93 protein-coding genes (2 of these 93 only partly in view) are annotated in these 115,343 nt (G+C 42.6%); 61 read left to right on the forward strand and 32 right to left on the reverse strand.

All coding sequences use genetic code 11. The annotated features are described in order from the left end of the window. The 5 genes from hda to A7985_RS01275 all read left to right on the forward strand — a co-directional run. Positions 1-640 carry the 3' portion of a DnaA regulatory inactivator Hda gene (hda, locus tag A7985_RS01255; protein WP_063359204.1) on the forward strand. 65 nt of this gene lie to the left of the window's left edge, so 640 of the gene's 705 nt are visible here — the last part of the coding sequence; the start codon falls outside the window, past its left edge; its stop codon occupies positions 638-640. Between the two features lie 84 nt (positions 641-724). Further along, positions 725-1,705, forward strand: a complete 981-nt coding sequence (gene pheS / locus A7985_RS01260; protein ID WP_065788634.1) for a phenylalanine--tRNA ligase subunit alpha — start codon at positions 725-727, stop codon at positions 1,703-1,705. Between the two features lie 13 nt (positions 1,706-1,718). Then, positions 1,719-4,106, forward strand: a complete 2,388-nt coding sequence (gene pheT / locus A7985_RS01265; RefSeq protein WP_065788635.1) for a phenylalanine--tRNA ligase subunit beta — start codon at positions 1,719-1,721, stop codon at positions 4,104-4,106. 2 nt (positions 4,107-4,108) lie between these two features. Beyond that, positions 4,109-4,408, forward strand: a complete 300-nt coding sequence (gene ihfA / locus A7985_RS01270; RefSeq protein WP_023400419.1) for an integration host factor subunit alpha — start codon at positions 4,109-4,111, stop codon at positions 4,406-4,408. A gap of 283 nt (positions 4,409-4,691) precedes the next feature. Then, positions 4,692-6,119, forward strand: coding sequence for an EAL domain-containing protein (locus tag A7985_RS01275; RefSeq protein ID WP_141685242.1), 1,428 nt, complete (start codon positions 4,692-4,694; stop codon positions 6,117-6,119). Positions 6,120-6,193: 74 nt separating this feature from the next. On the opposite strand, the gene A7985_RS01280 is transcribed toward A7985_RS01275, so the two are convergent. Beyond that, positions 6,194-7,816 carry an alpha-glucosidase family protein gene (locus A7985_RS01280; protein ID WP_065788637.1) on the reverse strand — a complete coding sequence of 541 codons (1,623 nt, stop codon included), beginning with the start codon at positions 7,814-7,816 and terminating at the stop codon, positions 6,194-6,196. A gap of 642 nt (positions 7,817-8,458) precedes the next feature. Between A7985_RS01280 and A7985_RS01285 the strand changes: the two genes are divergently transcribed. From A7985_RS01285 to A7985_RS01305, 5 genes are all read left to right on the forward strand, one after another. Further along, positions 8,459-11,338 carry a TonB-dependent receptor gene (locus A7985_RS01285; protein ID WP_065788638.1) on the forward strand — a complete coding sequence of 960 codons (2,880 nt, stop codon included), beginning with the start codon at positions 8,459-8,461 and terminating at the stop codon, positions 11,336-11,338. A gap of 100 nt (positions 11,339-11,438) precedes the next feature. Beyond that, positions 11,439-12,941 (forward strand): tryptophan halogenase family protein, encoded by a 1,503-nt coding sequence (locus tag A7985_RS01290; protein WP_065788639.1) that lies wholly within the window; start codon positions 11,439-11,441, stop codon positions 12,939-12,941. A gap of 281 nt (positions 12,942-13,222) precedes the next feature. Then, the gene (locus A7985_RS01295) at positions 13,223-14,941 is read left to right on the forward strand and encodes an alpha-amylase family protein (protein ID WP_256096657.1); all 1,719 of its coding nucleotides are present in this window, start codon (positions 13,223-13,225) and stop codon (positions 14,939-14,941) included. Between the two features lie 52 nt (positions 14,942-14,993). Further along, on the forward strand, positions 14,994-16,484 hold the full coding sequence (locus tag A7985_RS01300; RefSeq protein ID WP_065788640.1) for an MFS transporter: 1,491 nt from the start codon (positions 14,994-14,996) through the stop codon (positions 16,482-16,484). Positions 16,485-16,505: 21 nt separating this feature from the next. Continuing rightward, positions 16,506-18,896, forward strand: coding sequence for a glycoside hydrolase family 15 protein (locus A7985_RS01305; RefSeq protein WP_065788641.1), 2,391 nt, complete (start codon positions 16,506-16,508; stop codon positions 18,894-18,896). Positions 18,897-18,943: 47 nt separating this feature from the next. Here A7985_RS01305 and A7985_RS01310 read toward each other — a convergent pair whose 3' ends face one another. Beyond that, positions 18,944-20,248, reverse strand: coding sequence for an anti-phage deoxyguanosine triphosphatase (locus A7985_RS01310; protein ID WP_065788642.1), 1,305 nt, complete (start codon positions 20,246-20,248; stop codon positions 18,944-18,946). Positions 20,249-20,508: 260 nt separating this feature from the next. Here A7985_RS01310 and A7985_RS01315 point away from each other — a divergent pair, with 260 nt between their 5' ends. Both A7985_RS01315 and A7985_RS01320 read left to right on the forward strand, forming a co-directional pair. Continuing rightward, positions 20,509-21,333: a glucosaminidase domain-containing protein gene (locus A7985_RS01315; RefSeq protein ID WP_065788643.1), complete on the forward strand. Its 825-nt coding sequence runs from the start codon at positions 20,509-20,511 to the stop codon at positions 21,331-21,333. Then, complete coding sequence (locus A7985_RS01320) at positions 21,323-21,967, forward strand: DUF2987 domain-containing protein (protein WP_081310382.1); 645 nt, start codon at positions 21,323-21,325, stop codon at positions 21,965-21,967. Before A7985_RS01315 ends, A7985_RS01320 begins: the two co-directional genes overlap by 11 nt. A gap of 75 nt (positions 21,968-22,042) precedes the next feature. On the opposite strand, the gene A7985_RS01325 is transcribed toward A7985_RS01320, so the two are convergent. Beyond that, on the reverse strand, positions 22,043-23,209 hold the full coding sequence (locus A7985_RS01325; protein WP_065788644.1) for a putative manganese transporter: 1,167 nt from the start codon (positions 23,207-23,209) through the stop codon (positions 22,043-22,045). Between the two features lie 72 nt (positions 23,210-23,281). Next, entirely contained in the window at positions 23,282-24,910 is a 1,629-nt protein-coding gene (locus A7985_RS01330; RefSeq protein WP_065788645.1) for a M28 family metallopeptidase, read from the reverse strand. Positions 24,911-25,095: 185 nt separating this feature from the next. On the opposite strand from A7985_RS01330, the gene A7985_RS01335 reads away from it, so the two are divergent. The 3 genes from A7985_RS01335 to A7985_RS01345 are packed head-to-tail and all read left to right on the forward strand — an operon-like array spanning position 25,096 to position 27,893. Next, positions 25,096-25,938, forward strand: coding sequence for a DUF3025 domain-containing protein (locus tag A7985_RS01335; protein WP_065788646.1), 843 nt, complete (start codon positions 25,096-25,098; stop codon positions 25,936-25,938). After that, a complete protein-coding gene (locus tag A7985_RS01340) occupies positions 25,904-26,692 on the forward strand; it encodes an ABC transporter ATP-binding protein (RefSeq protein WP_065788647.1) in 789 nt (262 codons plus the stop codon). The genes A7985_RS01335 and A7985_RS01340 overlap by 35 nt, the downstream gene beginning before the upstream one ends. Continuing rightward, positions 26,685-27,893, forward strand: coding sequence for an ABC transporter permease (locus A7985_RS01345; protein ID WP_065788648.1), 1,209 nt, complete (start codon positions 26,685-26,687; stop codon positions 27,891-27,893). Before A7985_RS01340 ends, A7985_RS01345 begins: the two co-directional genes overlap by 8 nt. Before the next feature lie 7 nt (positions 27,894-27,900). On the opposite strand, the gene A7985_RS01350 is transcribed toward A7985_RS01345, so the two are convergent. The 3 genes from A7985_RS01350 to tsaA form a co-directional block, all read right to left on the reverse strand. Beyond that, positions 27,901-28,701 carry a UDP-2,3-diacylglucosamine diphosphatase gene (locus A7985_RS01350; protein ID WP_065788649.1) on the reverse strand — a complete coding sequence of 267 codons (801 nt, stop codon included), beginning with the start codon at positions 28,699-28,701 and terminating at the stop codon, positions 27,901-27,903. Positions 28,702-28,887: 186 nt separating this feature from the next. After that, the gene (locus A7985_RS01355) at positions 28,888-30,609 is read right to left on the reverse strand and encodes a proline--tRNA ligase (protein ID WP_065788650.1); all 1,722 of its coding nucleotides are present in this window, start codon (positions 30,607-30,609) and stop codon (positions 28,888-28,890) included. Between the two features lie 100 nt (positions 30,610-30,709). Then, positions 30,710-31,441 (reverse strand): tRNA (N6-threonylcarbamoyladenosine(37)-N6)-methyltransferase TrmO, encoded by a 732-nt coding sequence (gene tsaA / locus A7985_RS01360; RefSeq protein WP_370671155.1) that lies wholly within the window; start codon positions 31,439-31,441, stop codon positions 30,710-30,712. A 178-nt stretch (positions 31,442-31,619) separates the two neighbouring features. Between tsaA and A7985_RS01365 the strand changes: the two genes are divergently transcribed. After that, positions 31,620-32,039, forward strand: a complete 420-nt coding sequence (locus tag A7985_RS01365; protein WP_141685245.1) for a hypothetical protein — start codon at positions 31,620-31,622, stop codon at positions 32,037-32,039. 274 nt (positions 32,040-32,313) lie between these two features. Here A7985_RS01365 and A7985_RS26785 read toward each other — a convergent pair whose 3' ends face one another. Continuing rightward, a complete protein-coding gene (locus tag A7985_RS26785) occupies positions 32,314-32,448 on the reverse strand; it encodes a hypothetical protein (protein WP_256096629.1) in 135 nt (44 codons plus the stop codon). 634 nt (positions 32,449-33,082) lie between these two features. Here A7985_RS26785 and A7985_RS01370 point away from each other — a divergent pair. Together A7985_RS01370 and A7985_RS01375 are read left to right on the forward strand one after the other, a co-directional pair. After that, positions 33,083-33,826, forward strand: a complete 744-nt coding sequence (locus tag A7985_RS01370) for an SDR family NAD(P)-dependent oxidoreductase (protein WP_065788653.1) — start codon at positions 33,083-33,085, stop codon at positions 33,824-33,826. A gap of 145 nt (positions 33,827-33,971) precedes the next feature. Next, positions 33,972-34,478 carry a hypothetical protein gene (locus tag A7985_RS01375; RefSeq protein ID WP_065788654.1) on the forward strand — a complete coding sequence of 169 codons (507 nt, stop codon included), beginning with the start codon at positions 33,972-33,974 and terminating at the stop codon, positions 34,476-34,478. Here the strand turns inward: A7985_RS01375 and A7985_RS01380 are convergent. After that, positions 34,475-35,197: a spermidine synthase gene (locus tag A7985_RS01380; protein WP_065788655.1), complete on the reverse strand. Its 723-nt coding sequence runs from the start codon at positions 35,195-35,197 to the stop codon at positions 34,475-34,477. The genes A7985_RS01375 and A7985_RS01380 overlap by 4 nt on opposite strands. A gap of 194 nt (positions 35,198-35,391) precedes the next feature. Here A7985_RS01380 and A7985_RS01385 point away from each other — a divergent pair, with 194 nt between their 5' ends. From A7985_RS01385 to A7985_RS01420, 9 genes are all read left to right on the forward strand, one after another. Next, the gene (locus A7985_RS01385) at positions 35,392-36,147 is read left to right on the forward strand and encodes a substrate-binding periplasmic protein (protein WP_247684651.1); all 756 of its coding nucleotides are present in this window, start codon (positions 35,392-35,394) and stop codon (positions 36,145-36,147) included. A 106-nt stretch (positions 36,148-36,253) separates the two neighbouring features. Beyond that, a complete protein-coding gene (locus tag A7985_RS01390; RefSeq protein ID WP_065788656.1) occupies positions 36,254-37,750 on the forward strand; it encodes a PAS domain-containing sensor histidine kinase in 1,497 nt (498 codons plus the stop codon). Positions 37,751-37,753: 3 nt separating this feature from the next. Continuing rightward, entirely contained in the window at positions 37,754-38,209 is a 456-nt protein-coding gene (locus A7985_RS01395; protein ID WP_065788657.1) for a response regulator, read from the forward strand. Beyond that, entirely contained in the window at positions 38,209-39,126 is a 918-nt protein-coding gene (locus A7985_RS25635; RefSeq protein WP_081310383.1) for a PAS domain-containing protein, read from the forward strand. Before A7985_RS01395 ends, A7985_RS25635 begins: the two co-directional genes overlap by 1 nt. A 20-nt stretch (positions 39,127-39,146) precedes the next feature. Further along, positions 39,147-39,653 carry a sensor histidine kinase gene (locus A7985_RS25640; RefSeq protein ID WP_081310384.1) on the forward strand — a complete coding sequence of 169 codons (507 nt, stop codon included), beginning with the start codon at positions 39,147-39,149 and terminating at the stop codon, positions 39,651-39,653. A gap of 178 nt (positions 39,654-39,831) precedes the next feature. Further along, positions 39,832-40,488 carry an ABC transporter ATP-binding protein gene (locus tag A7985_RS01405; RefSeq protein WP_065788658.1) on the forward strand — a complete coding sequence of 219 codons (657 nt, stop codon included), beginning with the start codon at positions 39,832-39,834 and terminating at the stop codon, positions 40,486-40,488. Next, a complete protein-coding gene (locus A7985_RS01410; RefSeq protein ID WP_065788659.1) occupies positions 40,481-42,904 on the forward strand; it encodes an ABC transporter permease in 2,424 nt (807 codons plus the stop codon). The genes A7985_RS01405 and A7985_RS01410 overlap by 8 nt, the downstream gene beginning before the upstream one ends. Before the next feature lie 7 nt (positions 42,905-42,911). Further along, positions 42,912-43,976, forward strand: coding sequence for a lipocalin-like domain-containing protein (locus A7985_RS01415; RefSeq protein ID WP_065788660.1), 1,065 nt, complete (start codon positions 42,912-42,914; stop codon positions 43,974-43,976). Positions 43,977-44,102: 126 nt separating this feature from the next. Then, complete coding sequence (locus tag A7985_RS01420; protein WP_065788661.1) at positions 44,103-44,438, forward strand: zinc ribbon domain-containing protein YjdM; 336 nt, start codon at positions 44,103-44,105, stop codon at positions 44,436-44,438. Positions 44,439-44,482: 44 nt separating this feature from the next. On the opposite strand, the gene A7985_RS01425 is transcribed toward A7985_RS01420, so the two are convergent. After that, complete coding sequence (locus tag A7985_RS01425) at positions 44,483-46,180, reverse strand: two-component system response regulator (protein WP_065788662.1); 1,698 nt, start codon at positions 46,178-46,180, stop codon at positions 44,483-44,485. Positions 46,181-46,348: 168 nt separating this feature from the next. Here A7985_RS01425 and A7985_RS01430 point away from each other — a divergent pair, with 168 nt between their 5' ends. Genes A7985_RS01430 through A7985_RS01455 form a run of 6 tightly spaced genes read left to right on the forward strand, consistent with a single transcriptional unit; the run spans position 46,349 to position 52,751 of the window. Beyond that, positions 46,349-48,331 carry an ATP-binding protein gene (locus A7985_RS01430; protein ID WP_065788663.1) on the forward strand — a complete coding sequence of 661 codons (1,983 nt, stop codon included), beginning with the start codon at positions 46,349-46,351 and terminating at the stop codon, positions 48,329-48,331. Continuing rightward, positions 48,318-48,752 carry a response regulator gene (locus tag A7985_RS01435; protein WP_065788664.1) on the forward strand — a complete coding sequence of 145 codons (435 nt, stop codon included), beginning with the start codon at positions 48,318-48,320 and terminating at the stop codon, positions 48,750-48,752. Before A7985_RS01430 ends, A7985_RS01435 begins: the two co-directional genes overlap by 14 nt. Before the next feature lie 2 nt (positions 48,753-48,754). Then, positions 48,755-49,828: a sensor histidine kinase gene (locus tag A7985_RS01440; protein ID WP_065788665.1), complete on the forward strand. Its 1,074-nt coding sequence runs from the start codon at positions 48,755-48,757 to the stop codon at positions 49,826-49,828. Positions 49,829-49,879: 51 nt separating this feature from the next. Further along, positions 49,880-50,869, forward strand: a complete 990-nt coding sequence (locus A7985_RS01445) for an ABC transporter substrate-binding protein (protein ID WP_065788666.1) — start codon at positions 49,880-49,882, stop codon at positions 50,867-50,869. Between the two features lie 11 nt (positions 50,870-50,880). Further along, positions 50,881-52,317, forward strand: a complete 1,437-nt coding sequence (locus tag A7985_RS01450) for a sensor histidine kinase (RefSeq protein ID WP_065788667.1) — start codon at positions 50,881-50,883, stop codon at positions 52,315-52,317. 5 nt (positions 52,318-52,322) lie between these two features. Then, a complete protein-coding gene (locus A7985_RS01455; protein ID WP_065788668.1) occupies positions 52,323-52,751 on the forward strand; it encodes a response regulator in 429 nt (142 codons plus the stop codon). A gap of 44 nt (positions 52,752-52,795) precedes the next feature. Here A7985_RS01455 and A7985_RS01460 read toward each other — a convergent pair whose 3' ends face one another. Continuing rightward, the gene (locus A7985_RS01460) at positions 52,796-54,580 is read right to left on the reverse strand and encodes a two-component system response regulator (protein ID WP_065788669.1); all 1,785 of its coding nucleotides are present in this window, start codon (positions 54,578-54,580) and stop codon (positions 52,796-52,798) included. 288 nt (positions 54,581-54,868) lie between these two features. On the opposite strand from A7985_RS01460, the gene A7985_RS01465 reads away from it, so the two are divergent. The 7 genes from A7985_RS01465 to A7985_RS01495 all read left to right on the forward strand — a co-directional run bounded on the left by A7985_RS01465 (position 54,869) and on the right by A7985_RS01495 (position 60,930). Continuing rightward, a complete protein-coding gene (locus tag A7985_RS01465; protein ID WP_065788670.1) occupies positions 54,869-55,498 on the forward strand; it encodes a LysE family translocator in 630 nt (209 codons plus the stop codon). Continuing rightward, a complete protein-coding gene (locus A7985_RS01470) occupies positions 55,489-55,959 on the forward strand; it encodes a macro domain-containing protein (RefSeq protein ID WP_065788671.1) in 471 nt (156 codons plus the stop codon). The genes A7985_RS01465 and A7985_RS01470 overlap by 10 nt, the downstream gene beginning before the upstream one ends. 154 nt (positions 55,960-56,113) lie before the next feature. After that, entirely contained in the window at positions 56,114-56,788 is a 675-nt protein-coding gene (locus A7985_RS01475) for a response regulator (protein WP_065788672.1), read from the forward strand. Next, positions 56,785-58,227 carry a two-component system sensor histidine kinase CreC gene (gene creC / locus A7985_RS01480; RefSeq protein ID WP_065788673.1) on the forward strand — a complete coding sequence of 481 codons (1,443 nt, stop codon included), beginning with the start codon at positions 56,785-56,787 and terminating at the stop codon, positions 58,225-58,227. The genes A7985_RS01475 and creC overlap by 4 nt, the downstream gene beginning before the upstream one ends. 68 nt (positions 58,228-58,295) lie before the next feature. Next, positions 58,296-59,648, forward strand: a complete 1,353-nt coding sequence (gene creD / locus A7985_RS01485; RefSeq protein WP_256096630.1) for a cell envelope integrity protein CreD — start codon at positions 58,296-58,298, stop codon at positions 59,646-59,648. Positions 59,649-59,765: 117 nt separating this feature from the next. After that, entirely contained in the window at positions 59,766-60,398 is a 633-nt protein-coding gene (locus A7985_RS01490) for a LysE family translocator (RefSeq protein WP_065788675.1), read from the forward strand. A gap of 19 nt (positions 60,399-60,417) precedes the next feature. Then, on the forward strand, positions 60,418-60,930 hold the full coding sequence (locus A7985_RS01495) for a GNAT family N-acetyltransferase (RefSeq protein WP_247684652.1): 513 nt from the start codon (positions 60,418-60,420) through the stop codon (positions 60,928-60,930). A 14-nt stretch (positions 60,931-60,944) separates the two neighbouring features. Here the strand turns inward: A7985_RS01495 and A7985_RS01500 are convergent, their stop codons facing one another. Both A7985_RS01500 and A7985_RS01505 read right to left on the reverse strand, forming a co-directional pair. Further along, positions 60,945-61,628: a tRNA (adenine(22)-N(1))-methyltransferase gene (locus A7985_RS01500; protein ID WP_081310386.1), complete on the reverse strand. Its 684-nt coding sequence runs from the start codon at positions 61,626-61,628 to the stop codon at positions 60,945-60,947. Between the two features lie 12 nt (positions 61,629-61,640). Then, positions 61,641-62,237 (reverse strand): TetR/AcrR family transcriptional regulator, encoded by a 597-nt coding sequence (locus A7985_RS01505; RefSeq protein WP_065788676.1) that lies wholly within the window; start codon positions 62,235-62,237, stop codon positions 61,641-61,643. A 187-nt stretch (positions 62,238-62,424) separates the two neighbouring features. Between A7985_RS01505 and A7985_RS01510 the strand changes: the two genes are divergently transcribed. The 3 genes from A7985_RS01510 (at position 62,425) to A7985_RS01520 (ending at position 64,366) form a co-directional block, all read left to right on the forward strand. Beyond that, positions 62,425-63,465: an MBL fold metallo-hydrolase gene (locus A7985_RS01510; RefSeq protein WP_065789992.1), complete on the forward strand. Its 1,041-nt coding sequence runs from the start codon at positions 62,425-62,427 to the stop codon at positions 63,463-63,465. A gap of 90 nt (positions 63,466-63,555) precedes the next feature. After that, positions 63,556-63,918 carry a nuclear transport factor 2 family protein gene (locus tag A7985_RS01515; protein WP_065788677.1) on the forward strand — a complete coding sequence of 121 codons (363 nt, stop codon included), beginning with the start codon at positions 63,556-63,558 and terminating at the stop codon, positions 63,916-63,918. Between the two features lie 85 nt (positions 63,919-64,003). Continuing rightward, complete coding sequence (locus A7985_RS01520) at positions 64,004-64,366, forward strand: hypothetical protein (RefSeq protein ID WP_065788678.1); 363 nt, start codon at positions 64,004-64,006, stop codon at positions 64,364-64,366. Positions 64,367-64,394: 28 nt separating this feature from the next. On the opposite strand, the gene A7985_RS01525 is transcribed toward A7985_RS01520, so the two are convergent. Continuing rightward, positions 64,395-65,240 (reverse strand): ADP-ribosylglycohydrolase family protein, encoded by an 846-nt coding sequence (locus A7985_RS01525; protein ID WP_065788679.1) that lies wholly within the window; start codon positions 65,238-65,240, stop codon positions 64,395-64,397. A gap of 227 nt (positions 65,241-65,467) precedes the next feature. On the opposite strand from A7985_RS01525, the gene A7985_RS01530 reads away from it, so the two are divergent. Further along, the gene (locus A7985_RS01530; RefSeq protein WP_065788680.1) at positions 65,468-66,403 is read left to right on the forward strand and encodes a glycerophosphodiester phosphodiesterase family protein; all 936 of its coding nucleotides are present in this window, start codon (positions 65,468-65,470) and stop codon (positions 66,401-66,403) included. A 48-nt stretch (positions 66,404-66,451) separates the two neighbouring features. On the opposite strand, the gene A7985_RS01535 is transcribed toward A7985_RS01530, so the two are convergent. Continuing rightward, positions 66,452-68,242: a diflavin oxidoreductase gene (locus A7985_RS01535; RefSeq protein ID WP_256096631.1), complete on the reverse strand. Its 1,791-nt coding sequence runs from the start codon at positions 68,240-68,242 to the stop codon at positions 66,452-66,454. Positions 68,243-68,252: 10 nt separating this feature from the next. Further along, the gene (locus tag A7985_RS01540; RefSeq protein ID WP_065788682.1) at positions 68,253-73,682 is read right to left on the reverse strand and encodes a glutamate synthase-related protein; all 5,430 of its coding nucleotides are present in this window, start codon (positions 73,680-73,682) and stop codon (positions 68,253-68,255) included. Between the two features lie 556 nt (positions 73,683-74,238). On the opposite strand from A7985_RS01540, the gene trpS reads away from it, so the two are divergent. Continuing rightward, the gene (trpS, locus tag A7985_RS01545) at positions 74,239-75,237 is read left to right on the forward strand and encodes a tryptophan--tRNA ligase (RefSeq protein ID WP_081310387.1); all 999 of its coding nucleotides are present in this window, start codon (positions 74,239-74,241) and stop codon (positions 75,235-75,237) included. An 84-nt stretch (positions 75,238-75,321) separates the two neighbouring features. Here the strand turns inward: trpS and vioE are convergent, their stop codons facing one another. The 6 genes from vioE to A7985_RS01575 form a co-directional block, all read right to left on the reverse strand. Beyond that, the gene (vioE, locus tag A7985_RS01550) at positions 75,322-75,921 is read right to left on the reverse strand and encodes a violacein biosynthesis enzyme VioE (protein ID WP_081310469.1); all 600 of its coding nucleotides are present in this window, start codon (positions 75,919-75,921) and stop codon (positions 75,322-75,324) included. Between the two features lies 1 nt (position 75,922). After that, complete coding sequence (locus A7985_RS01555; protein ID WP_065788684.1) at positions 75,923-77,059, reverse strand: tryptophan hydroxylase; 1,137 nt, start codon at positions 77,057-77,059, stop codon at positions 75,923-75,925. Then, on the reverse strand, positions 77,059-78,348 hold the full coding sequence (locus A7985_RS01560) for an FAD-dependent oxidoreductase (RefSeq protein ID WP_065788685.1): 1,290 nt from the start codon (positions 78,346-78,348) through the stop codon (positions 77,059-77,061). Before A7985_RS01560 ends, A7985_RS01555 begins: the two co-directional genes overlap by 1 nt. A 2-nt stretch (positions 78,349-78,350) precedes the next feature. Beyond that, the gene (vioB, locus tag A7985_RS01565; protein ID WP_065788686.1) at positions 78,351-81,386 is read right to left on the reverse strand and encodes an iminophenyl-pyruvate dimer synthase VioB; all 3,036 of its coding nucleotides are present in this window, start codon (positions 81,384-81,386) and stop codon (positions 78,351-78,353) included. 53 nt (positions 81,387-81,439) lie between these two features. Next, complete coding sequence (locus tag A7985_RS01570; protein WP_065788687.1) at positions 81,440-82,738, reverse strand: FAD-dependent oxidoreductase; 1,299 nt, start codon at positions 82,736-82,738, stop codon at positions 81,440-81,442. A gap of 736 nt (positions 82,739-83,474) precedes the next feature. Continuing rightward, positions 83,475-84,860: an MATE family efflux transporter gene (locus A7985_RS01575; RefSeq protein ID WP_065788688.1), complete on the reverse strand. Its 1,386-nt coding sequence runs from the start codon at positions 84,858-84,860 to the stop codon at positions 83,475-83,477. A gap of 362 nt (positions 84,861-85,222) precedes the next feature. Here A7985_RS01575 and A7985_RS01580 point away from each other — a divergent pair, with 362 nt between their 5' ends. From A7985_RS01580 to A7985_RS26725, 3 genes are all read left to right on the forward strand, one after another. After that, a complete protein-coding gene (locus A7985_RS01580) occupies positions 85,223-85,621 on the forward strand; it encodes a MerC domain-containing protein (protein ID WP_081310388.1) in 399 nt (132 codons plus the stop codon). A gap of 282 nt (positions 85,622-85,903) precedes the next feature. Further along, complete coding sequence (locus tag A7985_RS01585; RefSeq protein ID WP_065788689.1) at positions 85,904-88,678, forward strand: PAS domain S-box protein; 2,775 nt, start codon at positions 85,904-85,906, stop codon at positions 88,676-88,678. Then, a complete protein-coding gene (locus A7985_RS26725; RefSeq protein ID WP_256096658.1) occupies positions 88,675-89,325 on the forward strand; it encodes a response regulator in 651 nt (216 codons plus the stop codon). Before A7985_RS01585 ends, A7985_RS26725 begins: the two co-directional genes overlap by 4 nt. Here the strand turns inward: A7985_RS26725 and A7985_RS01595 are convergent. From A7985_RS01595 to A7985_RS26790, 3 genes are all read right to left on the reverse strand, one after another. After that, positions 89,317-90,486 carry a response regulator gene (locus A7985_RS01595; RefSeq protein ID WP_065788691.1) on the reverse strand — a complete coding sequence of 390 codons (1,170 nt, stop codon included), beginning with the start codon at positions 90,484-90,486 and terminating at the stop codon, positions 89,317-89,319. The genes A7985_RS26725 and A7985_RS01595 overlap by 9 nt on opposite strands. Positions 90,487-90,723: 237 nt before the next feature. Then, complete coding sequence (locus A7985_RS01600; protein WP_256096632.1) at positions 90,724-91,776, reverse strand: basic secretory protein-like protein; 1,053 nt, start codon at positions 91,774-91,776, stop codon at positions 90,724-90,726. Between the two features lie 11 nt (positions 91,777-91,787). Continuing rightward, positions 91,788-92,267, reverse strand: coding sequence for a discoidin domain-containing protein (locus A7985_RS26790; RefSeq protein WP_256096633.1), 480 nt, complete (start codon positions 92,265-92,267; stop codon positions 91,788-91,790). Between the two features lie 415 nt (positions 92,268-92,682). Between A7985_RS26790 and A7985_RS01605 the strand changes: the two genes are divergently transcribed. Continuing rightward, positions 92,683-93,120 carry a GNAT family N-acetyltransferase gene (locus A7985_RS01605; RefSeq protein ID WP_065788692.1) on the forward strand — a complete coding sequence of 146 codons (438 nt, stop codon included), beginning with the start codon at positions 92,683-92,685 and terminating at the stop codon, positions 93,118-93,120. A gap of 45 nt (positions 93,121-93,165) precedes the next feature. On the opposite strand, the gene A7985_RS01610 is transcribed toward A7985_RS01605, so the two are convergent. After that, complete coding sequence (locus A7985_RS01610) at positions 93,166-94,041, reverse strand: carboxylate/amino acid/amine transporter (RefSeq protein WP_065788693.1); 876 nt, start codon at positions 94,039-94,041, stop codon at positions 93,166-93,168. A 515-nt stretch (positions 94,042-94,556) separates the two neighbouring features. Here A7985_RS01610 and A7985_RS01615 point away from each other — a divergent pair. Beyond that, entirely contained in the window at positions 94,557-95,120 is a 564-nt protein-coding gene (locus tag A7985_RS01615) for a YSC84-related protein (RefSeq protein ID WP_247684653.1), read from the forward strand. Between the two features lie 143 nt (positions 95,121-95,263). Further along, on the forward strand, positions 95,264-96,187 hold the full coding sequence (locus tag A7985_RS01620) for a diguanylate cyclase domain-containing protein (RefSeq protein WP_065788694.1): 924 nt from the start codon (positions 95,264-95,266) through the stop codon (positions 96,185-96,187). Between the two features lie 49 nt (positions 96,188-96,236). Here the strand turns inward: A7985_RS01620 and A7985_RS01625 are convergent, their stop codons facing one another. Both A7985_RS01625 and A7985_RS01630 read right to left on the reverse strand, forming a co-directional pair. After that, on the reverse strand, positions 96,237-97,490 hold the full coding sequence (locus tag A7985_RS01625; protein WP_065788695.1) for an aromatic amino acid transport family protein: 1,254 nt from the start codon (positions 97,488-97,490) through the stop codon (positions 96,237-96,239). A gap of 200 nt (positions 97,491-97,690) precedes the next feature. Beyond that, on the reverse strand, positions 97,691-99,313 hold the full coding sequence (locus tag A7985_RS01630) for an alkaline phosphatase D family protein (RefSeq protein WP_065788696.1): 1,623 nt from the start codon (positions 99,311-99,313) through the stop codon (positions 97,691-97,693). A gap of 627 nt (positions 99,314-99,940) precedes the next feature. Here A7985_RS01630 and A7985_RS01635 point away from each other — a divergent pair. The 4 genes from A7985_RS01635 to A7985_RS01650 all read left to right on the forward strand — a co-directional run bounded on the left by A7985_RS01635 (position 99,941) and on the right by A7985_RS01650 (position 102,830). Beyond that, complete coding sequence (locus tag A7985_RS01635; protein WP_065788697.1) at positions 99,941-101,020, forward strand: M24 family metallopeptidase; 1,080 nt, start codon at positions 99,941-99,943, stop codon at positions 101,018-101,020. Between the two features lie 11 nt (positions 101,021-101,031). Continuing rightward, positions 101,032-101,976, forward strand: a complete 945-nt coding sequence (locus tag A7985_RS01640; RefSeq protein WP_065788698.1) for an ornithine cyclodeaminase family protein — start codon at positions 101,032-101,034, stop codon at positions 101,974-101,976. A gap of 40 nt (positions 101,977-102,016) precedes the next feature. Continuing rightward, a complete protein-coding gene (locus A7985_RS01645) occupies positions 102,017-102,199 on the forward strand; it encodes a hypothetical protein (protein WP_141685246.1) in 183 nt (60 codons plus the stop codon). 217 nt (positions 102,200-102,416) lie between these two features. Then, positions 102,417-102,830, forward strand: a complete 414-nt coding sequence (locus A7985_RS01650; protein ID WP_065788700.1) for a hypothetical protein — start codon at positions 102,417-102,419, stop codon at positions 102,828-102,830. Positions 102,831-102,887: 57 nt separating this feature from the next. Here the strand turns inward: A7985_RS01650 and A7985_RS01655 are convergent, their stop codons facing one another. Then, a complete protein-coding gene (locus A7985_RS01655) occupies positions 102,888-105,218 on the reverse strand; it encodes a hypothetical protein (protein ID WP_256096634.1) in 2,331 nt (776 codons plus the stop codon). Positions 105,219-105,493: 275 nt separating this feature from the next. Here A7985_RS01655 and A7985_RS01660 point away from each other — a divergent pair, with 275 nt between their 5' ends. After that, complete coding sequence (locus tag A7985_RS01660; protein WP_065788702.1) at positions 105,494-106,222, forward strand: hypothetical protein; 729 nt, start codon at positions 105,494-105,496, stop codon at positions 106,220-106,222. A gap of 47 nt (positions 106,223-106,269) precedes the next feature. Here A7985_RS01660 and A7985_RS01665 read toward each other — a convergent pair whose 3' ends face one another. Then, a complete protein-coding gene (locus A7985_RS01665; protein ID WP_065788703.1) occupies positions 106,270-107,484 on the reverse strand; it encodes a M24 family metallopeptidase in 1,215 nt (404 codons plus the stop codon). A gap of 27 nt (positions 107,485-107,511) precedes the next feature. Then, positions 107,512-108,750 (reverse strand): NAD(P)/FAD-dependent oxidoreductase, encoded by a 1,239-nt coding sequence (locus tag A7985_RS01670; RefSeq protein ID WP_065788704.1) that lies wholly within the window; start codon positions 108,748-108,750, stop codon positions 107,512-107,514. A gap of 206 nt (positions 108,751-108,956) precedes the next feature. On the opposite strand from A7985_RS01670, the gene dapA reads away from it, so the two are divergent. The 4 genes from dapA to A7985_RS01690 all read left to right on the forward strand — a co-directional run bounded on the left by dapA (position 108,957) and on the right by A7985_RS01690 (position 113,299). Next, positions 108,957-109,871, forward strand: coding sequence for a 4-hydroxy-tetrahydrodipicolinate synthase (gene dapA / locus A7985_RS01675; RefSeq protein WP_065788705.1), 915 nt, complete (start codon positions 108,957-108,959; stop codon positions 109,869-109,871). A 12-nt stretch (positions 109,872-109,883) separates the two neighbouring features. Further along, positions 109,884-110,885 (forward strand): 4-hydroxyproline epimerase, encoded by a 1,002-nt coding sequence (locus A7985_RS01680; RefSeq protein WP_065788706.1) that lies wholly within the window; start codon positions 109,884-109,886, stop codon positions 110,883-110,885. Between the two features lie 42 nt (positions 110,886-110,927). Then, positions 110,928-112,421, forward strand: coding sequence for an aldehyde dehydrogenase (NADP(+)) (locus A7985_RS01685; RefSeq protein ID WP_065788707.1), 1,494 nt, complete (start codon positions 110,928-110,930; stop codon positions 112,419-112,421). A gap of 212 nt (positions 112,422-112,633) precedes the next feature. Next, the gene (locus tag A7985_RS01690; protein WP_065788708.1) at positions 112,634-113,299 is read left to right on the forward strand and encodes a GntR family transcriptional regulator; all 666 of its coding nucleotides are present in this window, start codon (positions 112,634-112,636) and stop codon (positions 113,297-113,299) included. Positions 113,300-113,379: 80 nt separating this feature from the next. Here the strand turns inward: A7985_RS01690 and A7985_RS01695 are convergent, their stop codons facing one another. Further along, entirely contained in the window at positions 113,380-114,423 is a 1,044-nt protein-coding gene (locus A7985_RS01695) for a type III polyketide synthase (RefSeq protein WP_065788709.1), read from the reverse strand. 499 nt (positions 114,424-114,922) lie between these two features. Between A7985_RS01695 and A7985_RS01700 the strand changes: the two genes are divergently transcribed. Then, positions 114,923-115,343, forward strand: partial view of a TonB-dependent receptor gene (locus A7985_RS01700; RefSeq protein WP_065788710.1) — the beginning only. The gene runs 2,156 nt beyond the window's last position; the window shows 421 of its 2,577 coding nt (coding positions 1-421); the start codon lies at positions 114,923-114,925; the stop codon falls past the right edge of the window.

The raw sequence follows: 115,343 nt of genomic DNA on the forward strand, positions 1-115,343 counted from the left end.
CTTTGGAGGGGAAAAGTCACTGGAAGTAACACATCTAAAAAAAGCATTAAGTGAAATTCAGCAGGACTTTCAGTTTACTTATTTATGTGGTCTCGCAGACTCAGGAAAATCACATCTGCTGTATGCTACTTGCATTCATGCGCAAGAACTTGGTCTCTCGACTATTTTGATTTCCCTTCGAGAAGTGATCAAGTTTGGACCTGATGTGCTTGAGGGACTAGATGGCTTAGACGTTGTGTGTATTGATGATGTGCACTTAGTTGCTGGTAACGACGCAATGGAAAAAGCTCTTTTTAACTTTTTCAACCGTTTTAACGAAGCGGGAAAATGCTTAGTGATGACCGCTGATTTGCTGCCAAGTATGTTGAATATCGCTTTACCAGACCTTGAGTCTAGGCTTGCTTGGGGGACGACTTTTCAAATTCGCTCCATGAGTGATGACGACAAAGCAGAAGCCCTAGTCAAGCGAGCAAATATGCGCGGCCTAGAATTAAGTGATGAATGTGCGCGATTTTTACTAACGCGACTGAGTAGAGATATGCGTGCATTACTCGATGTTTTGGACAAGTTAGACCACGCATCTATGGCTGCACAGCGAAAACTTACCATTCCTTTTATAAAAGCCACCCTAAAGCTGTGAATTTGGGCTAGAATCTAGCCCCATCTTTCAGTTATCATAACTGATTCAGAAAAGGCAAATTACCTCAACCAGATCAGGTATAGAATGAACTTAGAGAATATTTTAGCGCAAGCCCTTGAAGCGGTTTCAAGTGCAAGTGAGATTGCGCAACTTGAGGAAGTCAGAGTTAACTACCTTGGTAAAAAAGGTGAAATTACTGGACTACTAAAAACCCTAGGCAAACTGGCGCCTGAAGAGCGCAAAGAAGCGGGTCAAGTAATTAACCAAGCGAAGAACCAAGTACAAACTGCGATTAACGAAAAACGTGAAGCGTTAGCTAATGCTGCACTAGAGCAAAAATTAGCAGCCGAGGCAATCGATGTGACATTGCCGGGTCGTGCAGCGCCTGCAGGTGGTCTTCACCCTGTAACGCGTACAATTGAGCGCATCGAAACATTTTTTGGCGAACTCGGTTTTGCAGTCAAGTCTGGACCTGAAGTTGAAGATGATTTCCACAACTTTGATGCACTGAATATTCCTGAGCACCACCCTGCGCGTGCTGACCACGATACTTTCTATTTTAATCCAAAGCTTGTATTGCGTACGCAAACAAGTGGTGTTCAGATCCGTACTATGGAAGCTGAGCAGCCACCGCTACGTATTATCTCTCCTGGCCGCGTATACCGTAATGACTACGACCAAACACATACGCCAATGTTCCACCAGGTTGAAGGTCTAATGGTTGACGAAAACGTGAGCTTTACTGAGCTTAAGGGCATTTTGCATGATTTCCTTCGTAATTTCTTTGAGGAAGACATGGAGATCCGTTTCCGTCCTTCATATTTCCCGTTTACTGAACCTTCTGCTGAGGTAGATGTTAAAGGTAAAAATGGTAAGTGGTTAGAAGTACTAGGTTGCGGTATGGTGCACCCTAATGTATTGCGTTCGGTTGGAATTGACCCTGAAAAGTACACTGGTTTTGCCTTCGGTATGGGCGTAGAGCGCCTAACAATGCTGCGTTATGGCGTTAATGATTTACGTGCATTTTTCGAAAACGATTTAAAATTCCTAAACCAATTCAGATAAGAGCGAACCAAAAATGAAATTTAGTGAAAAGTGGCTAAGAGAGTGGGTTAATCCAGCGATCGATACGGATGCTCTATCTGAACAACTGTCTATGGCTGGTTTAGAAGTAGATGGCGTTGACCCAGTTGCTGGTGATTTCGACGGCGTTGTAATTGGCGAAGTTGTAGAATGCGGCCAGCACCCAGATGCCGATAAACTACGTGTTACAAAAGTGAACGTAGGTGAAGAAGAATTACTCGACATCGTGTGTGGTGCAGCAAACTGTCGTACAGGTCTAAAAGTTGCAGTTGCGAAAGTTGGCGCAGTATTGCCAGGCGGCTTCAAAATCAAAAAAGCAAAGCTTCGTGGTCAACCTTCCCACGGAATGTTGTGCGCATTTGAAGAGCTAGGCATGGCTGAAAGCTCTGATGGTATTTTAGAATTGCCTACAGATGCGACCATTGGCCAAAATATTCGCGAGTACTTCGCACTTGATGACGTAACAATCGACGTTGACCTAACGGCAAACCGCAGTGATTGTTTAGGTATTAAAGGCCTTGCACGCGAAGTGGGTGTACTAAACGGTTTAGACGTTACAGAAATTGAAATTAATGCTGTAAAGCCGACAATCGATGACAAAATTGAAATCGAACTGGTAGATAGCGATGCTTGTCCTCGCTATTTAGGTCGAGTGATCAAAGGCATCAATCTTGATGCTGAATCACCGCTTTGGTTGGTAGAAAAGCTGCGTCGTTCTGGTATTCGTTCGATCGATCCAGTTGTTGACGTAACTAACTATGTGCTGTTAGAGCTAGGCCATCCAATGCACGCTTTCGACCTTTCTGCGATCTCTGGTGGTATTAAAGTACGTAAAGCGCAGCAGGATGAAGAACTGGTATTGCTAGACGGTAATACTGCTAAGCTTAATACGTCAACTTTATTGATTGCTGACCACGAAAAAGCACTTGCTATGGCAGGTATTTTCGGTGGTGAAGCATCAGGTGTTAAAGAGGGCACACAAGACATTTTACTAGAAAGTGCATTCTTCAACCCACTAGCGATTGCGGGTCAAGCACGTAGCTACGGCTTACACACAGACGCATCTCACCGTTATGAGCGTGGTGTTGATCATCAGCTTCAGCATGACGCAATGGAGCGTGCAACAGCACTTTTACTTGAAATTGTAGGTGGTGAAGCAGGTCCTGTTGTTGAAGCTGTATCAGAAGCGGACCTACCAGCGACAAAATCGGTAGTTTTGCGTCGCGAGCGCTTAGATCGTGTTATCGGTTATCACATTGAAGATGACAAAGTAACAGATATTCTTGCGCGCCTAGGCCTAGAAGTGACGTTTGAGAATGCTCAATGGCAGGCACAAGTACCAAGTTATCGCTTTGATATCAGTATTGAAGAAGATCTAATTGAAGAAGTTGCTCGCGTATTTGGCTACAACAATATTCCAAACGTTGCGCCAAGTGCTGCACTTAAGATGACTGATCATCAAGAGGCTGCACTACCTGTATCTCGTTTTAGAAATGAACTTGTATCACGTGGATATCAAGAAGCAATTACTTACAGCTTCGTAGATCCTAAGAAGCAAGCGCTACTTCACCCAGAAAGTGACGCATTGGTATTGCCTCATCCTATTTCAGTAGAGATGTCAGCAATGCGTGTTAGCTTGATGCCAGGTTTGGTTAATGCGTTAGTGTACAACCAAAATCGTCAGCAATCTCGTATTCGCTTTTTTGAACACGGTTTGAAGTTTGTAAAAGATGAGAGTGCTGAAAATGGTATTCGTCAAAGCGCTGTGCTTGGTGGTATTGTTTATGGTAATACCCATAACGAGCACTGGGGCATCGCGAGTAGAAAAGTAGATTTCTTTGATATTAAAGGCGATGTTGAAGCTTTGCTTGCAGTTTGCAATGACCCTGCTAGATTTAGTTTTAAAGCCGAAGCGTGTGATGGGTTACACCCGGGTCAGTCGGCAGCAATTTATGCTGATGGCGTTAAAGTTGGTTTTATTGGTGCGATTCACCCACAATTACAAAAGTCGTTGGAATTAAACGATACGGCATTTGTATTTGAGGTAGAAGTGGCTGCAATTACGCAAAGAAAGCTGCCTGAAGCCGTAAGTATCTCAAAATTCCCATCAAATCGCAGAGATATTGCTATTTTAGTTGCAGATGATGTAAAAATAGGCGATATTTTAGAAAGCATTGAGAAAGTTGGCGGAAATCAATTAGTTGACCTAAACTTATTCGATGTGTACAAGGGCAAAGGTATTGAACCCGATTATAAGAGTTTAGCCATCGCCCTAACCCTACAAGCAGTTGATAAAACGCTCGAAGAGAAAGATATCAACGAGGTTGTAGACAGAGTCGTGGCCGAATTGGCCAAACAATTTAATGCATCGTTGAGGGACTAGATATGGCGCTTACTAAAGCCGACATAGCTGAACACCTATTTGAAAAATTGGGGATAAATAAAAAGGATGCCAAAGATTTAGTTGAAGCGTTTTTTGAAGAAATCCGCTCAGCGCTTGAAAACGGAGAGCAGGTTAAGCTCTCTGGCTTTGGCAATTTCGATTTGCGTGATAAAAAACAACGCCCAGGTCGAAACCCTAAAACTGGAGAAGATATACCTATTTCTGCAAGGCGCGTTGTAACTTTTCGACCTGGTCAAAAGTTAAAAACACGTGTTGAAGTAGGCACGAGTAAAAATCTTTAATATCAGATTGGTGCAAAGCTGCATTTAGTGGCTTTGACAGCTGTCACCAAAAGGATCTGTCTGCAAAGGCAGATCCTTTGTCATAAATTTGTAATTGTTTAAATCTAAACTCTTGCTATATCATTGATTCTAGGAACTTAGCTTGCGTCAGAGAAAACATTCTTGGACAAACAGCATCAAAAATTTTTTTGTTTCTTGGTTGATCTGCTCATTTATCTTTGGGCTATTATTCACATTTATATACATCCAGCACAAAGAGTCTGAAAAATCGTCAGTGCAGAGTATGGCTGAACGTGTACTTGTGGATCTAGAATCACAATTAGACAATGTTGATGAGTTTCTTCGTCAATCAGACCATATTGATGCAAAGTGCAATGAAGAGACCATTCGCCAAATGCGTCAATTTGTTTTTAAAAACCCAGCAGTCAGTGAAATAGGTATTGTGAGTCCTCGTGGCAACCTTATTTGCAACTCATTTGGTATGCTTTCTTCGCCTATGTTTTTGTCTGAGCCAATTAAAAAGCGTGGCTTACGTTACCATGGGCCAATTATTTCTGAGTTCTTGCAAGTGCCTGCTTTTGTTTTAGCGCGCACGAGACACGACGGGTATGAAGTCAATGCCTTGTTACCAACAGACTGGATAAACGATACTTTACATCTGAGGAAATATAAATCGTTAGACTTTGTAGCGGTTGTTGATACCGAGACAGGCGTGCCAGTATTCTTACAAGGTCAGTATAGCTTACCACTTAACCATAAACTATTTCCGCTCAGCCGCACTTCAGAGGTTGAAGCGCGATTCGATGACCAAACCAGTAAATACCTGTATATAAAGCCATTTAAGAATGTACCGAGACTGGCTGTTGTGGTGAGCAAAGAAGCTAGATTATTGGGTATACCGGATCCACTTTGGCTGTTGGTACTATGCCTTCTTTATCTAGCCTCTTGGGTTGGGCTCGTATTGTTACTCAATCACTATGACAAACGTCTATTGAGCAGTCGCACACTCCTGTTAGATGCCATCAATCGTAAGGAGCTTTTTAACGTATATCAGCCACTGGTTAATGCGCAAAGCCAGGAAATTGAAGGGGTTGAAGTGTTAATTCGGTGGATGCATCCGCTCGAAGGTGAGCTGGGACCTGCCTACTTTGTACCTGAAGCGGAGCGTGACGGTACCATACTCGAACTCTCTTTATATCAAATCGATTTAGCATTGACAGACTTGAGACCTTTGCTCAGAAAAAACAGTGACTTTAAAGTTTCGTTTAACGTCAATGGCTATTTACTAATGTGCCCAAGCTATATCGAACAGCTGTGCCAAGCTAAGGGTTTTTTTAATAATCTGACTATTGAACTGACCGAGCGAGATGTCCTCTCGGAAGCGAAGATAAAGCTTATTTTGCAGCAGCTTGTAGATACAGGGGTAGAAATTGCAATTGATGATTTTGGTACGGGTTATAGCGGTCTACAATATTTGCAGAGCTTTCCAATCGATTTATTGAAAATTGACCAAAGTTTTGTCGCGTCGATTGGGTTGGACAATCTGCAATCGCCAGTTTTGAACGCGGTGATTGAAATGGCTGCAAAGCTAAACAAAAAACTCATAGCCGAAGGGGTCGAAACACAGCAACAAGCGAATTATTTGTGCGAAAGGGGCGTGTCCATTCACCAAGCTGGCACTATTATAAAGCGCTTAAGATTAACGAGCTAAAACGAGCTTTGTAGTCTTTTGGAAAAACTTATCATGAAGAAAGCCCCCGATTGGGGGCTTTTGGTTCATCTGTGCTAGATAGATGCAAAAAAACAGCCGTAACCGGGCAGGGTTACTTTTCCTGCTGCTTGCTCACCGGTTTGATGAGCAAGGTCCTTAATAGGGGTGTAATTGTGTTGTTCGACTTCAAATTCTGCAGTTTGTTCAGATAAATTGAATAAACAGAGTAACTTTTTCTCACCGAGTATACGGTAGAAGCCAAGTACAGGTTCGTGGGTAGGAATGAACTCAATGTTACCTGTCAGTAGCTCTGGTCGAGTCGCTCGCCAGGCTAAAAAGGATTTATACTGAGACAGTGTTGAGCTGGTATCTTGCTCTTGGCTGCGAACACACTTGCTGGCATGTGCTTCATATACCGGAAGCCAAGGTGCTCCATCGGTAAATCCTGCATTTTGCTTATCACCTGCCCAGGGCATGGGCGTGCGACAGCCGTCTCTGCCTTTAAAGTTTGGCCAGAATGTAATGCCATAGGGATCTTGAAGGTCTTCAAACGCGACTTCAGCTTCGCCTAGCCCTAGTTCTTCACCTTGATACATACACACGCTACCGCGTAGAGACCCAAGTAGTGCAGTCAACATTTTTACCTGCTTCGGGTTCACACTCTTTCCATCTTGCGACCAGCGACTTGCAACGCGTTGCACATCGTGGTTACTGAACGCCCAGCAAGGCCATCCTTCGGTCATAACTGCTTCTAAGCGCGAGACAGTTTCTCTGATGTACTGTGCACTATAGTCATCAGTTAATAACTCAAAGCTATAACCCATATGTAACTTATCGCCACCAGAGGTGTATTCGGCCATGGTTTGCAGAGAGTCTTCAGATGAGATCTCGCCTAAGCTCACGGTTCCAGGGTACTGGTCTAATAACATTCTAATCTCAGCCATAAAATCTAAGTTTTCTGGCTGTGTGTTGTTATAGTAGTGGTACTGGAAAGCATAAGGGTTGTCTTCGCTAAATCCGCGTCCTTGACGAAGCGCTTTTGGTTTCGCTGGGTTGTCTCTCAACTGTTTGTCATGGAAGCAAAAGTTAATTGCATCCAAACGGAAGCCATCAACCCCTTTGTCTAGCCAAAATTTGACATTATCAAGTACGGCCTTACGAACTTCAGGATTATGAAAATTTAAATCTGGTTGTTCAGTTAAAAAGTTGTGTAAGTAATATTGGCACCTTCTTGGTTCCCATTGCCACGCAACACCACCGAATATGGATAGCCAGTTATTGGGGGGGCTACCATCCGGTTTAGCATCTGCCCATACATACCAATCTGCTTTTGCATTGTGCTTGTCTGTGCGGCTCTCAATAAACCAAGGGTGTTCATTAGACGTATGACTTAGCACTTGATCTATAATGATCTTAATATCACGCTGGTGTGCTTGCTCAATAAGTTTGTCAAAATCATCAATACTGCCAAACATTGGGTCGATATCTCTATAGTCGCTGATATCGTATCCAAAGTCTTTCATTGGTGATTTAAAAAAAGGTGAGATCCATACCGCGTCGACGCCTAAAGACTTGATGTAGTCTAAGCGGTTTATGATGCCATTAAGGTCACCAATACCATCACCTGTGGTGTCTTGAAAACTACGTGGGTAAATCTGATAAATTACCGCACCTTTCCACCATTCATTTTGAGCCATGCACTATTCTCCAGCTTTGTGCAGTGATTTCACTTTCTCAATTACTTTTGAGAGCAACGTGAATCGGGTCATTAACATTGTCGAAAAGCATACGGCATGCTTGCATATGAGTAAAAAAACTGCATACGTATGCATCAAAATTACTGCAATTTTTTATCAAATCGGAGTTCGTAAGAGGTTTACACACAAGACTTTACCAATTTATAGTTGAAGGATGAGAAGTTCAGTATTCTTAAGGGGTAAAAGAACTATAATTGGTAATACCAATTTATAAGAGAAGATTGGATGCCCATATTACTGTAAGAATCTTGTCATATTTAGTAAGCGAGCGGCCACTTGGTTACATGTATGTAAAGTGATATTAAATATCTGACGGTTTTTGTTAAAAGTGTTCCATGCAAAGATAAAGTCAAATAAAACATAGTATTACATTCTTAATTTCGATGGTGGGTTGACTAAAACGCCTGCTCAATCATTTTTGAATACGTATGCATAAAGTTGTGAGCAGCTAAGTCACAGCGCTACTATTGCCGGTGACAACAAAATTAACGTCACATGAACTTATTTTTGAAGAAATTGGATTCAATGATTGCAAAAATAACGCGTAAGCGACGTATAAAAAGCTAATTGGGATAAAACAATATGTCTACGTTCAAACCAAGCTTATTAACAGCTGCATTAATTGCTGCTGGTGTAAGTCACTCTGTAAGTGCGCAAGATCAGCAAACTGCAAAGAATAAAGAAGAAGTTGAAGTAATTGAAGTACGCGGTATCAGCCGCAGTATCATCGCGTCGATTGATAAGAAACGATTTGGTGATACGGTATCTGAAGTGGTTGATGCCGGAGACTTGGCTTCTTTACCGGATATATCAATTGCAGATGCATTGAGCCGTTTACCGGGTGTTACAGCCGTGAGAGACAGTGGTCAATCATCTCAGCTTAATATTCGTGGTATGAACGGGGACTTCATTCAAACAACGTTAAACGGCCGCGAGCAAGCCAGTACCAGTGGTTACTCGGCAGGTAGCCGTTGGATTTCTTTCGATCAATACCCATCTGAACTAATCACACAGGCAGCTGTTTATAAGTCGCCTAAAGCTTCTTTAGTAGAAGGTGGTGTTGCGGGCACTGTTGAACTCAAAACAGCAAACCCGCTTGATGCTGATAAGACTCATAACTTTAATACTAGTGTTAGGTTTTCTCATAATGATGCTGCATCTGACATTGATGCAGATGCTAACGGCGAGCGTTTGAGTTTTTCATACCAAGGCAAGTTTTTAGACGAAACGTTAGGCTTTGGTATAGGTGCTGCTTACTTGAATCAGCCAAACAGTTCAGTAGAGTTTTCTGGTCATTCACCAGAAGCTGCACGTGATATCGATGGTGACGGGATAGGAGAAGAGCGTTCATTTAATGGCTATCAGTACAGAAACACTGCCGGTACTGATGAGCGCCTAGGCTTAATGAGCACACTTGTGTATCAGCCAACAGACAACTTTAAAGCGCAGTTTGACTATTTTCATTCTACGTTTGATTCAGAAGATCGCAAAAATGGCTTAAACATCGAGGGCTTGTCACGTAATAATCAAGCAAAAAAACTGTTCGAATTACGAAATGCTAAGTTTGACGGCGAAGGTAAAAACCGGTTCTTAGTTGCAGGTGAATATTTCATTCTCGATCCAGCTGGACCATGGATAGAAATGCGCTCGGAAGATCAATCTACTGAATCAACAACAGATAGCTTTGGTTTGAACTTAGAGTACTCAACAGACAAGTGGGAAATCAGTTTTGACCTTGCACACAGCGAGGGTGAAAAAACGCGTCGTGATATGATCGCCTCAATGCATGCCTATGAATTTGGCACTGCAACGTTAGAAGACGGTACTGTAGTAGAAACATGGCAAGAATTGCGCAATCAATACTTCAGTTTTGACCATAACTCTACAGATGCATCATCGTTGGTATTGGGTCATGATTATACTGATTTATCTCATATGCGCTTGGGTGATTGGGAGCAGTTCCCGCACAAGTACACAGATAAGATTGATAGTGCCAATTTAGATTTTAAATATCACATTGAACACGACATTATTTCTTCAGTTGAAGTCGGTGTACGTTGGTCTAAACGTGAGTTTACAGATCAGCGTTCAACATTCCGTTGGGGTGCACGAGAGGGCCAAAATGGCTATCGTTTACCAAATGGTGAGATAGTAACAAACAAAAACTGTGAATTTAACCACCAAAACCACGCTTGTGTGCCGCATGATTTAACGGGCTTTGTGACAGTAAAAAATGGTGGCGGTATTAATTACCTAGATTTAGATATGGTGGGTATCGCTGATGCTGTATTTGGCGCGGGTAACTATGATGGGCAGCAAACTTGGGAACATAACTGGACGTTAGTTGAAAGTGGCGCAGTCAAAGAAGAAGTATATGCAGCTTATGTAATGGCCAACATCGATACTGAAATTGGCAATATTCCAGTGTCAGGTAACCTTGGTGTACGTGCTGTGCGCACAGATACTAAGTCGATTGGTATCCAACAGATTCAAGGTGATGAAGTCGGTGATGCAATTACAGATGATAACGGCGTTACGAGAACAGATTACCGTCATGTTAACTATGGTCCAGAATATACAGATATTCTACCGTCACTAAATCTAAACTTCCGTATTACTGAGCAAGACCAAATTCGTTTTGCTGCGGCAAAGGTCATGGGCCGTCCACCAGTTAACCAGTTACGTGGTGGTGCAGGTTCATGGGCTGATACTGCAAATGATGGGGTGAGTCAACGATACAATGTTTGGTCTAAAGGTAATCCAAATCTAGATCCATTCAGAGCGAATCAAATGGACCTATCATATGAGCATTACTTTGAAGATGGTGGTGCATTTGTCGCGGCGCTATTTTGGAAGAATATCGAGTCGTTAATTGAAGATGTGACCTACTTTGAAGGTGAAATAGATTGGTCTTCGATTGGTCTAGAAGTACCTGAAGGGTTTGTTCCAGGTCAATATCAGACAACGCGTAACAATGATAAGGGCGGTTATGTTCGTGGTATTGAACTTGCGTACACGACATTATTTGACAATTTACCAGGTGTATTCTCTGGGTTAGGTCTAAATGCAAATTACTCTTACACTGAAAGTGAAACCACTATCGATGGCGGAGGTAATTTCCCTGATACGCAACTGAGCTTACCGGGTCTTTCTAAAAATGTATGGAGTGCCACCTTATTCTGGAATATTGATAAGTTTACAACGCATTTCAATATTCGTTATCGTGACGAATATACCTACTTAGGCGCGACGCCGGGCGGTACTACGCCAACATCCGCCGATGAGTACACGGTAGTTGACTGGCAGGCAACGTATGACTTTGATAATGGGCTGCAAACTGTATTCCAGATCAATAACTTGACTGATGAGGCTAACACGTCAAACCTAGGTAGTTCACTAAGAACAGGTGAAGATAAAGTATTTGGTCGTCAATACTTCTTAGGCTTTAACTACAGCTTTTAATTAGCAAAGTTGGTCACTTGAAATATAAGCCACCAGAACGTATGTTTTGGTGGCTTTGTTTTATGAATCGTTAACTAAATGGTGTAGCAGGGAGAAGACAATGAGTAGCAGAAAGATTGTCATACTAGGTGGAGGAACCGCAGGTTGGATGGCGGCAAATCTGATTGCCAAAAGCTGGCGCGATAAGAATATCCAGATTAGCGTTGTTGAGTCGCCAGATATAGGCATCATTGGAGTTGGTGAGGGCTCTACACCGCAATTTAAAGCCTTTATGGATTTTATTGAGGTCCCTGAATCTGAGTGGATGCCAAAGTGCAACGCTAGCTTCAAAAATGGAATTCGTTTTGTGAACTGGTCAACAAGGCCTGGGTTTGAGCAGTACTTTCATCCATTCCCTGCACAACCTGATGATTACTCGGCCCCTGCCTTTTTTCACAATAGCTTTGTTCGTCGAAAAGGGATCGATCTGGAGGGGCACCCAGATCCATTCTTCTTGGCAACTTACTTAGCAGAGCAAGCCAAAGCCCCCATTGCTGCAGAAAACTTCCCATTTGAAATCAACTATGGATACCATTTTGACTCTGGCAAGTTGGGTGAATTACTAGCTGAAAAAGCAAGAGAGTCCGGTGTCGAGCATATTGAGGCGCGCGTTCAGGATGTGCGTAAAAATACGGATGGCACTATTGCGGCATTAGTCTGTGAAGAAGGCCGAGAAATCTGCGGTGATATCTTCATTGATTGCTCTGGGTTTTCTAGCTTGTTGATGCAGCAGCATATGCAAGTTGGATTCGAATCATTTGAAAATAACTTATTTAACGACAGCGCCGTGGTTTTACCTACTGAACAAGGCGATGTGATTGCTTCTGAAACTGTGTCTGTAGCGAGAAAGTACGGTTGGAGCTGGCATATCCCCTTAACCAACCGAATAGGTAATGGTTACGTGTACAGCTCAAAATATTGCGATAAAGATCAGGCGGAAACCGAGCTCAGAGCAGCATTGGGGTTATTAGACAGCGAAGTTGAAGCCAGACATCTGAATATGAGAGTGGGCCAAGTAAAAGAACACTGGCATAAAAACTGTGTGGCAATCGGTTTGTCTCAAGGCTTTATTGAACCCCTTGAAGCGACGGCACTACATATTGTGCAAGAAACAGTTCAGTCGTTTATAGAGTGTTATCAAGACGGCGAATTTACCTGCAAAGAGCAGGGTAAACACAACCAAATGATGTCGCAAAGGTATCAGGCGATTCGAGATTATATTGTCGCGCATTACCGAGTCAACAGTCGTACAGATACAAACTATTGGCGAGATAACGCCAATAACAATCAAATATCAAAATCGCTGTTCAACGTTTTAAATGCTTGGGTGCAAGGTAAGAATTTATCTGACGAGCTGGATAGACAAGATATTGATAAGTACTACCCTTCAGTCAGCTGGCATTGCTTGTTGGCTGGGTATGGCATATACCCAGAGAAACACCAATTGATTGCTGGTAACGAAAGCGCGAATATCCATGACGTCGAAAAGATTCGAGACTACATCAGAAGGTGCGGATTGAACTTTTTAGATCACAGAGCACAACTTGCACGCTTTTTAGACTGATAACACGTCTGTAAAGATAATTTATAATCTAGAATGCATATTTTTGAAAATACTAATGGCCACTGTGCCGCACTGCGCGAAGTCTTTATCATACTTCGCGTTTTTGTTTATGAATAACAAATTAATCATCACTTTGAATACGTATGCAAGTGGTTCAACAGCAGGCTACAAGTCAGTAGACTCAATTAAAACACCAAGATGACAACAATATAATGACAATAAAACCTTTAGTGCTTGCGCTAAGTCTTATTTCAGGTGGCGTGATGTTGACTGCGTGTCAAATGTCTCAACCTTCTGAGGAGACAGCTCAAGCCACACAACAAGTGCAAAAGCCAGTTGTATACCAAGTGTTTACGCGACTCTTTGGCAACACCAATACGCATAACGTACCGTGGGGTACGAAAGAAGAAAATGGAGTCGGCAAGTTTGCCGATTTTACGCCTAAAGCACTTGCTGAGCTAAAAGAGATGGGTGTGAGCCACATGTGGTATACAGGTGTATTGCATCACGCATTAGTGGCCGATTATAGCGAATATGGCATAGGGATTGATGATCCTGACGTAGTTAAGGGCCGTGCAGGTTCGCCCTATGCGATTAAAGATTACTACAATGTGAACCCCGACCTTGCCACTCACCCCGACAATCGTCTTGGCGAGTTTGAAGCATTGATTGAGCGTACGCACCAAGCGGGCATGAAAGTGGTTATTGATATTGTGCCGAACCATGTGGCAAGAAATTATCAATCACTCAGTGCGCCAGCGGGGGTCAAAGACTTCGGCGCACAAGATGATACCAGTCAAACTTATGTGCGAGACAATAACTTTTACTATGTTACAGGCGCAGACTTTAAGGTCCCAAGCTCTACAGATTATCAAGTCTTAGGTGGTAAAGCGCATCATTTGGCAGATGGCGAGTTTGCAGAATCCCCAGCCAAGTGGACTGGTAATGGCGCTCGCGCAGCGCAGCCAAACATTCATGATTGGTACGAAACCGTCAAAGTAAACTATGGGGTTCGCCCTGATGGTAGCTACGACTTTCCAACACTACCTGCCGATATGGCAGAGCAAGATTACAAAGCGCATTACGCATTTTGGCAAGGTAAAGATTTGCCTGACAGTTGGTATAAGTTCAGAGACATTACCCAATATTGGTTAGACAAAGGTGTGGATGGGTTTCGCTATGATATGGCCGAAATGGTGCCCGTGGAGTTTTGGAGCTTTTTAAACTCATCTATCAAAATGACCAACCCAGAGGCATTTATACTCGCTGAAGTTTATAATCCAACTTTGTATCGAGCCTATATTCATCAAGGCAAAATGGACTTTTTGTACGACAAAGTCGGTTTCTACGACAGTTTGAAATTGTTGATGCAGGGCAAAGGGGACGCACAGAGTGTCATGCAAGCGCATCAAAGTGTTTCAGATATCGCCCCACACATGCTGCACTTCTTAGAAAATCACGATGAGCAACGTATAGCCAGCCCTGAGTTCGCAGGAAGTGCTGAAAAGGGCAAGCCTGCGATGGTGGTCAGTCATTTAATAAGCTCTGCACCAACAATGCTGTATTTCGGTCAGTCTGTAGGTGAAGATGGTTCTGAAATGGCCGGATTTGGCAAACCGAGCCGCACGAGTATTTTTGATTACGTTGGCGTTCCGGCGCACCAAGCTTGGATGAACAATGGTAAGTTTGATGGTGGCCAGTTGACGCCAGCGCAAAAGCAGTTACGCGCATATTATAAAAAGCTCATGAATCTGAGTTCACAGCCTGCCATTATTGATGGTGAGCTAATTGATGTCGATGCGAAAAATGCACAAGGTGGTCAAGCTAAAAAGGTGATGGCGTTTGCCAGAGCAAATAAAGCAGAACGTCTTGTTGTTGCCAGTAATTTTGACGCCAAACATGCACAAACAGTGACCTTGACGTACCCAGTCATTGGCAGGGTAACGTCACAGATTTACTCGAGTCTCACCCAACAACACAAGTTAAAAACAATCAACTGATTATCACGTTGGCGCCACTCGCTAGTGTGGTTTATAAGCTAGAGAGCTGATTATGCAAAAACAAAAACCACAACTGAGTTTCTGGCAAATTTGGAATATGTGCTTTGGCTTTATGGGCGTCCAATTTGGTTTCGCCCTTCAAAACGGAAATGTAAGCCGAATATTTCAGACTTTGGGCGCCTCAGTTGATGATATTCCAATACTTTGGGTAGCCGCGCCATTAACAGGATTGATTGTTCAGCCAATCATTGGTTATTGGAGTGACAGAACTTGGACTGGTCTCGGTCGTCGTAGGCCTTTCTTCTTATATGGCGCTATCTTAACAACGTTGTCACTGTTTATCATGCCGAACTCTCCAACACTTTGGATAGCTGCGGGCATGCTATGGATAATGGATGCGTCCATTAACGTTACGATGGAGCCATTTAGAGCGCTGGTCGGTGACAACTTAAACCAAAAGCAGCGTGCAACAGGTTACGCGATGCAGAGCTTTTTTATCGGCATCGGTGCGATTGTTGCTTCAGCATTGCCTTGGATGATGACCAATTGGTTTGAAATCAGCAATACAGCACCTGCAGGTGAGATCCCTGAATCGGTTAAGTATGCCTTTTACTTCGGTGGCGCTATTTTATTTTTAGCCGTGGGGTGGACCATTCTTAAAACCCGAGAATATACACCAGAGCAACTTGCTGAGTTTGAGCCCGAGCATTTAAAGGGGGAGTCTGCAGATCAAAAGCAAACCATTAACTTTGCTAAGTTTTCGTTGATAAGTGGGGTCATTGGTGGGCTTATCCTCGCAGGGGTTACTTTCTTTAAACTTGAGAAAGAGCTGTATCTGCTCAGCGGATTACTGCTGTCGTTTTCGGCCATCATTTTAGTTGCAGGCTATTTACAAAACAACGCACGCACTGATGGCGGCTTTTATGAAGTCATTTACGATGTGTTCACGATGCCACAAACAATGAGGCAACTCGCAGTCGTCCAATTTTTTAGCTGGTTCTCTTTATTTGCGATGTGGATTTACACGACATCTGCGGTGACCAGTTTTCACTACGGTACAACGGATGTCACGTCGAAGGCTTACAACGACGGTGCTGATTGGGTGGGTATATTGTTTGCTGCCTACAATGGTTTTGCCGCCATTGCTGCTGTATTTATCCCACTTATTGTTAAGCGTGTTGGTTTAAAAGGCGCGCACAGCATTAACCTACTGCTTGGTGCAGGCGCATTGTTAAGTTTTAAATTTATCGCTGATCCAAGCTTACTGTGGCTACCGATGGTGGGTATTGGTTTCGCATGGGCCTCCATTCTTTCGCTGCCTTATGCCATGTTAAGTGATGCATTGCCTGCGAACAAAATGGGTGTATTTATGGGGATCTTTAATTTCTTTATCGTGATCCCGCAACTACTTGCCGCAAGTGTATTAGGCCTTATTTTAAGAAACGTTTTCGAGAATCAACCTATTTATGCATTAGTAATTGGTGGTGTGTCGTTTATTTTGGCGGCACTGTCTGTTGCTCGTGTAAAAACAAACACGCAATAGTGTCACCACTAAGGAGAAAAAATGAAAAAATTATCAAGTTTGTCACTTGCGCTCATTGCCGCTGGTCTTATTGGCTGCGAAAGTGCAAGTAATACGCAGCAACTTGAAACGGCACCGGGTGCGCCGGGTGATAAGCCTTATTGGACCTATTCAGATAAGACTGGTATCGGAACATCTTACGAAGCCTACAAAAATGGCCAATACGCTAACAATGCACAAACAGGTGAAGTGTCTAAAGTTTGGTTTTCTATCGCTAAAGGCATGATCACGGAAACTATGTTCGGCCTGATACATCAAGCGCAGATCCGCGATATGCAGTTTATTGTCACAGGCAAAGGTTTTACTGTGACTGAGCAAGACGATTTAGATGTTTCAATCGATTATTTATACAAAGACAGTGCGGGTCGTCCATTATCTTTAGCTTATAAAATCGTTAGCAAAGACAAACAGGGCCGTTTCACACTTGAGAAACACGTGTTGACCGATCCAGATGGTCAAACATTGTTTGTTAGGGCCAAAGTCGACACCAAGCTTGACGGCGTAAAAGCGTTTGTGAACGTCAACCCTTATGTCAATAACAATGGCTTGAATGACTCGGCGAAAGTAACGGATAAAGGCTTGGTTGCATGGGAGGGGGACAATTACCTAACACTGCAAAGCAAGTCAGGTTTTGCACAAGCGTCAGTTGGATTTACAGGCAGTAGCGATAACTTAACGGAGCTGAAAACGTCTCACCAATTGACACGCACTTATCAAAGCACGGGTGAGCAAACAGGTAATGTTAACTGGTTAGCTGAACTTGGTGACGTGAAAGGCTCGGCGACATTTGACCTAGCACTGAGCTTTGGTAAAAGCCAAGATGTAAGTTTTGAGCAGGGTAGTTTGGCATTAGACAAAGGTTATCAACAAGTGCTTGCAAACTACAATGGTCAAGGCGATGCCGTTGGCTGGGAAGATTATATTGCGAGTTTGAAACCAATGGAGCGCCTAGCGGGTTACACGACAGACAACGGCAAACTTTTAAATGTCAGCGCATTGGTACTAAAAGCACAAGAAGATAAGACGCATGCAGGGGCATTAATTGCCTCACTTTCTAACCCTTGGGGTGACACGGTTGCAGCAGAGCAGGGGCACACAGGATACAAAGCCGTGTGGGTGCGTGACTTTTATCAGGTTGCCATGGCATTTTTGGCGATGGGAGACCCTGATACTGCGCTGACATCATTTGAATACCTTGAAAAAGTACAAGTGACAGACAACACGCCTGATAACAAGGGGGATACAGGTTGGTTCTTGCAAAAGACCCATGTTGATGGAGAGCTTGAGTGGGTTGGTGTTCAGCTTGACCAAACAGCAATGCCAATTATGCTTGCATGGAAGCTGTGGCAGGCTGGTGTACTAAGTGATGAAAAACTCGTTTATTGGTATAAGCGCATGCTACAGCCTGCTGCCGAATTCCTAGTGGAAGGAGGTCGAGCAAAAATTTTATGGAATGATACGCAGATCACACCGCCTGCGACTCAGCAAGAACGTTGGGAAGAGCAAGATGGTTTTTCACCTTCAACGACAGCAGCAATCATAGCGGGCCTTGTAACCGCGAGTGATATTGCAAAGTTAGCTGGAGATACCGCAGGTGTTAAGCGTTATCTTGATACTGCCAAGCAATACAACGCCGAAGTCGAAGCACTGATGTATACCACTGAAGGCAACTTACAGGGTAAAGATACAGACGGCGAGTATTTCTTCCGTATTGCCCGAGATAAGAACCCTAATTCTGCCGTTAAGTTAGGTGATAACAATGGCCGTACTGGTTTGGATAAACGTCAAATCATTGATGGAGGCTTCTTGGAGCTGGTACGTTATGGTGTTCGCGATGCGAATGCGCCAAGTATCCTGAATACGCTACCGGAATATGAAGATGAGACTTTGCCAGAAAACCTACGAGTAAAGTATAGCTTTACATTTGCAGGTGACCCAAATGCATACCCTGGCTATCGCCGTTACGGTAATGATGGCTATGGTGAGGATGAAGCCAAAGGCACGAACTATGCTGAAGGTGGTGAAAACACGCCGGGTCAGCGTGGTCGAGTATGGCCCTTCTTTACAGGTGAAAGAGGTCATTACGAGATAGCCGCAGCAGCCGCGACTAAAGGCCTGAATAGTGAAAAGGTAAACCGCATTAAACACACTTACATCCGAGGAATGGAACACTTTGCCAATGAAGGACTTATGCTACCTGAACAAGTTTGGGATGGTGTAGGAGTAAACCCATTTGGCTATGAGCTAGGAGAAGGTACTAACTCTGCAACGCCACTGGCGTGGACTCATGCCGAATACGTGAAGCTGGTTCGCTCTCTTGCAGACAAACATGTATGGGACCATTACCCGATAGTACGTGACGCATTGAAGTAACTTTTATCTGTGATGCACCAATTGGTGCATCACGTTTTATTGATAGTTTAAAAGTCTGCGACAGAATTTCCAAACAACCGTGCGTGACAGCGCCGAGCATATTCATCAGTCATACCCGATAAGTAATCTGCAAGTACACGCATTTGCGCTTGTTCGTTTTGCGCCGTTTGGTAATTTGATTGTGCTGTGTACGGAAGCAATCGCATTGGATCGCTTGAAAAAGCATCAAATAGGTCGATGAGCATATTTTGACCACTAAACTCAATTTGCTGCATTTTTGGCTCACGGATCAGACGCTGATACACAAATTGCTTTAATACCTTTAGGATCTCTTCAAACTCGTCAGAAAGTTTTACCGTATTTTTGAGCAACGGTTCTTGGAAGTCTTCAGGACGTTCCACAAGAGCACAATTGATAATAAAGATATTAACTAGCTCACCAATGGCATCTTTTCTAAGCGGTTCGTCGTCAGAAAATAATCGGTGTGTAATACTGGTAAGATTGGACTCTAGCCAAGGTGACTCAATGTTTTTAAATGCAGGCATGGCGTAGTTGTACCAATCTCGTTCTGACAGCGTACCAGTTGCAATAGCGTCTTCCAAATCATGAACGGCATACGCGATATCGTCGGCATATTCCATAATTGCGCTGTCTAAAGACTTATAAATGGTCTTAGATTTGTATTCATTTAAGGGGTTGTAGGACATAAACAACGCTTTATCACTGTCACAAAGTGGTGACAAGATCCATTCAAACACGTCACTGTCATTGCTATACACTCCTTTAGCCGGTAGCCACTTTTGTGTGTAAATAAACCTTTGATTATGTTCCTCAGAGGGAATTTGATGCCAAAGTTGTTCGATATAGGCTGGGTATTTAATGAACCCTAATAAGGTTCTACGGGTCAGGTTCATGCCGTAGCCGTTAGAGTATGGCTCCAACTTTGTGACAATGCGCAGTGTTTGCGCATTACCTTCAAAGCCGCCATGGTGGCGCATCAAATAATTCAGTGCAATTTCGCCACCATGGCCAAAAGAAGGATGGCCAATATCATGAGCGAGACAAATTGTTTCAATCAAACTTGCAGAAGGAAAAAAGTCAAATTCAGGATTTTGCAATTTTAAGTGGCGCAATAGACCGGTGCCAATTTGTGACACTTCTAATGAGTGAGTTAACCGAGTACGGTAAAAGTCATTTACACCAATACTCATAATCTGAGTTTTTGATTGAAGGCGTCTAAAAGCCGCCGCATGAATTATCCTAGAACGATCAATTTGCCAAGGAGAGCGATTGTCATTTGGTCTATTTTTAGTTTGATTGAGCAGGCGATCTTGCCAAGCTGTTTGCGTCATACCTATCTCTACAGTTGTCGTTTAACAGTAAGCGTCAATGCTTATTTTCTCTAGTATAGCGAGCTTAATTTGAAAATGTAATTACTTGGTCTCATTAAGGAAACCGTTGAAATTAGCGACAAAATGGGGGAAATTCGCGTTTAACGACTATTATTGCTATAATCACCGGCCATTTTATGAGATGAACTAAGTACAACGAGTTATTATCTGACAAAGGAAGCTCAGAATCTCGTTTTGTAGGTACTAGTGAGAGGAGAATCATGCGTTCTAACTTGATTAAGTTTTTATTAATTGCTGTTTCCTTATACGCAATTGTTTACCCATTTATTACTGAACCACCCACACAACCAGAGCCCGAAGAAACGCCAGAAGTGGTCATCGAAAAACCGGAAGTAATTGAGCCTGAAAAACCGTTACATGATGTGGTTTTACCTGACTTTGCGGCAATAAGAGATATAGCAACAAAGAAAAAGCGCTTTTTCGACTTTATCAAACCCCATGTTGAGGCCGAAAACAAAGTCATATTGCAACAGCGCGCCAGTATTGAAATTGCGCTGATGATGCTGCAGTTTGATGAAAGTCTGACAGATGTGCAAAGTGAAAGAGTGTTAAAAATCTTTGACTTATATAAGGTAGATCAAAAAGAGATCACGATAGAAAGTCTAAAATTAGCACTCGACAGGGTGGATATTATTCCAAAAGAGCTCGCTTTGATGCAGGCCGCTAACGAATCAGCGTGGGGGACTTCAAGGTTTGCACGTATTGGCTTAAACTTTTTTGGCCAATGGTGTTATCGCGCCGGGTGCGGCATGATCCCAAAACGTCGTGCTGATGAAGCCGCGCATGAAGTGGCGGCATTTAAGTCGGTGAGAGCATCCGTGACTTCTTATTTTAGGAATATAAATACCCACGACGCCTATCGTGAGCTAAGGAATGTGAGAGCGCAACTTAGAGCTGAGAAAAAAGAAATCACAGCAACTGAGTTGACGCCTGGATTGATGTCTTACTCTGAACGTGGCGAAGATTACATTGAAGAACTCAATGATATGATAAGACATAACAAGGCTTATTTTGATGAAGAGTAAAGTACTGCCGTTATTACTCGTGGCAATGAGCTTTAGTAGCGTTGCAGAGGAGTTTGTAGCGTCCTATGAAGGCTTTTACGACCGATTAAAGGTCGTTGAAAAGGGGAGCTTTGAATTTGCCCGAGTTAACTTTTACTTAGTGGAAGGCGAGAGTAAGCAACCTTGTGAAATCGCTGATGGTAAAATTGTCACAGAGCAGTCAACAATACCTTTGCAGTACACTGATAATGCGCAATTGATGTTACCAGTTAACGAAAAACTAGATAAAGACAAAGCGGTTGTAGTGGTGACGCCTAAAACCGCCCAATATTGTGAAATTAAAATTCAAATTGAATCCGCTCACTTCACGAATCAAGAACTGAGCAAGCGCAAAATTTACCAGTTACATCATGAGTTTGAATCATTGTTGAGTGACTTGTCGGGGGTTTTTGTCGGGAAACTATTATCTTTTATGCTACCCGAACAAAAAGGCGTTACGCTGGAATTTGTGAGTAGTGTTGATTTATCTGCCAAGCATGTTTCTTGTGAGAAAAACAGATGTCGTTTTGAAGTACAAGACAACTGGGAAAACGACAACGGAAAATTTAATGTATTGACAGAATTAGTCAGCGCAAAGCCTTGGATAGTAAAATAAGTCGAGCTGTATTATTAGCATTTAAAAAAGCGACCTTAGGTCGCTTTTTTAATGCGTTACAGTTTGTATTAGCCTTTAAGGTAAATTCCAGTAGTATATTCCATACCCAACGACGAGCGCTGGTAATGCAGAGTATGCCGTGGCGAGCAGTGCCGCTTTTGGTGCGAGGGCTATGGCTGGAAATAAAGCATCACCATCGTTGGCAACTGCATTGGCCGCCAGCGCACTAAATGGAAGTACACCTTGAATATACAGACTTGTTACAACGATTTGCGGACCACAGCCAGGTAGCAACCCAATCATAATCGCGATTAATGGCGCATATATTGCGTACTCAGAAAACCAGGCAGCGAGATCTAGACCGAATAAAGCAACCGATAACTCATAGAGCATAAAGCTCGCAACAACCCATGCAGTTACAAAATGCGTATCTTGTAGAACTTTAGCCAGACGTGAAGGTGGTTTAACTTCTTCTTCTTCTGCGGTGATTTGTTTATAAGTTTGACCTTTTGACGATAGGGCCCAAATGACTACGGCAAAAATGGCCATCGCAGCACCAAGCAGCTCAACTGGCTTTTCAAACTTACCCAAATCGAGGTTAAACGCCATTAACAGAGAAATAGCAAGGCAAGGAAAAAGTAACACTTTCCAAACGGGTTCACTCATCCTCACTGCGAATGTGGGTGGATCGCAATCTTGCACTTCTTTATTGTTTACTTCAGGTCTACAGTAGTCTGATTTGTGAAATAAATTGACGATCAGTCCACTGACTATGCCAACACTAATACCGAGCAATATAATGGTTAGGCCTTCTAGCGGCTTTTTCGCAAGTAACAAAAAAGCGGCATCGCCCATTGTTGCCGTAAGTACAGCGACAACTGATGCAAAGCTTGCTTGTCCTTTGGTGAATTGTGTAACGACAATGATTGCGCCGCCACAGCCAGGAAGCGCACCTAACACCGCAGCCATAGCCACTTCTAATGCGGGGGACTTTTTACTGAGGTAGCTAAGCTCTAGTTGAGGCAATTTTTCTACGAGAAAATAGTAGATTGCCAAGGTACCAGCCACAAAAACGCTGACTTGAAAAAATGCATCAGCTAATGTGCCCAATGCGATATCTCGAACGGGTCCATAAAAAAGCGCTGCAATGAGCAATACAGGCAGTATTAAGCGCTTGTTAGCGATTAACATTGCAAATTGAGAGGCCGCTTTGAGCGGAAATGAACGAGAGTAAGAGAGCATAAAGTGCAACCGATAACCTAATAACAGTTGCACTTTAGATTTAAATTAAATGAAAATCAATATCATTTCTATTTATTTTCTTTGGAACTCGGAGGTTTTACTCCATGTTGGCCATGCTTCTTCTTGCGAAATCAGATAACCTGCCTTGAAAAATAGCTGAAGATCTTGAACTGCACCACTTAAATCCCATTCTTTTCTGTAACGGTCACACGGTTGGTGATAACAACCGCGCAGTACTAAGCTCATGCGTTTTCTGTATTTTGCAGTTGCATCATCATAAGGTTCATGACCACCACCTGCATACATTGCAGGGATCCCCATATTTGCAAACGCAAAGTGATCTGAACGGTAATAAATACCTGCTGATGGGTTTGACTCGTTAGAAATAGTACGGCTCTGTTCGTCAGCTACTTCTTTTAGTACGCCATCTAGTGATGATTTACCAAGACCAACGACGCTGATGTCTTTAACCTTACCTAACAGGTTTAATGCATCTAAATTGATGTTTGCAACCGTTTGATTTGCAGGGATAACAGGTGTTTCGGCATAAAACTTGGAACCTAGTAGGCCTTGTTCCTCAGCGGTAACCGCTAAGAATGTAATGGAACGGTCCGGACGTTGAGGCAATTTAGCGAACGCTTCGGCAACTTCAATAATACCACCAGTCCCAGTTGCGTTATCGTGTGCACCGTTGTAAATCTTATCGCCCTTGCGATTCGGATCCATACCTAAGTGATCCCAGTGCGCAGAGTAGATAATATGCTCGTCAGACTTTGTCGCACCCGGTAAGGTTGCAATGAAGTTATAAGAGACAGACTTCTTAATCGTGCTCTTGACATCAACCGAAGCTGTTAAGTCGCCCATGTCAACGTGGTAAGCGCCTTCAGCAGCTTTCTTTTTTGCTTCTTCAAAGTTAAGGCCTGCATCGGCAAATAGCTCTTTGGCTACATCGACGCTGATCCAACCTTCAACAGCAACGCGATCCATGTTGTTGTTTTCTTTTTGGAAACCAAACTGTTCACCACTCCAAGAATTTTCAACTACTTCCCACGGATATGAAGCTGGTGCCGTTTCGTGAATAATAATTGCGCCAGCAGCACCTTGGCGGCTCGCTTCTTCATATTTATATGTCCAACGACCATAGTAAGTCATTGTATTGCCATTAAACACAGCAGGATCTTTTGTTGCGTAACCTGGATCGTTGACAAGCATCACGACGGTTTTGCCTTTTACATCCAGCCCTTCATAGTCGTTCCAACCATATTCTGGTGCGTTAACCCCATAGCCAACAAAGACTAATTCAGAGTTGTTTAGAGACTGCTCTGGGCTAATTCGGCTTGTGCCCATAACCATGCCTTTTTTGTAAGGGTAGCTACGTTCACCAATTTTTAGTGTCATATTTGGGTCAGCTTCAATCGATACCAGTGGTACCTCTTGTAAGAAGCTGTTGCCGTTACCAGGCTCGTAACCTAACGCTTTAAAATGTTTCGTTAGATAAGCAAGCGTCAGTTCTTCACCTTTGCTAGACGGTGCTCGGCCTTCAAACTCATCAGAGGCAAGCGTTTTAATGTGCTCACCAAGCTGTTGGGCATTGATACTATTGTAAGCGTTGGAAATATCTTCAGGCGTGTTGCTTTTTGTTGTCGCACAACCAGCTAAAATAGCAAGCGACAAAGCACTTAGAGTTAATTTTAGTTTCATGACCTTTCTTTTATTTTGCTTTTACTTCTCACCTAAGTAATACCACAAAAGCAAGATTAATTCGACTTAAGCCGATGTAGTGCGGAAGTTGCTGTAAAAAAGCACTGACGTTATTTAACTTTTGCGCAGGGGGCGGATCGAGTAAAATACCGCGCATTAAAGTTAGAGTATTAGTTTGCGAATCCATGAAAAAGTTTACAGCGCCTGAAGATTGGCACAGTCAGTTATTTAGTCAGGGCCCATTTGCTCATTTACAAGCACTACGTAATTTACAAGCATTTACCACATGGCCAAGCTTTGAGTGGCTTAATGCTCAGCTATGCCATCAAAATAGTGATGGTCAGCAAATTGTGTTCACCCCCAATGCGCTGTTAGAAAATGAAACGCGATATTATGAAGAAATTATCGCACAGACTGGGCGGGTGCCCACACGGGAAGAGAATTGGCATGATTTCTTCGGCGCAATGATTTGGTGTTTGTTTCCTAAAACCAAAAGCTTGTTGAACCGGCTACATATAGAAGAAATTCAACAGCACGGTCTCAAACAACGAAGTCGCAAACGCAATGCTTTAACGTTATTTGATGAGTGTGGCTTGGTGCTCGCGATCCCCGACATTAAATGGCGAGAAAAGTTACGAGCACATCAATGGACCGAAGTGTTTTTTGAGCACCGTGCTCTTTGGCATCACGAATTGAGGCCTTTTGTATTTGGTCATGCAAACTACGAAATGCTCACGAACCCATTTATAGGTTTGACTGGTAAGTTGTTGTGCATTGTTGTTGAAGCGTCATTTTATGCGCTGCCTTTAGCGGCCCAATATCGTTACTTGGATAGTCAGTTAGTAAAAATGATACAAGAAGAGAACGTATTAGATGACAATAAACACATGTCGCCACTGCCTTTGTTAGGGATCCCAAACTGGCATTTTGACGACCAAAATGAAGCATTTTACGCAAATCAGGACTATTTCAGGCCAAAAAGAAGGAGCGCTAATGATAGTAGTAAACGGGCTGAAAAAACGCTTTAAGCTGACCAAGGAAGCAACGTCGGGCAATGTAAGTCAAGACCCTCGGCAACGAGATGGCTACTTTAACTCGGTTGAAGATGTTACTTTCAAATGTGAGGGCAATGAAGTACTTGGCTTGCTTGGTCCAAATGGTGCGGGCAAAACAACGACATTGCGTATGCTCTCTACTGCGTTAACTCCTGATGCAGGAAGCATTCATATCGCTGGACACGATATTGTAAAACGCCCTTTAGCAGGGAGAAAAGCCATCGGGTTTCTATCCGGAACTACGGGTCTATATGGGCGTTTAACCGCGCGAGAAAATGTTGAGTACTTTGCTAAGTTACATGGCCTGAGAGGACGAGCGCTTAAATCAAAATGTGAAGCATTGTTTGCTACTTTGGAAATGGAAAGCTTTTTAAATAAGCGTGCAGAGCACCTATCAACGGGTATGAAGCAAAAAACCAATATCGCCCGCGCAGTCGTTCATGAACCAGATGTGGTGATTTTAGATGAGCCCACAACAGGCTTAGATATCATGACAAAGCAAACCATTATTCAATTTATTCGAGAGCTCAAAGCCAAGCAAACACCTGTCGTGTTTTCAACACATCACTTAGATGAAATCGCCATGTTGTGTGACCGAATATGTCTAATTGACCAAGGGGTGAGCTGTTTTGATGGTAGTGTTGATGAGTTTAAAGCCGCAGGGCAAAGTACAGAATTAAACGATGCCTTTTTAAATATAATCAAACAAGGACGCGCAGATGTTTGAGGTGTTTTTAAAAGAAGTTAAAGAACTACTACGGGATAGAAAAACTCTGTTTTTTGTTATCGCACTTCCCATCGTTATATTTCCTGTGCTATTCGCTTTGCTGGCTTTTTTAGCTTCCAAAACCACTTTAGAGGCTGAGCAAAAGGTACATACCTACTATATCGCGAATGCGGAGTTGGCCCCAGAGTTTGAAGAACGCATGTTTTATCACAAAAGTTTTAAGCGATATGAAGGGGAAGAGCGCTTTGAGTCTGCACAAACCTTAAAGGCAGCTGTACGAGCAGGTAAAATCGACGTGGGTGTAATAATTCCCAATCAATTTAATTCTAAGCAGCCGTTACCAGAACAGTTTAAATGGCAGGTTGTGTTTAATGATGCTCAATCCATCAATTTTGTGTATAAGAGGCTTGAAAAGCTAATACATCAATTTGCTGCTGACTTACGTTCAACTACCCTAGAAAACTTGGGGGTTCCCAAAGAGCAACAGAAAGCTTTGCTCAACCCTATTCTGGTAAAAAAGGTGGATACTGCGGATAAACGAGAAAATTACGGAGAAAAGCTGGGAGCATTTATACCCTATATGCTCATTCCGTTAGTGTTAATGGGAGCAAGTTACCCCGCGATAGACTTAGGCGCGGGAGAAAAGGAGCGTGGTACACTTGAGACGCTGTTGTTAACGCCAGTAACTCGCACACAGCTGGTGCTAGGTAAATTTATAACGGTGTTGGCAAGCTCCATAGCATGTGCCTTGGTGACCGTATCAAGCCTTGCCATTTGGATCAGTATCGCAAGTGGAATGGGGGTCCTAGACAGTATTAAAGAAGCATTCTCTAGTGTCAGTATATGGGACTACTTGCTTATTTTTGCACTGTTGCTGCCAGTGGCGGTAATGTTGTCTTCATTGGTACTGGCAATCTCAATTTATGCCCGAACGTTTAAAGAAGCCCAAAATTACATGGGCCCATTAAGTATGCTGGTGTTTGTGCCCATTGTGGTATCTTTAATGCCCAATATGTCTCTAACGAGCTTTACTGCGTGGATACCCATAACAAATGTATCCTTAGCGATTAAAGAAATAGTGAAAGGCACCGTAGATTACGGTGCCGTGGCAATGATCTTCGTAGCTTCTGCCTTGTTAGCTGGCGCGTTGCTCGGATGTTGTATCCGTTGGTTCAGTCGTGAAGCGGTGCTATTTCGATAACATCTGGTTACGCGGCTTTTGCGTCGCGTAATCCTTGTTTTTCTATTTCAACTACATTTAGCACTTTTTGCACGTCAGACCAATGTAGAAGCTCGATTCTACCTTGCTCGTTTTCGACTAATGCGGTGCAGTTTTCTATCCAGTCACCATCGTTGCAGTATACAATGCCATCTGTCACGTTGATCCTTGGCTGGTGGATGTGTCCACAAATAATCCCATCCATACCTTGCTTTTTCGCTTCATGGACAGCGGCTTGCTCAAATGCCGCGATTGCTGCACGGGCTTTATGTACACGATTTTTAAGCCATGATGCCAAAGACCAGTAATGACCACCGTATAATTTACGGATGCGATTCGTCCAACGGTTCAAAAACAATAAAAAATCATACGCTTGGTCGCCAATGATGCTAATAAGCTTGTTGTAACGTGTTGCCGAGTCAAAGTCATCGCCATGAAGTAACAAAAAACGTTTGCCGGCAGAGGTTGTATGCACAAAAGTGTGGTGAACTTCGACATTAAACAAAGTCATATCAACATAGTTTCTGAACGTTTCGTCATGGTTACCAGGGATATAGATAACACGTGTCCCGGACTCTGCTTTCTTTTGAATACACTCAAGTACTTGGTAATGACTTGGGTGCCAGTAGAATTGCCTTTTCAATGACCATAAGTCGACAATATCACCAACAAGATATAACGTATCGCAGCGGGTACAGTTTAAAAAGTCGAGTAAGAACTCCGCCTTACAGTCTTTGTAACCAAGGTGCACATCAGAAATCCATATGCTGGGGTAATAGGTTTGCTCCATTGTGTGTACTCTCAAGCGTAATAATGTCTACGTTAAAGGCACTAGATGACAAATACTTATCAGTATTGAGACGCTATGATGACATTTTAATCAATTTATGAAATGGGCATAAAAAAACGCGCCGTAGGCGCGCTTTTAAAAGACTCAGGGTCAAGTCATCGACTAAGTCATCGACTAAGTCATCGACTAAGCCATCAATTTAGTGATTTCAGCAACGGCTGAATCTATGTCTAACATGACTTTTTCACCCGTGCGGCGGTTTTTAAGCTCAACCTGATTGTTATCTAGGTTGCGCTCACCAATCACTAATGTGAATGGCACACCGACTAGTTCCATATCGTTAAACATCACACCCGGGCGCTCTTTACGGTCGTCAAATAATACTTCAAGACCTGCAGCTTTTAAGTCTGCATAGAACTTTTCAGCAATATCTGGAATACGGTGAGACTTATGCATGTTCATTGGTACGATAGCAATATCAAATGGTGCAAGTGCCTGAGGCCATTTAATACCAAATTTGTCATGGTTTTGCTCAATAGCTGCTGCAACGATACGAGATACACCAATACCGTAACAACCCATTGTCATAACTTGGTTTTTACCGCTTTCACCAAGCACACCAGCATTCATGGCTTCTGAGTATTTGCTACCAAGCTGGAAGATATGACCAACTTCAATACCTCGTTTGATTTGAAGCGTACCTTGACCACATGGACTAGGATCACCTTCGACTACGTTGCGAATGTCAGCAACGGTATAGTCCGTTGCATCGCGATCCCAGTTAATACCACTGTAATGGACGCCGTCTTTGTTCGCACCCGCAACAAAGTCAGACATTACAGCTGCGCTGCGATCAACAATGACAGGCATATCAAGGCCGACAGGGCCCAATGAGCCAGGTTTAGCACCAATTGCTGCAACAATATCTTCTTCTTTTGCCATTTCAAGAGGTGCACCAACTAGCTCTAGCTTCTCAGCTTTTAGCTCGTTTAATTCATGGTCGCCACGAACAATAAGTGCCACTAGACCACGCTCACCGTCTTCGTTTTCAGGGCCGTAAACAATCAGCGTCTTAACACCTTTATGCGCTTTAACACCATGCTGCTGTGCAAGGTCTGCAATCGACTTAGCATTGGGTGTTTCAAATGTGTTTAAGTCTTTGCTCGGTGCTGCGCGTTCGGTCGCTGGCGCAACGGCCTCTGCTTTTTCGATGTTAGCTGCGTAATCGCTTTCGCTGCTGAATGCGATTGCATCTTCACCAGATTCTGCAAGTACGTGGAACTCGTGAGACACGCTGCCACCAATAGAACCCGTGTCTGCGATAACAGGACGATAGTCCAAACCAAGACGCTCAAAGACATTACAATATGCTTGATGCATGACTTGATAAGTCTTTTCAAGGCAGGCGTCATCAAGGTGGAACGAGTAAGCGTCTTTCATGGTGAACTCACGTGCACGCATTACACCAAAGCGCGGGCGCACCTCGTCACGTACTTTAGTTTGTACTTGATACAGTGTAAGCGGCAGTTGCTTATAGCTGCTCACTTCTTTGCGTACAAAGTCAGTGATTACTTCTTCGTGTGTCGGACCAAGCGCAAACGGACGGTTATGGCGATCGGTAATTCTAAGGAGTTCTGGACCGAACTGTTCCCAACGGCCTGATTCTTCCCACAGATCTGCTGGCTGAATGACAGGCATCAACATTTCGATTGCGCCAGCTTTTTCCATTTCCTCGCGTACAATAGTTTCTACTTTACGAAGTACTTTTAAACCTGACGGCAACCAAGTGTATAAACCTGAAGCGAGTTTGCGGATCATACCCGCACGTAGCATTAGCTGGTGGCTTACCACCTCGGCATCAGAAGGCGTCTCTTTTAGAGTCGCTAAAATATATTGACTGGTACGCATGCTTGTTCCGTTCAATTCAATGTTGTGTATTTTTAATTAGGCACGTAGTTTAACAGCGCCTAAGGTGCTAAAAAAGAGTTATTTTCAGCTGTACTGATATTTAATCTCTTGCTTTGTCTGTTGTTTGCTGCTTTTCGAAAGAGACCTCAACAACGTGGTTATGATCTTCTTCAACCTGCCAGCGAATATTAAACTCATATAAGCTCATACCATAACTTTGCGTTTGCTGTTTTTTCTTTTTATATGCAGGTCGCGGGTCTTGTTTTAAGACGTTGCTAATAAAGCCTTTTAACTCAGGATACTGAGATTGCTTTTCAATAAAGCTGGCAGCTTGTTCGCTAAATGAGACCGTCATTTCTGTTTCCGGTCGGGTGTCTGCGAACCCAGCAGAGGCACCTTGCAACGCATCAGAGTAGGGGAGGTAAGGCTTGATATCGACAATAGGCGTGCCATCCAGCAAGTCAATGCCAGATAACAAGAGAGCCAGTTGACCATTTTTGTACTCGACGCCTTCCAATTTAACTGCACTCATACCAATACCATTAGGTCTAAAGGTGGCGCGTGTGGCGAAAACGCCTTTGCGTTCATTGCCACCCAACCTAGGTGGACGCACAAGTGCTGAGTAACCTTTGTCGGCTGTTTCGTGAAATCTAAATAGTAGCCACAGATGCGTAAACTCTTCGATGCCGCGCACAAACTCTTCGCGATTAAACTCATCACAAAAAATAAGTTTGGCAGTGGCCTCTGGGACCAGTCTAGGTTGCCTAGGGATGGCAAACTTTTGTTTGTATGGGGACGCTATATGGCCAATAGCTTGAACTTCAAATTGCACGATAGTGGGCTCTAAAGGTTAAAACGTGCATTGTATCGCTTTGTATTGAGTGCAACAAATTTAAATGACAAACAATGCCATGTAATAGGTTGTAATGTACAAGTCCGAAATTACACGCATAATTATCCCAAAAAATAAAACGGATAAAGCGATGTTTTTTGCGCGATTTGGGAATCAAATGTTGACGAGTGATGAAATGGAACTGATTGGAGAGCGAGCGATTGGCTTCAAAAACAGTATTGCCGATTCAGAACAGCAAGGGTCTTTAAAATCGAAGTTAAATAAACCTAAGAATGACAATGATGAAATCGCTCAGTTTATGGAAATTGTTATTCGTGTGTGTAAAAAGCACGTCTGCAAAACAAGCCCGATCCGAAGTGCATTAATCCTCCAACTGCAAAGACAAAGAACTTCACTGATGCATACCTTCACAGGGGTCCAAGAAGGGACCATCAGCCCATGTAAACTTGACGCGTTTTTGCACGAACAAACTAACCTCATCACCCAAAAACTATTACCTGAAACCTTGGTGGCAAACTGTGATTTAAGAGCTATAGTCAGAACTGTGCTATTCCAAATAGCGAGAGAGAGTATGTAAAGCTGTGAGTGTAGAGCTATTAAATCGGTGGGTAAACCTTTTCCAAATCGGGTTTATTTCAATATAAAGGAAAGTGCTTTTTTCTTCTTATTTTTAAAGTAAGTATTCAAAAACCAAACAATTACCCCTTGAATGATACTGCTCCATTAGTTTGTATGGATATCGATGAGCGTGTGTAAGCCTACTTCTCTTTTATTACCAGTTAACCCTGTTTATAAGGCTTAGCTTCCTAAGCCTCCATTGATATTATTTGGCGATGTATTATTTCGCTTTCTTATTGTGGTGGCTCTTTACCACCGGGCTGAGAATTAGCGAGTTGAGGTGGCTCAGCACCGCCTTCAGAACCACCCGCTACTTTATTTAACTCTTTCACGGAAAGAGATTTAAGGAGCTTCTTTTTAACTTTCATGGCATTTCCTTTGTAATAGTTCATTAAATTAGGTTTATGGTCTTGGATTATTAAATAAGCCCATAAATTAAACAGCAAGTTAATCCTATAGCAAAGTTATATTAATAAATTTATATTTGATTGATGATGCTTGTTTGGCTTTTTTAAGTACGGCATTTAAACCCCTAGCATTACGAAGTGCTGTGTTCAGTGTTTCACATGTATATGACTTAAATGATCACTACTGGCAGATCACACCGAGTCAGGCGTTATTGAGGTGCTGGCGTTTTAATCGCGAGAAATGCCAGATATTCACTAAGTGATTAAAATTTGGCGTTTGAGGTGTCTGTAGATTGCACCGATAGAGCAATCTGGCATCGTATTAATTTATAATAAATGCAATATCCTTGGTTACTGTCTGGTGAGTTTAAAAAATGGATTTCGGAAGTAGAATAGGCTTTGTAATCCACTCTCAAAATATTCGAATGCAAATGTAAAGCCGAATTTGAAAGCCTTGTTATACACAATGGTTATGGCTGTGCCGATATTAAATTATTAATAATCTAAGTTTGTTGTTTGTCAATTCAGTAGCCCTCTATTTTAAGTTTATTATGTGTGTTAAAGATAATAAAAGAAGGTTTAACACATCAATATTATGAATAACAAAGCAATCATCATAGGGGCTACATCGGGTATTGGACGCGCTTTGGCGAAGTATATGGATAGGTGTGGTTACGAACTCGCCCTAACTGGCCGTCGGCAAGAGTTACTGGTAAGCCTACAAAATGAATTAACTCAACCTTGCTATATTGCCAAAATGGATGTTTCTCAGCCACATGATGCAGTGCGTGAGTTTGAATCTTTACTTACACAAATGCAAGATGTAGAACTCGTTATCATTAATGCAGGAACAGGCAATGGTGATGCAAGCTTTCCATTGCAGGGAGAGTTAGATACCGCAGCTGTGAACGTTACGGGGTTTACGGCAATCGCCAACAGTGCGTTTCATTTTTTTGCAAAGCAAAACCGAGGTCATCTCGTTGCAACCTCCTCAGTGATGGCGCTCAGAGGTGGCCCATGTGCTTCTTACAATGCATCAAAGGCTTACATTGCTACATATTTGGAAGGACTATCTTGCCGGGCCGCGAAACATGGGGCCAATATATCTTTCACCGAACTTAGACCCGGCTTTGTAGATACAGAGATGGCAAAAGGGGAAGGTATATTTTGGCTTGCCAGTGTTGAAAAAGCGGCACAACAAATATTTATCGCTATCAAAAAGAAAAAGCGAGTCGCTTACATTACTAAACGTTGGTGGCTTATTTCGCTAATTTTAAAGTACGCCCCTTTTAAGGTGTATTTAAGGCTGATTGGGTGTAAGAAAGCAAATCAACGTTAATTCGTCTATGGTTGCGTAATCCAGCTTTGCGAATAGCGATTTTTACAACTTTGTGCTGAATCGAAGCGGTTTAACTTGTCAATCAGTGATAAATAGCTAAGATCTTCCGCCTGACTGAGTAATTTACCGCCTAACAGAGCGTGACATGCCAAAATCTAAAACGAGCCAGCTAATCTACACGGTTGTATTGAACCGATGGTTTTTGCTTTTTCCACTTATCCTTATTTGTTTACTCGTCACGAATATAACGGTTGAAGATCTACGCTTTTTATTTGGCCATATGGATGAGCACGGGTATCAAAATGTGATAGATAATGAGTCAACCATCACCATTTTATTGATTGGATTTGGCGCGGTAATGGATGGCAGAAAAATTTTGTCGAAGCGCGCTTTTGATAGTAAACAAGATACACGCTTAGTTGAACATAAACAGCTCAATGAAACATCTGAATACTATGGTTTTATGCTCATCGTAATCGGGATTTCCATTGAGATTGTAGATCAACTCGCCAACTATTTACGCAACTTCCATCTTGAGCTATTGGTATTTGAAGCTTGGTTTAGCATCATTTTAAACATTGTTGCTGTGGGGGTGATGTTAAAAGCGACCTACAAAATCGCGGTGATGGAAAAGCACCGCCATCAGCTCTAAAGCTTGAGCTCAAATAACGCTTGGGCGCGCCAAATTGGATCCAAGCGGGTATTATCTAGGCTTATCAACCAAACAAAGTTGGCAAATTGCTCTGCTTTATAGCCATAAATAGTGGTCCCTAAAAAAGTTTCGCTTAATATTTTATGTAATTGTTCTAGGTGTGCCTGAGAAGTGAGTACGGTGTTGAGCACTATCCATCCGGTGTTGTTCACCTGCTTTTTTAAGTCTTGATAAAAATCTGGCTCAAACATAAAGGGGACGGGCTGCTCTGAGTCAAATATATCCACAAAAATCAAATCAAAAGGCTTCGAATTGAGATTGGACATGAATTGGCGAGCATCCATGCAATGTATTGTGTGCTTGTTTTGTTGCGGATTAAAATGTCGCTGGTATAACTCAATGACCGCGCTTTCATACTCGACAACTTCTATCTGGATTTTTGGAAAGTGGGTAGATAGATGTCTTAATAGGCCGCCCCCTCCTAATCCAAGTTCCAAAGCGTGACTGACATTATCCATAACGTTGAGTGGCAGTACCATAAATAACATGTGTGGAAACATTAACGCATCGGGGCGTTCTAGTGACATTGCCGTTTGTACGTATCCGTCAATACTAAGCCACCTTAAATCCTCATTTTCATACACTTCGAAAAGCCTATTTTCATCATTAATCTGCACGAGGCACGTTAAATTGTTATTTTGTTCTGCTGTTTTTGACATACTAATTTCGGAACACTGAAAAGACAGGGTATATTCTAGTAGCTAATTTATTGTTTTGTAATAACTGTGTGTTTTTTGTAGTGATATGCTACTAGTGGTTAGTATATTCATTAAAACTAAAGTAGGTAACTGTGCTGTTGATCTTTTATGCCATAATCGTCACACTCGGTGTAATTGAGTGTGTGAAATAAGTAATGAAGTATCGTCTTTTAAATAGTCTGTTGCCTTTGGTGATGTTAGTTTCAAGTGCGTCTGTGCAAGCACAAATCATCCGCTTTATAGCAGAGGATCTTCCCCCGTATCATTTTATTAATGATGCGGGAAAGCCTGATGGTGGTTTAGTTGAGATTGCGAAAGCATTGCAGGCCCAAAGTGGCTTAAAAGCTCAAATTGAGATTTTGCCAATGGCTAGAGCGCACCATGAACTGCAGACGAAAAACAATGTGGTAATGTTAGCTTGGTTAAAAACCCCATCTAGAGAACGAGGATATAAGTTTTTAGGATCCATGTGCCAGATCTCAGCGTCATTGATTGGACTAAAAGAAAATAAATTGAATCTGACAGATCTTAACCATGCAAAACAATATCGTATCAGTACAATTCGAGGGTACTATAGTGAAGAGTATTTGCGCCAAGCAGGGTTTTCGGAAGATCATGATCTGGTTCTTGTCTCTCACTACGCCAGTCTTTGGCAGCTCTTATACAAAGGGCGCACCGATCTTATTTTGACCAATACCCAAACGATTCAGCGAGAGTTGGATAAGCTTGGACTAGATCCGGATAGGCTTGAATATAAGTTAACACTACAGGATTTTCCATCGCAGCTGCATTTAGCTGCAAATCAAAGCTTTCCCGATGATATTGCCGGTAAAATCAGTACAGCGCTTGAACAGTTGAAATCATCAGGCCAATATCAAAAAATAATTCAGAAATGGCGCATGCCAAACTAGTTAAGCAACGAATCGGGACTTATTTTTTTCTAATAATCAGCAGTACACAATTCCATTGACTACACTTTTTATTCAGAGCTAAGTGTTAGGAAACTTATAACGCAAGATGGAAATCGGTGACTTGCAGCTGCAAACAGTGATGGATGGTGTTAAAGACGGATTCATCATGACCAATGAAAGTGGCGAAATTATTAGTTTTAATCGCTCCGCAGCAAATATTTTCGGTTATTCAAAGCAAGAAGCCATAGGCGTCAACATCACATCTTTAATGTCGTCTGAATACCGACCACTTTATTTTAAATACCTACAAAGCCTTTCATCCTCAAATGAAGATACGCCAGTCGCAAGTTTAGAAGTTTTAGTTGTGCATAAAAATGGTGGTACTTTTCCTGTTGAGCTCTCGGTTAGTAAACTTACTAGTAACAGTGAAGTTGCGTACCTTGGCACTGTCAGAGACATCACTGAGAGAAAAGAAGCAGACCAATCAATCAAGTCATACATCGAACACATTGAAACAATCATGGATACGGTGCTTGATGGCCTTATTACGATAGATATGAAAGGTGTGATCCACAGTTTTAATGCTGCGGCCGAGGCCATTTTTGGCTATCGAGCCAGTGATGTGGTTGGACGAAATGTTAAGATGTTGATGCCTGAGCCCTATCAATCGGAGCATGATTCGTATCTAACCAACTACCATAAAACAGGTGTAAATAAAGTGATTGGCATTGGACGGGAGATAACAGGTAGGCGCAATAGTGGTCATTTGTTCCCGATGGAGTTGGGCGTAAACAAAATGGTGGTACAAGGCAAAACCATGTTTGTTGGCACCGTGCGTGATATATCCGAGCGCAAGGCCGCTGAAGCTGCGATTGACTCCTATATTAGAAAGTTGCAGGTCAGTAACTCGGAGTTAGATCAGTTTGCTTATATCGCATCCCATGATTTGAAAGAGCCGCTCAGAGGGCTTGCCAACAATGCTTTGTTTTTGGAAGAAGATCATGGAGATTTGATAGGGGAAGAGGGGGTCCGGAGAATTCAAAGGATACGGTTTTTGTGTACGCGAATGGAAAAGCTGGTAGACAGTTTACTCTACTATTCTAGGCTTGGGCGTCAGGATCTCGCCGTTGAAAGTGTCGATTTAAACGCGTTGATTGATGGTGTTATTGAACTTACTCTGCCTGAAGAAACGGCACAATGTGTAAACCTATCAGTTCCCAAGTTGTTACCTCATGTCACCTGCGATAAACCTAAGGTTTCAGAGCTGTTTCGCAACCTTATTTCAAATGCTGTTAAATACAATAAGTCCGCCACAAAACACATTGAAATTGGGGTCAAGTCTTGTATTGAGCCCATAAATAACACCTTAGAGACTCGTGTTTTTTATGTGAAAGATAACGGCCAAGGCATAGACAGTCGTTTTTTTGAGGACATCTTTAGAATATTTAAACGCTTAAATGAAGAGGATGACTCAGTGCGCGGCACGGGTGTTGGCCTCACTTTTGTGAAAAAAATCATTGAACGCCATAACGGGCAGATTTGGGTTGAATCGGAACTCGGCCGAGGTAGCTGCTTTAACTTTACATTGAAGCTAGGAGACTAACAGATGGATAAAGACTTAGGTCTGCTTTTGTTGGTAGATGATAATCCGGACGACTTTGAGGCAATTTTACGGAGTTTGAGAAAAAGTCATTTTATGAACCCCATTCAGTGGTGTCAATCAGGTCAGGATGCAAAGGATTTCTTATATAAAATAGGCAAATACAAAGAACATGAGCATTTAAAAAGACCGGTATTGGCTTTGGTTGATTTGAATATGCCTGGGTTGGATGGCAGACAATTGGTACGCGAATTAAAAGCAGACCCCAAAATGTGCTCTATTCCGATTGTGGTTTTAACCACCTCGAGTGACCCGCAAGATGTCGAATCCTGCTATGCACTTGGCGCTTCTGCATATATCCAGAAACCAGTTGAATTTGATGACTTAGCAATTGCATTTAAAAAGCTGAAAGACTTTTGGTTTGATGTGGCGTTATTACCTACAACAGATGGATACGACTAGTGGTGAAATCTAACATTTTATTTATCTCTGATAACGTTGATTGTATTGAGCTGTTTATACACGCTATAAAAGACTGCGGTGAAAAGCAAAACCTTTACTTATCGTCATCTATGGCTGGTGGTTTGAAAAAGGCTGAAGAGATCAGTGCAGATTTTGTATTCATAGATAGTAAGTTGTTTAAAGCTGAGGCCATCGAAGCGCTTTCAACGATTACATCAAATATTTATATTGCCTTTAGTACGGATAAATATAGGCCTAAAACATTGGCTTATGATGCGCTTTCGACAATTGATTTAAGCCGCTCCGATGCGCACGATATTTTGGCCGACATATTGAACACTGTATGTTTGCCTTGCTCGCAAGGTGCGGATATTGAAGATGGTCAACACACACTATTCGATGCTGAGTTTTTAGATCTAGTGATAGAAAGTGTACCTAACTACCTTTTTGTTAAAGATACGCAATTTAGAATAGTACGGGCCAATCAAACGTTTTTATCGCTGTACCCTGAGTCATATAGAGATAAAGTCATAGGTTCAACCACCATTGAAGATTATGACCCTGAAGAAGCCAAAGAGTTTTTAGAAAAAGATCGAGAAGCGTTCGCTAGCGGGTATAGTGAGACTGTTGAGAGAATTCAATTTCCAAATGGTGATTCTCGGATATTATTTACGCAAAAAAAGAAATTCACGGACGAACATGATCAGGATTACATTCTGGGCATTGCAACAGATGTTACTGAACGAGAAGATCTTATCAAAAAGCTTACTAAGTCTAATCAAGACTTGGAGCGATTCGCGTATAGTGCGTCACATGATTTAAAGTCACCGCTTAATGCCATCAAAAACCTAGTCAGCTGGATAGAGGAAGACTATTTTGATGAGTTTCCTGATGGAGCCAAGGAAAACTTCGCTTAATCAAAAGTCGTAGTATTCGCATGGCAACGCTACTTGATGACTTGTTAGAATATTCACGGGTACAAAAATGCCTAGAGGATGAAGAGTGGGGCTACTTGGATGTGGTCGTGGATTCAGTTTTATCTGTGATAGAGCAGTCAGATAAATTTACGGTTAAAGTGATCGGACCTAGGTTAAAACTGCCGCGTGTCGCATTTCAAATCGTGGCTATGAATTTAATCGGTAACGCGATTAAACATCATCATAAAGGCTATGGCGAGATAACCATCTGGGTTGAAGCGAACCCTAAAGGCCATCAAATTTCATTTATTGATGATGGTCCGGGGATCCCCGTTACATACAGCAAGAAAATATTTGAAATGTTTCAAACATTGCAGTCAAGAGACGTGATTGAAGGCAGTGGAATGGGCTTGGCACTGGCTAAAAAAGTACTGGAGTATTATGAAGGGAACATTGTGCTCAATTCTACACATCAAAATGGTGCAAGGTTTGATCTATTCTGGCCTACTAGCAACAGAAAAGCCTAAATAACATCCCGTTATTGGATACTAATACACTCGTTTACTGTTCGACAGATGCTGGTAACTGTGTGTGAGCTCATCCTTTTAAAAAACACATTTTGTTGTAATTTTCATAGCCTTAGAACTGGATTATTCGTTACGCTTTAGTGCAAACTAAGCACTCGATGTAATGACAGAGATAGTAATGATCCAGCTAAATCAGGTGACATTTTCAAGGACTGACGGCTCAACCCAAAGGCGAATTATTGATGACTTATCCATCACGATAAATGATGGACAACAAGTTGCACTTGTGGGAGACAGCGGCTCTGGCAAAACCACGCTACTCAATTTATTAGCTGGCTTGCTTGTGCCTACCCAAGGTGAAATAACGGTCAATGATAATCGGATTTCTCATTTCAATGACAACCAGCTTGCGCTTTATCGTCGAACAATCGGTGTGATATTTCAGCACTATCAGCTACTCGAAGCATTGACGGTAGCAGACAATATCAGCTTTCAAGCAAGATTAAACGGGCTTAAAGTTGAGCGCTCTCATTTAGAATCACTGGCTCAACGACTGGGAATACAAGACAAACTCAGTGCGTTACCCAGTCAACTCAGTGGGGGTGAACAACAACGAGTAGGGATCGCAAGAGCGATTATTAATCAACCTAAAGTCATTCTTGCGGACGAACCTACGGGCAACTTGGACAGTGAACGTAGCCAAGAAGTTGTGGATTTATTACAAACGCTCTGTGTTGAAAGTAACATAAATCTTGTGATGGTCACGCACAGTCAAAGATTAGCTGGGCAATTCCAAACACAGCTTCGTCTAAAAAATGGAAAGCTGTATGACTGAGCTACGCCTTATTTTTTATTCCTATGGCCAGTTTTATCTGCGGCACAAAGGGTTACTGCTGCTGTTTATACTTGGTTTTAGCTTAGGCAGTGCGTTAATCAGTGCGATTTATGGGCTAAATCTAGAAGCATCAAAGCGTTACACCAATAGTAGCGCATTACTCGAAAACCCCGTTACCCATTTTATTAAACCACAATTAGGAAAATCACGGCTCTCTCACGCGCTTTGGCACAGGCTGTCTCGACTGCCTAACTTGAATTTGGAACCGGTACTTGAAGGACGCGTGTTGCTTGATGATAAACGCAGATTGAGCATTCGAGGTGTAGATTTACTCAAATGGGTCAAGTTTGGCAAAGGTGGTGCGGGCCAATTAGATTCCGGCCAGCCTAATAGGGGGCGCTTATTTGAAACGGTGTTTTTAGACCCAAAAGTGATAGCACGATTAGGAGATAAAACAACACAACCCAAGCTCACCATTGATGGCAACACGTATCATGTGAGCGCTATGGAGGGGTTAGGCCACCAAGCCCTTATGGATATCAGCTTAGCTGATAAGCTTTTACAAGCGAATGGCGAAGTTAGCTTTGTAGAAGTGATTGGAATGCGTGACGCAAATGTAAAACCACTGACAGAGGTGTTGGCTCAACAAGCCCGCTTAGAAAGCGCCACTGAACAAGCCTTTGATACACTCTCAGGACCATTCTTTTTCAATCTTCAAGCTTTAGCGTTTTTAGGGTATATCGTTGGGGCCTTTTTGAGCTTTAATGCAATCAAGTTAGTGGTTTCTGCACGTAAAAAGCTACAACGACAGCTTTATGTGCTTGGCTGCCAGCAACGGCGATTGATGCAAGCGGTCGTCATTGAGCTATTAAGCTTAGGGCTCATTTGTGCCTTTATCGGTGCACTACTTGGCGTGACGCTTGCGAATGTTTTAGTCACCGACGTTGGGCGGGTTTTACGTAGCTTCTATCAGTTAGATAGGGGCCTTATTGTTGGCCTTGATTATTCTATGGTGCTACTGGGATTTGCACTAAATACGCTAGTGTTGGTTTGTTTTTTAGTCTCGCAGAAATCCATTGCGGCTAAATTCAAAAAAATGATTTTAGGGAGCGTGTTTTTATTGAGCGTGATTGGGGCGGTTGTTCTATGGCGCTATGCTGACAGTAAATTTACTGCGCTGCTATTATGTGCTTGCGTGTTATTTGCTTTTTTTATTGTTACGCCAAGCATACTTAAAAGGGTTTTCAGTTGTCGGTGGCCGACCCAATCGCCCTTGCTTTTATGGATTAAAGCAGACAGCAAAACACAAATTAATGAACTTTTGAGTGCGGTATTAGCAACACTTATGGCGATGGGGGCGGCGATTGGCATGCAGGTGATGGTCAATAGCTTTAGTACGGCCCTAGATGGCCATTTGCAAAAACGCCTCAGTGCAGACTTGTATATTCGACCATCTATTGTGTCAGAAGACATGGAAAACGAGCTAAGAAAGTCCGACAAATTTGAAAAGGTTGGCGTTTATTGGCAAGCACAGACTGAGCTACTTTCGCATTCAAAACGTTTACCAGTAAAGTTAGTGAGTTTTGGCCCGAGTGCAATTTACCATAGTCATATTACACTGCTTGATCGCGTGCCCGTTGATCCAGAGCACCTGTCATCGGCAACCGGCCATAGGTTAGCCCGTTGCTTGGTGAATGAGCCTGGCTGGCGGCTATATAACATAGAGATAGGCGATACCATTGAATTGCAACAAGGAGCTAAACAGATTAGCTGCCTAGTAAGTGGCATTTATTATGACTACGGCGAGCAAAGTACCACAATCTTGGTGACAACCTCAGTAATAGAAAATGCGAAATTTGCCTATGAAGCATACGGCTTTTCGCTAACTTTAATACCAAATCAAGACATCGATGTTGTTGCCCAACAGCTCAAAGAAACTTACGACCTTGAAACGAACCAAATAAGTGTGAACAAGACATTTAAAGCATTTGCCAAACAGTTATTTGAAAACACGTTTAAGGTGACGCATGCGCTGAATTTATTCATTATGATGATTGCACTGTTCGGAATTTGGGTCAGCTTCTTAACTTTGGGTCGTCAACAACTGCAACCAATGTCTGTTTTACAGACGCTCGGCGTGACAAGATCTCAGTTATTTTGGAGTAAGCTGCTACAAGCGGGTGTGATATTAATGGTCACGACATTATTGGCGATTCCACTGGGAATTATGCTTGGCTGGGTGTTACTGGCTTACGTGATGCCAATTGCATTTGGCTGGAGTATGGCACTTGTTTTGAGCTGGCCTGATATTTTAGGCTTTTGCGCTGTCGTACTCTTACTGGCTTTAATAGCCAGTGCTTTACCACTGATTAAATTAATTCGACGCAATGTTGCCGATAGTGTCGCAAGTTTATAGAGGTTATATGAAACGTAACGTCATCTATCTAGTCACAACCTGCATATCATTGCTAGGGTGTAGTGAACAGCAACCGGCCTCTGAGTCGCAATTTTCTTTTTCGCAGCATATTGGTGAAGAAGTTAAACCTGATACCAAACTCGAGTTTCCAAAAGACCACGGTATACACCCTGAACAAGGGCTTGAGTGGTGGTACATCACAGCGAACCTTGAAAGCGAGTCTCAACAACAATTTGGCGCTCAGTGGACATTGTTTCGAGTGAGTACGCCACACCTCTCTGGCGATACTAACAGTGCGTGGTGGGATGGACAATTTTACTTTGCGCACTTTGCGTTGCAGACAGATGATAGCCATGTAGCCTTTGAAAAGTCAGGGCGAGCGGGCTCGGCTATGGTTAATGCTTCCCCATTCATAGCTCAAATTCAAGATTGGCAATTGTCGAGTAAAGGCGAAGCGTATTTGCCGCTTAATCTGCAAGCAAGCACACCTGGTTATGGTGTCAATCTGATGCTTGATAACAGCCCGCGGGTACTGCATGGCAAAAATGGTTACAGCCAGAAAACCCATGATGGCCACGCTTCTATGTACTACAGCTACCCATTTCTTGAAGCCTCCGGTAATGTCGAATTCGCAGGGCAAACTTTTAAAGTAACGGGTCGAGCTTGGCTCGACCGCGAATGGTCTTCTGCGTTCATAGATCCAAATCAAGCTGGGTGGGATTGGTTTAGTTTACAAGCTGCGGATATCAATGAAGGCGGGTTAATGGCATTTTGTATCCGTGGAGCCGATCAAAGTTACGATTACTGTAGTGCAACGGCCATTAATGCTCAGGGAGAAAGTATTGCATACAGTAGCGAGCAAGTATCACTTGAAGTGCTGCAAAATATCCGTCTAGATGGTAAGGTTTACCCGAAAAAATGGCGTCTCCAAGTATCTGGGTTTGCACCGATTGAAATTCAAAGTATCAACCCCGACTCACGTAATAAACTCAGTATTCCTTACTGGGAAGGTCGAGTTAAAAGCAGTGGAGGTTTTAGTGGAACTGGATATGGAGAATTAGTTGGCTATTAACTTAACGTCAAAACGCCTTGTATGTTTCTAAAAAAGAAAAGTCGCAGAAAATAGCGATTTGTGCTCGCGCATAGTGGACTTAAGCATTATTATGCGCGTCAAAGAAACTTATATAGGCAGTAAAGTATGTCTTGTCCTCCTTGCCCTAAATGCAGCTCTGAATATGTGTATCAAGATCAAAATCAATTGATTTGCCCAGAATGTGCCTACGAATGGGATCCGTCAGCAGTAGAAGACGACGACACGCCACAAGTAAAAGACGCAAATGGTACTTTGTTGGTCGATGGTGACAAAGTGACTGTAGTTAAAGACTTAAAAATTAAAGGCAGTTCGCAAGTAATAAAAATTGGCACTAAAGCGCTTGTAAGACGAGTGCTAGACAAAAAAGACCATGAACTTGACTGTAAAGTGGATGGTGTTGGTGAAATGATGGTGACTGCGAAATTTGTCAAAAAAGCATAATTGACGTAAACATCTAGAAGAGTGGATGCGCCGGGTCCGCTCTTTTATATTTTGCTAAGGGTGGCCTTAAGTTCAGAAAAAGACAAAGGCTTTGAAAAGTAGTACCCCTGTAAGCAAGAAACATTTGCTTGCTTGCAAAGCGTTGCATGGGCCTCAAATTCAATGCCCTCAGCCACGGTTTCTATAGACAATTGTCGTAGCATACTCGCCAAACCTATCAACATTAATTTGGCCTTCTCATCTTGTAACGTTCTTTCTATCAAACTTTTATCAAACTTAACAATGTCGATAGGGTAGTTTAAAAGGTGAGAAATTGAAGAAAAGCCAGTGCCAAAATCATCAAGTGCTATTTTGCAGCCCTTTGACTTTATAGATCGCAGTGTTTCCATCGTCGACTCGCTGTTTTCAAGGAGTGCTGTTTCTGTCACTTCAATGATGACTTTCGTGAGATCTACATTGTAGTGTTTAGCTTGTTGCTGCAAAAAAGTTGGTAAGTTTAAATCATGAATTTGCAAAGGAGACAAGTTGATAGCAAGCTCGATTTGCTGACTTAAATCACTTTTACAGATATCGGCATATTGGCTGAGTGCTTTTTGAATGATAAGGCGACCAAAGGCTTCTATAAGTCGGGTTTTTTCTGAAGTGTGGATATATTCAGCGGGACTTGCTCCCGATGCTTTTACTGGCAGTCTAACGAGTGCTTCAAGAGATTTCACGGCGTTGTTTGTGCTGTGGAGTATTGGTTGGTAGTACACCTCAAAATTTTCGGTTTTTATGGCTTCTCTAAGCTCACTTTCAATCTGAAACAACTTAAAAAATTCTTGCTCAAGGAGCTCATCGTAAAAGCATATTTGATTTTTTCCGCCATTTTTTGCCTTATACATGGCAATATCGGCTTGCTTAAGGAGGTCTTCAGTCGTTGTTTTTGATGCACTGAGTGTAATGCCAATACTGGCTGTGCTGTGGATCTCATGCTTGGAGAAAACAAAGGGCGCTTCAAAGCTTGATAGTACTCGCTCAGCAATCGTCAGTGCGGCATCGGCATCACGTACGCCTGAAAACATAAAGGCAAATTCATCTCCACCAAGGCGAGCAAACAATGGACTTTCACGAAACGAATATCTCACTCTATTCGCAAGCTCTTGTAAAACGGCATCTCCGGCAGAATGTCCAAGACTGTCATTGATCATCTTAAAACCATCGATATCAAGCAGCATGACAACGACATATCCTTCTAAGCTACGCATGTTAACTAATAGAGAGTTTAAGGCGGTTTCAAAATAGCTACGATTAAACAGCCCTGTAAGGGGATCTCGCTCGGCGAGTTGTTTGACTTGTTGATAGCTTTTGGAGAGCTTGTTTTCGAGTTCAATTCTTTTTTGTGATTGCTTGATACATCTAAGGAGCTGAGTGGAGGTTACTTCATCTTTTAGCAATAAATCTTGTGCGCCGGCATTTATGCAATTGATCAGGAGTTCTTCATCTCGATTGTTGGTTAGCATAATAATGGCGGAACATTCACACAGTTTTTGCGATTTAAGCTCGACGAGTACTTGCAGGCCATTTTGTCTAGGCATCTGATAATCCAACAAGATGACGTCGTATTGGGCTGCTTGAATTGCACTTAAGCCATCTTCAGCACAGTTGACTTCCTTGAGATCAAACTCTTGCAAAGAGCAATTTAGTGCTTCTTTGACGAGTTCACGGTCTATTTTCTGATCGTCGACCAGTAAAATATTCATTGCTGTTGCTCCTTATTCCCAAAATACACCCAAACGATGCAGACGAATACAGCAATCTGATACGAAAAGACTAGTTCAAACTGGTGCGATCAGCTAGCCAATTGGGGAATTAGTTACTAACTTTGTATGAGCGTGCACGTGTTTATACTGCTAACTAAGGATAATTAGTTGATAAATAATATTGGAAATTCAGCGCAGCGCCTGAAATTAGCGGTGGCGGTGGTTTTATCTGGGGTGGTCATTAGCGTTTTAGTGTCTGTCCGTATCTGGTCGCTATCGATAGATCAGCACAATTTATTAATTAAGCGCACCTCAATGGCTAAATCTGAACTTATTGAGCACCATTTTGCCAGCTCAATGCCAGCAATTATTAATGCCCTTGAACGAATGAGGAATCGCTGGATTGCGCGCAAAGGGCCGCCTTTTTCAGAGTGGCAGTTGGATGCACAGGATTATGTGAATGATCATGCCGGTTTAAGGGCGGTAGAGTGGGTAAATAAGGATTACATCGTAAAATGGGTTGTACCGCTTGAAGGCAACGAATCCGCGGTCGATTTAGACCTGACGTTCGAGGCCAATCGTAAGCACGCATTAGATCAAGCTCGAGATTTAAAAACCTATACCTTGTCCAAACCCGTACAGCTAGTTCAGGGCGGAAAAGGGTTTTTAGCCTACTTCCCAATCTTTGTCGGAAGTGAATTTGAAGGGTTTATTCTTGGCGTATTTGACGTTTCTTTGCTGGTAGACAGCCTACTACCGCACAAATTTATTGAAGACCACAATATCGAGATACTGTCAGGCAATGAGGTGATGTACAGTAAAAAAGAAGCTGAACGGACCTATGATGAGAGAACGGGCCATACCCATTCCTTTACGCTGTATGATGTGAAATGGGACATTGCAGTGTGGCCTAGAAAAATTAAAGCAGGCACCGAAGACTCCAACATCCACTATATTGCACTGGTTAATGGTGTGCTTATCTCTCTGTTGGCGGGAGTTGCATTGTTTTACTTACTGAAATCCCTCATTTCTGAGTCCATCATTAGCGCCAAGGATGCAGAACATAAAGCAACACTTGAAAACGCCATTGATGGCATTATCACGCTAGACAGTAACGGGGTGATTCGCAGTGTAAACGGCACCGCAGAGCAGATTTTTGACCGTCAGAGAGGAAACTTGATTGGTCAAAAATTAAGTGTGCTATTTGCAGAGCCGTATAAAACGGACTATGAACAATGTGTATGGCGTGAAGAGCAGCTGGGCGAGGGATGTGTCGAGATTGGCAAAGTACAAAGGGTTGCGGGAATGCTCAAAAACGGCCATGTGTTCCCATTAGATTTGGGGATCACCACGTTTGAAATACACAAAGAGCAGCTTTTTTGCTGCGTGGTGAAAGATATGTCTATCGCTGTGAAGCTCGCGGAAGAAAAAGAGAAATTGATTCAACAACTCTCAAAATCAAATGAAGAGTTAGATAATTTTGCCTACATCGCGTCGCATGATTTAAAAGAACCTCTGCGCGCAATTCAAAATCATGCGTGTTTCTTGAAAGAGGATTACGAGCCAATACTTGGTAGTGATGGTGTGTATAAGTTAGATAGGTTGGTCTATTTGGGTGCAAAAATGGAGCGTTTAATATCTGACTTAATGTACTACTCAAGATTGGGCAGAGAAGAGCCTGATATGGCAAGATTTAATATGGTTTCCGCGATTAAAAGTACCAAAAGTCGATTGTCAGAAGCGCTGGAAGAACATAACGTAGTTGTAACATTTTCAAGTGATTTTCCGGCAGTTTACGGAAACAGAACTAGAATTGAAGAGCTGTTATACAACTTAATTGTTAATGGCTATAAATATAACTTATCAGATAAAAAAGCTATCAACATACGATTTGATGAAAACCTCAAAGCGTTTTGTGTTGAAGATAATGGAATTGGGATTGATTCACAGTTTGGCAATGATGTTTTTAAGATTTTCAAACGGCTGAATAGTCCCAAAAAATTTGGGGAAGGCTCTGGAGCTGGGTTGACCATAGCACAGAAGATTGTTGAGCGGCACGGTGGTCGTATATGGTATGAATCAGAGCTAGGAAGTGGAACGCGCTTTTACTTTACGTTAAAGGACGATAATCAGAACAATGAAGGACAGTAAACTCATTCTAATTGTTGAAGATAGCGATGATGACTTTTATGCCACATTACGTGCTTTTAAAAGAGACGGCAATTTGTCAAACCCGCTACAACGTTGCGAAGATGGCCAAGAGGCTTTGGATTATTTAAAAGAGCCTTGGTCCGAAGAGCATTTGAAACCCGCGATCATACTACTTGATCTGAATTTGCCTGGTTTAGATGGCAGGCATGTATTAAAAAAAATAAAGCAGGATAAGCGCCTGTGCAATATCCCCGTCGTGGTTCTCACCACTTCGAATGATGAAAAAGACATAGAAGAGTGTTATGAGCTGGGCGCAAATACCTATATACAAAAGCCTGTGAAACTTGACTCCTTATTCGAGGCGATTCAAAAACTGAAAGATTACTGGTTTCAAATCGCGATTCTTCCGAAAGGTGACTAGCCATGGATGCCAAAACACTTTTATTAATTGATGATTGTGAAGATGATCGGTATTTAATAAAACGCTTGATAAGGGAGCACAGTCCGAAATGGAGCATTCAAGAGGCTGAGACAGGGGAGTATGGGCTGCAAATCTTACATGAAGTAAAGATTGACGCGATTTTGTTAGATTACTCTTTGCCAGGTTCTGACGGGTTGTACACCTTACCGCAAATTAAGCAGTCTCACCCCTTTATTCCCGTTGTTATGTTGACTGGGCAAGGTAACGAAAAAGTGGCCGTTGAGTCTATTAAAAAAGGGGCCTCAGATTACATCAGTAAGGGTGGGCTCACGCATTATGCATTGATCAAGGCGGTAAATAATGCGATTGAATCGACTCAGTTACAGCAAAAAATCGAAGAACAAAATAAAGAACTCACACAATTTGCCCATGTCTTGGCGCACGATTTAAAACAACCCGCAAATGCCATATTTAAAATGGGGCAGTTGATTACGACCAAGTTTGCCAAAGATATACCGCAAGAGGCATTGAACAAGCTGCATTTACTTACTGAGTCGTCGATGCAGATGTACCAACTTATCGATGCGTTAGTTTCATACACTCAGTTAGACTTGCAGTCAGAACACTTAATTGAAAGTACGGATGTAACAAGCTGTGTTGAATTGGCCCTTACCAACCTTGCTGCTGAAGTAAACCGAAGTAACGCAGCAGTTAGGTTTGGATCACTTCCTACTATCAGTGCCATTCCTTGTTTTATTGTGCAGTTATTTCAGATCCTCATTGAAAATTCATTAAAGTACTGCGAAAAACAACCTGATTTAACCATTTGCCACCAAAGTGAGGAAACTCACTGGCATTTTTCGATTCAAGATAATGGCATAGGTATTCCAACTGAATATCGAGAGAAAGCCTTTGATCCTTTATTTAGATTGCATAGCGCTGAAACCTATCAAGGCAGCGGGTTAGGGCTTGCTACCGCGAAGAGAATTATAAATAAACACGACGGCGTTATTTATTTTTCTGACTGTAAAAATGAGGGGAGTAAGCTCAATTTTACCATTAAAAAATGCCTATAGAGCCGGGAAAGTGGGGTGGTGGGCCTCAAAGACATCTACTGAGGGAGTAGCATGAAATTAGTGACTTGTTTGCTGTATTTAATTGTACTTTCAACATGCTCGTTGGCAAATGCAGAGAGTAAGAAAGTACTCATAGTAGAAACGTTACCTGTGCCAATTGTGACCATGCATACACAGTACATCTCGGCTGAATTAAGTCGCCTAAATATGGATATCGAATTAGAGATATACAACGGTGATGGTCAGAGCGAAAGAATAGCCAACCACATATCGAAAAAGCTCGTTTGTAATTGTATTGACCTTGTAATCACGAACGGTACTTTGGCATCAAAGGTTGGTAAGCGCGTGCTTAAAGGCAAGAATACCCCGATGGTCTTTGTGACGGTAGCTGATCCACATGGTGCTGGCTTGGTCCCTGACAAAGACAGCACAGGCTTTAACTTTATTACTGGGTCAATCTATTCAGTAAAAAGAGGCACTAAATTTGAAATTGCGAATCAGCTATTAAAAGGTAAACAGACAGACATTGGTATTGTTGCAACAACGTACCCTTCAGCACTGACGGACATCGCTAAACTCGAGTCTATTTCTAATAGATATAAAAATATTAACCTTGTAAAAAGGCTGGTTGATTATAAAGACAGTAATGATATGGAGCTTACAGATACCTATCTACAGGCAAATGAAGCCGTCATTTCCGTTCAGTCTGAGGTGGATTTTTACTGGTCGGTGAATGGTCCATTTAGTGAAAAACAAAGCTTTGTCCCTGAAATTTCAAAGATAAAACCGGTATTGTATGGCGCTAATGTCAAATCAGTAATGCAAGGGGCGCTATTTACTGTTATTCCCGATGTACACAGCACAGGAGAGCAAATTGCGCATATTGTGAAGGATATATTTTCAGGCGTTAGCCCACACAAGATAGCGGTAAGGCCGGCGCCACGTAGTACGGTCGCATTTAATGTCAAAACCGCCAATCAGCTTGGGATCGTGATTCCTTACGATTTACTGAGCATTGCTGGCGATAATGTCTTTCAATGAGCTTGATATCAATGAAGCTTAGGGACCTATTATTCATTACATCGTTTCCGCTGGTCGTTATCGGTCCGATACTGGTGGGCGTCATTTCATACCAATTTTTAAAAGAAAGCACTTTTGAAAAGCTTCAGGTTGTAAACACGATTCATACTGAGGACTTTGTCGAGTTACATATCAATGCACGTCATGACATCTTAGTGAAAAATAAGATGGATGGCCTGAAAAATTACGTCAAAGCCTATAAAGATGAGGTAATTGTTGAAGTGCAGTCAGAAGATGAGTCTTACGAAGGAAGCTTTGTGATTGTTGACAACCAAGGAGAACGCTTTTTTTACAATAAGGGATATTTTGTCGGTGTGACAGACTCGGAGCTGAGAGCAAACTTAGTAGCGTTAAAACAAGGTGCCAGAATCATAAATTTAAACGGTGAAAAGTACGTTTTTTCAAAGCTACCGTTTTTACCCTGGAAATGGGATATCTATGGCCTGTACCCCATTGAAGAAACCAGCGAACTATTAAAAGAGGTTGCATTTGCCGTGTTTCTTGTATGTGGATTGATTTTGGTGGCGTTATTCACGGTTACGTCCCTAATGTATCGATACTTTGTGATTAAACCTTTGAGTGAGATAAGTTTATTCTCAGAACGATTATCTAACTTAGCGCTAGAAGGTAGGCTGAGAATTAAATCACCAGAAGAGTTCAGAGTGCTGAGCAAGCATCTAGATAGGATGCGGGTCAGCTTAACTGAAAATATCGGTAAGATTGAAAAAGCAAATGAAGAGCTAAGTCAGTTTTCATATCGCACATCTCACGACTTAAAATCGCCTTTAACCGCGTCTAAAAAGTTAACTGAATACATTTTGCTAGATATCGAAAATGGTGATCTTGAAGAGGCTAAAAACAGTGTCAAACGGGTTCAATCACAGGTAACTAAACTTGAGAGCCTCGTCGACGATGTTTTATCGCTGACCAAAATAGACTTAAATACTGAAAATGAAATTGAGTTCGATCTCAAAGAGCTCATTGATGACATCGTCGACAAACGTAAGACCTTTTTTGAAGACGATTGCTGCACATTTTCGGTAAGTGTTGATTTAGACGACCCTAAAATAAGGGGGCATAAAATCAGATATCAACAAATTATAGAGAACTTGGTATCAAACGGCTTTAAATACAAAGATGAAAAGAAAGAAAACCCCTATGTTAAATTGCGGGCTGTAAGTGTTGGTGATCGCTTATCGATCACGGTTGAAGATAACGGTGTCGGCATTCCAGATAAGCACCATAGCGAAATATATCAGATGTTTAAGCGGTTTCACCCTAGCTTGGCGTCTGGTTCAGGGTTGGGGCTGGCGATTGTCAAAAAGCATGTTGAAAGAATGCAAGGTAGCATTCATTTCTCATCTTCACAGCAAGGCTCGACATTTCAAGTAGATATTAAAAGGAAATAAAATCCATGAATCCCATCTCAGTGTTGATTGTAGATGATAGCGAAGACGATCGGTATATCTTAACTAGGCAGCTTAAAGAGACCAAAATTCCTATCAGCCAAATATTTGAATGTAGTGAAGGTGCGTCAGCTTTACGTTTTTTTTTAGACTTCGAAAAAAATGTTAAGCGTTATTCGAATGGTTACCCACCTACCTTTGTGTTTTTAGACATCAATATGCCGCTTATGGACGGTTTTGAATTCTTGGAAGAGTTTAAAAAAATACAGGTTGAAAAGGCATTGGACCCGATTGTTATTATGTTTAGCAGCTCTGACAGAAAGGAGGATGTGGACAGAGCTACTGAGTTTTCAATTGTGAAAGCCTATTTAGTTAAAGGAAAATATGACATTGATCAGCTGAAGTCTGAAATGTGTATTTCTAGTGACGATACATAGGGGCTAGTTTATATATCGATTTTCTCCTTTGGCTGGTGCTAAATTCAACTTGTTTCATTGTCGTTGCCGGCACACGTTTTGGCATCCCCATTAACAAGTGACAGATGGCTCTTTTTGCACTCATCTTTTAAAATACTTTTGATTTTCTCTTCACTCATTGGTTGATAAAACAAAAAACCTTGTTGAAGAGAAATGTCCATACTGTCACACACTTTAGCTTGCATTGATGTTTCTATGCCTTCACCCACCACTTTGATGTTGAGTTTGCTTAACATGAAAGATAGACCTTGGAGCATATCGTGTTGTTTCGAATCGCGCTGCGCGATTTGCTGCACAATTGAACTGTCGATTTTTACAATCTCAAAAGGATATTGCAGTAGATGTGAAATGGAAGAAAGACCACTGCCAAAATCGTCCAGTGCCAAACCTACCCCAATATCCGACAATGCAAGAAGGGTATCATTAATGGCTTGATCATTTTGCAATAGCGCGGCCTCAGTAATGTCGAGCACGAGTTTGCTCGGCGGTACAGAGGCATGACTAAGTGCTTGCTTAACCATATCGGAAAAGTCGCTGTCGCATAATTGGCAAGGGGAGACATTCACAGACAGCCGAAATTGATACCCCTCATCACATAACATGTGGCTAAACTGCGCCAATGCACTCTCTAGTACCCACTGCCCAATGGCTTGGATTAAGCCCGCTTCTTCGGCAATGGGGATAAACTCTTCGGGTAACTGTGTAGTATTCGCCAGAGGCCATCTTATCAGCGCTTCAATCATACTGATGGTATCTGATTGGCTGTCGATGATAGGTTGATAATTGAGTTCAAAGTGTTGACTTTGCGCAGCTTGCCTAAGCTCAGACTCAATCTGATATTTGAGCAAAAAGGCTTCTTGCATATTGTCTTGAAAGATACAAATTTTGTCGCTGATACCATTTTTGGCACGGTACATTGCGATATCTGCAAGTTTCATAAGCTCTTTACGGTTTTCTGAATTAATGGGCGCAACAGCAATGCCAATGCTGCCTGAGCAGTGAATGGCGTGTCCATCAATTTCAAAAGGGATATGAAACGTGTGTAAAACGCGCTCGGCGATTGCTTGAATTTGCCGAATGGAAGTAAGTTCGCCGCAAGCAAAAGCAAACTCGTCTCCACCTAGCCTTGCCAACAGTTCGTTTTCTCTAAGTACCTCTTTAATTCTTCCGGCTACCGCTACTAAAAGCTGGTCGCCGACCTCATGGCCAAAATTGTCATTGATGTGTTTAAACTTGTCCAAATCCAGCATCATTACGGCAACTATTTCGCGTTTTCGCCGCTGTCTTGCTAACAATAATCGGTTCAACATTTCATCGAAGTGAAAGCGGTTGTGCAGGCCTGTTAATGAATCTTTCTCGGCCAGTTGTTTAACTTGATGGTAGCTTTCGTATAGTTGCTGTTCTAGCTCATGCCGCTTGCGCGCCTGCAATATGGAGCGCGTTAATTGGGTACTGGTGACTTCTTGTTTGAGTAAAAAGTCTTGCGCACCTGCATTGATACAATCCAAGACCAGCACTTCGTTGTAGAGGTTACTGATCATCACAATGGCAGTGTGTTTTAGTTGTGGCTGGCTTCTGAGTTTTACAATCGCTTCAACACCGTTAATCTGAGGCATATTGTAATCCATTAAAATCACATCAAAGTGCATTTCATCAAGGTAGGCGTAGGCTTCATCGGCATTGCTTGCTTCGACAATGTCGTAGTGGTTCTGCTCTTTAGACAAGGTTCTAATTATTGTTTTTCTGTCTATTACATCATCGTCAACAACGAGTAACTTGGTGTAAGTCATGTGGTCCTTTTCCCATAGATACGGTGGCTTTGAGCCAGTTAAGGATTTCCTAAGATGCTACATTTTTCATAATTTAGTTGGGTATACAGCCTAACTTTAGTCTAAAAGCCTTAAATGAAAAGCTAGGACCGCATAGAAGCCGCGATAACGTGAGAATTATTGCTGGCAAATGGATATTTTAATGCCATTTGCCAATGGGCCAAATATGTGTAAATTGGGTGAGTGAGGGTGAATGCTGATTGGTGCTATACATTACGATACAATGAAAGAAAGGAAATGGAGAAGAATATGGAATACATGCTGGCGGTGATTTTATTTGCCATTTCAACGTCGATTACCCCCGGGCCTAATAATATAATGGTGATGACGTCTGCACTTAACTTTGGGGTTAAAAAGACCTTGCCTTTGTTAGTGGGCATTTGTGCAGGTTTCAGTGTAATGTTGTTAGTGATCGGGTTTGGTTTTGGGCAAGTGTTTACGGCATTCCCAAGTTTACACCTCATTATTAAATGTGTGGGCGTCGCCTATTTACTCTATCTGGCATGGGCAATTGCGAAGTCCGCAAGTGCTCCCATAGATACTGACAAAGCTAAACCGCTTACTTTTATGAATGGCGCGTTATTTCAGTGGGTTAACGCCAAAGCATGGGTGGTCGCAACGGGCGCGATAGCGGCATTTACGAGCATTGGCGATGGGTATTATACTCAAAACGTCATAATTGCATTGGTGTTTTTTATTGCGGCATTCCCTTGTGTTGGTACTTGGTTGCTATGTGGTTCAGCATTAAAACGCGTGTTAACCAGAGATAAATACAGAACCTTGTTTAATTATGTGATGGCTACGCTGCTGGTGCTATCTGTTTTGCCAGTCGCGTTAGAAATCATTGAACAAGTACAGGTAGCAAAATTGTGGGCGTAAATGTCGTTGTTGTACATGGGGATATTCTTGATCAGCAAGCTGATGCAATCGTAAATAGTTGGAATCGTAACATCATACCTTGGTGGCTGCTGTTACCTCAGGGAGTCTCGGGAGCGATTAAACGCCGAGCTGGGACAGGGCCTTTCAAAGAAGTGGCGAAATATGGTGCAATACCATTAGGGGAGGCACGATTGACCTCCGCGGGCGCTTTGAACTTCAAGGGAATTATTCATGTCGCAGGTATCAATTTATGCTGGTATGCCACTGAGTATTCGGTGAGGCAGTCGGTCATCAATGCTATCAAGTTAGCAGAAGAGCATCGTTTTCAAACTTTGGCAATGCCCTTAATCGGTGCCGGCTCTGGTAACCGCTCTGAAAAATGGTCACTAGAGTGTATGCTGAACACGTTAGCGTCTATTGAAAGCACTGTAACAGTAACGGTTGTAAAGTTTTCAACATGAAGCTAATAACAAAACAAGCTAATTCATAAAGTTAAGCTTTTATCTGTAGTGGCTGATTGGGCAATCGCTTATACTTATGCAGTATAAAAGAAAGTATTTCTGGCTTCAGGAATAACGTAAAGGTGTAAGACCCGCCTGCATTTGGGGAAATAACGTGAATATTGTCATCATTGAGGATGAGTCTGCGATAGCGGATACCCTCATTCATGTGCTGGAAATGGATGGTTTTCAAGCTCTCTGGTTTAATACCGCTGGCGCTGGCTTAGCGCATTTAGAAAATGAATCAGCAGATTTGTTGATACTAGATGTGGGATTACCGGACGGAAATGGGTTTGAGTTGTGCAAGCAAATAAGAGGCTTCTCTAGCATACCCATTATATTTTTAACCGCGCGAGCAGACGAAATAGACAGAGTTGTGGGGCTGGAGATAGGCGCAGATGATTATGTAACAAAGCCATTTAGCCCCAGAGAGATGCTGGCAAGAGTAAAACTTCGCTTGAAATCGACACGTCGACAAGTTGAGCCCTGTAATGCACAAGAACAAGATACTCTACGCGTCGAAAACTTTGACTATATTAGAGGGAACGTTGCACTGGGCTTAACGGCATTGGAGTTTAGGTTGTTGGATGCTTTGCTGAAATCTTCGCCGAGAGTACTGAGTCGTCAGCAGCTTATGGATTTTTCGAATATGCCAAGCGAAGAAGCGTATGAGCGCAACGTTGACTCCCACATAAAGTCCATTCGTAGTAAGTTGCAAAAGATAGAGTTGGCTGAGTGTTTAAAAACCAAACGGGGTTTTGGCTATTATTTTGAAAAGGATAGAATGTGAGCCGTTGGCCAAAGATCCCACTCGGGCTGCGACTGTTTTTATTGTATTTTGTTGTTGTGATTATGACGACTTACTTTGTAAGTTCGACACTCATCAAAGAAATCAAACCCACAGTGCGTCAAACAACCGAAGAAACCTTAGTCGATATGGCCAATTTGTTAGCGGTGCTAGTGGCTGAAGAACTGGCAAACGGAACGTTGGAAACAAGTCAAATTTCGACGCTATTGCAACAGTTTGGCAACCGCAGTGTCGATGCTGCAATTTGGGGCGTTGACAAAACTGCGATGTCGCACCGCATCTACGTGACAGACGTTAATGGTATCGTGGTCGCTGACTCGTGGCAGCAAGATATCGGTAGTGATTTTTCCCGTTGGAATGATGTTTACCTCACGCTGAGAGGTGAGTATGGCGCGCGCTCTACTGCCACTGATCCAAATGACCCGCTTTCAACGGTGATGCATGTCGCGGCCCCCGTCATTTTCGAAAATAAGACCATTGGCAGTTTAACGGTCGCAAAAGCAAATCGGTCGGTCCAACCATTTATTGAGCTATCACAACAGCGCGTTTTTAACTGGCTTGCGGTGATGAGTGTATTGGTTTTACTTGTGGGCGCGGTCATCGCGTGGCGAATTAACTCTGCACTCAGCAAACTGTCGTTGTATGCCTACAAAATGGGGCAGGGTGAAAAAGCAAATAAGCCTGTATTTAGAGTATTTTATGAGTATGGCCAGTTAAGTGATGCTTTGGCGAATATGCGTTCACAATTAGATGGCAAGCAATATGTTGAGTCTTATGTTGAAACCCTAACACACGAATTAAAGAGTCCGCTTTCAGGTATTAAAGGGGCGAGTGAGTTACTGCAACTGCCTCTAGATGACCAAAAGAGAGAAAAATTTGCGTGTAATATAGAGCGCGAGTCAGAGCGCATGCAACTGCTGATCGATAAACTCCTAGAGCTGACACGATTAGAAAAATTGCCAGAGCTTGAAAGACCCAAATCGATGCAAAGTCAGGAGTTGATCGATTATGTGGCGACAGCGATGAGTGTCAAAATTGAGCACAAGTCGATTGATTACACTCAGCTTTCAAAGCCAAATTTCGTGATAAATGGTGATGAGTTTTTGCTTCGACAAGCACTGCTCAACATATTTGAAAATGCGTTGGACTTTGCATTTGAAAAAGGAAAAATCCAAGTCTCTGTTGAGCAGCTGCAAGCACACATTTGTTTTAAAATATATAACGATGGTCCGTTAATCCCCGATTATGCTTTACCTCGTCTAACAGAGCGGTTTTATTCTTTGCCGCGCTCTGCAGGAAATAAAAGTACGGGACTTGGGCTCAATTTCGTTGAACAAGTTGCAAAGCTTCATTTTGGTTATTTAAAAATTCAAAATTGCATGAAAGGGGTCGAAGTTACACTCGCCATCAAGTCTCCATAAACTCTCCATATAAGCTCCATAGATTGCCCAAGCTACCTTGCTAAGGTTTGGGCAAACCTAAGGAGTTAATGATGAACAATCAAAATAAAGAAAAAATTGGCGTTAAGTTTGCCACGCTGATAGGGTTAATTGTCGCTTTGATGATCCCTATGATCATGATAGAAGATCTGATATCTGAACGCAGTCACATGCAAAAGCAAGTACAGCAGGAGATTGCCAAAAGTAGCAGTGCACAACAGCGCCTAGTGGGCCCGTTTATCTATGTAGAATATGAGCGTGATATAGAGCGGGAGCATACTGTAAATGTGATCAAAGAAAGTACTTTCTTATTGCCAGAAAAGTTACAGTTAAACAGTGCATTAGATACGTTCGAGAAGTATCGCAGCATTTATAAAGCGACTTTGTACCACTCCAAAAATAGCATTTCTGGTGCCTTTAAAACCTCAGAACTTCATATACTAAAAGATCATCGTGTTAAATCAGCAAGCCTTGTTTTTGGGATCTCAGATATTCGGGGGATTGGGTTAGACTCAATCGTAAATATTGCAGGTGAACAAGCAAAAATATTACCCGGTACAGGGGTAAAAAGGCTAAAAGAAGGGGTACATGTACCTCTGGATATAACTCATTTATTTGCATCATCAGAGTTATCTTTTTCGGCAGATTTACACTTACAAGGCATGGAAAAGTTAGCTATCTCGCCGTTGGGGAGAGAGACACGGGTTACTATGCATGCAAACTGGCCCCACCCGAGCTTTGTTGGGGCTTACCTACCACTCACTTCAAATATAAACGACGAGGGGTTTAGTGCCAATTGGCAAGCCAGTTACTTTTCAACCAATATGCAAAGCACTTTTGAAAGTTGCGTTCTACGCAGCGACTGTGCTGACTTGACTGAACGGACCATTGGCGTTGAATTAGTCGACCCAGTTGATCATTACTTAAAAAGTCACCGTGCTGTTAACTATGCATTGATGGTTATCTTACTCGTGGTTGCCAGTTTCTTTTTACTGGAGCTCGTAAGAGACGAGCCAATTCACCCAGTACAATATGGATTTGTGGGGCTTGCGCTGGCGATATTCTATCTGTTACTTATTTCACTCAGCGAACATCTAGGCTTTGGGCTGGCTTATGTGATTTCATCATTTGCGGCGACAGGATTGCTCGGATGGTATGTGAGTGGTGTCCTAAAAAGCGGTGTGATGGGGGCTTACTTTTTTGCCGGCTTAATCATCCTTTACGCATTACTTTACGGCATGCTTGGCGCCGAAGATTATGCACTGCTCATGGGAAGCTTGATGTGCTTTATTGTGTTGTCATTGTTGATGATACTGACACGTAAAATCAATTGGTATGGCAGTGCCAAATCGAATAAAGCGCCCCAACAGCAGGTATCTGGCAAGCAAATCAATGATATTTAACTAGTCTTTCAATCTAGTATTACAAGATAAAATTAATAATTTAGATGCATTTTAATTAGACAATCTATGTGGCAGTATTGACGGTTTTTTAGCAAATAAAAGACCGAGGAATGCATTATGCCTGAGCTTACAATACTGCCATTATTTCTAATTACGACTCTACTTTTAGCCATTTCGCCGGGTCCTGATCTGGTGCTAATTTCTGCTTATTCATCGGGTCAGGGGTTTAAATCAGGAGTGCGTCTGGCTCTTGGTATTTTTATTGCTGGTATTGTGCAGACTTTGGCTGTCGCACTGGGGCTTGGCCAATTTATGCAACAATTTCCACCGATAGTGACGGTGATAAAATTATTGGGCGCTCTTTATTTAGCGTGGCTAGGTGTAAATATGCTGAAGTCTTGGTGGCTGAATAAACATACGACAACGATGAATACCGATAACCGTGAAAATGCGAAGCGAGGAATAGTGCTAAAAGGCTTTTTGAATAACTTAATGAACCCTAAAGCGCTGTTGTTCTTCAGTGTGTTTCTCGTGCAATTTACCCATGGTAACGCGTCTTTGACATCGCAAATATTGGTACTAGGAGCACTGCTAAGTACAGCCGTTTTGTTTGTTAATCTCATTTTTGCTTTTTCATTTAGTAAGTTGGGTAAAGTGTTAGCTGGCAGGTTTCGATTGGGTCATCATTTTGATGGTGTACTAGGTGCTTTGTTTTTAGCGCTTGCAGCGAGGCTTGCCACCTCAAAATAATAAATATACAGGGAACTACATGATTCACATAGTACCAATAGAAACTGAGCGGTTACGTTTAGTGGCACCCAACACCGCATGTTTAGATGTCTATTTACAATTTTATACTGATGGTGAAGCATCAAAAATGTATGGTGGGCCAATTGAACCTGCGCAAGTACTTGCGAGATTGAAAGCAGATCTAGGCTCATGGTATTTGCATGGTTTTGGTGTTTGGGTTGTACAAGAGAAAGCCTCTGGTAAGTACATTGGTACATGTGGTTTTTGGCAGGGCTATAATTGGCCCACTGAGTTGACATGGTGGTTGCTACCTGAAACACGCGGTCTAGGCTATGCGAAAGAAGCCTCTATTGCTGCAATTAATTATGCATACGACGAACTAGATTTTGCACAAGTACGCACTTACATGAATGATGACAATGATGCAGCACGTAAATTAGTAGAGCGACTGGGTGGTATAAAAACTGACAGAATGTTGTTTCCTGATGGATTATATCGAGATATATACTCCTTAAATAAGGTGAGCGCATAAGCGCTTATCACCATTCACTCAACAGGCTTTAATTGAACACTTCTATAGGCAGCTATGATATCAGATACATCATCTCTGCCTTGGTTAATTCGTTGATAGTGATCAATTGTCTTATTCAAGTAGTGTTTGGCTATTTCATACTCTTGTTTATCTTGATAGCACCAAATACGCTGGCCCACAGCATGGACGGGTTTGCCATCGAGTTTATCAGTCGAAACATAAATAAGTTCATAGCTGCGTTTGTTTTCATTGACTAATCGCTCACTTTTTAAGGTGAGTTTTAGCGACTGCAATGTTTGACGCAGTGTGTATAAGTGATGCACCGGACAAAGAATAAAGTCGATGTTTAGACTTGGGTTTTGGCGCATAATATTTTGTACAAAAGCACTGCACAAATCACCGCCAACCCCAGCAATAATCACCAAATGTTTGCCTGAATATTGTGATAGAGGTAAAGCCGCAACGTCTTGGCAATATGTTTGCCACCGCTCCCTTTTATTGGCATAGAACTGTGTGAGCTTTTCATCTAATGCGTCAATCAAATGGGGTACGATGTCCACAAAGTGGATTTTTGCGTTTAACTCTTTATCTAATAAGCTCGCGCCCAGTAGACCATGATCGCAACAGCAATCCCAAATGTGTGTGTAGTCATTGTTCACTATATCGCTAATGTGCGACAGGCGTTTTCCCAGTTTCATTGGCACACCTTGCTAACTAGTTTGATAGCGGGCTAAAAACGTGTCGACAGTTTGGTTTATCACAAACTCTTGAGTCATATGAGGCTCTAATGCAAACCCGTAAAGCCGTGGGTAAAAAATAAAAGATTTCAGTTGGAAAACAAACTGTTTAGCAGCGAAAGTAACATCTTCCACATTGACGGCGCCGGCTGAATTAGCTGCGACAAGAAACGCTTCCAAGTAACGCATACAGCCTACTTTAGTATTGTTTAGGTGCGCGGCCATATCTGGGTTTTGCAATAACTCTAAAAACGCAACACGGGCAATACGCAAAAAGGTGTCTGATGTCAGCAACTGTGCCTCAGCCTTTGCAATATCGAGTAGCTGTGACCGAATGCACTCGTCCGGCGTATAAACCAAGGTGTTACCTTGCTCAACGTGAGTTAGCATGTTTTCGATTACAGCGTACAAAAGCGCTTCTTTGCTATCAAAATGGTTATACACCGTGCGTTTTGATACCTCAGCGGTTTGTGCGACCAGATCCATACTGGTTTGTTGCGCACCATTTTCAGAAAACAGCTGCTCAGCGGCTTGAATGATTTGCAGGCGTTTTTTCTCTGATAGCTTCATATGAACTCCTTACTAAAGTGTGCGTAGTTTAGCGGAATTTGAAAAAACTTGCACTAGGTAGTTTACTTTTAGTTCAGAACATGAAAAACTGCACCGTGTAGTTTACTTTTGGTAATGGCGTATGAAAGCTAGATACAAATTTTCTTTACTCGCATCAGTATTTGTTTTAACAGTCGGAGGGTGTGCAATGGTTTCGAATTTAGACGCGCAAGTGAGTGATTCAGGATACAGCTCCAAGCAATTTAAAGACGGCAAGTTTTATAATACAAATGAAGTAGAGCAGCCAGGCTTTAAAAAGACGTTAGGTATTTTTTGGCGCTTTATTACAGAGTCTAAGCAAGATCCAACGCCTAATATTCCACTCCCTATGGTACAGCAGAGTCCAGATATGCTGGCGCAACTTTCTGACGATCAAATACATATGGTCAAGCTGGGCCATTCCTCTGTGCTGTTAAAGGTGTTTGGAGAATATTGGCTATTAGATCCTGTGTTTTCAAAGCGTGCGTCACCGTTTAGTTTTGCGGGCCCAGAGCGATTTCATGAAGCACCTATATCGTTAGACGACTTACCGCCAATTGATAGAATACTCATTTCTCACAATCACTATGATCATTTAGATAAAGAGAGCATTTTGTCTCTTATGGGCAAAACAAAAGAGATATTTGTTCCGTTAGGTGTTGAAGGTGATCTACAACAGTGGGGAGTAGACACAAATAAGGTGAAAGTATTTGATTGGTGGCAGGAGCACGTTGATAACACTGGCCTAGTGGCGTTTGTTCCTACCCAGCACTTTTCAGGTAGAGGCTTAGGTGATGCCAATAAAACGTTATGGGGGTCTTGGGTCATTAAAGCCGCCGATCAGAGTATTTATTTTAGTGGGGACTCTGGATATTTTGATGGCTTTAAAGAGATCGGTCGTCGCTATGGGCCTTTTAACTACACCTTTATTGAAACAGGCGCTTACGACAAAGATTGGGCAGATATTCATATGACACCAGAGCAAAGCGTTCAGGCACACATAGACTTGAATGCTGAGGTGATGCTACCTATACACAATGGGACATTCGATTTGGCGTTTCACGCTTGGTATGACCCGCTGGAGCGTGTGACTACGGCCGCCGCGCAAAAAAATGTGACAATCAACACGCCGATTGTGGGTGAGGTGATCACCGCGGGCGTGTCTCACAATAATGCTTTTTGGTGGAAATCCTTGATGTCAAAAGGTTAGTTGCTTAGCCCAAGCGAGTCTCAACTTAACAGTCTTGATACATGTGTATATAATTAAGGTCCAACCATCGAATGAGTTTTGGACTTTTTTATGTATACAGAAATAGAGCAGGCAACGGTTGCCATCGTAGACAGGCAACTCGAAGCATACAACAACCAAGATATCGATGCATTTGCAGCAACATATGCTGATGATGTGGAAATCTATCAAGGTCAAAGTTTAGTTTTTAAGGGCAAACAGACGCTTGTTGAGCGCTATGGTAAAAAGTTTGCAAGCTTGAGCTATTTGCATGCAACGTCGATGACTCGGATGGTGCAGGGCCGCTTTTTAGTCGATCATGAGCTGGCTGAGTCATCTACGCAGCCCAACAAAGAAGTCGATCACAGCGTAAAAGTGATCGCAGCCTATGAAGTTGAAAATGAGTTAATAAAACGGGTGACGTTTATGGGGTAGCTGCCCAAGGCCAGCTGATATTTGGGTTTACAGGTTATTTGATATTAATTATCATTATCAGTAATCGTTAACCCAAATATTCACTATGTTTGATACCGACTTAGAAGCCAAAGATGCTCAATTGCGGGCATACCAAGATGCCAATGCAGAGCTAGCCGTGCACTCCATGATATTAAAACACAGCCCGGCAAATATAGATAATCTTGCTGCTTACATCTGCTCTGCTAAGAAGCTCATCGATATTTGTTTAAGAGATGAAGACCGACTTTTGGTAATTAATTTGCGGCTATGGGTTAGGCGAAACCTCGTTTTAAATCATGGCAGAGGCTCTGCTAACTTGCGCTTTCAAGCTATGTGTGAAAAGGAACTCAACCTAATAGATAAACATTTGGTAAAGGTATTTACGCCGTTTGGTAGAAATATTGTGCCTTTGCTTAGAAAAGTCTAGTGGGCCCTAAAATAGCGCCCATATGAGGTCATTTAGAAACCTGTAAAGCCGAGTGGAGTTGTCTAGCCCGCTCGATTAAATAGTCTTTACCATAGTCATTGTTCTCAAGTTCATCATATAAAAAGCGCGGTAAATCGTTTTTATACTCTTCACTTAAACTCGCGATACTAAGTGCACAGGCCGCAATAGTATCCACATCTCCCCCAAACGCGACAGATTGGATGAGTAACGCCGAATAACTATCTTCAGATAATAAGACGGTGAGTAACGCATTGACAGTCTCATAGCCACAGCAGGCAACCTCGCCATGCCAATGGGTATTCCATTGAATGTCAGTATGAGATTGAACAAATTCGCCCAGTTGGGCTTTTGGCCCTAATTTGTAATAAAAGTAATGGCTTGCAAGCGCAACCGCTTGTGACGAATTAATGCCAATGGGGGTGTTATGTGTAATTGAGGCTTGAATTTCAGCTTTATGGAGCACCTCGTCAACTGAGGAAAATAGCCCAATGGGTACCGAGCGCATCGCCGCTCCGTTGGCGACACTATTGACTTTGATTTTAGCGAGAAACTCATCGGCATTAGATATAGAGTCTAAAAACGCATAAAACCCTTTGGAGTACCCCAGTCGCTGGTCTCGTTTAAAGCAGTCAATGAATTTACAGGTAATTGTGTGTTTATCCCAAGAGCCACCCTCGATAATGAGCTCCGCCAACGCGAGAGACATTTGCGTGTCGTCTGTATAGTGCCCAGGCGCAATGCCAAGGCCATGCTCATGATAGGCCGTAAGGTCGTTGTATCGGGTTATTTTATCTCTGTCAGCAAATTCAAAGCCCGCACCATAAGCATCACCAATGGCCATTTCTAACAACATATTATTTCCTTAAAAGCGCTGGGGGTAGCATATTTATGTGTAATCATCCCATCTAGGGAGATGATGTTTTTATTGTTGAACAGGTTTATCACGTAGATCGGCCAAAGGAAAGTACAAACGGCACTCAAGTGATTATAATTCTGTGTTTATTGCATGCTTTGGTAATTCCTTAACCTTGTGAGCTTTGGTAAAATAGTGGACTTAAAAGCTTATTTTTGAGGAGTTTCATGAAGCACTGGGCTGTACGACTATCCGTCTTATTTATTATCATTTTGGTTGCGAGACAGCCAGATGTTGAACTTGATCATCAGGGCAAAACCATATCGTACAAAGGACTAGTACAACCAACAGACTACGCTGGTGTCACGAACACAACCTGCACCGCAGATAGACTCACTGAAGTGACGCATCCGTACATTGAGAATACTCTCCCGGCAATTGAAAAAGCCTTTGAATTGGGTGCAGACACCGTGCACTTAAATATCCATGCAACATCTGATAAGCAGCTTGCGGTATTTCATGATTGGACACTGGATTGCAGAACGAATGGCGAAGGCATTACTTCTGAGCAGTCAATGACGTTTCTTAAAACATTGGATGCAGGCTATGGTTATCGTGTTGGAAAAGAAGAGGGAGTATACCCTTTGAGAGGGCAGGGAATTGGTTTGATCCCATCGCTTGATGAAGTGTTAACACGCTTTCCTGAAAAGTCATTTTTACTCAACATGAAAACAGCCGGTCCAGACGCCATTGAAGTGCTTGCAACGTACCTCAATGATATGGACCCTGCGCAAAGAAGCCGATTGAGCTTTATTGGTATGCAGAGTATCTCAGAAGCCATTGCCGAAAAATTTCCTGATCAAATGACCTACTCAAAAGAAGTAGGTAAACGTTGCCTAGTGAAGTATATCTTCATCGGTTGGTCTCGATATTATCCAGCATCTTGTGCCAATACTACGCTTGTTCTACCAGAGCAGTTTGGCCGCTTTTTATGGGGTTGGCCAGAGCAATTTGCGGCAAGAGCGCAACAAAATGGGAGTGAGGTTTACCTCTATCAAAAGTCTCAACCGTACTCTAAAAGCTCAGATTTAAGAGCGCAGGGAATTGGCTTATTTACCGGTGATATGATGGGTCTTGCAGAGCACACTACCAACACGAATTAATCCACGCGCTTAAGTGCCAAACAGGGCTAACCTGCTTGGCACTTAACGTTAGTACACATCCCGCACATAGCGTTTTTGTTTTTTAAGATTCGCGACATATTCTTGAGATTCTGCCTCGTTTAAACCGCCATGCTGAGCAATTATGTTATGCAATGCTTTGTCTACGTCTTTGGCCATTTTAAAGGCGTCACCACAGACATATAAGTATGCACCGCGTTCTAGCCAAGAAAATAAGCGCTCACCCTGCGCTTGCATTTTATCTTGTACATAGATTTTTTGCTCTTGGTCGCGAGAAAATGCCAAATCTAAATGAGTCAGCAAGCCACTTTCTTGCATTTGCTCAAGCTCTTGTTGGTATAAAAAGTCATTTTCCTTTGTTCTGTCGCCGAAAAACAGCCAATTGTCGCCACTTGCTTTGGTGGCTAAGCGCTCTTCTAAAAACCCTCTAAAAGGCGCTATACCGGTGCCTGGTCCAATCATAATAATGGGTGCCGTTGAGTCTTGTGGTACGCTAAAATGTTTGTTTGGGGCAAAGTAGCACTTTATTTTACTTCCGGGTTCGCAGAGGTCTGCCAAGAAAGTTGAACAAACGCCGTTATGTGCACGATCAGCCTGATGATATCTCACACTTGCGATAGTTAGGTGCACTTCATTGGTATGTTGTTTAATACTGGAAGAAATAGAGTAAGCACGCGGTGCCAAAGGTTTCGCAAGGCGAATAAAGTCGCTGGCTGTAAAAGCGTTAGGGGCATAACGGCTTAACAGGTCCACACAATCTAGGCCCCAAACGAATTCATTGAGCGCTTGTGTTCCTTCATTAAGCTTGGCAATAAACGTTTGATCGCCACTGCGAGTTGCAACTTCTATGATGAACTCCTTGCTGGGAATGCGTATTTCTAGATCTTCGGTAAAGATTTTTTGCAGCTCTTGAGTGTGTCCATCGTACTGCTCATGTTGCTCTTTTCTTGCGCCAAGCAAGCTTATTAGCTCTTCGACTAAGTCGGGGCGATTGCAAGGAAGCAAATTAATGGCGTCACCCGCTTCGTATGATTCTCCAGAATCTAACAAGGAAAGTTCATAGTGGCAGGTTTCTTTTCCGGAGTTAGGGTTATTCAATGTGTATTTGCGTACCAACTCTGCTTCAAACGGATTATCTCGATTGTACTTAGGCTTCACTTTCTTGGGAGCAATCGATGGGGCAGGTATCACTTCACTGCCACCCTGACTGCCTTTTTGAGCAATGGTCGGTAGCGTTTCTGCAATCCATTCTTGTGCAGGTGACTCATACGCAACGTCACAATCTACTCTGTTTGCAACGCGCGTCGCGCCGAGCGCCTCTAAACGCTCGTCCCACTCAATGCCCGCGAGGCAAAAATCATCGTAGTTGGTATCTCCCAGTGCCAATACCGAAAAATAAGTATTATCAAACCTCGGTGCATCTTCTGCTGAAATATCGTCCCAGAGCGCTTGTGCATTATCTGGCATTTCACCCTCGCCATAGGTACTGGTGATGACAAGTAAACGTTCAACTTTGCTTAGTTGGTCTAATTCGACGTCGTCCATATCTTGAACATGGGCTGTCAATCCATGGTTTTTAGCAATTTCCGCGGCTTCTTCTGCAACACTTTCCGCATTGCCAGTTTGTGAGCCATAAATAATGGTCAAAGGCTTTACCTGCGAAGAGGCAGTGTTGACCGTTGTGACATGCTCTTCTTTGACTAACAACCTCGTATGTAAACCCGCTAAAAAGCCACCCAACCACTGTCTTTGGTCATCGTTAAAAGGAATGTCTTGCGGTAAAAAAGGGACTTTCTTGTTACTTTTTAAGTGTTCCATCATATTCTCCTATTTATACAGCCGCTCTAACAGCTTCTGACAGCACATGGCAGTAGTGCGTTGCAAGTAATTCATCAAGGTCGCGGTATTGTGTGAGCGCATTTCTAGCCTGCATATCTCGGTGTAAGATCCAAACGCTGGTACCAAGCGCATCGGTATCCCAAACTTCTCGCAGTGACAAGGCATCTTTGTAGTCCTGAATACGTTTTTGTGCGACTAAACAGCTGAGCGCGGTGTCGTCGTAGCTTGCAAGTGCTTCTTTGGCATCCTTTGCTAGGGCATCCCCCAATTTATGATCTAAGGTATCAAACAAGTATTGCGCGCTTACCTCACTAAACCCTTGAGATTGCTGCTTAAATGCAACCTGCTCTCCTCGGTGGAGTATGCCTGCATGAACAATGTATTGATAAATTAACGATGAGTCTCTATCTCCGTAATCAGGGAGTTGACCATCAAACAAGCAAAGGTTTGTGTGTTGATACGCTTTGTAGGCTTGTTGAATACTGTTTAGGGATTTGTGCCCCCAATCTACGGCCAGCTCCTCTAACATGGCGCGCCTGTCAAGTTGCTCAGCAATGTTTTCTGCGCAGTGATATTGGTATAGCGCATTAGGAATAAGCACATAAAAGTGCTGCCTAGATTGCTGCCAATTATTCAGCAAGTGAGTAGCCAAAGCTGATTGGGTTGCGTCTATGTGACTTTGTAAATGCTGAAGTAGTGCCAATTCTTGACCTTGGCAAAGTGCATCTGGTTGCGCTATTTGTATTGCCGTTACGGAGTCCTTTGAGCATAATTGCGCGATATTGCCAGACGGATCATATTGATAGGCTGTACCACCGCTCATACCATTACCAAATCCTTTGCCATAGTCTCCAAGGTTAATAATGGAACCATTGGTCATATATTCACAGCAAAAATCACCAACGCCTTCAATCACAGCCACTGCACCGGAGTTTCTTACTCCAAATCTATCACCCGCTTGACCATTCACATATAGTTGACCGCCAGTCGCGCCAAAGAGTGCGAAATTACCTATAAGTACGTCCTCGGCGAGTGGATTCCCTTCGCTGGCGATGACAATTTTTCCGCCACTTGCTCCTTTTCCTACCCCGTCATTACACGTGCCCTGATGGTGTAATACCATGCCAGAGTTGATAAATGCGCCATAACTTTGACCGGCAGAGCCACAAGTATTGATTTTTACACTATTTGGTTTGAGCACGACGCGACCATTGTCTAACCTCATAATGGCCGGGTGCTCAGCAATTTGCGTTTCATTTAGCTGGTAATTTAGCTTACGTTCAATATCGATTGCTAATTGACCGCCAACGGTTTTATTACAATTGTCGAGCGTCAGCGCCTTTGATTCAAAGCTTGTGCTAGTGCTAGAAAATAAGTGTGTATTGAGTTCTTTTAGCCAAGCATCGTCCGGCGCAAAATTGGCTTCAAGATAGACTGGGTTTGCTATTTTGACGTACTCAACAGGGCGCAGCATTGCCGTCATGTCTAGTTTTCCAACCATGGCCGGGTGAGATACGAGGTGCAGTAAATCTGAACGTCCGCGAATGTCACGTAATGACGTAAAACCAATACTCGCTAAGAACTCACGTACTTCATGCGCTACATTCATAAAGTATTGGGCAAGCGCTCTTGGGTCACCACTGTATACCTCTGGGTTGGTGGTCAGTCCTGCGGGGCATTTCAAGTTGCAGTTTTTAGCCATCACACATTTGAGCATCATCAACGCTGTAGTACCGAACTCAAATGAATCGCCACCGAGCATGGCTGACTTAATGACGTCACTGCCCGTTTGGTGGGCATTCGAGCAGCGCAGTGTAATTTTGTCTCGAAGACCGTTTTCACTCAGCGCTTGGTGCACTTCAGCGATACCGATATCTGCTGCGCGTCCGGTATGTTTGAGGCTGGTCACTTGCGCTGCGCCAGTTCCCCCTGTATTACCCGCCACGTTAATAACATCGGCCCCAGCTTTTGCGACACCCACAGCGATAGTGCCGATACCCTCCGATGATACCAATTTCACGATGACGCGGACCCTTGCGGCTTTGGCATCGTGAATCAGCTGACCTAAGTCTTCTATTGAGTAGGTGTCATGGTGTGGAGGAGGGGATACGAGCTCAACGCCGGGTGTGCCGCCACGTGCTGCGGCAATAACGACATTCACTTTGGGTGCTGGCAGCTGGCCGCCTTCTCCGGGTTTCGCTCCTTGGCCTATTTTTATTTCTATCTCTTGTAACGCGGGATCAGCTAAATAGCCAGTCCAAACGCCAAATCGACCGGACGCAAACTGTTTAATCTTACTGGCTTTGACTGTGTTATAGCGACGCGAGTTTTCGCCACCTTCGCCTGAGTTACTCATTGCGCCAGCAATATTCGTTCCTTGCGCGACGGCCTCATGGGCTTTTTCGACTAATGCGCCATGACTCATTGCGCCGGAAGCAAAAGTGGCGGTGATTTCGTGCGCGGGCTGAACTTGTTCTAATGGGATCGAATTCCGTGCTGTGCAGAGCTTGGCGCACAATGTATCCAAGGTTGAGTTGGTTCTGGTTTCAATGAGAATTTTGTCCAAAGCCGGGACTATTTCGTACACTTCAGCTTCATACAGTGTATTTAGCGCCAATGCTAATTGCTGGTGAACATCATCGGACTTTGACGTATGACATAACAGCCACTTTTGCTGTGAAATCGCCTCGACCATTAAGCCTCTAATATGGACATTGTATGAACCAGAGGCGTCAATAAAAGACAGGGCATCAACAAATTCTTTAGCGCTTTGCAATTGCGAGAAATCCAAAGGCAGCGCCAATACGTCGCGAAGCGCTGCGGGTCTATGGTGGCGCTCATGCATTAAGTTTTTACTGAACGCTCGATAGGCTTGTGTCACTCTAAACTGCGCAATTTGCTCTGGTGTCCTTGCTTCGAAACCGAGGTCTTTGTAGCCATTGTCTTGTGGCAAAATAACCCCGGTATCATGAGACTCGAGTTGCGATTCGTCGACATATTGTATGCGCTCCTGAGTCATATTAATGTATTCGCGCACTGCGGTGGTACCAAAGCTATGACCGGCACCTTGTGCCCGCTCTTTAAATAGACCCAGTACTGGAATCTGGTCTTCTGCCTGCACGTCGAATACTTTTTTGTGCCAATTGATGGCGCTCTGTGCAAGGTCTTTGAATCTTGCGCCGCCCACTGGTGAGTGAATATTTGGAAATATGGCTTTTAGCAATGGGTCTTGGGTGTCGATGAAGTTAGCTTCGAAAAATTCTCCTCCGATGTAACTTTCTACAGTACAAAGACCAAATTTCCCCATCGTTTTCATCAACGCTTTTTCTACCGCTTTTTGATACCTCGCTAGGCCGTTTAAAATATCATTGTCATTCTGGAACAATTCAATAGCACGATTGTGCACAGTAATAGGGCAAACGGCGGATGCACCAAACCCAAGCAAGCAGGCTATATCATGGGTACTTGCGGCTTGTCCTGTGTGACATATTAGGCTGGTATTAAATCTCAGCCCTTCAGATATGAGTTTTTGGTTAATCGCTGCAATCGCAAGCAGCGCGGGAATAGCCCCTTGCTGGTGGGTCACATTTTGATCGCTCAAAATGATCACGTCACAGCCAGAGTTCACTAATTCCTCCGCACGAGCGGCCAGTGTTTTGATGGCATCTAAAAGTTGAGGCTGATGATCTGTTTGCGTAATGTCAATATGAAACAGCATGGGTAAGACTTCAACTCTAAGTGCAGATTGATTTGTGATCTTCGCTAAATCATGGGGCTGCAAAATAGGTGAATCGAGTACGATTTGGCGATGGCTTGTCGGGCAGATATTGGGCTTTGGCCCCAGTGCAACCCTAAGTGTCATGCCGTCGGCCTCTCTAATGCTATCAAGCGGGGGGTTAGTTACCTGCGCAAAGCGCTGGCTGAAGTATCGCGATACACCGCCTTCTTCTTTGGTAAGCACATTTGGCGCTAAGCCATAACCCATTGCGGAAATCTTTTCTGAACCGTCTTGCAACATAGGGTCTAGCATGAACTTGAAGCTTTCTTGGTTCATGCTAAAGGCAACATGTTGGGCTGTAATGCTTAAATGTGGATTCTTGGCAACGTCCGTCAGTGAAACCTGCGGTAGTTCCGCGAGTTTAATTCGCGCTTGACGAAGCAATTCGGCGTAGTCTTTTTGCTTGGCAAGCTCTTCTAAAATTTGTTGGGTATATTTTATTTGCTTTGAGGCATGGTCAAATACAATCATGCCACCGGCTTCAATACGGCCGCGTCGAATGATATCTGACGGATCAAAGTCAATTTGGCCCGCTTCACTCATTACAGCCAAGTAGTCATGCGTTTCTACACTTCTGAGCGGTCTTAAACCGAGCCTGTCGAGCCTTGCACCGACTTTGACGCCATCGCCGAATATAAAAGCAGCTGGCCCGTCGTTTTTTTCCTCATAGAGAGAGAAGTACTCCAGCATTGATTTCACTGAGGCAGGGAGCCCGTGGTCGTTTTCCCACGCGGGAGGCATCATTGCTAAGGCTGCGACATCAATTGGCATTTGATCTTCGATCACACGGCGGGCAAGTGTTTGGTCTAATCGTGCAGAATCAGACTGGCCTTGAGGGAATATCAAGCGTTTATTTTTATATTTCGCGATGGCATTTTCACTTAGCCTATTTTTGCGGTCGGTATTAAGTTCACCATTGTGAGCCATGCGTCTGAAGGGCTGCGCAAACATGGGGTTGGGTGCAGTGTTGGTCGAAAATCGAGTATGAAAAAAAAGCGTGTGAATTTGCTGCTCGGGAGCACTGAGATCGGCAAAGTAGGGGATAACTTCCCAGCTATTTAATCGTCCTTTGAGTACTTGAGTTCTGGAGCTCATCGACAAAGGATATAAGCCCGCATACTGAGGCTCAGTAAATGCGTGCATTTCAATCTCTTCAAGCGCTTCATGGATAAGCGACTCAAAGACAGTTTGATCTGCTATGTGACTAGGGCGCAAAAAGACGATTTGCTTAATTGTCAATTGCGCTTTTTGGCTGGCTGAATTGACCGCTTTTGGGTTGGTTTTTACAGTGCGAACTTTTATAACCGATAGTTCATATGTCGCTAATTTCTCCAATATGAGTGACAGGGCCAATTCATTACTGGCTTGATCATTAGGCAGAAAAAAATTTGCGACGCCAAACGCTCCTAACGTTAAGTTTGGCCTTTCGGTCACTTTTCTAAAAAATGTGAGAGATAAATCAATATTTACACCAGCACCATCGCCAATTCCTTCAGCATTCATTCCGCCTCTATGCGGAATTCTACACAGTGCTTGATGTGCGTGTTTAATCAATTGATGAGTTGGTAAGCTCTGCTTGTGGGTTATAAAGCCAACACCACAGCTAGACTTATCTAGGTCTCTATCGAATAAATATCGTTTCATAGTGTACCCAATTCAGTAAAACGGGTGTGCTCACTGTGATTTTAAGCGTGCACAGTGCGCTACACATTTTTTAAGCAGGCCTTTCAAAGTATATTTTTGTGAATTTATATGCAAATGATAAATATTTGTATTCAATAATATTGAGTTGTTTATGCTTTTTAGACATGGGGAGGTTGCAATGCTTAATATTTAATTCATTGTTTTAAATGTGGTTTTTTGTTTGGTGTTGACTGTTTGGTATGTTTATGAATATTTTTCATTCAATTGAATTTGTATTTTGTCGGGGCTGTGTGGTGGCAATCTTTCAATTTTTTCACTTTGTACCTATCAATCATCATACGATCGTATTAACTGGGAAATTAGACTTGATGTGCCAAATCGACTGTGTTAGCTTTTGTTTGTTATGAATATTTTATCAAACTTACGACACATCACAATTTCTTGGTGGCGCTCTTATTAGAGCGGCGCTTGAATACACGTGTTCAACTGCTGCCGAAAGGTAATAGTTGACATGAACACTGTCTCTTTCGGTAGCAAACAAAATAAGGAGACAGACATGAAACATACCATTCTTACCGGTGACAGACCAACAGGACCTTTGCATTTAGGCCATTATGTAGGCTCTTTAAAGCACCGTATTTCGTTGCAATCCCAACATGATCAAACCATTCTAATCGCTGATATGCAGGGGTTGACCGATAACGGCCACAACCCTCAGAAAGTTGCTGATAACATATACAATGTGATGGCTGACTATCTTGCTGTCGGGATCAATCCAGAAGAAACAACCATCTGCTTACAGTCGGCATTACCCGCATTGGCTGAGCTAAGTATGTATTATGCAAACCTTGTGAGTGTGTCACGGTTAGAGCGCAATCCGACGGTAAAAGCTGAGATCGCAAGCAAAGACTTCGGCACGTCAATTCCCGCGGGCTTCCTAAACTATCCTATCAGCCAAGCTGCTGATATCACCGCCTTTGACGCAACCTTAGTGCCTGTTGGTGAAGATCAACTTCCCATGCTTGAACTAACAAACGAAATTGTACGTAAGCTCAATAGCGTAGCTAAACAGCAAGTACTAGTAGAAGCAAAGCCACTCCTGAGTGAGGTTTCAAGGTTACCTGGCGTAGATGGCAAAGCTAAGATGTCAAAGTCGCTGGGTAACGTCATTACCTTTGGTAGCAGTGATGATGAAATCGTTAAGGCTGTACGGGCGATGTACACGGACCCAAATCACATCCGGGTGGACGATCCAGGCCAAGTTGAAGGGAATGTGGTTTTTACATATTTAGATGCTTTTCATGATGACAAAGAGTATGTAGCAACGCTTAAAGCGCATTATCGTCGAGGTGGATTAGGTGACAGCAAATTAAAGGGGATTTTGGCAGATTGTTTGGTGAACCTAATTACGCCAATACGGGCTAGACGTGAAACCTTTCTATCAGACCCTACACAACTACGTGAAATATTAAAAGCAGGTACAGAGAGAGCGGATCAGCAGTCTCAACAAGTGCTCAATCGAGTAAAAGATGCGTTTGGATTAAATGTACTTTGAAAGGGGAGTTACCGTGTTATGTGACCGACCACAATAAATTAAAATTGTGGCCGGCACGCCTCATTCCCAATGTTACTTGGTATTTTATGCTTGCTTCAAGGGTTCATGCTTGAAGATATCTGCATCGATTTCTCTAGTATTGAAGTTAGGAAAATCTCTCACAGATGCCATGACCTGAGGGTCACCGGTAACCATTCTAAGCAGCTCATTGGTACCCACTTTTAAATAATAGGTAGCCGGACCTTTGCCATTTGGTCTCTGGAAGTGCCAAATATCAGCCTCAAATCCCAGTACATCGCAAGTGCCTTGATGCTCAGCATTGCACGTTTGCAATACATCTTGCATTAAAATTAGCTCATGACATGGGTCGACTTCATCATTCAGTACTTCACCTTTGAACTCGCTTTGTTTGTTCATGTGTTCACGAGAGTAGGCCACTTTTGCTTTAAATGACTCATTAGTACCAGGGTACATAATTTCTGACATCCACAATCTATGGCCTGTTTTTTCCTCGCTCCATGGGTTAAATAACCCATCGATACGACATACGCTTTTACTGTAATCAAACCAGCAATAGCCTGATGTTATGTGTTCTTCAGGTTGCATAGGTGACCAGTAAGAAATGTAACTACTGCTCCATTGCTGTGGCAATTTGGGTGGAGTCATTTGCTTGTTTAGTTCCACGTTACTTTTCTCCACGGTCTAAAGCTCTTTCCAATGCTTGGCCCAGTGCGGCTGGCAGTGGAGGGAGTTGACCACGTCGTTCAGCAAACCCTTGCGCAACTTCACCTGTGGATAGATGCATTCTATCCTCTACTGACTCAAACCATAAGCGGCTCACAGTGGCATGTTGATCAAACAGTTGCATTACAGGCATGACATGTTGATTAAAGTCTTCAAGTGCTGCAGTAACATTGTCTGGGTTATCGTAGACCGCTTTTACTAATATTTGTGCGCCTACAACAGCCATTGTCGTGCCGTGGCCGATGGAAAAGTGACCGGACTGGAGTGCATCACCTAAGAGTGCCACATTGCCATCGTAAGCTTTCTCATGGCTCAACGTCATAAAGTTACGCCATTTCAGACCTTCTTGTGCAATCACAGCTTTACCATCTAGCTCATCTTCAAATACCGAAGCAATAAAGCGTTCTGCATCTTCTGTCGTCATTTCATCTAAGCCAGACTTTTTATATGTCTCTTCGCTACATTCAACAACAAAGGTACTCATTTTGCTGGAATATTTATAAGAGTGTGCAACAAAAACACCTTTTGAATGTGCTTTAAAGATAAGGTTCATGGCATCAAAAGTTTTGGTAGTGCCGTACCACATATAGCGGTTTTTACCGAACTCTACCTTTGGCTTCAATGCGTCACGATAATAGGTTGTTGTGTGATTAAGCCCATTTGACACAACCACTAAGTCGTAGTCATTAGACGCCAACTCTGCATCTGTTAAAACTGGCTGTTCAAACTCAATGTTAATACCCAAACCAATACACATTTGGCGTAATTCTCTGACCATTGATTTTCGTTCTGCACCGCATAATGTGACACCCGTGCTTTTCATGGCACTCTGGTTGTGGTGAGTGAGTTTAAAATCTTCAAGGTACTGCGCATCTAAAGTTTCATAATTAGCAAGATACGACAGAGGATTCGCTGGATGGTGTGGGGCACGTCCAGGTAATACAACCCCCCAACCAACGACGTTATCATCGGGGTGGTTTTTCTCAATGATTTTGATATCCCAATCAGGCTTCAATCTTTTTGTTTCACTCGCAAACATCAGGCCAGAAGGGCCAGCGCCAATCACTAAAATCTTCATTAATTCATTCTCCCTATTTTGTACCAAACATTTTGCTTTTCTTGCTCGTCTCGTAACTCACTGTAACGCATTGAAGTGAAGTATAATTTTTCAGCCATATCCGGCGGGTAATGGTCTGGGAATTTTTGATTCATATAACGTGCAAAGCGTGCACGCATGAAGAAAATTGGGTCTGAACAACTGAGTACTTCGTAGTTTGCTCTGGCCATGTCTTGCATCGCGTCGGCTTCTTTTTTACGTTGTTCAGTAAACTCACTTAAAATCTTTTCGAAGTCATCTCCGTATTGACCGAAGAGTTGATCAAGCACAAAGGAGTCTTCGAGTGCCATATTCATACCTTGTCCGAGGAAAGGTGCGGTGGCGTGTGCGGAATCACCTATTAACAATGCCGTGTTTTTATAATGGAAAGTTGAAGAACGGACATTGATCAAGTCGTTACTCGGCTTAATCATAAATTGCTCAAACATATCATGGCGGATATCTTCTGGCACCATTGGGTAGTACTGGTCAAAAAACGCCTTCATGGCTGTTCTATCATCACTGTGTAAGCTCACTTGCCCAGTGTATGGTAAACAAACCGCAAAGCTGATGCTGCCATCTGGAATGGTTGCTGCACGTCCGGCAAATTGACCTTCTGAGTCCATGCCAAAGAAGTACAGTAAATCTTTTCTTAGGCCAACTTTTGATGCGTCTGGTACAACGAGCGTTTTGTAGCCATGTTTGAAAAAAGATTGGTGAAATTCAAAGCGTCTGCAGTTTGCTTGCATTGCTTCGCGCAAGCAAGAACGTGCGCCATCTGCGCCAATAAGCAAATCACCTTTGTGCGTAGTAAAATTACCTTCACTGTCTTTGGTCATTAAGCTGCAATCATCCAGATCTACTTCAATACAGCGTTGGTCGTAGTGATAGTGAACGCCTGCTAGTTCAGCATACTTGTTGAGTAACACCTGAAATGCGCTGCGGCTCAGTGATAACGGTTTTAGCTTATCAAGTGGTGGAAGTTCACGCGTTTTAGGTTCACCTTTTACAAAGAATGACATGCCTGAGACTTCTACACCGCATTCTTGTAATTCAGCCAGTGGAATGCCAGCAGCGACAACCGCCTCAATACCTCTCACTGTCATACTAACGCCAATTGCGCGCGAGCTGACTTGGTCAATGTAGTCTGCTTGGCTTAGCAAAGGGTTACCGCGTTTTTCTATAATGTGAACATCATATCCACGTTTTGCTAAGTAAATGGCTGTTAAGCCACCGGCTAGACCGCCGCCAATGACAATTATTTTCTTCATATTTACGCTTCCCTTGAAAGTTTGCCAGTTGCGATTTCTTGCATCTGATTTTGAAAAAACTCTAATAACTCAATTTGTGTTTGTGGTGGCGTGGCCGAGACCATACTTTTAGCCATGCTTACCAAATCTTTGCATTGCCTTGAAATGGCCATGCATCCTTGTTCTAAATTGTCGAAAACTTCCGCTGAAATTGCCTCGGGGACAGGGGGACCCGCGTTTCGTCCTAATTCGCCAGAGGGGAGGGTCATCAACTGTACTGATAAAGGTCTTAAAATCCCCGTCATCAGGTCAATTGCACCATTCATCAAGCGTGAGCGACGCATGCTACCCAGAGGCTTGATAGCAAAATGTTGCATCATCAACTGAAACATTAATTCGTGACAGCCTTTGTAAAAGGCCATTAATTCCACCGCTTCTGGATCTGTCACGAGGTTACAGCCCTGACGTGATTCGAACACTGGATTTTTTAACACAGGGTACGCCGGCTCAAACGGAATATCGCTGTGTGTCAGTGCTTTTGAAATGGAGCGCAGTCGATTAAAGTGACTGACTTCAAATTGGGGTGAGTCGGCAGAAACCCCTTCACCTTGCTCTGTTACAAAATTGATGGCAAAAATTGCTGTCTCTCTGTCATAGACTTCAAATTGATAACCCGGATACTCTCTATTAATAATTTCGTTTAAGAATAAATGGTGTTCACCACCTAAATTAACTTTTTCTGCTGAGAATAAATCTGGTAACTCGCCAATCGCGACAGTGATATCGTTATAAAAGTCCGCAATAGACTTGCCGACAGTTGGAAAGAAAGCTGGCCACTCAAAGCGCACAAATTTAGCAACGACATGCTCAGAAAAAGGTTCAAAAGAGAACTCGGTATCTAAGCCGAACTTATCTTTTGCCTCTTCACCTAACACCGGTCTTCCTGGATAAAAAGGCTCACCCAGTGCCATAAGCAAGTTATTGACGACTAAGTAGTGGATCATTTCTTCATGGGCTATCTCTAATAGTGCCCCTCGCCAACCGCTGTTTCTGCGCCTGTCGGCACCGCCATTGACCAGCTCAAGTTGTGCTTGTTGCCACCTTCCTGCTTTGACGAAGTGCTCTCCAACGCCATAGTTTGGCAGCGAGTAGGCACTGTATAAATATTGAAGCATGATTGAAAGTTCAAGATCGACAGCATCCCGCAGCGCGTCTATTAATTGTGCTTTATTTTTAATGTTCCCCTTAGCTTTAAACTGAGGCTTTTGAGGAGGTAAGACTTTTGGCATTGCAGACTGCTCAACATTGCAAAGGTATTTTAAAAAGAGTTGAGCATGGGCCTCTGGCATTTCACGGGTACTAGGCATGTAGTAGCTTTTGTCACGATTGCGCGGGTCACACATTTGCCACATCAGTCTTGCATAGGTTTCACATTTGCATTTGTCGGCCATGCTAAACACGGCTTCGGTCATAAACGGATAAAACAGCTCGTAGTAAGCCATAACATGCTTATACAAAAAGTCGTAGTCGACTTGCTCTGTTGGTGTATCCATGAGCGCCCAATCGTCAGGCAAAACGCGCACTAAAATCGCGTTGTGATACTCGCCTAAAAATAATTCGGTACTTCCAGCTTTTAGACTCTCTATATTGACTGTGCCTTTGCCGTCTGTATCTGTGGTAATAAACTGGTCACAAGACAGGGTTTGTGCATCTCTAACATGGGATGCAAGCTTGCCAATCGACATTGGCTTGCCTTGATAGTAACTGCGAATGGCTACTGATTTTGTACTTTTTTCACCCTGAATATGGTTAGGGCTTTCCATCGAAAAAATATGTTGTTCGGCTTGAATGTGCCAGTCACTTTCGTACCAGGTGTGCTCTTCTGAGCATAGTCTGAGAGACTGCTGATGAAATTGTTCATCAAATTGTTGGAGCGGAATATCAATAACGCCAGAGTTCAGCAGGTTATCTTGATAGTCGTCTACGCTGATTGTCGCGATGATTTGTCCATTGCTTGATTTTAGGTAGAGATTACCTAAGTTCACTTTACTACTTAGCTTTGGTGGCATGCCATTTTTGACTGGCAGGCTTTCTTGATAGCTATCATGTGGCAAGCCTATCGCTGCATTAATGCTTAACCAGTCCTGACCGATTGAAACCGCAATGGGTGCATACTGCTCGCTATTTTCAGGCCTTAAGATGCGGCCAGTGGGTGAAGTCATCATGTCTTCTTCACGCCATAAACCAATGGTGCCATGCAAATCACAAAACACGGGCATATTTGGCGCAACTGGAGGAGATAAATTACTCACACAGTACTGCACGGTTAAGCCTAAGACCTTTGGATCATCTAATGCACTTTGCAGCGCAGCCAAAAATTCTGAATCCAACCCTAATTGATTGAATAAAAACGCTTCGCTATCTTTTCTAATTGAAAATTGGAATAGTCTAGCTTCGCTCATTTCTTCGTATAAAAAGTGAGAAATGGGCTGTGCGATATAGCTTTTATTCATCCATCGCACTCCGTGAGTGCAATCTATGTCAGATGATAATACGTGTGTTGTATTTGCCGACGCTTTTGGGTCTGTAATTGTTAATTGACCTGCGTATATCAATGCGGAGTCTCTGCGCGTGGGATCGCTGTCTACCCATCTAGCACGGTTAAAAGAAGTCCTTAAGTATTCGTTATAGTGCCCCCAAAGAGACAGCTTGTGACCAACGAGTTTATCATTGGTAATATATTCTCCCGGCTTCAACTGTACACTGGTGATCAGTGTATTTTCCCAGCTAAAATGGTTGTTTCCCCGCATATTGTATCCAGCGGCGAGGTTAAACGGTCCAGATTCATCTACTCGTCCTTGTGCATTAAATTTTGGCCCGATATCCATTAAGTACTCGTGGAAATGAGCAGGTGGTTGGGCCACATCATAGGGTTGTCCGTCTTTTATTGCCGTATTGGTCGCAATATCTAAGGTGTTATTGATATTGCGATTTGCCGTTGGGACGTTAACCCGTGCAATGCCTTTAAAATGAACTCGGGGAAAATCGAGAATACTCATTTAATTCAAACTTCCTAGTTACTTTTCTTTAGTCTGTACTGTATAGATGACAATTAAACGTGTGCCAGTTCTTCGTTTTTGAGTGCCTGAACTTGCTCAGTTTCCAGTCGCTTCAATAGTGTTTCAGCTGCACTTCGCCCAGCCATAATACCGCCTTCCATCCAGCCACAGTGCGGTGTATAGGCATCACTCGCAGAGATTATGCGAGACTTTTTATGTACTAACGTCATAGGGTGGTTTGGGCAACATTCTTGAGAGAACTCTACGCCATGGGTCCAATGTTTGTATGTATGAATGTGTGGGTCGGGTAGTTGGCTTTCATGGCAACGTAGTGCTTCCGCCATCAGTGTTTTTACCGTGCTGAGGTAGTGAGCTTCGCCTTTTAAGGTTGTATCACGCCAAAAATTAGCGTAATCACTGTCGGTATAAAAAAATACATACCTATTGTCCTTAAAATACAGTTTTCGCATCGGGTTATTGGTAATCACAACATGATCTGCAAGATCTAACTCTTGCCACCATGGCGCATCGTAAAATAAAAACCCTTTGAATAGCGGAATTGAACCGTAAGTATAATCGCTCCAATCCTGTGGGAAGCCACAATTGAGTTTCTTCATTGCCGTAGGTGGGAAAGTTAGGATCATCTCACCTTCGGTGATAGTGACTTCTTGCTTGCCGTCTTTGATTAACTTGAGTGCAGAGCCGTTATTGCCAGTTTCTATGCTTGCAAGTTCGTGGTCAAAGTAAAACTCAACACCATGTGCCAAAGCTTCTTCATATAACTTTTCAGTTAGCGCCGAAAAGCCTTCTTTTAAATTAAACCACTCGTACCCCGCGTTTTCAGAAAAGCCTTGTATTTCAGGGTGCTTTTCTATGATATCAAACGCAATGTGCGGTGAAATATTGGGTAAAGACAAAGAGTCGTAGCCCAATGCGTTGATCATTTCCTTAGCTTGGTGCCTGCCAACATAAATAGTAAGGAACTCTTCAAATGAATCGTTTGGGTGCTCATCACACAGAGGTTTCAAATTTTTTAAAATACTCTTTAAACTTTTATGCAATGCTTGTGGGCGCTTTAGTTGTGTAAAAGGGAATGTTTCGTATGGCAAGTTTAAAGACGTTACTTGCTCCTTGACATTGTGATGAAGTTGGGAAGAAAACCTGCCTGCACCCAGGTCTACAAAGTGATCATTGACTTTAACTGCATGTGCTCGACCACCAACTCGTTTCTTGTGTTCATAAACCTTGATTGAACTTTTTTTGCATGCTTTTGATTTTGCTAATGTAAGCGCGCAAATAATGCCTGATATTCCTGCACCTATGATCGAGATAGTGTTTTCTCTAATCGCCATGTTCCATATTTCCTTGAGTTTTCCTAAAAACTTATAGCTTTAAATGAAACTTCATCAATAATTAACATTAATTAAATATCAAATGTCACTTTTAAGCCGGTTTATTCACTGGTTCACGATGAAATTAAATTCGTATTCCCTAAAATCAATCGATTACGATAATTCAAACCCGCGGTATGCGTTTTATTAAATGATACCACTGTTGTTCCTCATAATTAACAAAGATCAGTAAAATGTTATTAAAATAATGATATTTTCGGTCTGAAATAAATCTTTAATTGTTTTTATTATTGCAATTTGTGCATTTGCTCTATTGCAAAGTTAGCCTTAATTTTATTTTCGGGGATAAATCAATATGCAGACTAGGTGATAAATCGATGAATTTTTGTTTTCAATTTGGGGATAAATATGTAGGAAATGTGGAGCTGTAATTTCATTGCATTACAAGTCAGGTTACAAAGTAAACACCATAGAGGGGGTAGTTCTTTAAGACTATTGACTAAGAGTATGAAATTGCAGAACTAATGATATTAAATGGTGCGTTTTTTAAGGGAAATGAAGATTTTGAAAGGGGACTTTTAAAATGAGAAAATTTCTTTGTGAAAGATTGAACTTTTAACGAGAATTTGATCTGAGTTTGTACCGGTTACCTAGAGTAGGAAAACAATAGGTAACTCGGTATTTGTTTATTTGCAACGGAAAAAGTAAGATGAATTTTTTATAACTTCGTGCTTTTCTAATTCTTTTTTATGATCCTGTTGAGTGTGAAAATTGAAAAGCTAAGGGCGAAAAGTCCACCAGCGACGTCTGCAATGGGAAAAGACCACCATAAAGCGTCCGAACCATATAGTTTTGGCAGAGTTGCCATTAGAGGTAAAAGTAATACATAAGTGCGGGCGGCATCCAACATGGTTGCAGGGATTGCTTTCCCCATTCCTTGAAACAATCCACTGGACATCATGCAGAATCCTGCAGTGGTAAAGCCTGCAAATGCCACCAAAGCGATTTCTTTACCTAAATCAGTTACTAACGTATCACTGGTAAAGAGAGCAATCAGCCAATGCGGGTTCAAGCACAGTATAAAGGTAACAATTAGCCCCCACACAGTACTGATTAAACATGCGACCAGATAAGCTTTTTTAACTCGAACAAATTCACCCGCGCCATAGTTAAAGCCAGCTAAAGTTTGCAGCGCTACCATCATGCCTATAATTGGTAGAAATAAAAACATGTAACAACGTACCAAAATTCCGTGCGCCGTGATGAGTGGCTCGGAGTTTTGTGCAAACACCGTTGAGATGGAATAAACTGTCGCGGCTAAGATCACCGAGAAGCCACCGTGCGATAATAAGACCGGTAGCCCTAAGCTGAGCATTTTCAAATGAACTTGGAGTGGACTCAGTAAACTACGACGTTGGAATTTAACAGCGCTTTCGCCTTTCGATTGCAGCTGAATTGCAATAACTAAGGCGATACTCAAAGCACAGATTGTTGCCCAAGCAGCACCTGCAACTCCCCACTCAAATACGAATATAAAGAGGGCATCTAATAAAATGTTCAATATTGAGGCTGTAGAGAGTACTTGCATCATGGCTTTAGGGTTTCCTGAAGCTCGAAAGCCCTCAGTAATTTGATTGCAGATAAACCCAATTACCCAAAATAGCACAATGGGCGTTATGTAGCTGGTCGCCTGAACTTGCAAAGTTTCTGGCACAGCTAGCAAACTAAAAATACTGTCAAGATTCAAGTAGGTGAGCGTGCACAGTACTAATGCGCTGATAATGGCTAACATAAATGAAGCCGAAAATACTTCATCGGCATCTGCCTGTCGTTTCGCGCCCAAATATCGGGATACGAGTGATGCCATGCCACTGCCGAGCATTGTACTGATAGCGATGAGTATCATTTGTATCGGGAAAACGGCTGAAACAGCCCCCATTGCTTGCGCGCCAATTCCCTGAGAGATAAATAGCGCATCAACAAACGTATATAGTCCATTGATGACCATACCTAAAATTGTTGGGATTGCTAAAAAGCAGAATTGTTTAAAGATAGGTCCGGTGAGCAAGGGAGAATCTGCTTGCTCCTCGATTGTGCTCATTTCTGCTGTAGTCGTACTCATGCTTATTCCTTGTATTCTGATATTAAAGCTGCGGATAGTTTACTGAAAAAATGTTTCTCAAGGTTAATTTTGTGTTTTAAATTTTTAATATTGTGTTTTTTGTGGTTTTAATTTGACCACATTATATCTAGGAGGGCGCAAGGCTAAATTGCTAAGGTTATAATTTATTTCATAAAAAAATGTGTTGATGATGTCTTTTTTATTAATTTTTGTTGATTTGCAGTATGCATAGAGTTGGTGGGGAACAACCTATTCGAGGTTTAATGTGATGCTCAAAGGCATGAAACAAAGCACTAAACTTTTAATTATTTACGCGTATTTATTATGTTATATTATATCTTTTGAGTTTGGGGAGATTTAAATTGCGTAGTCAAATTCAGCTTGTTGGAGACAAAGTATCTATTGGCTTAGCCACCATGTGTTTAATTCATTGTATTGTGTTACCTATTTTATTTGTGGCTTTACCGTTCTTATCTGCGAGCTTTTTGCAAGAAGAAGCGTTTCATCAGTTGCTGCTAGCAGGCGTACTACTTACAAGTGTCTTGGCGTTACTATCAGGATGTAAAACGCATAATAAATGGCATATTTTTTCGTTTGGAATTACAGGATTGGCGGTACTAACGGTAGCGGCAATATTTGGACACGACTTACACCATGATTATGGAGAAACGGTTTTGACCATCATCGGGAGTGTGATTGTCGCTTTTACACATATAAAGAACATAAAAGAATGTAAAGCCGTAAAGTGTTGTTCCTCTTAATTCGAGGAGCAACCCAGACTTCCACTACCCCTCAAGTTTTCCCGCTTAAGACTTTAATGTTTACTCCCGCCTCAGTGATAAGTGGTTGGTTTGCTTAGTATGTACTAAGCTCAGAGCATCAACGATATGCTTTGGGAGGCAAAGTGCTTCATTCATCTTGTCTTATTGGCTGTTTGCTTCCTATTGGTCAATCTATACCTAGACCAAAATCAAAAAGATATGCTTGTTATTTTACCTTATCAGAATGTCAATTAACTTCGTTTGAACTCGTGGGAGACTGACATGCATCCGATGAAAAACTTTGTCAGATTGCCCATCGCTCTCAAGATTTTTGTTGTGGTGGTGTTTGGTTTATTGGCTCAAGTAGCAACCCTGCAATTATTTACTCTGAAACAAACCGTGGATAGCCACCTTAATACTCGAATGGACGAAGTGTCGAGCTTATTTGTACAAGCACAAACCGCGCTTGAGTTTATGGTTTCTGAGGGGAGAGTCGATGCGGTTGATAAATATTTAACTTTAATGAAATCTCACTCCGATGTTGAGTTGGCGGTTGTATTCGATGATCAAGGCAAAGTGCGCTTAACTACGCGCTCTGATTTTGCAGGAATGACCGCTGGGTCAATCTTAGAACAGTTCGACGTCAACGAACTAGTTTCATCAAATTTGCCACACGCTTTAACGAAAAATGAAACCTCGAACTTTTTTGACCGCCAGTCTAACTTATTTGTGATATTAGGTCCGATAGTTGCGCAAGGTACTTCAAATAAAGTGAATGCAACGCACTTATTGATCTTGGCAGATTACTCTTTTGCAGAAAAATACATCGAAAATTCAACGATGCATGCCTTTACGCCTCTCTTTGTTATCATGCTCGTTACCGCCCTGTTGGTTGCGATGATCTTTCACATATCGATTCAAAAGCGATTGCAAAAAATATTCACGCACTTTGATAGCTTTCATGCTGAGAAAGGTATCACGTTTATTGATATTGGGGGGAAGGATGAGCTCAGTGAGTTAGCGAGAAGAAGTAATATATTGTTCCGAGATTTAGCTGTAAGTCACTCCACGGTTAGTCAGCAAAAAGATTACTTCAAAGCATTATTTGAGGGCATTACAGATGCCGTGGTCATTGTAGATGAGCAAGGTGCAATACTCGATTTAAACCATACTGCTAAAGAGTGCCTGCTGAAGGATTTGACGGATTCTAAGCAATTTGACGATCAGTTTAAATTATCTCACGATTGTGACCAAAAACAATTGGTTTCTCTTTCCAAAGAGGCGGATAGCCATAGAGGTAAAAGTATAAAAAGCTTTTGGCTAAATCAACAAAAATGGCATGCGATCAACTTATCAATTACCAAGCTTACAATGGCAAGGCAGGGGCTGTCCTGCTACTTGATAGCATTCGTAGATCAGCAAAAAGAGTTCGAACTGACGTTACAGTTGCAATTGAGTGAACGAAAACTTTTTTCCATTATCGAAAACCTGCCAGAAAGTGTGTTTCTACTGCAAGAAAATGGAGAAGTTGCGTATCTTAACGGGCAATTTAAGCGCTTTTTGACTACCGAATCTAAGGTATCGAATGCAGAGGAGTTATTAAAAGCATGCCCAAGAAATATTGCAATCTTCTTAGAGCAACGCATGCAATCTGTCATGTCGGGTGACAGCTATATAAGAGAAGAAGTACACTACAAGTTTCGTGGAGAAACGTATTATTGCGCCATTACTTTGTTTCCTATTATCAAGCAAAACAAAAGTAATTATGCAATGGCAGGGTTTATTTCTGACATAACTGTACAAAAGAAAACCGACTATGAATTACAGCAAATTCAGAGGCGTTTGGCAGAGTTAGTGCGTCATGCACCAATGGCGATAATTGAATGGGATCAGGCACTAAATATTGTGTTTTGCAATCAGGCCGCCTCAGAATTGTTCGCCAGCTGTCAGCACTCTTTAGTTGGCAGTAATTTATCGGAGTTAGTTGCGGTCGACTTCTATTCAGATTTAGAACGTTATTTGCTGCAAACTATATCAAATGAACACCATGCAAAACAATTAATCGCCATCGCAGATAAGCAAGGCCGACAGCGCGTTACTGAATGGCATAGCTTTATACTATCTGATGAGACCAGTGAGGTTGCGAGATACGCATCGCTCATTTCTGATATTACGATGTTACACGAGGTCATTGAATCCCTTGAGCTTAAAGAGGCAGAAAAAGATGAAGTACTCCAGTCAATGGTTGACCCTGTTATCACTATCAATGACAAAGGGCAAATATTGACTTTTAACAAAGCTGCCGAGATCGCATTTCAATATGATGCACAACATGTGATAGGTGAAAATGTCAAAATGCTGATGCCAGAGGAATTTGCGATGCACCACGACTCTTTTTTACTTAACTACATCACAACGGGTCATAAGCAAGTAATTGGTATCGGTCGGCAAGTTATTGGTAAACGGGCCAATGGAGATGTATTTCCTATGCACCTGTCAATCAGCGAATTGCCAATTATGCCAAACGGGGTGAGAAGGTTTATCGGTAACTGTGTTGATTTAACCAATATAAAAGAAAAGGAAGAGCAGCTTAGACGCTCGATGAAAATGGATGCGTTGGGAAAACTAACCGGAGGAATTGCGCACGACTTCAATAATTTAATTGGTATCATGTTGGGGTATAGTGACATCATCTCGATGCAATCAAGCCTCGAACCCGAAATCAAAAGCTACGTACAAGAAATAGTAAAAGCTGGAGAGCGGGCAACCAATCTGACCCAAAAGCTTTTAAGCTTTTCTAAAAAAGAAAGTGCGCTGAGTGAGGTGTTTTCTTTAAATGATGCGCTTCTAGATAGTCGTCAATTATTAGAAAAATCGTTAAAGCCTGATGTAAAACTTATTTTTGACTTGGCACAGGACTTACCGGATGTGCAGCTGGATAAACACGACTTTGATGACATGATATTAAACCTGGTGATTAACAGTGTTCAGGCAATAAAAGAGGCCGGTAGTGTGACTATCAAAACAAGTCTGACTGGTATCAAAATGATAAAATAGACCAGTCAACGAGTTTACATGTCAAGTGTGAAGTAATAGACACGGGGGAGGGGATACAAGATCAGCATATAGATAACATTTTTGATCCATTCTTTTCTACTAAAGGTGATAAAGGCACAGGCTTGGGGTTAAGCCAAGTGTACGCATTTATTCAACGCAGTTTGGGCGGCGTTGATGTAAAGAGCAGTCAAAGCGGCACCACATTTGCAATTTATTTTCCTGCATTGGAATCCAAATCTAAACTGATGTCCCAAGCTAAGCTCAATTTTGAACATGTGCATCAAACGCCATGCCGTATACTGGTCGTTGACGATGAAGCATCATTGGCAGATGTGATAGCAAAACTTCTGTGTCAGGCTGGTCACACTGTAGACACAAAAACTTGTGGTATGGATGCGCTGGAGGTGTTAAAAGAGCACTCGTACGATTTGATCATTTCCGATGTACTCATGCCCGATGTGAACGGCTTTAGTTTGGTCAAACAAGCGCAGGGGCTTCACCCAGAGATAAAAGTTCAGATGATAAGTGGCTACGTAGACATTGAAAAAGTCAGTGATTTCGATAGTGCGTTGTACGCCAATATTATTCGCAAGCCGTTTCGTCCTCAGGAGCTATTGAACAGAGTTGCAACGCTTTGTTCAAAATAACTCAGGCTTAGTATTGTTTAAATCGAGTTCGGTTTCTAATTCTGGCGCGACCTTTTGCTCCATTTCAAAATACTTATCTGTTTTTTGGATAATATTGGTTAAGTTTGATTTCAATAAGTTAATTTTCGGTTCAATAGAACCGAGGCTTTTCGCTTCTTTTTCAATTAAATTAGCAATAAATTGTTCCTGCTCTTCAGTGAGATCTAAAATGTGAAAGCTGGATGTAATTTGTTGGTTTAAGTCATGCATTACCTCATGAATTAAGCATTTATACTCTTCAGATAAGGTATGCAATTCACCAATGCCCGAAGTGATGTCAACGACGATTTGTTCCATCGCCTGTTGGCGATATAAATCGAGTAACTTGGCTTCTAACCCTTCTATTATCGCAACAGAAATATCATTAATTGCGCCGCTATCCTCAGGAGATTCTGGTAGGTTTTTTATCAGAAAGGATATGTGTTTTTCATTTACAATCAGACGCCTGCCAAAGCTATGTAGGCGACCTTTTGTACACAGTAGTTCAAATATATTTTGCTCTATTGGGCTGATACTAGCGCCACTTGGACCGTAAAACGTGATCTCTTCTTTTTTGACCATAACACTGGTAAGTAATCCCAATTGTTTCATCGTTGCGAAAAATTGATTGATTACTTGATGCTCATTTTTACATTGGTTTAGTGATTTAAAGAACTGCATGACCAAACTATAGTGGGAGGCCTGTTGCATTGAAGAGAGGGCTAAGGTGATTGACTCTTGTTCACTGGCTTTGAGTTCTACCTGTGATTGAATAAACTCAGACACCTTCTGTACTTTGGTAACGAGCTCTTTGATTTGAAATGGTTTTGCAATAAAGTCATCAGCGCCTACGTCAAAGGCACGCAAACGCATATCTAAATTATTGTACCCGGACACCAGAAACAAAGCACAATGGCTGGTTAAAATTTCTTTTTTGATTTTCTCACACGCAGCAAGCCCATCAATACCGGGCATACTAATATCCATCAGAATCACTTGTGGGCTATAATCTTCAAGAATCTCGTAGGCTTCCTGTGCTGACGACGCTTGTTTGCAAGAGAAAAACGGCGTTAGTGCGGCTGAGATCATTTCTCTTACTGGTTTTTCATCATCAACTATTAGCACCTTGGCGTTGCCCGACATAATTCTTATACTCCTACTGTGAGCTGGTAAAACTAGGTAAAATGTACCACTCCCAACAGCATAGTGTAGAACGATTATATGTGCTAAAAAAATATAGCTTTAGCGAGGACTATTTATCTATATTCAAGAGTAATTTGGTATGGTTTTTAGTAAAAGCAAGCCGCATTAGACATGAAAAACTTAACACGGCTTGCCGGTTTATTGGGTAGCGTTAAGTGCTACTTCGTACTTGTGGTTTTAATATGGAAGCTGTCCACCATTATTGATGAAAGTTACATATTCTTGCCAAAGATCGTCAACGCCTCTTCCTAAAATACTGTTAAATGCAGCGTCAAATGACCAAGTATAGTTACCAAGATCTTTGGCTGTCTTGTTAAATTTGTACAGGAATTCAGGGTCATGTGTGACTCTGACATAATGTAAGAAAAACCCTGTAGTTGTGTAGCCACCTAACCATTTTTTTGGATCGGTAACGTTAGGCTGTCTTGTTTTATGGAAGCCTTCTCCGATCCGAACCGCATCGGCAAGCCCCTCTGTATATGCCCAAAATGCCTTTCCATCTCCATAACTATCGTGCGTTAACGGCGAATTATTATAGCCATGCGTTACTTCATGAAAGAGGATGCCATCAATTTCATCTTTAATTGCCGCATCAGAGTTGCCATTGTCACGGTAAAGTTTAGCTAAGTGTGTGGTGCTCACAACAATCGTCATTTCACCAGAGCCATCTTGCCCCATTTTATATGCAACAAATTCATTGCCCCAGTGATCTTTTGCTCTCAGTTCAAACCTAAGGTTTCTAAACCTATTTGATTCTACAGGGTCGCGATAAAGGATCTTGGCAACATCGACACAGCGATTCGCCATATGTCCAGAGGGATCAGAAATGATGCGCTTAAACAGAATGGATCCTTGAGTTTGCGGGTCTACGTCAACAAAGTCGACTTGCGGTTTTTTCCACTCACCATCCGGTGGTGTTGTCACTTGCTCTTGGATGTTGATGGTATAACTTGTATTGCTGTATGCGTACACAGAAACATAAAGATCATTGCCCTGTAAATTACATGATTCAGTAGCGGTAGGTGATGTGCTGCTACAGTCAAAGTTTTGTGTTGTCGGCTGAGCGCCTAATCGCATATATAAGTCTGCATCACCCGACCCGCTGGTGGTTGCAGTTACCTTGTTTGCCGCATTAAAAGGGCCAAAGTGTTGCCATTGGCGCGCATTTAATGAATTGGTCTGTGTGATAGGTAATGCATTTGGTGGGGTGACTATGTCAGAACCAAACATCTCGATCTCAGCTAGCTGTAAATGTTAGCACCATGGTTTGCTGTCACGTTTAAACGAACAAATTTAAATATTTGCGGGTTAGACACATTGAATTGTTTGGTTTGATAGCGCGCGCCGAATGACTGGTTATTGCGGGTATCTAATGTGAGCCAATTAATGCCATCAGACGAGCCTTGTAACTGCCAGTCTTGAGGATCTCGACTGGGGGCGTCATTGGCTGATGTGATGGTGTAGCTTGTGACTCGCTGCGGTTGGCTGAATTGGTGGCTGATCCAACCTGACGGGGAAAATGTGAGCCATTTACTGTACTGGTCATTATCAAATGCTTTGGTACGGCCTTCGAAAGTACCATTTTCACCAGAAGCCGATATGGCATTTGGGTTTGCTGATGTGAGATCTGTATTAGCATATGCCGAAATAGATATAGAAGCAGCTATTATGCACGCGAGCTTTGTGTATTTTAAAACGTTATGTGTATGTCTTTGATTCATGTTTATGCAACCTTGTATCGTTCCAAAAATAATTTGGTTTAAATTTATGTTCCAATCTTATTTGTTTTACTGAATGTTAATATTCAGGGGTGTTGCCACTGTTTTATTAATTGGAACGTTTTAATAATTGGTCGTAAAACGTACTTTGTCAAAGGTTTTTTACATAGGGTTAACGATTTTCTCTTTTCTTAGTCTGGTAAATAAACAGATTGTTGGGTTTTTAGATACGTTTTTTTATTGGATTATGCTGGGAGCTTCGCTGAATAATAAGGTGTAAAATATTGAAAAATATCGCTATAATTTTTCTCAATATGTTTATTTTGCAGGTGTATAAAATAAACTATTTTCTCAACGAGATGTTTAAAAAAACATCTAACGAATTGTGGGTACATACAAACTAAGAGGGCAAAACAGGATGCAGTATCAAATTGAACTAGGTACGTTAGAGGAGTTGCTTGAGATAGAACAACAGATCCCAGAGTTTGATAACCCTAAAGTTAAAGATGTGATAGTTGAGCGCCTGCATAATTGTGCATCATTGTTGCTGGTGGCAAAAATCGATGGAAAGCCAGTTGCCTACAAGTTGGGGTACGAGTGTGCTGTAAATCATTTTTATAGCTGGTTAGGTGCGGTTATACCAGAATATCGTGGTGTAGGGATTGCACAATCATTACTGAATGAGCAAGAGAAGTGGTGCCAAGAACATGGGTATCATAGCATTTCGGTTAAATCTATGAATAGGTTCAGATCCATGCTGATGATGCTTTTAAAAAATAACTATCGCATTATTGCCTGTAGTCCATTGAGTGATGGTACAGATTGTAAAATCAAATTTCTAAAGCACTTAAATTAGAAGGCCTTGTGTTTGTTCTCGGCCTCTTAATTTAGTTGGTCACCATTAGTTGTTTTTTGGGGCCTGCGATGTTGAGTGTTTGGCTTCAAAATATCTGTCCAGATAAAGCGCTAAGAAAATAATTACGCTGCCAATGGCCAGTTTTGTGAGGTTCGTGTCTTTGCCCCAAATAACCAAATTAACCAAAATCCCAGCAGGGACCAGCACATTATTCATTGCTGCCAATGCACCAACTGATACCAAAGTGGCGCCTTTGTTCCAAAGGAAATATCCGAGCCCTGAAGCAACTAAACCTAAATAAAGTAGGATCCCCCATTGCAGTTGGTTTGTAGGGAGTTTGTTACTGTCGCCGAATAATAGAAAGCCTGCGCCTGTGATGATCAGTGCACCAATGAAGAAAAAGCCAAAACAACTGTGTTGTGATATGGATGAATGTTGAATGAGTCGTTTGTAGAGCACTTGCCCAAGTGCGAAGCATAAGTTGGCACCTTGCACTAAACACAGTCCAGTCCAAAAGTGCTCATTGATTTGCTCATAGCGAATAGTGATAGCACCCAAAGTTGCGATGAGTGCGACGAGTATATGATGCGCTTGAAAGCGTTTATCCATTAAATCATTAATCAAGGCAATGTAAACAGGGGTCATTACTGTAAATAACAATACCTCAGGGACGCTAAGGTATAAAAATGAATGGTAATAAAACCCATACATAGCACCGATTTGAATGGCACCTATCAGCATGAGGCATAAAGCGGTTTGTAATGGGACCTGACGGACCTTTATAAATGGCAAAAAGATTAGCGTGGCGATAAGTACACGGCTCATTGCAGCAAACCAAGAATCAACTTGGCCCGCTAAATAAACACCGATAAGACTGAAAGAAAATGCCCACAGAGCGGTAACAATAGATAAATGTAGCATAGAGAATTACTGATTTTTTCGGCCATTTTATGCGTAATACGGGATGAAATCGATAGAAACTTTATCATGGAGATGAAGGGTTAGCGGTAAAGCTTAAGACTACCAGTAATTGAATGTTCGAAAATAACGAACTAAATGACCATTATAATATGATTTTAATTTACTACCCAATGGTTACAATGAAGTCGTTTTCACATTTATCCCTTTCATGATTACCCATGATGTGTTAAAGGCCGCCATTCCCAGGCGGCCTTTTTATTTTGTGCTTTTTTACCTGCCCTGGTCGCTTTTCGTTAAAGTGAAGCAGCTAAAATTTTTGCATTTCTATACTTTTATTTAGCGTATTCAGATTATATTTGAACCCAGCGTCTAAACGCGGTTTACCTCACCCTAGTTTTGCATTTTAATTGGGTTCCGTTCATCTTGCGCTAAACTTGGTACGTGCATAGTCCCCGATAATTGTTGTGCGTATAAGTACAACCTGCAGTTCACAGTATCTTATTAGGAGAAAAATTATGAAATATATGCTGAAAGTATCTGTGCTTTGGTTTGCGGCTGTATTGACTGGGTGTGCATCGATGGGAGCCGGCGATAATGCGCAAAAGCGTTCCGATATTATAAAAATGAAAAATGAAACGCTCTCTCAATTATATTCAGAAAAGCCTGATACCCGAGCGCAGCTAAGGTCGGCCGTGGGTTATGCTGTATTCTCTAATGCCAACGTTAATCTACTGCTTGTATCAGCGGGCACAGGCTATGGTGTGGTGCACAATAACAAAACGGGCAACTTTACCTACATGAATATGGCCGAGGGGGGCGTTGGATTGGGGTTGGGCGTCAAAGACTACCGATTGGTTTTAGTCTTTCATACGCAAAAAGCGTTAGACAAATTTGTAGAGCATGGTTGGACTTTTGGTGGTAATGCAGATGCCGCTGCAAAAGCCTCAGAAAAGGGAGCGTCGGTTCAAGGCGAGCTTTATTATGGCGATATGTCAGTGTATACGATGACGAAAAGTGGTTTAGCGTTGCAAGCAACAATTAAAGGTACTAAATTCTGGCGTGATAGCGATTTAAATTAGTCGCTAAATTCAAGGGAAAGAATATACTTTGTATAAGTGTTTATCGAATTTTATTTGTGCACTTTATGAGTTTTTCTAACTTGTTTGGTGCATGAGTATTCGCTATAAACAAAGTTATATATTTAATTATTTATGGGGGACGTATGTTTAAGGATATTGATGACCTCAGCGATAGTTCAGTTTTAATAGTAGAAGACTCCTCACTTACGCAGAAAGTGTTGAGTGCCTGTTTGGATGGTTTGTGCAAAGTTGACTGTGTTTTTTCGGCTGAGGATGCCATAAAGCACTGCCTAGACAATCCACCTGACCTGATTCTAATGGACTGGATACTTGAGGGAATGACGGGTTTAGAGGCGTGTAAAAAAATTCAAGCGATGGATGAGCTCAATGATATCCCTATCATTTTTGTCACTTCAAATACCAATGAAAATCAGCAAGAGTTGTGTTGGGATGCTGGCGCCGTTGACTTCTTAGGCAAACCGATAGTTGCCAGAACTTTGGTAAATAGGGTCCGCACGCACCTCAAGTACAAAAGACAGACGGATATTCTCAAACAGTACTCCTTCTTTGATGGTCTAACCGAAGTTTTCAATCGGCGTTATTTCGATATGGAATGTCAGAGATTGTTTAAACAAAACTTACGCCAGCAGCAGAGTCTGTCGGTGATTATGTTGGATATCGATTACTTTAAGTTTTTCAATGATCATTACGGCCATTTGCAAGGCGATGATGCGCTAAAAGCTGTCGCTAAAGTCGCTGTACAAATGGTGAATAGGCCCCTTGATAGTGTATTCAGGTATGGAGGGGAAGAGTTTGCTGTGTTGTTGCCAAATACTGATAGAGAGGGCGCTCAGAAAATAGCGAATGCCATCGTTGGGGCTATAAAAGGCTTAGAAATTCCCCACAGCAAGTCGCGATTTGATGTTGTCACTGTCAGTGCAGGTGTCGCGGTGGGCAAATATGGCCATTACGACAACGTGGAAGAGTTGATAAAGACCGCTGACCAAGCGCTTTATCAAGCCAAAGATAACGGTCGAAACCAGTCATTTTTGTTGGATGAAAAATAAATTCTGATGTGTGCTCGATTAAGTTGAGCACACATCAAATTCAATACACCTACATATTGAAAAGCAAAGCAGACACTGCCAATAGGCCAACCGCAAGTACAAAGTAAGTGCTGAGTTTGCCTTTGTATTTTTGTAATGCAGGCACTTTGTAAATTGCAACCGTTGGCATTACGAACAAAATCAAAGCGATAATCGGCCCCGATATTGCGCCCATCATGTCTAAAATACTTGGATTGATGACCGCGCAAATCCAGATAGAAATAAACATCAACACGACCCCAAGCTTGTCAGCGGCTTTAAGGGAGATGCTTGTTTGCTTGGTGACTAGACCATTGAAGCTTTCTCTTGCACCTAAAAAATGTCCTAAAAATGAAGAGGTGATTGCTATAAATGCGACCAGAGGTCCTAATGTTTCAATAAAAGGGTTGTTGTAAACATTGGCCAAATAAGATAGTACAGATACATTCGCTTGCTTCGCTTCTGCCATTTGCTCAGGTGTCAGTGAAAAAATACAAGAGAATACAAACAACAATACAAACGCAATCAGCATCAAAGCAGTATTACGTAAAATGGCTTCAGACTTAAGGATTGCTTCAGATTTATAGTGACGGCGCTGTGTGTTCGCGAAGCTTGAAATTGCCGCTGCGTGGCTAAATGAAAAAACAATGATGGGGACTGACAACCAAAGCGTTTCGCTTAGCGAGCCAATATCAGGCGCAGAAACCGCAGGAAGCTGCCAATTAGGGATAAGGTAAAGTGATAAAAACAGGAGTACAGCGACTAATGGATATACCAAAATAGCAAATGCGCGAAGCAAAAGCTTTTCTCCACCTAGCATGATGGCAATCATACCCGCAACTAATACGCCTGAAAGTAAAACCCTCGGCAGAGACTCCATGCCCAATTGATTGACCATGAAACTGTCTACAGTGTTGGTTAAGCCCACACCATAAATGAGCAAAATTGGGAAAATAGAAAAAAAGTAAAGAAGAGAAATCAGTCTACCGCTCGTTGCCCCAAAGTGCTCCTCAACGACATCGGTAAAATCAGAATCACTGTTTTTAGAAGACAGCACAAACCTTGCTAAGCCTCGGTGTGCAAGGTAAGTCATTGGGAAAGCTAATACCGCCATAATGAGTAGAGGCCAAAATCCACCAATACCGATGTTGATCGGTAAAAACAATATGCCGGCCCCAACTGCGGTGCCGAACAGGCTCAGTACCCAATTGGTATCATGCTGGGTCCAGCGAGCATGCCCTTCTGGCATCATACTGCGGGCATCTCCTGCTTGTGAATTACTCATACTTGTTGTCCTATGTTTTCTTTTTAATCGGGCGGATGATATAGAAATTCACTTAATGATGCATGTTTATTCGGTTTGATTGACTGAAAAGTAGGCTCGTTAGGGTATTTGTGGTTAATGAGTGTTCACAAATTGCATTCTGGATAGCCAGATACGGCTTAATTTAAAGCCGTATCTGATGGAAGGTAACTTGATTGTTGCTATACCAACCTGACTTGCTTAATTAATGTTTCGTCTTCTTCGTCAGTGGTAGAGATGTGCTCAGCAACTAGGTGGGTTTGCTCTCCCTCTACAAAAAGTTTCATGATGCCAAAGTTGTTTTGTGTACCGAAGGCCAGTCGCTCGAACGTGGTCAAAACATCACAGCCACTGAGTGCGCCCTTGGCACAGGAAATGGCTTTGCTGACAAATGGTGCCGGTTTTCTAGTGACTCCGCTGGCTGTGAATTGGTAGACCGTACCGCTATTTGAACGACGTTTTAGCTTGAAAGAAGCTGCGCAGTGCACGTCACCAGACAAGAAGACCACGGGGATCTGGTGCTTTTGCGAGGCGTTAAACGCTAGATCAAGTAACTCATTGCGTTCTTGATGATTGGCTTCATGATCCCACTCGTCTCTAAAATCGTCTTTATAGGAACCCAAATCAGCCATGTTGACAACCGTGCAACTCCAATGCACAACGGGGACCGGAGAAACGATAAAGATGGCTTTTGCAGTGCTGGGGATATTTTCAAACCAGTGGGATAAACGTGAGAATTGACTGGACCCCAATAGATCATAGCCTGCTGGGTTCTGAAATTTGTGATGACCGCGTTGGTCCAAAACATAAAAGCTGGCAAGGTTATGTGTAAAGCTGTAGTCCCACTGACTATTGGCCAATGAAGTATGTGGCAGAGTAGGTGTCGTAGGGTTGTGGCTGTGTTGGTACTCGTGGTAGACCTGCGCAGCAGCATGAAACATGGCATGTGCAATAAATAGGTTAAATTCACTATCTTCCCACTCAAATAGGGTGTCTAGTTTATCACTCAGTTCATCTTCAGTAAGTGAACCCCAACCGTCCATAATTTCATGATCGTCCCAAATCATATAGGTGGGGAAAGAGCGCACTAATTTTTGAAAATGTGCAGATTGCCAATACAGGCGATAGATAAACCGATAAAAGTAGCTGAGTGCTTTAATCAAGCCTGCTTGGTCCTGTGCTTCGAAATATGGCTTTAACTGCTCTTTGTTATTGGTGACCCATCGCCATACATCGAATTCTTTCGTGCTTGAGTCAACATAGACTTGGTCCCCTCCCGCAATAACGAAATCGCCATTTAGCTCATTGAGTCGGTTATGTATATCGAGAAAAATATCTTCAGGGCCATGGCCCTTTTTGTAGGGGTCATGGCAGCTAAAAAAGCCAAAAACGAGAGATTTGGCATTGGTTTGTTGTGTCTTAAAGGTGGCTGGTATTTCATAACCACTGCGCCATTGGCGGCGAGCTGGCACTGAGCGATCTGCGATGAGGGCTACCCAATATCGTGTACTGGGCTGCAAATTTTGAAATTCTACGCAATCAGTGCGATCAGTAGTGTCATCTAAGGTGACGGAGGACACCTTGCTAAAACCTATTTGCAAAGCGGAATAGGTATCTGATGCGTCGATGTTTATTTCATCTGGCTGAATTGGCGTGTCACTTAATACGATGTAATGTTTGCCTCGGTGTTTACTTCTAACCCATACTTTTGCCGTTGAATAGGATACATGACCAATTATGATTGCGTCATTTAAGCAGCTGACCAGTTTTTCTGAGTCGAAAGCATGGCGTAATTGCATACTCATTTGAACCTGTCCTTGATAATAAGAATTAAGTATTTATAACGGTAGTAAGCGAAAGAACAATTTGCAAATGAACGCTTGGAACACCCTCATCCCTTAATATTTTGCTATACAATCGCTGTGAGTTATTCTGCTCGTAAGTAATTATTATTTAGTTCATAATTGATGACTTTCTTCATAAAATTAGACATTTAGGCATCGGCTCCTTAAATAAAAAAAGCGTTACTGATAATATAAAAACAGGATTCATGAGAGTTTGAGCTTGCACGATAATGTGCAGGCAATTTTAGACTAGTAGTAGGAGCCTATGCTTTATTATCTTTTTGTATTCACATTACTGTGGTTTTGCTTTTTATTATTTAAAAAAACCACCTCTTTTTTAGATTAGTTTTTAGTTAACTAATTTGTGGGTTAATACTCAAGTGTTGACCTGCTTAACTCAAATCAGCATTTCAATGCTTTAAAAAGCAAACTCCACCTCTTTTTCATTTTCGCTCGGGTGCACACTATTGAGTGGTACTTCACGGCATGGCATTTCGCTTGCTTATTTTGTTTGTATACAATATATTTTGTTCGGTCGAATGAGCCAACACCTGTGTGTTCATCATTAATTTATGAAGGGTGAAATCGTTGAACGTCAATTATCAATTAAGAAAGACCAAGTTACTTCAATCGCTGAAGCAACACCAAGCGGACATGATGATCATATCTAATCGTCAAAACATCCGTTATCTCACTGGGTTCAGTGGGAATGCCGCGACTTTACTGATGTCCCAAGATGCTTCCTATTTAATAACAGACTATCGTTATTTTGAACGCGCATGTGCAGAAACAAGCGATATTGAAGTGGTACAACGGGATAGAGACGCAGAGAGGTTAGGGCAGTGCATTGCGCGCTGTTTACCAAGTTGCGAATCTGTTGCCTTCGAAGCCGCGCATTTTAGTGTAGAGCAATGGCGCTTGGTTGCCGCTGATTTACCTTATCAAAATTTATTTGGTGTTGTCGGTTGCGTTGAATCGTTGCGTGAAGTTAAAGACGAATTAGAGATTTCTTACATTCAGCGCGCCGCTCAAATTGCAGATGAATCTCTGGGTGAAATGTTGTCGCTTGTTAGAGAAGGCGTGCAAGAGCGTGATTTAGCTCTCGAGCTTGACTACAAAATGCGCAGCAAAGGTTCTGAAGGGATATCATTTGATACCATTTTATTGTTTGGGGAGCGCAGTGCATTACCGCATGGCAATCCGAGTAATCGACGCCTGAAACTAGGTGATCTGTTGTTAGTGGATTTTGGTGCGGTTGTAAATGGATATCGGTCAGATATGACGCGCACATATGTATTCGGTAAGCCAACAGCTAAGCAAACTTCCATATTTAATACCGTTCAGCACGCACAGCAACGCGCACTAGAAAGCGTGAAGCAGGGAATTGATTGCAACAGTTTGAATCAGGTCGCACATCAAGTCTTGGCGAACAGTCCATACGCACAATTTGCAGGTGAAGGTCTTGGTCATAGTTTAGGGCTAGATTTACACGAGCAGCCATTTATCAAACCCAATGTCCCAAACATACTACAAGCAGGCAATGTTATTACGATGGAGCCTGGTATTTATATTCCTGAGTTTGGTGGCGTTCGCCTCGAAGAAGATATTGTCGTGACGGAACATGGCCATCAGTGCCTAACGAAAGCTCCTCAGACGTTTGAATTATAAGGACTATGTCTATGCAACAGATTAACCGCGCTCAAGTAAAGCAAGCGCTGAGTTTTGATAAATTAATACCCGCATTGCAGCAGGGGTTTGCAAGTAATGCAGGAATGCCAATGCGGCAAGTTTTTGAGTTAGATGAAAACCCGAATAATTATGATGCTTTTGCGGTTTTACCCGCTTGGAATCACGAAGTAATAGGCGTGAAGGCGTTTACCTACTTCCCTGATAATTTTAAGCAGGATAAAGCCAGCCTTTACTCCAAAATTATGCTGTTCTCGAGAGGGACTGGGGAGCCATTAGCACTGGTTGATGGCACAGAAGTTACGCTATGGCGCACCGCTGCGGTATCTGCACTGGCAGCATCTTATTTGGCGAAACAAGATGCAAAACACCTTGTATTTTTTGGTTCTGGCAACTTAGCTCCGTTTATGATGAGTGCACACTTGAGTGTTCGAGCGTATAAAAAGGTTACGGTAATTGCGAGGAACCAAGACAAAGCACAAACGCTCATTTCTTTAATGTCTGCTCAGTTTCCTCAAGTTGAGTTTACGCTTAGCAGTGTGAGTGAGGAGGTTATTCGAACTGCGGATGTAATTAGTTGCGCAACAGGAAGTCATTCACCGTTGTTTGATGGCAACTGGGTATCACAAGGCACCCATATTGATTTAATTGGCAATCACCATAAGCAGTATAGAGAATGTGATACGCGAATCGTTACCCGAAGCTCTGTATTTGTTGATAGCCGTGCAAATGTACTAAATGAAGCGGGCGAATTGCTTATTCCAATCGCAGAAAACGTGTTCAGTGCAGAGCAGGTCAAAGCGGAATTAACCGAATTGGCCAAAAGCAACACGAGTCAGCGTGCATCTCAAAGTGAGATCACTTTATTTAAATCAGTAGGGACGGCACTGAGTGACTTGGTGACTGCAAAACTCGTTTATGACTTGGTTCAAGAATAAAGCGAAATGCCAACTATGCAAAGTGCTTGAGGTGAGTGTTGTGCATGACAAGCGATTGTGTAATACGCTTGTCTGTCATCAAGCACATTTACTCATCACCTATCAATATGGTGATGAAGTTTGCAGTAATAAGGTTCTCTACGATGAGTCATTTTTTGAGAAATCGAGAGACGCAGAGCAACTCCATATACTGGCAGATGACAAAATGATATGGCATTTGTAATCCGCCAGTTTTACAAAGCAACCGCCGCATGATTTCTATTTAGGTCACTTTGTTGCTTGCAACTTGGTGACTCCAAACGCCCAGTTTTTCTCTGGCATTAAGATTGTAGCCAATGTCAAAAGCGTCATAAAAAACTTTACACTTTCAAACATTCCCTGACTGAATTGCACAAGGAGTTGGCTTATTATTTCTTCCAACAAACAAATTGGGGAAAAACATGAAACAACTTATCGCAGCATCGCTTCTAGCCGTATTAGCAACAGGATGTGCACACCACAACAATGTAAGACCGGCTGAAGATGGCAGACATTATGTCAATTTAACTGCTGAAACCAGAGAAAAAGCGGCAGAAGAGGCCATTGATCAAGCCAATTATTTCTGCGAAGAAAAGAGCAATAATCAAGCATATGTCATCAACGAGCAGCTCACTTATATGGGTTCAATGCCTGAAGAAGAATATTTACGTAACAGAAACGTGGCAAATGCGGTTGAAGCGGCGGGTGCTGGGATGGCAATATTTGGTCGCAACTCGGTCGATGACTTAGGCGCTGCGATGATGATTGGCGGCGGTATTGCAGAAGATTCTATGGGCGAACCTTATCAAATCAATATGTCTTTTAGCTGTAGATAAAAATGAATTTTCAAAGAGGCGCATAGCGTATAGTGATATACGCTATGCGCTTTTTATTTAGAGCTTAATGTGCTGCTTTAGCATAATGGGCTCGCCGTCCACATCTAGCGTCGCGGTAACCTCTAAAATGCCGTTTGCCAATTGAGGTAGGCGCGGTAATTTAGGTTGCCATGTACGATTTTCATAGGGAGCAATTTCAACTTGCTCTTGCCAAAGTAACGGCTGACTGATTGGCGATTGGTAAGGCAGAAACTTAACGTTCAACTTACCTGTTGTCGCACCAGAGTATGGCCCTGACAATACAATCTCAAGTTGCTGATGACGTAGACCTGCGTTTAGGTAAACCCCGTCAAAGCGTTGAGATTGAACATCGATTGCACCTGTTTGAGCAAGCCCTTGCCAGTTTAATTGATAAGTATATTGCGTTGCATTGACGGGGAGTTCAATTCGGGTTTTTCCGGAAGAAACAGTATGGCTCTTAGTAATACCATTTTGAGTCAGTGCAAGCTGCGCATCATGCTTACTCGGATTTACAACTTGCAAGAATGGTGTCTGGGCATCGTATCTTGGGTAGAGGTCTATCCCGCTAAGTGTGGTTACATCTGGCGCATCAAGTTGTGTATGCCAAGTACCTATTAAAGTTTCAAGCTGAGTGGAAAGTGCGCCGTGAAGGCTGGCGTCAGGAAGCTTATTAAATGCTTGGCTTAGCTTTGCTCTACACCCTTTGAGCTGAGATAGGTAAGTTTCACACGTATTAAAAGCGCGCAGTGCAAGTGCCGCATCTTGATATTGCCAAGGATTTGGTGAATCTGATGAGCGCTTTTGTACTTGCTTTGTATGCCCGTAAATGTATGGCGTTAAAGTGTGATTCATAGCATTACCTAAAACAGATAATTGTTGTAGATTTAGTTTTTGGCTGATCAGCTCAGGGAGTTCAAATTTAACATGGTGGGTGTGTTCGGCCGTATTGATCGAAACGTTAAGGGTGTTACCTTGTTGCTGCAAGTTGAGAGCAAGTTGATGATGTGACGCTATTGCCTCAACGATATCAAGAGGTAAAGAAACAAATTGCTTTGGTAAGTCATAACCGACAAACTGCAAGGTGAGTTTATTGCCATTTTCTACCAATAACGCCAGTAATTTATCTTGGCTAAAATCGGCGTCTTTTACTAAGCCCAAACGCTTTTTTTGACTTGCTGTAGAGAGCTCTGTAAGTAACCCTAACCCCAATTGGCCTCGGGTTACCTGTTCAGGCTCAAAATCAATGAGGGCGCTGAGCGTATCAGGTTTCACAGGAGCAATCAAAGGGTGAGCAAGTGGTGCGGGAAAGTCAAGCTTTACTTGTTCACTGCTGTTGTTTGCCAGTATATCCAAACGATGCAAGACATCCCTTTTATCGCTGCGCAAAAAATACCCAGCACCGTTTTGCTCCCAAGGGCCTTTTACGATGTAAAAGCTCGGCTGTGAAGATTGAATAAATTGCGCAAATTGTGACTCAAGCGCTTGCCAATCTGGAAAAGTCGCTTTGAGTAATCTATTGGCAGTTGGCAATGTTTGCTCTGAATCAGGGTTAGCATCCATGAGAGTACGCAAATATCGTTTGAAGTAATGGTATCTAGTTGGATCGCTGAGTAAAAAGTGAACGATAAAAAAGTTTAACCCTCGTTTTAACTTAGGGTCGTCATTTATTTGCTCAAAGCTTGGTTGGTTGTCTTCGTGATACTGCTTTAACCCCAGAGTTAGATAGTTCATCGGGGCCCTATCAAACACCATGACATTCAATTGTTTTAGCATGGGATCGTAAGTATGGCTGGCGATAGCATCGGCCATGCCTTCGGTGATCCAGTTTGGCGCCCAAGTCGAGTGCCCATTTAAAGCCATGTGAAAAGCATGCATGGTCTCATGGATCACAATATATCTTTGATGGTGTTGGCGATGGCTTGGGAAACTGTACCCTGCGCGGTTGTAAAACATCGTTTCTCCGCCAGCGTGCGTGTGTACACCGCGTAAGAAACCATCGTCTAACATTGCCTCGCGTACCCGGTCGCGAGAACTGCCATACACGACGGCAATACGTTGATTTTCTATATTGCTGGGTTCCATGCCAAACAGCTCAACATAGTGAGGGTATGACATCTCCAAAAGCTCGAGGTATAAATATACCTTGTCTTCAGGTAAATCGCTTTTCAGCGCAAAGTGCTTACTCACCCACCAATTATAGCCTCGGCTATTGGTTATTTTACCATCGCTAAAGGTGCGAGGGATCTGCTTGCCAACAAATTGGATATCAATGTGATTCAGCGTACTCACTCGACCTGATACGTCGATATCAACTTGCATCTGGGCAGGTGATTTAATACTCGGTACGGGTTTGGTTGCGGAGGTCATTGCGCACCCTGATAAGAGGGTTGCAAAACATAAGCCTAAACAAGTTTTATACATATTAAGATCTCATTCTCTTTTATGTATATTGTATACAATAATTGCAGAGTAAATCCAAGGTATTTTCGATGTGACGTATGCGGTGACTTGGCAATGTGACTGGTGAGAAACTGAATGATGTTGAACTTTTTCAAATTCAGGTAAACTTTTTTGTCATGATTTAAACCTTTTTTTAATACGCTGCGTCTTAACTCAAAAATACAATGCTAAAGGATGGTTACATGAAAGCTAAATTAATGGTGGCGATGGCTCTAAGCTTTGCTTGGGCAGTATCTGCACAGCAATATTACTCGAGTGATTTTAAGTTTGTGAAAAGTTCGGTTTTATCTCTACCGGTTGAGGATGTAAAACGTTTTAAAATTGATGCTGGGGCGGGGAGCCTTTCTATAATCGGTACTGACACAGATGAGATACAGGTTAAAGCGGATATTTATCAATCTGAGGGGAGTTCTGATTATTGCTTGGGCTTAGAGGAAAATAGTGGCTTTGCTGAGTTAAAAGCGAACGTCTGTCATACAGGTGCTAATTACACTCTGGTCCATCTTTCAATCACTTTGCCCAGTGAACTTCTGACGGACATTAAAGATGGCTCAGGGTCAATTAAAGCACATGATGTGAGTATTGGTTCAATTGATGATGAATCAGGCTCAATTGCACTTCATGGCAATTTAACCGCGCTACAGATTGAAGATGGCTCGGGAAAAATTGAAGTACTTGGCAACAAAGGAAAGGTGTTAATTGAGGATGGCTCTGGCAAAATCTATGTCGAAAACGTTGAAGGTGACGTGAAAGTTAAAGACGGTTCAGGTAATGTCGTTATAGAAAATGTCGCTGGGAAAGTAGCCGTACAGGATGGTAGCGGCAATATAACCGTGCGAGGCGCTGAAGCATTTAAATTACTCGGGGATGGCTCAGGTAATGTGAAGCTTTATGATGTTAAAAGCGAATAAAAAATAACGTAGACCTACGGTTTTTAAAGTCCGTAGGTCTTTTGAAGTTACTTGTCTAAGCCGAATGGGTCATCGATACTATGGCTTGGCTGAGTGAACCACTTGGGCCCATGCTCTGTCATGTAGAAATGGTCCTCCAGTCGAATGCCAAACTCATCGGGGATTACCAGCATAGGCTCGTTCGAAAAGCACATCCCTGGTGCCAGCGGCTGCGGGTTATCTTTCACTAAATAAGGTAATTCATGAATATCTAATCCAATACCATGGCCAGTTCTATGCGGACACCCTGGTAATTGATAGTCAGGTCCAAGGCTTTGTGACGCCAAATAACTTCTCGCGGCATGATCAACATCGCCACACGTAGCGCCTATTTGTGCAGCTTCGAAAGCACGCGCTTGAGCCGTCTTTTCATGTTGCCACATTGTTCTTTGACGCTCTGTAGCTTCTCCATATACATAAGTTCGAGTGATATCACTCAAATAACCATGAAGCTTACAGCCGGTATCAATTAAAACGACATCTCCTTGTTTCAGTATTTGAGGGTCTTTAACCCCATGAGGGAAGGATGACGCTTTGCCAAATAACACAATGCAAAAGTAATTGCCCGGAGCCCCGACTTTTTGATGAGCTTGTTCTATAAACTCTTCTACTTCAGTGGTCGAGATACCCTCATATAAAATAGATGCAGCCGCTTTATGCACTTCGAGTGTCATGTCCATCGCGCGCTGAATTAACGCAATTTCATTGTCTGATTTGTGCATTCTGCAATGTGCTGTAACGTGATGGCCATTGATGATGTTTAATTCGGAATTGGCTTTGGCAATACCATCGACGGTAAAAAACGCCGTGCTTTCATCTATGGCCAGTGTTGCCGTCTGAGCAATGCCTAATTCTTTTAAAGCTTTACCAACTAGCTGGTAGGGGGACTCTTCTTCTTGCCAAGCGTGGATATCTCCTTTGATAACCTGATACTCATTGATTGTACCGAGCTCAAAAAACGGCGCGATAAATCGGACCTGTCCTTGTGCGGGCAAAATAGCACCAACCAAGCGTTCACTTGCAGACCATGATAGTCCCGTAAAGTACTTTAAATTTGTTCCGGCATTAAGATAAAGGGCATCAATATTGTGCGCTCGCATATATGATTGCGCTTTTTCCATTCTCGCTTGAAGCTCTGGTTCAGCAATTGGCGTGACGCCTGCGGTCATATCATTGAGGCTATCTAACGCTGCCTGCTTAGTTTGAAAACCTATACCTTTCATAAATTATTCCTAATGTTTTGCTCAGTGTTACTGAAAACGCGTAATACTGTAGGGGCTAATATCAAATGCACTTGGCTGTTTTGCAACCAAATTTGCGACGAGTTCACTGCTGATAGCGGCCTGTGTCAAACCAAGGTGCTGATGACCGAGTGAAAAAATGATGTTTGGGTGGTTTGGTGCTTCACAAATGACGGGGAGTGAATCGGGCAGTGACGGTCTTGGTCCCATCCAATGCTCACCTTGTTGTACATCGTCAAAATCTTTCAGCATATTCTTAGCATGCGCGAGCAGACATGCCGCTCTTTCATACATTGGGGGAGCATCGAGCCCCGCAAACTCGACGGTGCCTGCCAACCTGAGCCCGGTATTCATAGGCGTCATGATGAATTGTCTATCAGCGGAGGCGACGGGCCGAGATAAGGCGTGGGTGCTTAACATATTGTGATAACCCCGTTCAGCTTCAATGGGGAGTTGATAACCAAGGTGTTTGCATAAGCGTTTACTCCAAGCCCCTGTACTCACAATAATTTTTTCGAACTGGCCATGTTCGGTTTGATGCGTGGTGATTTTCCATGCACTACCGGCTTGATAAATACCTGTGACTTGCTGTTGTACAAATAGCCCGCCAAGAGACACAAACTTATTGTAAACACAAAGACTAAGTTGATATGGATCGGCGGTGTGCCCAACCTCCGTAAATAACAAGGCATACTTAATACGGACGCTCAATTGTGGTTCAAGCGCTTGCACTTCTTCTTGATTTAGTAAGTCGACTTTGATGCCTTCTTTTACAAACTTGTTTTGCAATGCGCGAATTTCGTCAAGATTGCCATGTTCAAAAGTTAATAGGCTACCCCGCAAGGTTACGTGTTCTTCAAAGCTATCACCAAGTAACCTAGCGTATGCATTTATCGCGTCCTTGTTTAGGACCTTGAGCGCTTCAGTGTGCTGCTCGTATTTGCTACCTAACATGTTGTAGCAAAATTTGATAAACCAAGGCATAGCTTTAGCAAAATAGCGCCAATCTATGCGTAACGGACTCAGACTGTCGAGCAGCATTTTGGGTAACTTGGGCAATAATGCGCTATCAGCAAGGGGAAAGATCTGCTCGGTTGCAAAATGCCCTGCGTTTCCTTTTGAGCATTGTTCTCCAATTCCATGTTTGTCAAATAAAGTAACTTGATACCCTTGTTGTTGTAATTGAAGGGCATTACAGAGGCCTACAATACCAGCGCCTATTACTGCAATTTTGTTGTTTTTTTCCATTGTATCTCTCTTTTTTCGGATTGCATCAACCCCAATCACAAGGTTCTATAAAAAAATTAAAATAAATAAGTTCAATTAAAACAATTTGTTATTTGGTTTTTTGATGATTTTAAAGGGTGAATTCACTAATCATCAAAAAAAGCATATTGATTATTGTATACAATATACCTATGATGAAAAGCAAGAATTATCACAGAGGAAGAATCATGAAAGTAAATTGGCAGGGTGTTTACCCAGCAGTAACAACTCAGTTCAACGACGACGAAAGCATCAATTTTGAAACCACAAAAGCGATGATTAATTCACTCGTTGAAGAGGGTGTTCACGGCATCATCGTGCTGGGCACTGTCGGTGAAAATTGTTCGCTGCGTGCCGAAGAAAAAAGACAGGTACTGGAAGCTGCGAAAGAAGTGGTCGCTGGTCGTGTACCTGTCTTGTCAGGTGTTGCGGAAACAACAACTGCGCTTGCTATCGAGTTTGTAAAAGATGCACAAGCCATCGGTATTGATGGTTTCATGGTGCTACCAGGTATGGTGTACCGTTCAACAGAAAGAGAAGCGATTCACCATTACCAGCAAGTAGCCCGTGCTACGTCGTTACCAATCATGATTTACAACAACCCGATTACTTACGGCGTTGATGTGTCAATCGAAGGTATGGGTGTACTTGCACAAGAAGACAACATTGTTTCTGTGAAAGAAGCGACTGAAGATACGCGTCGTATCAGCGAGCTCTTCTCAGCATTTGGCGACCGCTTTGTTGTATTTGGTGGTGTAGATGACATTGCCCTTGAAAGCTTAATGTTGGGTGCTACAGGCTGGATCTCTGGTCTGACAAACGTATTCCCACGCGAATCAGTAGCGATATATAAATTGGCTCAGCAAGGCCGTTATGAAGAAGCAAGAGAATTATGGCGTTGGTTCTTGCCTTTACTACGCCTAGACACTATCCCGACCTTGGTGCAATGCATTAAGTATGCTGAACAGTTAGCTGGTCGAGGCAGTGAGAAAACACGTTCACCACGCTTAGCTCTGACGGAAGAAGAAAAAAGCTATGTAAGTCGCTTATATGATGAAGCGCTCAATAATCGTATTGATTTAAGTAAGTACAACCTCGACTAAGGATAAGACGCGATGAACAGGGGCACATTCTTTTGTATAGATGGCCACACATGTGGCAACCCTGTGCGCTTAGTCACTAGCGGCCACCCTCATCTTGAGGGGGCCACAATGAGTGAAAAGCGACAGCATTTTTTAAAAGACTATGATTGGATCCGACAAGCATTAATGTTCGAGCCGCGCGGCCATGACATGATGTCAGGCTCTTTCTTATACCCACCTTGTACTGAAGATGGCGATATCAGTATTTTGTTTATCGAAACTTCAGGCTGTTTGCCGATGTGTGGCCACGGAACGATTGGTACAGTGACCTTCGCGTTAGAGCGAGGTTTATTACAACCAAAGCAACCTGGGCTCGCCAAGCTTGATACACCAGCTGGGCGTGTTAACGCGCACTATGAAATGCTTAATGGCAAAGTAAATTGGGTAAAGCTCTTCAATGTGCCAGCGTTCTTGGCCTATGAAAAGCAAGTTATTGACGTGCCTGAACTGGGCGAATTCACTGTGGATATCGCATATGGTGGCAATTTTTACATCATTGTAGAACCTCAAGCTCTATTTAACGGCACACAAAATACCACGGCTGATCAATTGGTGGTCATGAGCCGCAAATTACGTGAAGCGGTGAATAAGCAAATTGAATGTGTTCACCCAGAAGACTCGACTGTGCGCGGGGCAACACACGTTTTATGGACAGGCGATCCAAAGCACTCTGACTCTAGTGCTGCAAATGCGGTGTTTTACGGAGATAAAGCAATTGACCGCTCGCCTTGCGGAACCGGCACCAGTGCCCGAATGGCACAACTCTTTACTCAAGGCCGGTTGCAGCAAGGGGAAGACTTTGTTCACGAAAGTTATATCGGCAGTCAATTCATCGGGCGAGTCGAAGGTGTTACGGAAGTGGCTGGGAAAGTGGCCATTTTACCTAGCATTCAAGGCTGGGCGAGACGTACTGGCGCGAACTGTATCACAGTGGACGACGACGACCCCTATGCATACGGCTTTCAAGTGATCTAAGTAGATTAATGATATCGGTATCATCGTTTATAGGAGACGAAGATGGCAATCACAGGATTAAGTTATATTGCTGGGCAGTGGCTTGGCAATGAAGATGGCAAAACCTTCCAAAGTTTTTGCCCGGGCACCAATGAGCAGTTACCTACGACATTTTATGATGCGACTGAAGCGCAGTTAGAGCAAGCAGCTGAAGCTGCTCAAGCTGCATTTAAACCTTATCGCAATCTAAGTAACCAGCAACGTGCCGAGTTTTTAAATTCGATAGCACAAGAGATACTGGATCTTGGTGATATTCTTATCGAAACAACAATGCAAGAAACCAACTTGCCGCGTCAGCGACTAGAAGGTGAACGCATGCGGACCGTTTCGCAGTTACGTGCTTTTGCTAATGCCCTTGAACAGGACCTTGCGCCCCTCAACCTCAGCTATGTAGACGAAGCTGATGCAAGTCGGGCGCCACTGCCCAAGCCGCGTACTGAATTAAGCCACATTCCTGTTGGGGTTGTTGCGGTATTTGGTGCATCTAATTTCCCATACGCATTTTCGACGTTAGGTGGGGATACGGCGGCCGCACTTGCTGCGGGTTGTCCGGTTATTGTCAAAACACACAATGCACACCCCGCAACCAGTGAGTTAATGACAAAAGCGATCGACAGTGCAATTAAGAAGTGTGATATGCCAGATGGCGTATTCTCTATGTTGCAAGCTAAAGCATATAGCATCTCACACCAGCTAGTGTCGCATCCGGTGGTTAAAGCAGTTGGTTTTACCGGTTCATTTAATGTTGCAAATGCACTGATAGAGACGATTAACAAGCGTGAAGAGGCCATTCCATTTTACGGCGAGCTTGGCAGTGTCAATCCTCAAGTCATTTTCAAAGACAAAGCGTCGCAAGCCGGTCCGGCGTTAGCCCAGCAGTTGGTAGCGTCCTTATTGATGGGCAACGGTCAGTTTTGCACTAGTCCCGGTGTCTGGTTTGTACCAGCTGGACAAGCAGAATTTGAAGACGCAGCAATTGAAGCGATTAAAGCGGCGAGTTCTGACACTCTGTTAACACCAGGCATTTTAAAGTCATTTATTTCCGCGATTGCCGGGTTTGAAAGCAATAGCAACGTTACAAAGCTGGCAAAAGGCAAGTTGGAAAAGCCTTATCATGCAGATGCACATTTATTTGCATGTGATGTGGAGACGTTCCTTGCTGATAAGCATCTACAAGAAGAGGTGTTCGGACCTTGTGCTCTGATTGTGAGATATAACAGTGATGAGTCGCTTGTAAAGGCAATAGATTCGCTCGCTGGTCAATTGACTGCAAGTGTACATGGCACAGAGCAGGAGCTTACATACCATGCTGAGCTTATCAATGACTTACATTACAAAGTCGGTCGCATTACGCTTGGGCAAATGCCGACTGGCGTTGAAATATGTGCGTCGATGAACCATGGTGGACCATTCCCATCGTCAACGGATGTCAGATCAACATCAGTTGGGTTGCAAGCCATGACCCGTTTTTTAAGACCTTTGTGCATTCAAAGCTAATCTTAAAAAAGTAAGAAGAGCAGTTCATTTCAAACCTGTGTTAGGTGCGAAATAGAATGTTGCGTGTTTTTATTTGTCAGTGGAGTAAAGCCTGTTCACTTGCAGTGAAGAGGCTTTTTTACATTATTAAGGCTTGAAAGTTCATACGCCTGACGTGCATTTTTTATTTTGGTACGTATAATGTAAGCCACTGTAAACTTTTGATTAACCATATGGCGATCGTACATAAAACTAGAACTCAACTTGTAGCCGAAGCGATTCGAGACAAAATTTTAAGTGGCGAAATCAAAGCCGGAGAACCTCTGCGCCAAGCAGCACTGGCGGATGAACTCAATGTTAGTCGAATCCCTGTTCGTGAAGCATTACTTCAGCTGGAAGCTGAAGGGCTGGTTAATTTTGAAGCGCATAAAGGTGCAACGGTAACCCGCTTGAGCGCTGAGCAAATCGATGAAATTTTCGATTTACGTGCTTTACTTGAAGCTGAGTTACTACGCCATTCCATTGAAAAGCTGACTAATCGAGACCTATTGGAAGCAGAAGCCATACTCGCAGATCTTGAAGAAGCGATGAACGCGGGTGATGCACAATTGGCGACGGGTAAACTCAATGCAGAGTTCCACGATAAGCTATACAGTCGTGCTGAGCGACCTCAAACAAAAGAGCTCGTTGCAGTCTATAGTAAGAATTCTGAACGATATGTACGCATGCATATCTTGCTTGCGGGCGGTATTGTCACCGCGCCAGAAGAGCACAGAACGTTACTTCAATTATGTCGTGATAAAGATACTGATGGTGCTTGTGCGTATTTACAGAAGCATATTAAAGGTGCCAAAGATGACATCAAGGCATTGTTACTCAGGCTAGAAGAAGAAGCCTAATATATAGACAAGCCATTTTGCTCGGCGATAAGAGTGAAATGGCTTTTATCCTATTAGTTTATGGTAAGTGGTTTAACCCCTTACTGCCAAATGCCTACACTCATCTCTGATGTAAACCCGGGCCCGAAAGCGGCTAAAAGACTCGTTTCTCCTGATTGAGCATTGTCAAAAGTGCGACGCAGTACGTCTATCACTGCGACGCTGGAAGTATTACCGGTTTCGGCAAGGCAAGCTCTGGAATGTCTAATTTTGTCAGGGTTAAGTTCGAGGCACCTTTCAAGCTCATCTAAAATTCGTCTGCCACCTGTGTGAAAAATGGTGTTATCAACACCGTTTGCGTCGATTTGTAATTTATCCTGACAAAAAGACTGAAGGTAAGGTGCAACATGCGGGATGGAATGCATAACGTCCTTATCCAAAGAGAATTTAAAGCCTTTATCTGTAAGCTGGTATTCGATGTATGGCATTGTATCTTCAATGGTCACACTTTGGTTATGCGTCAGTTTTAATCCCCATGTTTGATTGTCTCCTCGCATGACCACCGCCGCCGCGCCATCAGCGAACAAAGAGTTGCTGATGAAGTCTTGTAATCGTCCAGCCTCTTTGTGAAAACAAAGAGATGATGTTTCAACACAAACGATTAATACATTTCTATCTGGGCGGTGCTCACAAAATTCAAACGCGCGGCCAATCGCGGAAGCACCAGCCACACAGCCTAATTGCGCAATTGGAATTTGTTTGGTATCGGGACGCATCGAGAGGCGATTTATTAAATGCGCGGTAAGAGAAGGCATCATAAATCCAGTGCAGGAAGTGGCAATGACCATGTCAATGTCATCAACGGCTAATCCAGCATTATGGATCGCTTCTTGGGCAACTTTTTCGGCCATTTCAATCGCCGCATCTTGGTATACGCGGGCGCGCGCTCCGAAGTCTCCTTGTTTTACAACATCAGTCAGAGGCATGATCAGGTGCCGTTTTTCTACCTGCGAATTTTGGATCATTTCAAATGCGCGTTTTTTATAGGGGCTGTCTGGATGGCAAACTTCAATGACTGTCATGATGTCGTCAGCATTTACTTCATAGTTTGGATAATAAGTTGCTGGTTTGCTTAAAGTTGTCATGATTTCTTTCTCCTTAATTAAATGACAATAAGCAAGACCATATTGATGTTCCTTTTATTTCACAAATATTCAAATTATTTTTAACTAAAGTAACTTTTTTAATGTAAGTACCTGATTGGGAACATAATTATGAATATATTTATTTTTCATTGGGGAAGCGTTGCTATTTTCGACTTCAAATGGCGTTAATCGCTTTCTTTTGTTGATATAAATGGAATATTAGAGAGGGCTTAAATCGGTGAATATAGAGACAGGTAACATAGATTTACACTCAAGAACGCTTCTTTACCTACCTTTTCTTATCTTTTCAAATTCTTTATCTTATTGAAATGTAATAATTAAACTGGCATTCCTTGGTGTTTTTATGACGTTTTAAAGACGCTTTTTAAAATTTGGGTTTTTATTGCGCTTTTATTAATTTTTCATTCATTTTTCTGGCCATAATGTCTGTGGCAAGCGCCATGGCAAGTAATAAAAACACCAATTTAGGAAAGTATCTATGAGAAAAACTGCGTTAAGTATCGCAATTGCAGTCTCGACCACTGCCGCAGCGGTACCTGTCTTTGCACAAGACTCAGCCGTTAAAATTGAAAAGATTGAGGTTACGGGATCTCGTATCAAACGCGCCGATATGGAAACAGCTAGCCCAGTCACCTTTATTGGCGCAGACGCTATTCAAGCCAGTGGCGCAGTGACCATTGATGATGTACTACAGGATATTACAGCCGCTGCTGGAGCAATGACCAATCCGGGGGTTAACAACGGTTCTGGGGGTAATGCGAGTATTAATTTACGTGGCTTAGGTGCTCAGCGCACACTGGTATTAGTCAATGGGAGACGAATGATTAACTCTGGGACGGGTGCCGCTTCGACAGTAGACTTAAATACGATTCCCGTTGCCATGATTAAGCACATTGAAG

The sequence above is a fragment of the Pseudoalteromonas luteoviolacea genome (assembly GCF_001696455.1).
Taxonomy (GTDB): domain Bacteria; phylum Pseudomonadota; class Gammaproteobacteria; order Enterobacterales; family Alteromonadaceae; genus Pseudoalteromonas; species Pseudoalteromonas luteoviolacea_C.

Excerpts from the sequence above, each read along its gene's own strand:
- A7985_RS01390 (WP_065788656.1), top strand. The coding sequence starts at position 36,254 with ATGGAAATCGGTGACTTGCAGCTGCAAACAGTGATGGATGGTGTTAAA.
- A7985_RS26785 (WP_256096629.1), bottom strand. The coding sequence starts at position 32,448 with ATGAAAGTTAAAAAGAAGCTCCTTAAATCTCTTTCCGTGAAAGAGTTA.
- A7985_RS01310 (WP_065788642.1), bottom strand. The coding sequence starts at position 20,248 with ATGACGCAAACAGCTTGGCAAGATCGCCTGCTCAATCAAACTAAAAAT.
- A7985_RS25640 (WP_081310384.1), top strand. The coding sequence starts at position 39,147 with ATGGCAACGCTACTTGATGACTTGTTAGAATATTCACGGGTACAAAAA.
- A7985_RS01375 (WP_065788654.1), top strand. The coding sequence starts at position 33,972 with ATGCCAAAATCTAAAACGAGCCAGCTAATCTACACGGTTGTATTGAAC.
- A7985_RS01690 (WP_065788708.1), top strand. The coding sequence starts at position 112,634 with ATGGCGATCGTACATAAAACTAGAACTCAACTTGTAGCCGAAGCGATT.
- A7985_RS01435 (WP_065788664.1), top strand. The coding sequence starts at position 48,318 with ATGAAGGACAGTAAACTCATTCTAATTGTTGAAGATAGCGATGATGAC.
- A7985_RS01615 (WP_247684653.1), top strand. The coding sequence starts at position 94,557 with ATGAAATATATGCTGAAAGTATCTGTGCTTTGGTTTGCGGCTGTATTG.
- A7985_RS01570 (WP_065788687.1), bottom strand. The coding sequence starts at position 82,738 with ATGGCGATTAGAGAAAACACTATCTCGATCATAGGTGCAGGAATATCA.
- A7985_RS01625 (WP_065788695.1), bottom strand. The coding sequence starts at position 97,490 with ATGAGTAATTCACAAGCAGGAGATGCCCGCAGTATGATGCCAGAAGGG.
- vioB (WP_065788686.1), bottom strand. The coding sequence starts at position 81,386 with ATGAGTATTCTCGATTTTCCCCGAGTTCATTTTAAAGGCATTGCACGG.
- A7985_RS01440 (WP_065788665.1), top strand. The coding sequence starts at position 48,755 with ATGGATGCCAAAACACTTTTATTAATTGATGATTGTGAAGATGATCGG.
- A7985_RS01660 (WP_065788702.1), top strand. The coding sequence starts at position 105,494 with ATGAAAGCTAAATTAATGGTGGCGATGGCTCTAAGCTTTGCTTGGGCA.
- A7985_RS01695 (WP_065788709.1), bottom strand. The coding sequence starts at position 114,423 with ATGACAACTTTAAGCAAACCAGCAACTTATTATCCAAACTATGAAGTA.
- A7985_RS01325 (WP_065788644.1), bottom strand. The coding sequence starts at position 23,209 with ATGCTCTCTTACTCTCGTTCATTTCCGCTCAAAGCGGCCTCTCAATTT.
- A7985_RS01465 (WP_065788670.1), top strand. The coding sequence starts at position 54,869 with ATGGAATACATGCTGGCGGTGATTTTATTTGCCATTTCAACGTCGATT.
- dapA (WP_065788705.1), top strand. The coding sequence starts at position 108,957 with ATGAAAGTAAATTGGCAGGGTGTTTACCCAGCAGTAACAACTCAGTTC.
- A7985_RS01525 (WP_065788679.1), bottom strand. The coding sequence starts at position 65,240 with ATGTTGTTAGAAATGGCCATTGGTGATGCTTATGGTGCGGGCTTTGAA.
- A7985_RS01280 (WP_065788637.1), bottom strand. The coding sequence starts at position 7,816 with ATGGCTCAAAATGAATGGTGGAAAGGTGCGGTAATTTATCAGATTTAC.
- A7985_RS01455 (WP_065788668.1), top strand. The coding sequence starts at position 52,323 with ATGAATCCCATCTCAGTGTTGATTGTAGATGATAGCGAAGACGATCGG.
- A7985_RS01420 (WP_065788661.1), top strand. The coding sequence starts at position 44,103 with ATGTCTTGTCCTCCTTGCCCTAAATGCAGCTCTGAATATGTGTATCAA.
- A7985_RS01665 (WP_065788703.1), bottom strand. The coding sequence starts at position 107,484 with ATGAAAGGTATAGGTTTTCAAACTAAGCAGGCAGCGTTAGATAGCCTC.
- A7985_RS01330 (WP_065788645.1), bottom strand. The coding sequence starts at position 24,910 with ATGAAACTAAAATTAACTCTAAGTGCTTTGTCGCTTGCTATTTTAGCT.
- A7985_RS01405 (WP_065788658.1), top strand. The coding sequence starts at position 39,832 with ATGATCCAGCTAAATCAGGTGACATTTTCAAGGACTGACGGCTCAACC.
- A7985_RS01505 (WP_065788676.1), bottom strand. The coding sequence starts at position 62,237 with ATGAAGCTATCAGAGAAAAAACGCCTGCAAATCATTCAAGCCGCTGAG.
- A7985_RS01450 (WP_065788667.1), top strand. The coding sequence starts at position 50,881 with ATGAAGCTTAGGGACCTATTATTCATTACATCGTTTCCGCTGGTCGTT.
- trpS (WP_081310387.1), top strand. The coding sequence starts at position 74,239 with ATGAAACATACCATTCTTACCGGTGACAGACCAACAGGACCTTTGCAT.
- A7985_RS01560 (WP_065788685.1), bottom strand. The coding sequence starts at position 78,348 with ATGAAGAAAATAATTGTCATTGGCGGCGGTCTAGCCGGTGGCTTAACA.
- A7985_RS01445 (WP_065788666.1), top strand. The coding sequence starts at position 49,880 with ATGAAATTAGTGACTTGTTTGCTGTATTTAATTGTACTTTCAACATGC.
- pheS (WP_065788634.1), top strand. The coding sequence starts at position 725 with ATGAACTTAGAGAATATTTTAGCGCAAGCCCTTGAAGCGGTTTCAAGT.
- A7985_RS01600 (WP_256096632.1), bottom strand. The coding sequence starts at position 91,776 with ATGTTTGGTTCTGACATAGTCACCCCACCAAATGCATTACCTATCACA.
- ihfA (WP_023400419.1), top strand. The coding sequence starts at position 4,109 with ATGGCGCTTACTAAAGCCGACATAGCTGAACACCTATTTGAAAAATTG.
- A7985_RS01295 (WP_256096657.1), top strand. The coding sequence starts at position 13,223 with ATGTCTCAACCTTCTGAGGAGACAGCTCAAGCCACACAACAAGTGCAA.
- creD (WP_256096630.1), top strand. The coding sequence starts at position 58,296 with ATGATGAACAATCAAAATAAAGAAAAAATTGGCGTTAAGTTTGCCACG.
- A7985_RS01335 (WP_065788646.1), top strand. The coding sequence starts at position 25,096 with ATGAAAAAGTTTACAGCGCCTGAAGATTGGCACAGTCAGTTATTTAGT.
- A7985_RS01610 (WP_065788693.1), bottom strand. The coding sequence starts at position 94,041 with ATGCTACATTTATCTATTGTTACCGCTCTGTGGGCATTTTCTTTCAGT.
- A7985_RS01320 (WP_081310382.1), top strand. The coding sequence starts at position 21,323 with ATGAAGAGTAAAGTACTGCCGTTATTACTCGTGGCAATGAGCTTTAGT.
- A7985_RS01530 (WP_065788680.1), top strand. The coding sequence starts at position 65,468 with ATGAAGCACTGGGCTGTACGACTATCCGTCTTATTTATTATCATTTTG.
- A7985_RS01575 (WP_065788688.1), bottom strand. The coding sequence starts at position 84,860 with ATGAGTACGACTACAGCAGAAATGAGCACAATCGAGGAGCAAGCAGAT.
- A7985_RS01300 (WP_065788640.1), top strand. The coding sequence starts at position 14,994 with ATGCAAAAACAAAAACCACAACTGAGTTTCTGGCAAATTTGGAATATG.
- A7985_RS01605 (WP_065788692.1), top strand. The coding sequence starts at position 92,683 with ATGCAGTATCAAATTGAACTAGGTACGTTAGAGGAGTTGCTTGAGATA.
- A7985_RS01650 (WP_065788700.1), top strand. The coding sequence starts at position 102,417 with ATGAAACAACTTATCGCAGCATCGCTTCTAGCCGTATTAGCAACAGGA.
- A7985_RS01355 (WP_065788650.1), bottom strand. The coding sequence starts at position 30,609 with ATGCGTACCAGTCAATATATTTTAGCGACTCTAAAAGAGACGCCTTCT.
- A7985_RS01350 (WP_065788649.1), bottom strand. The coding sequence starts at position 28,701 with ATGGAGCAAACCTATTACCCCAGCATATGGATTTCTGATGTGCACCTT.
- A7985_RS01370 (WP_065788653.1), top strand. The coding sequence starts at position 33,083 with ATGAATAACAAAGCAATCATCATAGGGGCTACATCGGGTATTGGACGC.
- A7985_RS01385 (WP_247684651.1), top strand. The coding sequence starts at position 35,392 with ATGAAGTATCGTCTTTTAAATAGTCTGTTGCCTTTGGTGATGTTAGTT.
- A7985_RS01585 (WP_065788689.1), top strand. The coding sequence starts at position 85,904 with ATGCATCCGATGAAAAACTTTGTCAGATTGCCCATCGCTCTCAAGATT.
- A7985_RS01285 (WP_065788638.1), top strand. The coding sequence starts at position 8,459 with ATGTCTACGTTCAAACCAAGCTTATTAACAGCTGCATTAATTGCTGCT.
- A7985_RS01620 (WP_065788694.1), top strand. The coding sequence starts at position 95,264 with ATGTTTAAGGATATTGATGACCTCAGCGATAGTTCAGTTTTAATAGTA.
- A7985_RS01555 (WP_065788684.1), bottom strand. The coding sequence starts at position 77,059 with ATGAAGATTTTAGTGATTGGCGCTGGCCCTTCTGGCCTGATGTTTGCG.
- A7985_RS01515 (WP_065788677.1), top strand. The coding sequence starts at position 63,556 with ATGTATACAGAAATAGAGCAGGCAACGGTTGCCATCGTAGACAGGCAA.
- A7985_RS01395 (WP_065788657.1), top strand. The coding sequence starts at position 37,754 with ATGGATAAAGACTTAGGTCTGCTTTTGTTGGTAGATGATAATCCGGAC.
- A7985_RS01520 (WP_065788678.1), top strand. The coding sequence starts at position 64,004 with ATGTTTGATACCGACTTAGAAGCCAAAGATGCTCAATTGCGGGCATAC.
- A7985_RS01670 (WP_065788704.1), bottom strand. The coding sequence starts at position 108,750 with ATGGAAAAAAACAACAAAATTGCAGTAATAGGCGCTGGTATTGTAGGC.
- A7985_RS01595 (WP_065788691.1), bottom strand. The coding sequence starts at position 90,486 with ATGTCGGGCAACGCCAAGGTGCTAATAGTTGATGATGAAAAACCAGTA.
- A7985_RS01380 (WP_065788655.1), bottom strand. The coding sequence starts at position 35,197 with ATGTCAAAAACAGCAGAACAAAATAACAATTTAACGTGCCTCGTGCAG.
- A7985_RS01495 (WP_247684652.1), top strand. The coding sequence starts at position 60,418 with ATGATTCACATAGTACCAATAGAAACTGAGCGGTTACGTTTAGTGGCA.
- A7985_RS01340 (WP_065788647.1), top strand. The coding sequence starts at position 25,904 with ATGATAGTAGTAAACGGGCTGAAAAAACGCTTTAAGCTGACCAAGGAA.
- A7985_RS01680 (WP_065788706.1), top strand. The coding sequence starts at position 109,884 with ATGAACAGGGGCACATTCTTTTGTATAGATGGCCACACATGTGGCAAC.
- A7985_RS01315 (WP_065788643.1), top strand. The coding sequence starts at position 20,509 with ATGCGTTCTAACTTGATTAAGTTTTTATTAATTGCTGTTTCCTTATAC.
- A7985_RS01305 (WP_065788641.1), top strand. The coding sequence starts at position 16,506 with ATGAAAAAATTATCAAGTTTGTCACTTGCGCTCATTGCCGCTGGTCTT.
- A7985_RS01540 (WP_065788682.1), bottom strand. The coding sequence starts at position 73,682 with ATGAAACGATATTTATTCGATAGAGACCTAGATAAGTCTAGCTGTGGT.
- A7985_RS01535 (WP_256096631.1), bottom strand. The coding sequence starts at position 68,242 with ATGATGGAACACTTAAAAAGTAACAAGAAAGTCCCTTTTTTACCGCAA.
- A7985_RS01640 (WP_065788698.1), top strand. The coding sequence starts at position 101,032 with ATGCAACAGATTAACCGCGCTCAAGTAAAGCAAGCGCTGAGTTTTGAT.
- A7985_RS01630 (WP_065788696.1), bottom strand. The coding sequence starts at position 99,313 with ATGAGTATGCAATTACGCCATGCTTTCGACTCAGAAAAACTGGTCAGC.
- A7985_RS01685 (WP_065788707.1), top strand. The coding sequence starts at position 110,928 with ATGGCAATCACAGGATTAAGTTATATTGCTGGGCAGTGGCTTGGCAAT.
- A7985_RS01410 (WP_065788659.1), top strand. The coding sequence starts at position 40,481 with ATGACTGAGCTACGCCTTATTTTTTATTCCTATGGCCAGTTTTATCTG.
- A7985_RS01415 (WP_065788660.1), top strand. The coding sequence starts at position 42,912 with ATGAAACGTAACGTCATCTATCTAGTCACAACCTGCATATCATTGCTA.
- A7985_RS01460 (WP_065788669.1), bottom strand. The coding sequence starts at position 54,580 with ATGACTTACACCAAGTTACTCGTTGTTGACGATGATGTAATAGACAGA.
- A7985_RS01655 (WP_256096634.1), bottom strand. The coding sequence starts at position 105,218 with ATGACCTCCGCAACCAAACCCGTACCGAGTATTAAATCACCTGCCCAG.
- A7985_RS26790 (WP_256096633.1), bottom strand. The coding sequence starts at position 92,267 with ATGAATCAAAGACATACACATAACGTTTTAAAATACACAAAGCTCGCG.
- A7985_RS01365 (WP_141685245.1), top strand. The coding sequence starts at position 31,620 with ATGTTGACGAGTGATGAAATGGAACTGATTGGAGAGCGAGCGATTGGC.
- A7985_RS01345 (WP_065788648.1), top strand. The coding sequence starts at position 26,685 with ATGTTTGAGGTGTTTTTAAAAGAAGTTAAAGAACTACTACGGGATAGA.
- pheT (WP_065788635.1), top strand. The coding sequence starts at position 1,719 with ATGAAATTTAGTGAAAAGTGGCTAAGAGAGTGGGTTAATCCAGCGATC.
- A7985_RS01275 (WP_141685242.1), top strand. The coding sequence starts at position 4,692 with ATGGCTGAACGTGTACTTGTGGATCTAGAATCACAATTAGACAATGTT.
- A7985_RS01500 (WP_081310386.1), bottom strand. The coding sequence starts at position 61,628 with ATGAAACTGGGAAAACGCCTGTCGCACATTAGCGATATAGTGAACAAT.
- A7985_RS01425 (WP_065788662.1), bottom strand. The coding sequence starts at position 46,180 with ATGAATATTTTACTGGTCGACGATCAGAAAATAGACCGTGAACTCGTC.
- A7985_RS01290 (WP_065788639.1), top strand. The coding sequence starts at position 11,439 with ATGAGTAGCAGAAAGATTGTCATACTAGGTGGAGGAACCGCAGGTTGG.
- A7985_RS01510 (WP_065789992.1), top strand. The coding sequence starts at position 62,425 with ATGGTTTCGAATTTAGACGCGCAAGTGAGTGATTCAGGATACAGCTCC.
- A7985_RS01490 (WP_065788675.1), top strand. The coding sequence starts at position 59,766 with ATGCCTGAGCTTACAATACTGCCATTATTTCTAATTACGACTCTACTT.